Below are 115,343 nucleotides of genomic sequence, written 5' to 3'. Positions count from 1 at the left end.
TTCGGCCTTTTACTCCAGGGTTCTTACCGGTGGTGGGACCATTACCCCACTACGTGGGAATTTATCTAGCAAATGGACTAGGAGCTTCAGGGCTGACCAGCGGGCCGTATATTGGAGCACAGCTGGCAAAGCATGTGGTCGGGATAAAGACAGATATTGACTTTAGCTTGTATGATGTAGCTGAAAGTTGCCTATAAGTTAATTTATTTTTTTAAACTTATTAGCCAAAGGAGACACATTTAATACGCCATTTTAGGTTACCATCTTTCCAAATACTTTTGGAGAGAGGTAGCCAAGGATATTACGGAATTTAAACTATAACTAAAAAAATTTGCGTTAATAAGATAGAAAAATCTTTAAGTCGTCATTTGATGACTTTTTCTTTTTGTAGTTTATTATTGTTACACTTTAATATTCAGACAATATAAACAATTTAGAAATTTCATTGAAAAAAACTTTTTTTGTATATAAAATAATTTTCAGAGGTGAAAAATATGCAAATACAGAAAAAGCAGGAAAAACGAAAATATTCTGTTCCAGCTTTAGAAAATGCATTTAAAATACTGCAACTATTAAGTCGTAAACGGTTTCGCGAAAGTACTGTTACGGAAATTGCTAATGCACTTTCCCTAAGTCCTGCTACTTGTTATAGAATTTTACAAAGTCTTGAAGAATTTTCAGTGGTACGCTATTTAGAAAATAAAAAAAGATATACGCTTGGACCTTATCTTGTTGTCTTGGGGGAAAGAGCGAAGGAACACCTTGATTATATTTCTATTATCATGCCGTATCTTGAAAAATTATCTAAGGACACAGGCTTAACCTCGCTCCTTGTAAACAAGGTTAGTGAAAATAAGTTAACCATAGTTGCTAAAGTGGAAGGTAACGATTTCGGGGTTAATGCTTCGATTGGTCGTCATTTTTCGATTACTGATGGGTCATTTGGAATGTGTTTTCTTGCTTATATGGATAAGGAATCAAGAGATTACCATTTAAAACAAGATACAGGATTAAAATCCTTCACACCAGAAGAGCTATTCATACTCGAACAAGATATTGAGAAGGTAAGAAAGGATGGTTATTACATTACTTACGGGGAGTATCTAAAGGGTATCTACGGAATTGCAGCTCCGATATTCAGCAGTACAAACGAAGTTGAAATGATGATCGCTTTAGTTGGTTTAACAGCTCAACATGCTCTAAAAAATAGTGTAAAAAGAGAGGAGCATCCAGTCGATGAATGTTAAAAATCGAGTATTTCTAGTAACTGGCTCAGGAAGTGGTATCGGCGAGGGCATTGCTAATAAACTCGCAGAAAAGCAAGCAAAAGTTATCATAAATGACATTGATTTAACTAAGGCTGATAAAGTAGCACAATCATTAAATGAGAAGGGCTATGAAGCACTTGCTTTACAAGCAGATATTACTAATACAGAAGAAGTAAATGAAATGATAAGTTCCATTATCAATCAATATGGACGAATTGACGGTTTAATTAATAATACAGGTGTTGTGAGAGATAACCTAATATTAAAAATGCCAGAAGAAGATTTTGATTTTGTTATGAATGTTAATTTAAAGGGTGCTTGGATTTGCTCGAAGGCAGTCCTTGGGCATATGAAAGACCAAGAGTATGGGAGAATTGTCAATATTTCTTCCCGTGCATGGCTGGGGCAAGCAGGCCAATCCAATTACTCTGCTTCCAAAGGCGGACTGGTGAGTTTAACTAGAGCTTTAGCGATTGAATTTGCTAAATTCAATGTGACAGTAAACTGTATAGCCCCTGGATTAATTGATACACCACTTATCCGTAACCTTCGTGAGGATGTTCAGCAAAATCTCCTCAAGGCGCAGCCAACTCCTATCATTGGACAGCCATATGATATTGCTAACACTGTGTTATTTTTTGCATCAGAAGAGGCCCGTTATATTACCGGACAGGTTTTGCATGTAGATGGTGGAAAAAGCTTAGGTGCAAGAAATCTTTAAAACTTATTAGTAAAAGATTTGTTAGAAAGAATTCGGGAAGATTATTGTTTATATTATTTTTCATTAACTAAAAGCAAAATGGGAAACAAAAATAGGTTTCCCGTTTTGCTTTTTTTATTTTACTGATAGATATTTCTTTGTTGACAGTATATTATTTTTTCTTTGATAACCACTCTGCAACAACCTTTACGTCATCACCAGATATAACCCCTGCTGGCATTCCGTTTTTACCATTTTTAATAATATTTTCTATTTCACTTTGAGAATATTTCGATCCAATTTTATTTAATGCTGGCCCAGCTCCCCCTTGTAATTGATCACCATGGCAAGTTATACAGTTTTTACCTACAATATTTTTTGCATCAGTAGAGGAAGCTGAAGTAGTTGCTTCTCCATTAGCGGTAACAGATTCGGATTTTTTTGGTCCCTCGTAAAAGAATAGTAAAAATACAAGGCATCCTACAAGAATGATATTGAATCCTGTTATCATGTATGTTTTTTTCATATGAATCTCCCAGAGTTATTTATTTTTAGAAAAATGATGGCCAATTAAAATAGATAGACCATATGATGGTGCTAATTATTAAACCAACGGTAAAGATAGTCCAATGGTTTTTTTTCTGTTCCCAGCAAGCAATAATAAGAGCTAATCCAATTGGAGCTCCGATAAAGGCAAGCCAAGGAAAAGTATCAAAGGTTTTAACATAAAATATTCCTAAGCAAGCAGTTAAAAATAAAGATAAAAAGAGCTCGCTTAATAAAGATAATTCAGCTTTTATATGAGTACTCATTAATTTCCCCCACTTGAATAATATACTATTTAATATTTTGCAATAATTAATTTTTAACTTTTTGTGACAAAAGTAGTGTTTTTTTGACATCGTTAGGCGTATACTAGTTTTTGCTTGTTAGTTGTTAGGATAACGAAATATATTATACTAGTTTTTACTGTGATTAAAAAGGGGTGGGAGAAATTTTATTATGGAACAGGCAAAAATCCAACAGGAACAAGAACAAATAATTGTTGCACATCTAACAGAATTAAGGAAGCGCATTATTATCGTACTAGTGTTTTTAATCCTTTCTTTAATAGCAGGATTTGTTGCATCTCCATCGATCTTACAGTTTATTAAAACGCAGCCTTCGGCAATTAAAATAGATTGGAATGTATTTGGATTTGCAGATGGGATAACTATTTATTTTAAATGTTCGCTTGTTGTTGCCATACTTGTCACATTACCAGTTGCCATGCACCAAACTTGGTTATTTGTAAAGCCTGGGTTAACGGATGATGAAAAAAAAGGTGTGTTTGTCTTTATTCCAATCACGTTTTTCTTATTTGTTTTAGGGGTAAGCTTTAGCTATTTTGTATTATTCCCTATGATGATTCAATTTTTATCGAATATAAATCAATCGATTGGTGCTACGGAAACTTATGGTATTAGTCAGTATTTCAAGATGATGTTTGGTATTATTTTACCTGTTAGCCTCATGTTTGAATTGCCTGTTATCATTGTGTTTCTGACTAAGATTGGTTTGGTAAATCCACAATTTTTAAGAAAGATAAGAAAAATAGCCTATCTTGTTTTGGTTATTGTTGCGATCACCATTACTCCTCCTGATTTTATTTCAGATTTTATATTCAGTATTCCGTTACTAATTTTATATGAAGTTAGTATTCTATGTTCAAACTGGATTTATAAGAAAAAATAGTGTTTTCAGAGTGGAGCCTTACAAATAATTAGGGGTTTCAGCTTTTGGACCCATTACAACAGATTCATATTTTATAGAGGAGGGAAATTCTTATGTTCAATTCAATAGGGGTTCCAGGACTTATTATCATTCTAGTTCTTGCTTTAATTTTATTTGGCCCATCAAAATTACCACAACTAGGTAAGGCTGTTGGGGATACACTTCGTGAATTCAAAAAGTCAACAAGAGATATTGTTGATGAAGTTAAGGAACCTTTTGAAGCAGAAGATAAAAATCAAAAGAATTAGATTTTTTATAGATCTATGGATCGACCTAATATCTGCGAGATTCAAATCAAGGATAAGAAATAGAATTTTGATTGAGTTTTAATAATGAAATGGGGGGTTTTTTGTGTCAATTAACGAAAAAAAATTAACCGGGGTTGAAGACAACACTAGACGGACCTTTATGAAAAATTCAGGATTAACAGTGGGCGGTCTTATTGTAGGTGGAGCAGTAGGCAGCTTATTGGGGATAAAACCTACGACAAAAACAGAGCAAGCGTCAGCTCCAGTTCATGAGATGGAGATGGCAGCTAATCCTAACCAAGCATTAATGTATTTTAATCGTGTACAATTACAAACAATTGAAGCAGCGACCGAGCAAATTTTCCCTAAAACGGATATTGGTCCTGGTGCTAAAGAACTTCTAGTTGCTTATTATGTCGATCACCAACTAGCTGGAGAGTTTGGTTTAAATACAAAAGAATATATGTCTGGCCCTTTTTATCCTAACGATGCAGTGCCTGAACAAGGATATCAAACATTCCTTAATCGTCAACAAATCTTTGACCTTGGAGTTGTTGCTTTAAATAATGAAGCTGCTCGACGTTTTAAAACAAAAGAACAACCAAACATTAAGTTTTATGAATTAAAAGAAGAACAACAAATTGAAATCCTTAAAGATTTTGAAGCTGGTAAAGTAACAATGAATGGTGCAGTTTCTTCTTCATTTTTCTTTGCCTTACTAAAAAAAGTCACCATCGAAGGTGTATATGCTGATCCGTTGTACGGTGGCAACAAAGATATGGCTGGTTGGAAAATGAAAAACTTCCCAGGCCACCAAGGTAGTTATGTCAACACACTTGGTAAAGATCAATTCGTGAAAATTGCTCCTAAGAGTCTAAACTCTCAACATCAACATTAATTTTTATATCTTATAGAAAAAAGGTGAACACTGTGGCAAAGACTTTACCAAAAACAGACATAGTTTTAATAGGTGTAGGTTGGACAGGCGGTATTATCGCAGCCGAACTTACAAGAAAAGGTTACAAAGTAGTAGGGATTGAACGTGGTAAAGAACGTACAACCGAAGATTACTTTATGATCCACGATGAACTTCGATATTCAGAACGTAAAGGGTTAATGCAGGATCTTTCAAAAGAGACCCTTACTTTCCGTCATAATATGAATCAACGTGCCCTTCCTTACCGTGAATGGGGCAGCTTCCTAATCGGAGAAGGGACTGGTGGTTCCGGTGAGCATTGGAACGGACAAACCTTCCGTTTCCTACCTTATGATTTCGAAATTTACTCAGAAACTGTAAAACGTTATGGACAAGGCAAAATTCCAAAAGGAATGATGCTGCAAGACTGGGGTATCACTTACAAGGAACTTGAGCCATACTTTGATAAGTTTGATGCTATGACAGGTATTGCCGGTGAACCTAACCCACTTCCAGGTTCTCCACAGGTTAAATATCCTAACCCTCCAATGATGGAAACACCAGTAACAGAGTTATTTAAAAAGGCTTCTAAAGAATTGGGCTATCACCCATACCATATGCCTTCTAATAACCTTACAAAAAATTATACAAATCCAGACGGCATTTCACGTAGTGCTTGTCAATATTGCGGGTTCTGCGAGCGCTTTGGCTGCGAATATGGAGCAAAAGCATCTCCAACAGTTACAGTTCTTCCAGTTGCTAAAGAAACAGGCAACTTTGAAGTTCGCTCACATTGTGTAGTTCGTAAAGTTTTACATCAAGACGGAAAAGCAACAGGGGTACTTTACGTTGATACTCGTACTGGCGAAGAATACATTCAACCAGCAGAAGTAGTTTGTGTAACGGCTTATCAGATGAACAACATCAAAATTCTTCTTAACTCTAAACTTGGTCGTCCTTACGATCCAATTACTGGTACAGGTGTAATCGGCCGTAACTACGCTTACCAAACTTACTTAGGTAAAGCTGTTGGTTTCTTTGATAAAGAATTCAACCTTTATGGCGGTGCTGGTGCATTAGGTGCTCAACTCGATGATTTCAATGGCGATTTCTTCGACCATAGCGATTTAGACTTCCTACACGGAGCTACCATACACATTACACACTTAGGAGATCGTCCTATTGCTAATAACAATGTACCTCATAATGTTCCATCTTGGGGTAAAGAGTTCAAGGATTCTTCCGTTCACAATGCTAACCGTGCTCTAGTAATCAAAGCACAAGGTGCATCATTACCTTGGCAAGATAACTATATTGATCTAGACCCTACTTATAAAGATGCATTCGGTGATCCATTACTTCGTATGACGTTCAACTGGAAAGACCAGGACCGTAACCTAATGAAGTTTATGGGTGAGAAGTCTGCTAAAATTATGAAACAGATGGGTGCAAAAGAAGTCAATATGGGTGGAGCCGAAATCAAAGACTATGATATTCGTAACTATCAATCTACTCATAACACTGGTGGAGTCATTATGGGTGCTGATCCAGAAACTAGTGCTCTTAATAACTATCTACAAATGTGGGATTGCGAAAACGTATTTGTTCCAGGAGCAAGTGCATTTGCACAAAACTCCGGTTACAATCCTACCAACACAGTTGGTGCTTTAGCTTATAGGGCAGCTGAGGGTATTCAAAAATATCTGCAACAAGGCGGATCTCTTGTATAATCCTTATCTTAACCTGATTGTACTGATACATTTACTATAGCAATTTCAGAGTAGTTATATTCTACCTGTCCCAAATTGGGGCAGGTAGTTTTTTGATTAATGATATTATTATATAATGAAGAAAACGATTCATATCGTTTATAATCAGTAAAATTTCTAATCTAGTAAGAAGTGATTAGATATGATTTGAACAGGTGGTAGTATGAAACGAAAATAGGGTTCGATAGTAACATTCAAAGCTGTCGCTTAACATGCAGGCGTTTCTCGAGCAACTTCTTCACTTATTGTTAGGAATCAGTCCTACTTAATTTTTCTGTGCTAACCATTCAGCTACAACTTTCACAACATCACCTGATATTACCCCTGCAGGCATGCTATTTTACCCTTGTTAATGATATTTTCTATTTCCTTTTGGTCATATTTAGCACCAATTTTATCTAATGCTGAAAATAAGGATAAAAAGATTTCACTTAATAAAGATAATTCAATTTTTATTTGAGTACTCATTATTTTCCTCTACCTGAACTATAAATTATTTCAATTTATACAATAGCTAAATTTGAACTTTTTGTGACAAAAATAGCGTTTATTTGGCATCATTATCGTATACTAGTATTTGTTTGCGGGGTTAATGAATACTAGTATACCAGATTTTACTCTTTTTAAAAAGGGGTGTGCCCAATTTTTTTATGGAACAGGCAAAAATCCAACAGGAGCAAGAAGAAAATCTTGTGACCCATCTTACAGAATTAAGAAAAAGGATCCTCATTGTACTAGTTGTATTCATCCTATCATTAATAGTAGGATTTGTAGCATCTCCATCTATCTTAAACTTTATTAAGACGCAGCCTTCTTCTGTTAAAATAGAATGGAATGTGTTTGGATTCGCAGATGGGATTTCTATTTATTTCAAATGTGCGCTTGTTGTTTCCTTACTGGTGACATTACCAGTTTCGATGTACCAAACTTGGTTATTTGTAAAACCAGGGTTAACTGAGAATGAAAAAAAGGTGTATTTGTTTTTATCCCGATCACGTTTTTCTTATTTATTTCAGGAGTATCGTTTAGCTATTTTGTGTTATTCCCAATGATTCTTCAATTCTTATCCAATATTAATTTAATTTATAGGGTGGTGCTGGTGCACTTGGAATGGAGCTTCCTGATTTTGCTGGGGATAATTTTGACCATACGAATGAAAACTTCATTCATGGGGGCTGTGTTCGTGTAACTCAATATGGAAACCGTCCCATTGCCAACAACAAGGTTCCAAGTGGAACACCTTCATGGGGTGCTGATTTCAAGAAACAATCGATTAAATATGCAAACAGTACCTTCCCAGTTAAGGTTCAAGAAGGCGACATGCCTCATAGGGACAATTATCTAGATCTCGATCCAACCTATAAAGACGCCTATGGTATGCCATTATTGCGGATGAGCTATGATTATACAGAGCAAGATCGGGCAATCGTTAAATATATGGCAAAAATTACCGAGAAAATCGCCGAGGAATTTAGCGCTGACATTATTGAAAACAGTGATGAACAGGCTCCATTCAACGTGAACAAAGATACTAATACACATAACACTGGCGGTGTGATCATGGGTGCAGACCCTGAAACTTCTGCAGTCAACTCGTATTTACAAATGTGGGATGAGGAAAACGTATTTGTTGCTGGTGCATCTGCGTTCCCTCACAACAGTTGTTATAATCCAACTGGTACATTGAGTGCCCTTTCCTATCGCGCAGCTGAGGGAATTATTAAGTATTTACAACAAGGTGGTTCACTCGTTTAATTTCCTTGCTTGATTTTTCATTAATTTAAGAGATTTTAAAGGCTACCTATTCCAAGTATTGTGGAATAGGTAGTTTTTTTAATTTTTGATATTTATAATGGAAGGATAAGGTTAATAAAAAATGAATGTTGACTTACAATAATGAAGCTGTTGCTCGGGATATACCTGCATGTTCAGCTACTTGTTTTAAGGTAACTCGAGAATTTCCTTTGCGGTTCATTAGTAACACCATCTTATTATTTTTTTCTTTTGTTAAATTTTCTTTAATGTAATACTTATGATTGGAGAACTATTATAAATATGATTTTTCTTTCAACAATTTCCTCCAATTATCAGGAATAGTCCAAATGTATCCGAAAAAACTCGCAAAAAAGTACAAGAATCAATGGCTGAACTCGGTTATGTGTACGACCGCGTTGCGGCCAATCTTCGTTCTCAACGTTCGTCAACAGTAGGAATCATTATAACTGATATAGCTAATACTTTTTTTTCGGAATTATTGTTAGGAATAAATACTACGCTTGAAGCTGAGGGTTATACGGTGCTTTTAGGTACAACATCAGATTCTCCTGAAAAGCAGAACCAACTTCTTTCTACCATGCTTGAACATAGAGTGGATGGCATTCTTTTATGCCCAGTATCGGAAAACTCAAAAGAAACCATAAAAAAAATTAAAAAATTAAAAATACCCATTGTCCATGCCGTAAGGGAAATACCTGATATTAATCTTGATTATGTGGGAATCGATTATGTGAAGGGAGCACAAATGGCTGTCAGCATGTTAATTAAAAATGGACATCAACGCATAGCTTTTCTAGGAGGTCGTCCAGAAGCAGAACTAGTGACCCCAGCCTTAACAACAGTATCTTCCTATGCTCGGCAAATTGGTACAAATGCTGCGAATCTTCTTCAAAAGAGAATTTTGAATAATGATCTTGCAAACCAAAGAATCATATTAAGTCCAGAACTTGTTGTTCGGGATTCTACATTTCAAAAAAAGAAAATACATTAAAAAGGATGGTTTGCATGAAATATAACTTTGATGAAATTGTCAATCGAAGAGGGACCTATTCAATTAAATGGGATGGTGGGGCTTTAATAAAAGCAATTGGACTTACAACCAGATATGATGAAGAAACGATTCCATTATTTACTGCGGACATGGATTTACCCGTACCCCAACCATTATTAGATGCATTACATAAAACCGTAGATCATCGTATTTTTGGCTATTCTATTTTTCCTGATGAGTATTTTAATGCGATTCAATATTGGTTTAAAAAGAGGCATAATTGGGAGATTCAGAAGGATGAAATCATCTATAGTCCAGGAACGGTGCATGCTTTAAATGTGGCTGTTCGTGCGTTTACCAACCCTGGTGACGGAATCATTATCCAAAGGCCGGTTTATCCGCCATTTACCGCCTCCATTGAAGCGAACGGCAGAGAACTCTTAAATAATTCGTTGAAAATGGATGAAGAAGGCTACTATCGTATTGATTTTGCTGATTTCGAAGTAAAAGCGAAAAATGAAAAGACAAAAATGTTTATTCTATGTAACCCACATAATCCAACCGGAAGAATTTTTAACATAGAGGAACTTAGGAAGTTATCTGATATCTGCGCAGAAAATGATGTACTGATTGTGGCAGATGAAATCCATGGGGATTTGATTCGCCGTAACCAAACATTCACTCCGATTGCAAAGGCTGCCAATAATAAAGAGCATATTATTACCTTTACTGCGATCAATAAAACCTTTAATCTAGCCGGTCTACATTGTACAAATGTAATTATTTCGAATCCAGAACTGCGAAAAACTTTCAGCAGTGTTATGGGCAGCCATTTACCGTCACCCTTTACGGTTTCAGCACTCATAACTGTATACAAGGAAGGAGAAGACTGGTTAGAGCAATTAAAAGAATATATCGACGGTACCATGGATTGGGTCGTCGAGTATTTATCAGAAAAAATGCCGAAAGTAAAAGTGAGAATTCCAGAAGGAACTTATATTATGTGGATGGACTTCAGTGAATATGGCTTGACATCTGACGAGGTTCACGACCGCATTTATAATAAAGCCAATGTCATCCTTGAAGATGGAAAAATGTTTGGTGAAGAGGGGCTTTCATATCAAAGAATTTGTATACCATCCCCTCGACCAATGATAAAGGAAGCATTTGAGAGAATCGCAAGGGAATTTGAAGAGATTAATTAGATTAGGAGCCCACTTTCTTACAAAAAGACAACATGTTGTATGGAGTGGGATCTTTTTTTTAGCATGCATTTTACATATTTAAGGAGGGGGAAAATGAAGATCGTAATCGCTGGCGGTTCAGGATTTATTGGGCAAAAATTAACAGAGCTACTTATTGAAGAGGGACATAAAATTATTATTTTAACTAGAAGAGAGCAGCAGACCCTAGGGAATATTTCGTATGTGAAATGGCTTGAGGAAGGCAGTTTGCCTGAGAATGAAATAAAATCTGCAGATGTTTTTATAAACTTAGCAGGTGTTTCCATCAACGCAGGACGTTGGAGCACCAACCATCAGAAACAAATTTACGATAGTCGCATGATAGCAACAGAAGAGTTAGTAAGAATCATTGCATCCTTACCGCAAAAGCCTTCAGTCCTCATTAATGCAAGCGCAATCGGCATTTACCCAGCTTCAGTTAAGGCTGTCTACACGGAAAATTCATTAGAGACCGCTAATGATTTTCTAGGTAAAACGGTCATAGATTGGGAGAATAAAGCTAAGCTGGTGGATATACATGGAATTCGTGCTGCCTTTATGAGATTCGGGGTTGTTCTTGGCAATGAAGGTGGGGCGCTTCCACTCATGGCATTGCCATATAAAATGTTTGTCGGTGGTACTGTTGGTTCTGGGAAACAATGGGTGTCTTGGGTACATGTTCAGGATGTGGTTCGAGCAATTTCATTTGTCATGAAAAATGATAAAATAAGTGGACCTGTCAATGTTACGGCACCTGCTCCAGTAAGGATGATGGAATTTGGTAAGACAATTGGCTCTGTGTTACACCGTCCACACTGGTGTCCTGTTCCATCTTTTGCTATGAAAGTGGTCCTAGGACAAAAAAGTACCCTTGTTCTAGAAGGGCAACATGTTGTTCCTAATGTGCTAGTGGAAGAAGGTTTTAAATTTAGATTCCCTATCCTCAGCACAGCATTGGAGGACTTGTTGATTAGTAACTAAATAGTGATCGATAAAAGCCTAAGACATATCTAATCCGAGAATTAATTGGAAAAGACTATCTAAAATTAATCAAAGCCATTTGAAAGGTTATCTACAAATGGCCGATGAATCTCTTACAAAATAGGCGATAAGAGTCTAGAGATGGCTTCTTTAAATTTTATAAAAATAGACCGTGCCTTATACTTTTCCAACGTAAGTTCAGTGCTTTCTAGGATATCTTGAAGGAACAAATCTGCAAGTTGACGAGCGGTTAATTCATCATACACAATCGCATTCACTTCAAAATTTAAACGGAAGCTCCGTGTATCGATATTGGCTGTTCCGACTGAAGCAACCTCGTGATCAACGACAATTGTTTTTGCGTGCAAGAATCCTTTCTTATAATGATATATTCTTGCACCATACGATAAAAGTTCTCCGACGTAAACCCCAGAAGCCCATTTTACAAAGGGATGATCACCCTTGTTGGGTATCATAATCCTTACATCCACTCCTGATAATAACGCAATTTTACATGCATCCATAAAACTGGAATCAGGAATAAAATACGGAGTTTGGATGAAAACATTTTTTTTGGCTGACAGGATAAGCTTGATATACATATTTTTAAGGTGTTCCGTTTCGGAATTGGGTCCACTTGCAATAATTTGAATCGGATTTTTACCAGAATTTTTTTCTGCCTGCCAATTATAATCTTCAAAATTAAGCTTATGCTTTGCAGCGTAATTCCAATCCAAGATAAATCTCCCTTGAATGTGAGTCACTGCCTCACCTTGGACCCTAAGATGAGTATCACGCCAATAGCCAAACTTTTTATGGAGGCCCAAATACTCATTTCCAACATTAAAACCACCTATAAACGCAATTTCATCATCAATAATACAAAGTTTGCGGTGATTTCGGGTATTAATACGGAAATTGATCATTTTTAAAAATGAAGGAAAAAATACCTCTACTTCCCCACCGAATGCAACCATTTCTTTAAAGAAAGCGGGAGAAATCCTTTTAGAACCAATTTCATCATAGAGAACGCGAACTTTTACACCTTCCTTCGCTTTTTTGGTGAGTTCATCTCTCAGTTTTTTCCCAAGTGAATCAGGCTGAATAATATAATATTGGAGGTGAATCTCCTTTTTTGCATTTCGAATGTCGTCAAATAATGATTGGAATTTTTCATGACCATCGTTAAAAATAACTAATTCATTGTCCATGGTTATTAATGCATTTGATGATTTTAAATTCATTTTGAGTAAGTCGGAGTACTTTTTGAGCAAATCGTTATGATACCAACCACTTGACTTTAGACGTTCAAGTTGTTCATTTGTCGCTGATTGTAAATAACTTCTTTCTGCAGAAGACAAATGATAGAAGTTTTTTTGTTTTAATTGACGTCCCAAAAATAAATAAACAATAAAACCTAGAATGGGTATAAAATATAGGATCAATAACCAAGCCCAAGTTGAACCAATATCCCTTCGTTCGATAAAAATAACAACCCCTGCAAAAATGATGTTAATGGTCAAGATGATCCAAACGATGAGTGTTGTTATATTACTTACATCCATAAAGAAATTCCTTTCTAATTACACAATCTGATAGTAATTATTAATATCTTTTAACAATAAAACATTTTTTCCTTTATTAAAAGGCGAATGATTATCAATTTTAATGAAAAAGTGGCATAATTCAGGTGAAGTTGAATGCTTTCATCTATTGTAGATTATTTACAATCACGGTTCGGTATATTGTTAAAAAATTCGCCAATGAATTATCAAATCAAGATGCTTTGGGGAACTATATATTTGAAATGAACCTTTTGAAAAATGGTCTGGCACAACATACTGAAAGTCATAAATAATTACCTGGAGGAACATATATGAAACAAATAAAGCCACCAAAGAAACCTCTTGTATTTTATTATGGGGTCACTATAATCATTATTTTGCTATTAAATTCTTTTATTTTTCCCGCTATATTTAACCATTCTGTAAAAGAAGTTGATTATGGAACATTTTTATCTATGGTTGAGGATGGTAAGGTAAAACAAGTTGAAATTGAAGATACTACCATTATGTTTAAACCGGTTGATACAAGTGAGGTAAAGTTATATAAGACTGGAACAATTGACGATCCTAAATTAGTGGATCGTTTGCATGAAGCCAATGTTAAATTTGCAAAAGTGATTCCTAAAGAAACCTCACCACTGTTAAATTTCATATTAACCTGGATTCTTCCGTTCCTAATCTTTATTGCAATCGGTCAATGGCTGATGAAAAAAATGCAAAATAAGATGATGGGTGGCGGGGGAATGATGTCGTTTGGGAAAAGTAATGCTAAGGTATATGTAGAAGCTCAAACAGGTATCACGTTTAAAGATGTGGCTGGTCAGGATGAAGCAAAAGAGGCATTGCAAGAAATTGTTGATTTTCTCCATAACCCTAAAAAATACAAGGAAATTGGTGCCAATATTCCAAAAGGTGCTCTGTTAGTGGGCCCTCCAGGAACAGGTAAAACACTGCTTGCGAAAGCGGTAGCGGGGGAGTCCAAGGTTCCATTCTTTTCGATGTCAGGTTCTGAATTTGTTGAAATGTTTGTTGGAATGGGAGCAGCAAGGGTACGGGATTTATTTAAACAAGCGCAAGAAAAAGCACCATGTATTGTATTTATTGATGAAATTGATGCAATCGGTAAAAGTCGTAATTCCGGCATGGCTGGTGGCAATGATGAGCGAGAACAAACCTTGAACCAGTTGTTAACAGAGATGGATGGATTTGATGCAGATAAAGGTGTCGTAATCCTCGCGGCAACCAATAGACCAGAAACTCTTGATAAAGCGCTTTTAAGACCCGGAAGATTTGACCGTAGAGTACCAGTTGAATTACCAGACTTAGCAGGTCGTGAATCGATTTTACGGGTTCATGCTAAGGACGTAAAATTATCCGATGATATTGATTTTAATGTGATTGCCAGAGCAACATCCGGTGCATCTGGTGCTGATTTAGCCAATATTATCAATGAAGCTGCACTTAGGGCAGTTAGACTAGGACGGAATAAAGTCATCCAAAGTGACTTGGAAGAGTCTGTTGAAGTGGTTATTGCCGGTTATCAACGGAAAAATGCTGTTATCTCAATGAAAGACAAACTAACTATTTCTTATCATGAGATTGGCCACGCCTTGGTGGCAGCAAAACAAACTCATTCGGCGCCTGTTCATAAAATAACGATTATACCTAGAACTTCAGGCGCTTTAGGCTATACGATGCAAGTAGACGATCAAGAAATGGTTCTAATGTCTAAGGAACAGGCATTGGATAAAATCACTACCTTTATGGGTGGACGCGCAGCAGAAGAGATTATTTTCAATTCCATAACATCCGGTGCTTCCAATGATATTGAACAAGCTACGAAGATTGCGAGAGCGATGGTAACAAGGTATGGAATGAGTGAAGAATTCGATATGATGGCACTAGAAACCGTAAATAATCCGTATTTAGGCGGGGATACATCCCTAATGGTTTCAGCAGAAACGGCCTCCAAGGTAGATACAGAAATTCTTAAAATTATCAAATCATGTCATCAAAAAGCTAAACAAATTCTTGAAGAAAATAAAGATAAATTGCATGAATTAACAAAGTATCTATTGGAAAAGGAAACCATTTCCGGTGATGAGTTTATGTCGATTTTAGCAAAACAGTCTTGAGTTAAACTAATCAAAAAGGGCCAGAATGAGGTACACTCATCCTGGCCTTTTTCATTGATAGATGGCATCACTGTAAATAATCGTTCATATACTACTGTCAACAAGGAACGAGGTGGAATAAATGTATTTTTTAAAGTCGATATCAGAGGAAGTTAAAGCTAATCGACATAGGTTTCAATCCTTTTCAAGAATAAAACAGCTGGTTTTGGTTGCCCTCTTCTCAAGTATTTCTGCTGTTTTACAAGCAGCAGGTGGTTTCATACCAGGCATTGGGTATTTTATCAGCCCGCTTTCGACAGCACCAGTCCTTATCTGTTCAATGCTTTCACCAAGGTTTGGAGCTATTTCGTACCTTCTAACTGTTTTTTTACTTCTCATCTTACAGCCAGAGGAACTTTTCGTATTTCCTTTTACTACTGGTTTGTTAGGATTGGGTATTGGTGCGGCAGTCCACCTGTTCAAGAAGAGATTGACCATCATAGCAGCTGGTTCCACTCTCTTATCGATCGGTGTTAATAGCCTATTATTTGCATTTCATTTCCCAGTCCTTAGTCCAGCAGTATCTAATACTTATTCATTAGCAACAATTCTGGTGGTTTTTTTATTTGCTTTTTTTTATACATGGCTATGGGTAGATTTTGGCTTAATCCTATTTAGGAGGTTAAAAAAGGCTATTTCTTTGTAACTTACAACTTACTCCTGTGTTCACTGCCCCTATTTATAGAAGATAAGGGTCAATATTGCATGATTACATCGATTAAGACTATTTCTTCTAGAGAGTGAAGTTTCTCTTTAAGAATGTTTTCAAATTCAAGGAGATTATTAGCTCGAACTCCATCAATCCCAAAGCTTGCGGATAGCTGAACAAAGTCTGGGTTATGAAAGGTTACCCCGTAGTTTTCTCCAAACCTTTTATTCATTTGTTGGACCTCAAGTTTTAACATGGAGTCATTTAAAACAATAATAATGAAGGTAAGTCCTAATCGCTTGGCGGTCTCGATTTCAGCAAAATTCATGAGTGCACCACCATCGCCAGTAATACAAATAACCGAGTCATTAGGACAGGCAAGTTTAGCGCCAATGCAGCCAGGAATGGCGATACCCATTGAGGCAAGACCATTTGAGAGTATTAATCGATTCGGCATTTTTGGCTGAAACGTTTTTGCAATGGACACTTTATGGGATCCAACATCAGAAATGATAATGCTGTTTTCGGTAGTATTCTTTTCAAGTATTTTGAGTAGGCTCTCGATGGTAAGGGGCAGTGTGCTAGGATCCTGCAGCTTCTCTTTTATCTGATAGGCTGATTCAATACGCTCCTGAAGATTTCCAGAAGGTACCCATTTTTTTGCTGGGAGTTCAGATAGATTCAGCAATTGGAGTGTTTTTTTGATGTTTCCAACTAATTCACCCTCGACAGGATAATGTTCATTTGTTTCTGCCGGTAAAGTATCGATATGTAGAACAGGTAGTTTTTTTTCGTTCCAAGACTTTGGCAGTTGTTCCACAAAGTCAAAACCAATGACAATTAATAAATCAGCTTCTTTAATACCAGGTAACACCTCGTCGTTCTCCTTAAATCCAAACGTAAAATAATTTAAGGGGTGATTTTTTGGTAAAACCCCTTTTGCCATAAAACTGTGAGTAACAGGTGACTGAAGTGCATTGATAAAGATTCGAAGCTCCTCAACTGCCCCCTGTCTAATCACCCCGTTTCCCACAATAATAAATGGTTTTGCATGATTATGGATAAGGTTCTTTGCTGTTTTAAGTGTTTCTGTATCTGGAACGTATTCTGGCAAAGGGGTAACGGGCAAGGGCTTATTAGGAATCATCTGCGCGGAGAAGTTCTCCGGCAAAGAAACCGCAACTGAACCAGGTTTCCCCAAATTGGCCAATTTGAACGCTTTTCTTAGTATAGCTGGTACGGTCTCAGCTTGTTGAATTTGGGTAGTCCACTTGGTTGTGGGCTCAACAAGTTTCATAATATCTATATATTGGTGGGATTCTTTATGGTGTCGTTTTATATCTGCTTGTCCGATTAATGCCACTACAGGAGAATGTTCGAGCTTGGCACTGGCCAAACCGGTTAACAGGTTTGTAGCCCCTGGACCTAGCGTAGATAGACAAACACCAACTTTTTTTGCCAGTCTTCCATATACATCTGCCATAAAAGCAGCCGCTTGCTCATGTCTAACATTTACAAATTGAATCTGGTCTGATTTTGATAAGGAATCAGCAAGATCAAGCGTCTCTGTACCAACCATTCCAAACACATATTCTACAGCTTCTTTTTCTAAACATTCTACGATTACATCCGTTACCTTCATCATATCCTCCTAATATTTGCAGATAGTACTTTTATAATAAAATGAATGTGAATTATTATACCCGTTTTTTGTCGATTCATTCGTTTACCTAAATGTGGTAAGAAAGTTTTCAACTTTCAGTATATAAAGAACAAAATCTTAGTTGATTTGCTAAACATTTGTTATCCTATAAAGAGAAAGAAAAAGGAGATGAATGGAAAATGGCAAAACAAGTTCAAATAGGAAAAACAGATTTATACGTTAATCCAATTGGTTTGGGAACAAACGCTGTTGGAGGTCATAATCTATTTCCAAACCTTGATGAAGAAGCGGGAAGAGCGTTAGTTCGAACAGGCTTAGCACATGGAATAAATTTTTTAGATACGGCTTACATTTATGGTCCCAAACGTTCAGAAGAAATAATTGGGGAAGTTATAAAGGAAATCGGGAATCGTTCAGATATAGTTATTGCCACAAAAGCAGCTCATAAATTGGTTGGAAAAGACATTATGATTGACAATTCACCAGCTTTTTTAAAGCAAGCTGTTGAAGAATCATTACAAAGGCTTCAAACAGATTACATAGATCTATTTTATATTCATTTTCCTGATCAAGATACACCAAAGGATGAAGCTGTTGGGGCTTTGAAATTACTAAAGGATGAAGGGAAAATTAGAGCAATCGGGGTTTCCAATTTTTCAATCGATCAGCTAAAAGATGCAAATAAAGATGGCTACGTAGATGTATTCCAAGGGGAGTATAACTTATTAAGCCGTGATGCTGAGAAGGACATCTTTCCATATGTAACAGAAAACAGAATTTCATTTATTCCTTATTTCCCGCTTGCATCTGGCTTATTAACTGGTAAATACGACAAGAATACCAATTTGGCAGAGAAGCGCGGGAAGTTCTTTAATAAAGAAGTTTTTGAATCAACCTTAGAAAAAGTAGAACACATTCGAACGATTGCGAATAAAAAGGGCGCAGAAGTTGCTCATGTTGTTCTTGCTTGGTATTTAACACGTGATGCTATTGATGTGATTATTCCAGGGGCTAAACAATCAGAACAAGTGCTTCATAATCTAAAAACTCTCGAAATTGAATTATCAAATGATGAAATACAGGAGATTGATCATATCTTTCAATCATAAAGTGTAGGTAAGAATGATGGAGGCACAATGTTAAAATTGTGCCTTTTTATAATGTGAACGTCTTTACTAAGAACTTTCTAAACGAAAAAAGATTTCCTCTTTCTCCGCTTTTTGCCAATTAACTCCTACTATTTGCGTATTTTATCCGATTTGATCGAAAAATTTATCAAATGGATGTATAATAAGTACTTGCATTAATATAGTAGGAGGAACAACTATGATGGAATGGACTTTAGCCGCACTTCTTGGAATTTCAATAATATTGCTCGTTGTCTCAATCTTAAAATCATCTCATGAAGCAAAAGAGGAGCATAAACAAGTTGATCAAATTCATATTGCGACGATGAAAGAAATCAATACTCTGCAAGATTCAATTCGAAATCTTGAACTTGATATAGAAGTGGTGATGGAGGAAGCAGGTATCCAACTTTCTTCAAATGAAAAACTTTTGAAGCGCGAAGTACTAGATTTATATAAAAGAAATTACTCGATTACGAGTATTGCGGAATTGAAACAGCTAACAGAAAGTGAAATTGTTCAGCTGCTAGCCCCTTACCAGAAAATAAAGGATGAAGGGAGACAAGTTGCAAATGAGAATTAACTTATTGAGCAGCTTCGCAGCAGGCATTTTGATAACGACGATCATTTGCGGTGTTGTTACTTTGTCCGATAATAGTGATCGCTCAAAAGATAATAAAACATCGAAAAAAAATACTACTGAACAGGTACAAGTTTCTGATACCGAGATGAAAGATATCCTTATTAAGCAGGGATTTATCGTTCAATCAAAAGCCGAATATGACAAGAATCTGAAAGCAGCAAAGGTATCAGGAGAAAAACAAACACCACCTGAAAATAACAAAACTGCTAACCAAGTAACCCGTGTCATTGTGAATGTAGGAGATGGAATGACCAGCATTGATGTAGGAAAAATGCTTGTACAAGCGAAAATCGTTGCAAATGCCTTTGACTTCTCCAAAGATATCGAGCAAAAAGGTCTTGAAAACAAATTGCGTCCTGGGGTTTATGTTGTTGATAGTGAAATGTCATATGATCAGGTAGTTTCAACTATTTTTAAATAATCCTAGTGCAGGTTAGGTTAATTAGGAAAGCCGTCTTCTACTAAGAAACGGCTTTTTCTGTTCATTCGAGTGAAATTTTTACTGTTAATGTCGATAAATATGGCAAAGATAATATAGCGACTTACTTATTATATGTGGTCTCATTGACAAGAGTATTACGCCATAATACATAATATTGAAGGTCATCGCTTATACAAATTTATAAGATAGGAAAGAGTTGAATAGTATGGCAGAAAAAAACACAGATGGAACAAAATCTGTAACTTCTAAATCTCCCAGTATTATTAAACAGGCAATGTCAGTAAATAGGAAACCATTTCCGTGGTTTAAAGCCTTTTGTGCAGGCATAGCAGCTGCTTTACCTGTAATAATTGGATTATTATTTGGAAATTTTGAAAATGGGATAATAGCTGGTATGGGTGGATTTACCTATCTATACGTATTTAATATTCCCTATGCCCAAAGAGCGAAAAAGCTATTTGCGGTCACCATTGGAATGACTCTGGTCACAATATTAGGAACGCTTGCAGCACCTTATCCCCTGGCAATCGCTATTTTGATGGGGCTGATTGGTGCTGCCGTACTGTTTATTTTTGGAGCATTACGACTTATTGGACCTTCTGCTATTTTTTTCGTTTTAGTTTTTGCGATGACGACTGGTATGCCAGTTCATCCAGAACTTGCGCTATTCCGTGGTAGTCTTGTTTTTCTTGGTGGAACGCTATCGTTTATTATTGCCATGCTAGGTTGGTTTGTGGATCCCCATGGTCCGGAAACTAGTGTCGTCAAAAGAGTTTATCTAGAACTTGCTGCGTACATGGATGCGGTTGGGTCAGAGAAGTTTAATGAGTGTAAACATCGAGTTATGTCAGTTTTGCATGAAGCAGAAGAAACGCTCGCGGCAGGATATATCCCATGGATCACAACGGATGTATTTAAGCGATTATCCGTTTTAAATAACCATGCAAATACTATATTTTTATATACACTTAAAAATTTTTCAGAAAGTCCTTCAAAATTGCCTAGCGAATTAGGGAAATCCGTCCGGGAAATCTCTATATCACTTGATAATAAGTATAAAAGTGGTCGTCATATTAAAAAAATTCTTCAGCCAGCCATAATGGATGAAAAGGTAAAGGTACTGTTTGCAAAAGTTTATGATGCCGATGCCATCATGAATGAGCCAACATCCAAAATTAACAGAGTGATTGAAATCTCAAAACCATCACTTAAGACCATTTTTATGGGTGCATTTGATAAAAATTCAATCGTCTTTATTTCGGCATTACGCTTCGGGCTTGTCACGATTATCGCTGCTATTATTGCCTATCAATTCGAATTGGTAAGGTCTTATTGGGTGCCATTATCTTGTGTAGCTGTTATGTCAGGCTCCACTATTGTTTCCACTTATCACCGTGCTTTACAAAGAGGGTTCGGTACCACGATTGGAATTTTGATTGCTAGTGTAATTCTAGCGACCCATCCTACTGGGTATACCATCACATTATTTATTCTCCTATTGACGTTTATTACAGAACTTTTTATTGTAAAAAATTATGGCTTAGCTGCGTTGTTCTTTACGCCCAATGCATTACTTATGGCTGAGAGTACCAGTCATGGAAGCTTTAGCTTTTCATATTTTGCTTCAGCTAGGATGATCGATGTGCTAATCGGGAGTGTCATTGGTCTTATCGGCGTATGGCTGGTAGGAAGACGTTCAGCTTCTAGTCGACTCTCTCACTTGCTTTCTAAAACCATTCGAAGTCAGGCCCAATTTTTAGTAATCCTATTTTCTGATCAAGGATTCGGTTTTAATGCGAGAGAAAGCAGAGAATTAATAAAAATGGAAACCAATATCATTCATCTAAAAACACTTTTTAATACAGCAATAGGTGAGATACCTGTCAATCAAAAGGGAGTGGATTATTACTGGCCTGTTCTATTTTCTATAGAACACTTAGGCTTTCTATTAGAAAATTGTTCAAAAACCGAGGATCGTCCTAATCTTACAGACGCAACACTTGCCCAATTATTATTTGTCTTTGAAGTGATGGCAAATGCCACAGAACGGAGACGGGCTCCATCTTTTAAAAGTGTACCTGATATAGAAGGTTTTTCAAGCATCAAAGAAGAGATTATTAACTTGCAAAAATTACTTCAACTACATGATAAAAGACTGTCTGAATAAGTTGAAAAATGAAAATAGTATAGAGTTGTACATAAATCGAAACGGCTTTCATACATTTAATATAGAAGACTAAGCGCTCGTAGCACCCAATAATGAAATGGTTTTAAACAAAACACGGACAACCTGTAGGTATTTCAAATTCTTAGTATTTAGTTAAACAAAAGATGAAAAGGAGAAACAATTTCAGATGGAGTTCCTACAAGAAATTTTAAATAGTTACAGTACCATTTTTTCACTAGAGGCATTAAAAAATGTTTTTTTTAATCCTGCTAGTTGGGGAGTTATTGGAACACTTATCATTTTAGAAGGATTGCTATCTGCTGATAATGCCTTGGTCTTAGCCGTGATGGTGAAGCATCTTCCGAAAGAACAACGGAAGAAGGCTCTGTTTTATGGGATATTTGGTGCTTATTTTTTCCGTGTGTTGGCAATTGGATTAGGGGTAACCTTAATTACCATTCCTTGGATAAAAATCGTAGGGGGTCACTATCTGCTGTGGATCGTCTTTCAAAACTTTATTAAGACAAGTGATCAGGACGATGAGGTACAGACTAAAATTAAAGGCTTTTGGAGAACCGTGTTAACTGTAGAACTAATGGACATTGCATTTAGTTTTGACAGTGTCATTGCTGCCTTTGGTGTGTCAAATCAAGAATGGGTTTTGCTGCTAGGTGGAATTCTTGGAATTTTAATGATGCGGGGAGTTGCTCATTTATTCCTGACCTTAATTGAAAAAGTTCCAGAATTTGAAATTACCGCTTTTATCCTCGTTGCCGTAATAGGCGTGAAAATGATCGTTTCAGCCTTCGGTGTCCATATGGACGAAATCATCTTCTTCAGTTTAATCGGTACCATCATTTTTGGCACATTCATTGTTCATTTGGTTAGAAAAAATTCAGGAAATGAAACAACCATGTAAGGACATGATAAGGGGAAGGCACTTGTGGCCTTCCTTTTTTTGTTCTGCCATTAACTATCAGTGGTTTAAGAAACAAGGTTAAATAAAAATACACCTTGTTTAGGGGAGGAATTGAACACTTCCATCTTCAGTAATTTCTATGGTTTGGTAGCTCTTAAAAACCGCCATATTGGTAATCTCATGCTTAACAGGGTGCGAAAAACTCTCCATGTAAGGCTGATATACATTAGGGTCCTTAATGAGATGATACATATTCACTCTTTTCCCATCATTTATATCAGTTGACCTTAATAAAAAGCGGTCTCCATAAAGATTTTTAAACCAGCCTCTAGCTTCTTCATGGTTCTTGAAATTGGGCATATGGTCATACTCAATCGTAAAATCTTGATCCATTTTCTCTTCCACCACTTTCTGTACTGGTATAGTTAATTCAGGAACTTGTCAATCATTCATATTTTAAACCAGTAATATTATTTCCTAAGTAAATGAGAAAAATGTCATTTTTAAATATCGACTAAATTGGACAAAATTCTTAAGGTAGTCAGTTAAAAAAAAGGAAGGAGACGTAACTATGAATAAAAATAACCCCTTTGAGTACCCGGGAATTTTCTATAATGAAGTCATTCTCTATTTAGAATCAAAATGGGAACGTCGACTGACTGACCATGAAAGAAATGTGTTAATTGAAGGATATCGATTCGGCAGAATGGTTGAGGCAGAATCCGAAATTAAAATATTGTTTGCTAATTGAGTATCCATTACTATTGTTAAAAAGGGTGTCCAAAACAGGACACCCTTTTCTGAAATCACAAGTTATTGACCTTGTTGATTTCGTAATGACTCCTCAGCATATGCGACAAGACGTTTTGTCATTTCACCGCCAACTGAACCGTTAGCTCGTGCGGTCGTATCAGCACCAAGTTGAACTCCAAACTCGTTGGCGATTTCTTCCTTCATTTGATCTAGAGCATTGTCTGAACCAGGAACCAAAAGTTTGTTTCTTGCCATGATACATCACTCCCGACGAAGTTATTTGAGCAATTAAACAATTGCTCAAATATAATGTATCCTATTTATTTAGACCAATTCGTTAAGTTCATTCCCAATTCCTACATTAGGAACCTAAGTAGTATAATAAAGAAAGAGATGGAATAGGAGGGAGTATACATGTATATCGCTGGTCAAATGGAAATGCAGCAATTGGATCACTATACGATGGAAATACTTGGCTTACCAGGTGTCGTATTAATGGAAAATGCGGGTGCCAAGGTAGTGGAGGAAATTCTGGCAAGTTCTCCTAGTAAAAGACCGAGTGTGAGTGTGCTCGCAGGGGGAGGGAATAATGGCGGGGATGGGTTTGTAATCGCCCGCAGGCTTTGTGATTTAGGGTTTGACTCCCAACTTTGTTTATTAGTACCCCCTACGCGAATAAAAGGCGATGCAAAAGTTCATTTTGATGTATACAAAAATCGCGGACTTCCAATTCTATACATACAAGATAATAATTTAGATTTACTTTGGAATGAAATCAACCAAGCTGACATTATTGTCGATGCGTTATTAGGGACGGGGGTAAATGGTCCGGTTAGAGAACCCTTCAATAAAGTGATTACAATGATAAATGAGTATGCCGGGAAGAAGTTGATTATTTCGGTTGATATTCCATCTGGAGTTAGCAGTGACAATGGAAAAGTAGAGGGTGTCGCAGTTCGAGCTACAAAGACCATTACTTTTGTATTTCCTAAAAAAGGATTTTTTTTACATGATGGGCCAACATTTGTTGGGGAATGGAAGGTGGTTGACATATCCGTGCCGCCTTCGAGTGTTGAGGAATTGGGACTTGTTATGCCCCGACTCATTACAGAAAAGCTAGTGAAAGCCTCTATCCCCATTCGTCCCAAGCAAGGCCATAAAGGGACTTTCGGTCATGTTCTAATTATGGGTGGATCACGGTCATTTGTTGGTGCGCCGATATTTTCGGCAAAATCTGCCTTACATGGAGGAGTTGGATTAGTAACCCTTGCCGTACCAGAAAGTATTTATCCAATGGCAGCAGCGCAAAATCCAGAATCCTTGTTTCAGCCATTATCAGAAGAAGAGGGGCATTTTTCCAAAAAAGCAATTGCTGAAATCACACCTCTGCTTCCTCGATTTGATAGTATCGCAATTGGTCCTGGGATAGGTCGCTTTTCTGGTGGAGAAGGTTGGGTTAAATCGCTTATTACGGCTTTGACTGGACAGCCGATTATTGTTGATGCAGATGCCATATATTTGCTTCGAAATAATTTAGATTTAATCCGCCACTATGAAGGGCATGTAATTTTTACGCCACATCCTGGGGAAATGGCCGGATTATTAAATTTAACCGTAAAAGAAGTGGAAGAGGACCGGATTGAAATTGCCAAGAATTTTGCAAGGGATTATGGAGTTTTTTTGTTATTGAAAGGGCATAGGACCATCATTGCGACTCCAGATGAGGAGATATTCATCAACCCACACGGACATGATGCATTAGGAAAGGGCGGTAGCGGGGATGTGCTGACAGGGCTAATTGCCTCGTTTCTTGCTCAAGGAGCGCAACCGGTCGACGCCCTAATTGCGGCCAGCTATTTACATGCAAAAGCAGGGGAAGAAAAAGCTAAAGTTTTATCAAGCTACGGTGTAATGCCATTTGACATTATTGACGGGATTAGGGAGCAACTAAATCTGATTTGAAAGTATAAAATAGGCTGCTCAACTTAGGGCAGCCTTATTTTTTGAAGAAATGGTTATAATTAAAATTATCCGGTCTGTCCCAAATCGGTTGTTTTCGCCAACAAGCAATTCTTCAGACTGAAGGAAAGCATCAAAAAGAAAAATTTAATGTTTAAGCTTCTTTAAAATAATTCTTTCAATGACCTTCCATGGAAATGTATTTTTAAAAAATAGATTAGTCTTTACGCTTTTGCCGATGGGATAACGAAGGTCGGGCGATGAAGGCTGTGAAGCAATACGAGCTGCTAGTTGGGCCACTTCATTGGGGTCTCCGTATCCGGTCTTACCATGTTCAATTTCTTTCAACATGCTCTCCGCATAAGAAAAGTATGGTGAATCTTTTCGGATTTCCAACTGATCCACACTTGACCATATATTGGTCTGATAGGAACCTGGTTCGATTAAGGATACATCAATACCGAATGGTTTAACCTCCAACCTTAAGCTTTCGCTATATCCTTCAAGAGCATGCTTTGATGCTGTATAAGCAGATAATCCTGGGAATCCCATTCGTCCGCTAATACTACTCATATTAATAATTCTCCCTTGCTTTTTAGCCCTCATAAAAGGAAGAATAGCATTAGTCACTGCTATCACCCCGAAAAAGTTGGTTTCAAACTGCCGGTGATAGTCTTCAATTGAAAGTTCTTCACTAAAACCACCTAGCGCAAACCCTGCGTTGTTCACTAACACATCAATCGAGGAATAATCTTCAAGCATGCCTTTAAAAGATTGAATAGACTTAGCAGAAGTAACATCCAATGGAGTGACCTGAATTAGACCCTCAACAGCATTTTCTTTTGCGAGTTTAAATAATACCTTATCTTTTTGGGTATCTCTCATAGTTGCAATGACATTGAACCCCTTCAAGGCTAATTCAATCACACATAATAAACCAAAACCGCTCGATGAACCTGTAACAATTGCAGTTTTTCTATTCATTATTTTATATTTTCCAATTGAGCAGGGAGGAGCTGTTGTAGTGCTAATTTCTCTTCCTCATTTAATGGGACCAATGGTAATCGGACACCACCAACAGGGACTCCTGTCATATTTAAGGCAGCTTTAACCGGCGTTGGGTTTGGTGCTGCAAATAATCCTTTCATCAGTGGGAGTAGTCTTCGATGGGCAGAAGCTGCCTCATTAAGCAATCCATTTTTGAAACTTTTAATCATCTCTTGCATTTCCTTCCCAATAATATGGGAAGCTACGGAAATCACTCCTGTGCCGCCTATAGCTAGAACAGGTAATGTTAATCCATCATCACCACTGTACAATGTAAAATGGTCAGGGGTTTGGCTAATAATCTCTGCCATGGCATCAAGGTTACCGCTTGCTTCTTTTATTGACACAATATTAGGGATTTTTGAAAGACGAACAATGGTTTCGACTGACAAGCTGATTACACAACGTCCTGGGATATTATAAAGGATGACAGGCAGGGAGGTTGATTCAGCTATTGCTTTAAAGTGTTGATATAAACCTTCTTGGGATGGTTTATTATAATAAGGTACTACAAGTAAAATTCCATCTACACCTGCTTCGGCCGCAAGTTTAGTTAAGCTGATGGAAGCTCTGGTGTTATTGGATCCTGTTCCAGCGATAACCGGAACTCTACCAGCTACTTCATTCACCACAAATTTAAATAATGCCACCTTTTCTTCTGCGGATAAGGTAGGAGACTCACCAGTTGTTCCAGCGACAACTAATCCATCAGACCCATTTTCAATTAAATAATTTACTAACGTTTTGGTTGCGTTAAAATCGATTTCACCACTCAGATCAAATGGTGTAACCATTGCCGTTAATACTTGGCCAAAATTCATCATTTTTCACCCTTTACATAATTTTTAAGTAATTAGAGGGGGTAAGGCCATATTAAAATCAGCGCAAAAAAGCAGCAACGAGGGGTCGCTGCTGCTGTAGAAACAAAAAATAATAAAGTTCCTATGCGTGAGATAGCCCTCCATATAGTTTCCTATATGACAATTCTGTGCTTATTCAACAGCAGAACCAGCTTCAAGACCAATGAGATTCCTTCCGCTTCGGCAAATGCCCCTTTCCGCAATGGTCATAGGATCTCATTATCCTCGAATTGCGTACTAATGGTCTTTGCACCTCTATCCTGACTCCAAAAGATATTGAAGTAAGAAAATATTTAATTGCTTGTAATATAACAGATAATTCAATAATGTTCAATAGGAAAATCTAAATTGCCTTCAATATAATTGGTTTCAAACATTAACAGGAACATTCTATTGAAGAAATATCCTTAAAAGAAGAATCAGACTTTTTAGGGAAGGGAATCGCGACTGAAAAGTTGAATATAAATAAAACTAGTTTTATATTTTAATAAATATTGAGAGGTGGAGGAATAATGAGTGCAATTCCTAGACCAGCTTCAACAGTTGTCTTGATGGATCACTTGTCAAGAGTTTATTTAACAAAAAGACCTGAAACGATGAAATTTATGGGCGGATTTTATGTGTTTCCTGGGGGAGCAGTTGATCAGGCTGATGACGTACAAGAGGGTAACCGTATTATTGCTAGGTACCGAAATGATTCCTTTTCGATTGGTCATTATATCGCTGCGGCAAGGGAATTGTTTGAAGAAGTGGGCATCTTGATTTGTGAGAAAGACGGCGGCGTTCCTGTTCAATTCACAGAAGAAATAGAGATGGAATACCGCCGGCTTTTGATAAGAGGGGAAATTTCTTTCTTACATATGTTAATAAAGGAAGACTTATTTTTTCAGCTTGATCGTTTGAGATATATCGGTCACATAATTACCCCAAATGTAAGTAAGATTAGGTTTGATACACGTTTTTTTCTAACGCAGCTGCCAGTAGGCCAAACCCCTAAACCTAACGTAAATGAAATTACTGATGCTAGCTGGATGTCTCCGGCCGATGCATTAGCTGCAAATCAAAGTGGTGAAATATCATTGGCTCCACCAACGATTCATACCTTGAAAACTATTGTAAATCATCTTAACGGCAATCCATTGCAGATGCCTGCGTTTAATTTAGGTGATTATATTGGTGATGCAAGAAAATAATCAGATTCCTGTTGTATTACGGTACCTTCTTTTACTAACTTGATTAAATGTGCTTCCGTCGTTCGTTTTGCTACGTCAAAAACACTCGGATGTGGTAGTTTGTCATAAATCATGTTTGTTAAATTGACAGCGCTTAATTTTTTATGTTTGTTTAGAAGGGCTTTGATTTGGTTTTCACGGTATAATCTTCTATTTAATACAAATTCAATTTGTTCATAAGGGTGTTCTACCCATCCACCATGTCCCGGACCAATTTTGCTTATTTTCAGTTGTCTTAACTTTTTGAGTGTGTCTATATAGTCTGACATATCCCCATCAGGGGGACCGACCCATGATGTTCCTTCCGCCACAATATTATCTCCAGCGAGGAGAATTTGCCTTGATGGAATATATAGGTTTAACTGGCCTGCTGTATGACCTGGAGCATGAATGATAATTATTTCTTCATCAGCTATTCTTATTATGTCGCCGTCGTTTAAAAATGCTAATTGATTCAAAGGCTCAATTGCGGCAAGAATACCCTTTTTTTCAAGTGGGTGGCCATAAACGAGTGGATTCCATGCCGCTAATTGCAGAACTCCTGGGGCATGGTCAGGGTGTGAGTGGGTTAATATAATCCTCTTTGGTATGGCAAGGTTATTTTGTTTTATTGCTAGCTCTAAATCTATTTTCGTATCTGGTTGATCAAATCCTGCATCAACTAATATACTTTCATGAGCGTTTCCAATTAAATAGCAATTTGTAGTGGTATGTGGTAACAAAGTTGGCGTTGAAATCGGTACTCGAATAATTTTTAGGTTACTACCCATCGATAACATCCTTTCATCTATTACAACACGTAAGTGATTTATTACTTACGTATTCATCATGAGAATGTTATATTCCTGCTGTAATCCATGGTTTCCAAGATATTTTCCATACTTATTAACAAAGCCTGCTATTCATCAATAGCAGACCTACATCTTCAAACTTAGTTAGCGTAAAAATTTTCCGTATAGTAAGGCTGTGATTGTTGATTAAAGGCAACGCCAACTCCCAAGTACTCGTAGCCTTTCCGCAAAATGTTCTCACGGTGGCCAAGTGAGTTCATAAGGCCTTCATGAGCAAAAATACTGCTAAACTGTCCATATGCAAGATTTTCTCCAGCTAACTGAAAGACAATATCATCCTCTTTCATCCGGTCAAAGGGGGATTGTCCTTTCAGGTTGGTATGGTCAAAGTATGCATTAACAGCCATATCGCTACTATGTTTTCTGGCTGTTTCGCGAACATGCTGATCCCATGACAATATCGGAAGCTGGTGATTAACGCGGGAAGCATTGGTTAAATCAAATAGCTGGTATTCGAAGCCTTCTTTTAGTGCAGGACTGCTTTTAGCGTAAAAATCTTTCTTGTTTCCTTCAAAATCTTTGCGAATTAGTTGCATCGCTGTAACTGAATAATCCGCATGTTTATCATAAAAAATAGTCACATAGGCGTCATCAAGTAAAAACATGTCGTAATCGTCATCTTGTACTTGGTAGGATATCAACCCTTTTTGAATCCTAGAGATAGGTGTCCCAAGAATCGCACGAACATTTTTTTTCGAGCTCCCCAGCTTAATGCCATTTTTGGATGAAATTAAATCTTGGTTTGTATATAAACCCGCTGCTCGATTATGATCATCATACATCACCATAAAAAAATTACGGTATTTTTCATGGTAGGTATACCAGTTCGTCCCATACTCATTAAGAGATGAACGCTTTGCCACTCCTAAATTTTCTTCTACATCTTCTTTTGAATCTCCAAGTTCGATGTTATAAATGGAGAATGCCTGCTCCGTTGGAGTGCTTAAGGTAACCTTTCCTTCATTAGATTCATTTTGCTGTTTATTTTGCGGAAGTTCATTTAATTGGGAAGTAAACTTTGTTACCAATTGCTGAACGCTTTCGACTACAGAACTAATCGTAGCCTGTACTTCAGGGCTGTCTTTTATATCAACAATCTCAGTTTGAATTGAATCAATCGCCGAACTGTATTTGGTTTGGTCTATTTGTTTTTCAACTATTGGCCAGGAAGAATATAATATAACAAGAACGATTAGCATCATAAAAAAACGTACCATTACTTTTCCTCCATTTCTATTAGAATTCTAACCAACCTAGTTTAAATGTATAAGCAATATGTTTACCAATCTTAAATTTAACATATCTCCTATTATTATTGAAAATCAAAATACTGGAATTTATTTAACCAGTATGAATATTTTGGGGCTGAGCTTTTTTAAGAGCTGTTGCAGTTGAGACAAAATAGTAAACAATAACAATATTATGTAAACATTTTAAAGGGTTTTACTATGAATTTAAAAGGGTACCAGGGTTTAGCTGTTAGTAAATGAGGTCCTAGTACCACTTTTATATTTTATTAAATGTTATTTTTTCTCTCTATTATGTCAGTTCTATTTGATTTCTTAGGAGTAGATTTTAATTCAGCACTTCTGGGTTAATCAAGTTTTTGGGCCGTTTACCGGATAGTCCGTCGAGCAAATTCTCTACCGCGAGCTCGGCCATTTTTAATTCCGTTTCATAAGTCGATGATCCGATATGTGGGGTAGTTACAACATTAGGAAAATTAAGCAGTGGATTGTCTGCTTTCACGGGTTCGATTTGATAAACATCTAGAGCTGCTCCATAAATTTCCTTATTTATTAATGCTTCAATCAACGCAGCTTCGTCTACGGTTTTTCCACGTGACCCATTCACAAAAATACAGGACTTTTTCATTCGCTTAAATTCTTGTTCACCAATTAAACTCTGGGTTTCTTGAGTGAGCGGAGTCATTAAGCAAACAAAATCTGATTCCTCAAGTAAATGATCCATGTTACAATAGGCAGCACCAAATTTAGCTTCAGCTTCAAAATTACGGTGCCGATTATGATACAAAATATTCATATCAAAACCTAAATGGGCCCGTTTGGCGATTGCCGAACCGATTTTTCCCATTCCAATAATCCCTAAGGTTTTATGATGTACATCAATAGCGTATTGATCTGTTGTAAGGTGACCTTTCCAATTTCCAGATTTCACGAAATGATCTAACTCTGCTATACGCCTTGCAGCTGCTAGTAAAATACCAAAAATGGCATCCGCAGTGGTGTCCTCAAGGACACCAGGAGTGTTTGTTCCCATTATGCCTCGATTTGTCATCTCTTCAATCGAAAGATTATTAAAGCCAGTTGAGTTATTGGAAACAATTTTTAAATTCGGAGCACGATTTAATAAGTCTTTATCAACAGGGAGTGCAAGACCTACAATGCCCTCAGCATCCTCTAGTGCCTCAAGAAAAGCACGGTCCGAACGTGGATCAATTCCATCAAAAATAGTAACTTCAAAGTTATCTTTCAATTTTTCAAGTGCCTCGGTTAATTCAAAGTTATAAGCAATGATTTTTCTTTTCATCCATGGCTTCTCCTCTTAGTTGATGTTGAAATGTTGAAATGTTGATAGGAACAATCCCTCTTTAAGGTGACATAAAGTTTTACTTGAGTCAACCATCCCTTTTATTAAAGGCCGGGGTGAAAATCCGATGTTTTTATTCTAGTTAGCTGCCTTCTTTTTGCTAGCACAAAGATAGTAAAATGCTGGCTAAGCTAGCAGTTATATATCACGTTTTTCAATCCGACAAATCAGATTTGAATAAAAAAAGTATATTTACTATTAAAATACCTATTCTCTTGTTAAAATGTTATTATCTTAATTTTCAAATTGGTGAAACAAATCTAGGCTTGATATTAATCCACTTCTTGGAAAATAGGGTATCTAGTATGGGTATAGATCTGAAAAGGAGTGACCAGTGCACTATATAAACAGACCTATTATTTTGCTAAAATAGTAAGGGAAAATAGTTTTTTTACAATTTAAAAACCTAAACTGAATTTTCGAGATAGTAAGAACATAAACAAGCAATGTAATTTGCTAGGCAGGAGGAACATGAATGTGGGATTTTGATATGAGTATAGATCAAGTAGCGAGAATAAAAGTGATCGGAGTTGGCGGTGGAGGAAATAATGCCGTTAACAGAATGATTGAGGATGGTATCCAAGGTGTTGAATTCATTGCTGTGAATACAGATGCACAGGCACTAAACCTATCAAAGGCGGAAATTAAGATGCAAATTGGAGCATCTTTGACAAGAGGTCTAGGAGCAGGAGCAAACCCTGAAGTAGGGAGAAAAGCGGTTGAAGAGAGCAAAAAACAATTACAAGAAGTATTAGATGGTGCGGATATGGTTTTCGTGACAGCAGGCATGGGCGGAGGGACCGGTACTGGAGCCGCTCCAGCGATAGCACAAATTGCTCACGATCTTGGTGCTCTTACAATTGGTGTGGTTACACGTCCATTTGGGTTTGAAGGTCGAAAACGCTCGGCCAATGCAGCAAATGGAATCGAGTTAATGAGGGAAGCAGTTGATACCTTAATCATTATTCCAAATGACCGTCTATTACAGATTGTAGATAAGAAAACACCTATGCTGGAAGCCTTTCGTGAGGCAGATAATGTCCTCAGGCAGGGGGTACAAGGAATTTCAGATTTAATTGCAGTTCCAGGATTAATTAACCTTGATTTTGCTGATGTGAAAACGATTATGACGAATCAAGGTACAGCTCTCATGGGTATAGGTGTGGCAAAAGGGACGGATCGTGCGATAGAGGCTGCTAAAAAGGCGATATCTAGTCCATTACTTGAAACATCTATTGATGGTGCTCAAGGTGTCCTGATGAACATCACGGGTGGAAGCAATTTAAGTCTTTATGAGGTACAAGAAGCCGCTAATCTTGTTGCCTCTGCATCTGATCACGAATTAAACATGATATTTGGTTCGATCATTAATGATAACTTAAAAGATGAAATTATGATTACGGTTATTGCTACAGGTTTTGTTGATCATGATAGGACCACTCGAAACCTTGATGCCAATACTTTAAAAAGTGTAAATGTGAATACATCTTCTAAAAGTGAACAAACACTGCAGGAAGAGCATTTATATGAACAGGAAACAGCAAAAACACAGCGGCCAGAAGAATATCCTTCAACATGGCCGGTACAGGGACAAGATGATTCTCTTGAAATTCCAACATTTTTACGAAATCGGAATAAAAGATCATAAACCAACTATTTCAAAAAATACAAGAAAAACCCTCCCAATGTTTAATGGAGCATTGAGGGGGTTTTTTGTTCTTCTATATCTTTTAAAGATCAATTTAAATAAAGCGATTAATAATTCATTTTTAGTTGAAAAATAGTTATAAAATGTTCCTTTAGAGATTCTGTTATAATTTAAAAAATCTTGAATGGAAATTGCTTGACAGCTTTTATCAATAAATAATTGATGAGTCGAATCGATAGGATGCTGTTTCCTGTCAATCATTTTATCACCCTAAATTCTTGGTTAGACAACTTGTATAAAAAATATAGAATCTTATGAATCTGTTGGTTACAAACCAATAAAATAACAGGATATTTTTTGATTGCAAATTTTGGACTAAAGGTATAATATAAAGCCTATGTGTAATTCGAGTACAAGATATTGAACTTAGCGTCTAAGGGGGAATTATTAATGGATCAATCCATAAATAAAAATAAACGTCCGCCATACGGTATCCTTGCCGTCCTAATGGTTGGAGCTTTTATTTCATTTTTAAACAATACGCTTTTAAACATTGCACTGCCTTCTATAATGAAGGATTTAAATGTTGAAGCAGCAACCGTTCAGTGGTTGACTACAGGTTTTATGTTAGTAAATGGGGTTTTGATCCCGATAAGTGCATTTTTAATACAAAAGTTTTCAGTTCGGCATATCTTTTTAGCTGCCATGAGTTTATTTACTGCCGGAACCATATTAGCTGGGTTTGCTCATGTCTTTCCGATGCTTTTAGCAGGAAGAATGTTTCAAGCTGCAGGCTCTGCTATTTTAATGCCGCTCTTAATGAACGTTATGTTAGTGAGTTTCCCAATCGAAAAAAGGGGAGCAGCCATGGGTGTTTTTGGGTTAATTTTAATGTTTGCACCCGCGATTGGTCCGACATTATCAGGTTGGATTATTGAACATTATGACTGGAGAATGCTTTTCCACTTTATAACACCAATTGCGATTGTGGTTGTATTGCTTGGATTGTTCCTGCTTAAAGACAAAAAGGAAAAAGTCTATATTCGTTTCGATTTCTTATCGGTCATTCTATCAAGTATTGGATTTGGCGGAATTCTATATGGGTTTAGTTCTGCTGGTAGTAAGGGTTGGGATAGCCCGCAAGTTTATGGAACCATTATCATTGGTATTATTTCATTAATCGTGTTTATATTGCGTCAATTGAGACTAGATGAGCCATTGTTAAATTTCAGGGTTTATCATTTTCCAATGTTCGCCTTATCATCTGTTATAACCATGGCTCTCAACATGGCTTTGTTTTCCGGGATGTTACTACTTCCAATCTATACACAAACGATTCGCGGGATCACTCCAATGGACGCAGGACTTTTGTTAATGCCAGGGGCTATTTTGATGGCATTCATGTCTCCCGTAACTGGAAAATTATTTGATAAAGTAGGTGGACGGTTATTAGCTGTTATTGGTTTAGCCATTATCGCTGTGACCACCTATGGCTTTAGCCAATTAACCCTTCATACTAGCTACACACACTTAATCATTTTGTATTCAGTCCGTTCGTTAGGGATGGCCATGTGTATGATGCCTGTTTCGACCAACGGTTTAAATCAATTGCCAAGACGTTTATATCCACATGGTACGGCTATGAATAATACATTAAACCAAGTTGCTGGCGCTATTGGTACAGCGTTAATGGTAACCATCATGTCAAATCGAGCTGCATCCCAGGCGAAAGAGCTTGGCGCAGCAGCCATGAAAAAAATGACTGAACAGCCGACTCCAGCAGCGCTTGCAGAAATGAAACAACAGATAATAATGCAGGCTACGTTAAATGGTATAAATTATTCCTTCTTAATTTCTACCTTTATTGCTGTCGTCGCACTAGTATTAGCATTCTTCATCAAACGCGTTACAAAGGCAGAAGAAGACCTTCCAGGTGGAAGCAAATCAAAATCATCAAACAAAAAAGCTGGTACCAAATTAGCTGAGAATTAATCTTATATGGTGCCTGACACCATTTCCAACATATGCATAATTCAAATGAGCCCATTCTCCTATAGAGATGGGCTCATTATATTGGAATAATAGTCTGATGAATGAAATCAGGATATTTATTTTGGAAAATTCGCAAAACAAATATTATTGAAAGCGTATGCTATAATTGGGATAAAAAACAACAGCGAGGAGTAATCGGTATGTTGAAAGATCTATTTATGGGCTTATCCCAAAATCAATTTCTGAATAGTGCCGCTAAAAAGTATGGGTTAAAAATGGGTGCACAGAGCGTTGTTGCTGGAACTAATATCCCTGAAGTAATCAATAGTATTAAAGAGCTCAACTCCCATGGTATTTCTTGTACGGTTGATAATCTAGGAGAGTTCGTTTTTAAAGAAGAAGAGGCAACAACTGCGAAGGAACAAATACTTCAGGTTATTGAGGCAATTCATGAAAATAAAGTAGATGCTCATATCTCATTAAAACCAACTCAATTAGGGTTGGATATTGATTATTCATTTTGCTTAAATAATATTAGAGAAATTGTCGAAAAGGCAAGCCAATACGATATGTTTATAAATATTGATATGGAGACCTTTAAACATTTAGAACTTACCTTTGATTTATTGGATGACCTATCGTTGGAATATGAAAATGTTGGTACGGTAATTCAGGCTTATTACCACCATGCATTAGAATATGTAGAAAAATATAAAAATTTCCGAATTCGTCTTGTAAAAGGTGCATATAAAGAATCAGAAGAAATCGCTTTTCAGGAAAAGAAAGATATCGATGCAAACTATATAAAGCTGATTGAATGGCATCTCTTGAATGGCAAATTTACATCAATTGCCACACATGACCATAGAATCATCTATCAGGTGATCGATTTTGTTAAGCGCAATCATATTCCAAATGAACAATTTGAATTTCAAATGCTGTATGGATTTAGAAGGGATTTGCAGCTTAAGTTGGCGAGCGAAGGCTATAACTTCTGTACATATGTTCCGTTCGGGAATGACTGGTACGGATATTTTATGCGCCGTCTTGCAGAAAGACCGCAAAATTTAAATCTAGTTGCTAAACAAGTCTTTAACAAAAAAACCAACTCCCTAATTGGCGTTGCAGCAGGGGCTTTTTTATTAGGGAGATTGTCTGCATCTAACAAGAAAAAACGCAAATAAATAATATAGTAGAGTGCTAGAGAATACACGAGTGTATGGCCAGGAGTCCTTTCCAAATAAAGGAACCTGGCTTATTTTATTTAAAAAATATTTCATTAATAATTTGTAACAAAAAGTAATTATAGTTTAAACTAACATAGATACTACTTCGTGAAGCGAAATATATGAATTTTAAGTGTTATATTCCGTATCGAGATTTGTAGATGTTTATTTTTGTTAAAAAGTACGAATATTACTTCTTAGAGGTGTTGCATTATGATTGATAAATTATTTTATAAGACATTACTTAAAAAAACTTTTTCAAATCCTGTTGAAATTACATTTTGGGATGGTGAGACGGTTCGGTATGGTGAGAGCGAACCGCAATTTAAACTCATTTTTCATGATGTTATACCAAAAGCGGATTTGGTAAGTAATCCTTCCATCGCTTTCGGTGAAGCTTATATGGATGGGACCATTGATATAGAAGGAGATTTAAAAGAAATTGTTATGTCCATGTACCGAAGTCAGGAGAGCTTTTTAGGAAACAGTAATTTCACTGCCCAACTTCTGAAAAAATTCTCAAATACTAAAAAACTAAGTAAAGAAAACATCGCCTTTCATTATGATATTGGGAATGATTTTTACAAGTTGTGGCTGGATGAAACAATGACCTATTCATGCGGCTACTTTAAGATTCCATCCGATAGTCTAAAAACGGCCCAACAAAATAAAGTGGCCCATATTCTTAAAAAACTGAACCTTTCTAAAGGGCAGACGCTCTTAGACATCGGCTGCGGTTGGGGAGAACTAATTATTACTGCAGCTAAGCGTTATGGAGTAAAAGCAACAGGTATTACATTGTCCGAGGAACAATTTGCTCGGGTGCAAGAACGGATTAAGGGAGAGCAATTATTAGATTTTGTAGAAGTACAATTAATCGACTATCGTGATTTGAAAAAACAGAAATTTGATCGGATTGTCAGTGTAGGTATGATTGAACATGTCGGTCAAGAACATTTACCTGAATATTTTCAGAAAGTAAATGAATTATTGGTAAATGGTGGACTTTCTGTCCTTCACACGATTACGTCACCAAAAGAAGGCGCAACAAATGCATGGATTGATAAATATATTTTTCCAGGAGGGTATATTCCTTCGGTGAGGGAGCTAGTCAATCAGGTTACAGAAAACAACTTCAACTTAATTGATTTTGAAAGTTTGCGCCGCCATTATGCAAAAACACTTGAAATGTGGGCAGAAAACTTTGAAAATGCCCTTGATGAAATAAGAAAAACTAAGGACGAACGATTCATTCGGATGTGGCGATTGTACTTAAATGCCTGCGCAGCATCCTTTCAAACAGGGAATATTGACTTAGGTCAATTCATCTTTACGAAAGGAACAAATGATTCCCTTCCCTGGACACGTGAATACTTATATAACTAAAAAAGTCAGGCAACATTCAACTGAATGAATGGTGCCTGACACCTTTTTTAGTATTTACACGGTTTTTGTCGGAAAAAGAAAAAAGGCACCTTGCCTTTGATGAATGGATCAAAGGTGTCAGGCACCATTAGTAACAGCATTATAGGAGAAATTGGCATCGTCCCATTGATAAATTCCTTCTTGAAGTTTGATGACCGAGTCAAAAGGACAATCAATTTGGAAGTTATCTTCAGGTTCGATTGCATCGACTTTATTTTTTTGCTGGTCCATCAAATGGTTCTTTAAACGAAGCATATCTGTTTTAGATGCAATCCGAATAATTTTATCTAGAGTGATTTTCTTTTCGCTGATTCCATAGCTATTACAAATACTCGTTTGAAAACTCTTGTTATATTGAAGCATCATGTGTAAATCATTGATACATGCCACGCCAAAAACTTCTTTTATGATATCCTCATAGCGTAGCTGCGTTCCAGTAGCAAATTTAATAATATTTCTTTCTGGATTTTCTAAGAAATAAATTGTTTCAATTGAATTTTCCATTCCCAACACCTTTTCTACAATTAATTTCTATAGCAGTTCATTATAGGTCAATTTACGTTTTGTCAATAAAAAAATGGAGAGAAAATGAGGTAAAGGTTACCTAGCCACGGCTCATTTAATCAGCATTTACTACTATTATACCACATTTTAAAATATGTGCTTGGAACATTGCTCAAATTTTGTAGAACGATGAAGGATCTTAAGGATAATAATGGAAATGGATCAAGTTAAAAACGGTAAATTTTAATTTTTTCCGAACTTTCTATCTAAACTTTTTAAAAAATTCGTTTTTAGGTGTCAGAGGCTCAACTCATGCCTAATAACAAGCTCCTTATCATAGAATTGGAAGCGCTCTTAAATATGTAAAGAAATATTCACAGGTTTTTATAAAAAATTACTATAAAATAAGTGTATGTGACGTACTTCACAAATATTAAAGAAAAAATGTTTTTTAAAGGAGAACCTCGTATGGGATACAGTAAACCAGACAAGATTATGGAAATCACAGTGGAGATTGGTGTTAAAAAAACTAAATATTCTCTTCTTCAGACGATGATTTTAGGTTTTGAGGCAGGTGCATTCATTGCTTTAGGATATTTGCTTTTTATCCGTGTAACAGCGACTTTGTCGGGAAATTTTGACGGCCTCAGCAGTCTAATTGGGGCTTCCGTATTTCCAATTGGACTTATTCTTACACTCCTAGCAGGCGGTGAACTTTTAACTGGAAATATGATGGCTGTGCCTTTAGCAAGAATGGCCAAAAAAGTAAGCACCCGGCAGGTCATTTATAATTGGTTTCTGGTTACAGTCAGTAATTTTATCGGAGCGATTTTTGTTGCTTATTTTTTCGGTCACCTTGTTGGCTTAACTGAAACCGCTCCATATTTATCTAAAACAATTAGTATCGCTGAACATAAATTAGAAGTATCGTTTCTTCAAGCTTTTGTTTCGGGAATTGGATGTAATTGGCTGGTTGCTTCTGCCGTATGGCTTTCATACGGAGCTAATGACATGGCGGGGAAAATTACTGGAATTTGGTTTCCAACGATGGCATTCGTCGCTATTGGTTTTCAACACGTGGTAGCTAATATGTTTGTGATCCCTGCAGCAATTTTTGCAGGCCACTTTACATGGCTGGACTATATTCAAAATTTTATTCCTGTCTTTTTAGGAAATGCTGTAGGTGGAACAGTATTTATTGCATTAGCATATTGGCATGTTTATAAGAAAAAGGAACATTCCTTCTTAGAACCGAAAGTGGTTCAGCCTATGGTGAAAAGTGGGGTTAGATAGAAAGTTGGCAGCGTTGAACTTAAATATTCAACACTGCTTTTTTTTTGATAAAAATCCCTTTTAATCAAGTTAACGACTTTTTCTAGGTAATATTGATATGTTTGACGGAATAAAATGGGAACTGAGCGCTTTTAAGCTGGCCCAGTACTATATGAGCGCGACATAACAGAACTTAGAAAAAGAGGAGAAGTTGGGGATAATGGCTAAGCAGACATGGGCACTTTCATTACTGATAATAGGAAGCTTAATTGGATTAGCTGGATGTAATGAGGAAACGTCAAATGGAAAACCACATGAAGAAAAGGTGTCTGAACCTCCAAAAAAAACACAGCAAAAGCCAGCAGTCGAACCTCAAAAAGTTGAAGAACAAAAGCCAATTGCGGTAAATGTTGTTGATTCGAATACAAAACAGACCGTAAAGACCTTTTTACCAATGGATTTAGGATTTGAAACTAATCCGGAATCATATAAAAAGAAAATTGAACAGTGGGCTAAGGAATTGGCACGAGGAACAGAATCTACGACTGGTTATGACCAACGAATGGTGCTCGACAGGATTGATGACAATGGTCAGATTATCAAAGGAAAGCCTCAGATAATTTTAGATGAAGCCCTATTAGTAGAAAGAGTCATGACAGCTTCGGTTCAAGGTGGTGAGGTGGAGCTCCCGATAACTGTAACGGCAAGCGGTTATAAACCTGAAGATGTTGTCCACTTAAGTGAGGTAGTGGTTGCTTCATTCTCGACTTATTTTAGCAGCGGGGTTATTGGACGTTCAAAAAATATTGAGCTCTCGGCACATGCAATTAATAATGTCATTGTTGGAGCTCAAGATATCTTTTCTTTTAATACCACTGTTGGCCCAAGCGATGCTGAACATGGGTACCAACCAGCAAAGGAAATTGTAAATAAGCAACTTGTCGATGGGATTGGTGGTGGAATCTGCCAGACATCCTCCACACTGTTTAATGCAGTAGACAAAATAGGCGTAAGTTATATCGAAAAACATCACCACTCGTTATCGGTCGGTTATGTACCGGCAGGAAGAGATGCAACGGTTTCCTACGGCGGTCCCGATTTTCGATTTCAGAATACAGCGGGTGTGCCAATCTTAATAAAAACGATTTATGGTAAAGGAAAATTAACCGTTGAAGTAAGAACTTCAGCAGCCTATCAAGGACTTATTGCAAAAAGTAATTAGCTTAATACCATATACCAATAATCGGTATATAAAAGGTCGAATTCCGAGATGAGCGGAATTCGGCCTTTTGCGTGTTATTGGATTGTCTATTAAAGGAAATATTGGGAATTTGAAACAAAATTAGGTATGGATTCGTCAGATTAGGAGAAAAGGTTTATCTGGGGGAGGTAAATCGGTGGGATTAATAAAAAAAATCATGGTTACCTTGATTCTTGGTGTTACAATAGGATCTTCTCTGGTTATTGGTATCTTTGGATCAGCATTATTTCAGGAGGGAAATCCAATTCCGTTGATGGTTTCTGTTCTAAAATTAAAGCTAACGGATACTGAATACGTCCAGTTTGCAAAATCAGAAAACCAGAGCAGATACTTATCCATCAATACTGGAAATAATCGCTTCAATGTTGTTAAGGATTTTATGAAAGTAAATGGATGGACATATGAAGAACAAATGGGCGCGGGCCTCATTTTTATAAAGGAAGAAAAAGAAGCTATTGTGTTGACAAGACAGTATTCAAGGCATTTTATTATTTGGGATATTTCAAAAAGTATTGTTGTCAGTGATACAGATACAAAGATTTTTTCAGAATAAGAGAAAGTGGATGTTCCAAAAGGGTCGGACACCTCGGTTTTGTGGTTGAGGGGTCTTACACATGGTTTGGGACATCCACAGTTTTATCTAATTTAAAGCCTCATCTTGATTCATAGAATCATTAACCAACTTTTCAAGAGCCATCAGTTCCTTTTTCCAACTAGAATGACCATTTAGAGATAAAAGTGTACTTTCAATTAAATATTTTCTTGGTGTACTAGAATGTAATAATTCTTCTTGTATAAAGTCTAAAAGTTCAAAATACTTTTCTTGTTCGCGTTCATCAGATAATACTTTAGTAATCGTTTTTCTTAATGTTCCTGATAAATGAAGTAATTGGGTTTTAAAACCTGTCTGGTTCTTTGAACAGTTGGGAAGCCACTTCTCTAATAGTTCCGGTTCAAGTAATCGATCACCGGCTTCGGACACCTCATCAACCAATTTCACTAACCGTCCAACGCTATAACGGACCACTTGACTAACTTTTTCACCTGTCTCATAAGCCATACGATTATATTGAACATTATGCTGTAAAATTCCTTGAAACATGATCGCACAATCTAATAGGTAGGGTTTCTTCTCTTCTCCAAAAATATCAATAAAGCGATTGTAGTACCAGCGAAGGGAATTTAATCGAGTATGGTGAACAAATTTTTTTAGATCAGCATCGTTTGTTGCCAATACCTCTTCAAAAATCGTAATGAGTTTGTTTTTTCTATTGGTCATCATTTGCATTTCGAGTTGTCGAATGAAAATCTCAATATTGGAGGGACTTTGACCAACAAGGAGTTTACTCCTTTCCTGGTCTAGCTGCTTATAGACCGTCTTATAAATGCCGATCAATAATTCTGTTTTTGACGAAAAGTAATTATAAAATGTTCCCTTAGAAATCCCACTATAATCTAAAATGTCCTGAATGGAAGTGGCTTGGAAGCCTTTTTCAATAAAAAGTTGATGGGCCGCCTTTATGACATTTTGTTTCCGATTGTACATATCATCACCTAAAATTGGATTTATACTGCCTGTATAAAATAATACTACCTTATTTTATCTGTCTTTACAAACCTCTAAATCATGGATATATTTTGATTGCAATATTTGAAATGAGAGTATATTATAATGGAAGTATGAAACAGGGGTATAAAAAAATGAACAATTAGTTTAAGGGGGAAATGGAATGGAACAAACCATAAAGGAGACTAGTCGTCCACGGTACGGAATTCTTGCCGTTTTGATGATTGGAGCTTTTATTGCATTCCTAAACAACACATTATTAAATATAGCACTTCCATCGATCATGAAGGACTTAAATATTGAAGCGTCGACTGTACAATGGTTAACGACAGGTTTTATGCTCGTTAATGGAATCTTAATTCCTACCTCGGCATATTTAATTCAAAAATTTTCTGTCCGGCAATTATTTTTAACTGCAATGGCCTTATTTTCAATTGGAACCATTCTAGCAGGTTTTGCCCATGCTTTTCCACTTTTATTAACGGGTCGGATGCTTCAAGCTTCCGGTTCAGCCATCTTGATGCCCTTGTTAATGAATGTTATGTTAGTAAGCTTTCCCGTAGAAAAGAGGGGGGCCGCAATGGGCGTGTTCGGTCTGATCTTAATGGCGGCACCTGCAATCGGACCAACATTATCGGGCTGGATTATTGAACATTATGACTGGAGAATGCTTTTCCACTTTGTTACACCAATAGCTATTGTTATTTTATTAATAGGGTTTTTCTTGCTAAAGGATAAGAAGGAAAAAGTAAATATCCGGCTTGATTTTGTTTCTCTTCTATTATCGAGTGCAGGTTTCGGCGGTATCCTTTATGGTTTTAGTTCTGCAGGCAGCAAAGGCTGGGATAGTCCACTTGTCTATGGAACGATTATTATTGGGGTAATCTCATTGATTGTATTTATATTACGTCAACTAAAACAAGAAAAACCATTGCTGAACTTTAGGATTTATAAATACCCTATGTTTGCATTATCCTCAGCGATTACCATGGTTGTTAATATGGCGATGTTTTCTGGGATGTTATTAATTCCCATCTATGTTCAAACGATACGTGGAATCACGCCAATGGATGCCGGGTTAATGATGTTGCCAGGTGCACTAGCAATGGCCATTATGTCGCCCATTACAGGGAAATTATTTGATAAATTTGGCGGGCGGATTTTAGCTCTTATTGGGTTAATTATTATGACTGTCACAACTTATTATTTTGGGCAATTAACGTTAACGACATCTTATTCTTATTTGGTTATTTTGAATTCAATCCGAATGTTAGGTATATCGATGGTCATGATGCCCGTATCCACAAATGGATTAAATCAATTACCAGCCCGCTTTTACCCGCATGGGACTGCAATGAACAATACCTTAAATCAGGTTGCCGGTGCCATTGGTACCGCATTGCTTGTCACAATTATGTCTAACCGAACTGAATCAAAGGCAAAAGAACTTGGTGCGGCAGCGATCAAAAACATGACTGAGCAGCCAACTGCAGCTGCTGCAGCAGAAATGAAACAACATATTATCATGCAATCCATGTTATCTGGAATTAATTATGCTTTCACCATTGCAACCTTTCTTGCTGCAGTTGCACTTGTTTTTTCTTTATTTATTAAACGGGCAAAACAAGCGGAAGATCCGGGTGATGTAAAGCCAGCCGATAAAAAAATGGCTGTAAATTAATAAATTATAAAAAAAGTGGATGTCTCAAACAAAGTTTCAGACCAAAACCTCATGCATGTTGCTGTTCTTTATGGATAGGCGACTGGATATTGAGTGTTAAAGTGAGGTCCGACCTTTATTAGGCGTTCTCTTTTTACTTTTTGCGTGTTGTTTGGGCATGCGAAAATTTTTTAAGTATACTATAATAGTCATGTAAATAACTTTATTTATGACCTTTACAGATAGGATAAGGTCTTTTTTTGTACAAAATAATTATATTATGTAACAATTTGCTTTTCTCTTTTAAAAAAATCAATATAATAGGAAAGGTATTTAAGGAGGAATTTACCCATGATTAAAGACCAAATCACACAATACATACAATCAAATCAAAATGGTACACAAATTAGCATTTTTAAAGAAGAAAAAGAGTATGCAGAAAAGAATGAACTTGCCGGTGCCGATCAGTTTATCGAGAAAGAAGCAGGAGCTCGTTTTGTGGATGCTTACATCGAACGTTGTGATAAAGAGACGGAAAATATTATTAAGAATGAGACAGGCTCATTTTTAATTCAACCTCTCGATTACTTAAAAAAGCATAAAAATGAGTTTATTTATATCGAGTCGATTTGGTTCGATATTATTGGAGTAGAGGCAGTTTCACTGGAAGTGGATGACGTTTTTGGTACGTATGATGTGATGCTAGGCTTAAAGCTGCAAAAGAAATTTGAAAAGTCCTTAAAGGAACAGCTCAATACAAATTTACATGGTGAGGAAGCAAAATTTGATTTAATGTTTAGTCTTGATGATGGATTATGGAATTTGAATTTCGCGCTAAATTATGTAGCAGGCTTTGATGAGGAAATGACAATTGGTGAAGCGTTCCAGTTAATTTATCATTTCTTATTCAAACTGGTTGAAGCAGTAGAGGGAGAAAGATAGAAAGAAATTCACGAAAAAAAGGCTATCGAGCAAATAATGCTAGTTAGTCTTTTTGTCTGAAAAGGGATGAAAATTGAAATGAAAAAGAGTTTAACTGGGAAAAGAATTGTCATTGGTGGTTCGCGGAAAATTGAAGAAATTAGCACATTAATTGAAAAACAGGGCGGGACTCCGCTTATTCGCTCCCTACAGGGGACAGTCTTTTTAGCTGAACAGGAGGTAGGACCTGATTTAGTTAAGTTCGTGGAAGAAGGTGCTGATTGGGTCATTTTCACAACAGGAATTGGCCTTGAGACAATGATCAATCTAGCTGCCAAACTTGAGTTGAACGAACCATTTTTAAAGAGAATTCGTGAGGCTAAGATTGCATCAAGAGGATATAAAACGTTTGCTGCACTAAAAAAATTGGATATAGTGCCGGTAGCTGCAGATGAAGATGGAACCACGAGGGGATTAGTCCGGGCGTTAGAGGGGATTGACTTTACTGGTAATAAAATTATGGTCCAATTGCACGGGGAAACAGCCCCGGCTTTAACTCAATTTCTTGAAGACCGTGGAGCAACAGTCCAAAAAATACTACCATACCAGCACATAGCACCTGAAACAGAAACTGTAAAAAGATTATGTAGTGAATTGCTGACGAACCAGTGTGATGCTGTTTGTTTCACCACTGCTGTACAGGTACGATCATTATTTGATTTTGCAAGGGAAAATGAAATCCTTGCCGAAATTAAGAGTGTTTTCAAGCACCAGACAGTGGCTGTGGCCGTAGGAAAAGTAACCGCGGAAGCCTTAAAAGAAGAAGGACTTGAACGGATTCTTGTTCCTGCAAATGAGAGAATGGGAGCCATGATTGTGGAGCTTGCAAAATATTTTCAAAGTTAATTTTTTTATGTACCTAACGAGGATGTCCCAAAGGGGTCTGACCCTTTTTTTGGGCCATTCTCTTTTTTTATAAATTTTTCAATAAGCGGGTCATTTGTTAAAAAATGTCGAGAAGTTTTTACTCCATTTTAGTTGCAAGGCATTTCTTGATTTTAGAAGAAGCTGGTTAGGGTAGCGGGATAATAGGGTTGTATTTTTCTAACCTGTCTCCAAAAAGTATGGAGGATAACTTAACAGTTCGCTATATTTTTACACGATTTTTGATATGATTGTGTTAAATTGAAAAAGAATTCTGAAAAAAACAAAGAAACGTTTAAGCAAAATATTTACATAGTGGTTAAAGAATTGCTTGCATCTTTTTACATGTTGTATGGTGTAATGTCCATATCAGGTCTGTAAAATGAGGGGTACACGCAGAAATTTCTGCAAGATAAACAACCAAACTAGAGGAGGATGGTCATTATTCGTAAAAAAAATAAATAAAGCGCTTACATCTAACCTTAAATTAATTTAATGAGTAAAAATATATACTTTATGCAACAAAAACTATTTATTTTTACTATAAAAGGAGGGGTTCTTTTGGCGAGTGAAAAACAGATTCGAATTTCCTTATCCAATCTCGAAAGAAATTTTCTGGAAGTGGAGCAGGGGCTAACCAATCAAGAAGCCGTGGAAGAATCGAATCGATGTCTCTATTGCTATGACGCTCCATGTATTAAAGCCTGCCCAACAGGAATTGATATTCCTACTTTTATTAAAAAAATTGCCTCAGGAAACCTATTCGGATCTGCAAAAACGATCATGTCCTCCAATCCAGTCGGAGCTAGCTGCTCCAGGGTTTGCCCTACAGAAGAACTCTGTGAGGGAGCCTGCGTCCTCAATCATTCAACCAAGCCAATCATGATAGGCAACCTGCAAAGGTATGCCACAGATTGGGCAATACAAAATGAGCAAACACTCTTTCAACCAGGAACTTCAAATGGCAAGACAGTCGCCGTAATTGGCGGGGGACCAGCTGGTTTATCAGCCGCCAGGGAACTTGCACGATTAGGTTATGTTGTAACCATTTTTGAAGCAGCTGAAAAAGCGGGCGGTTTGAATACTTATGGTATTGTCTCTTTCCGTTTACCACAGAAAATTTCTTACTGGGAAGTCGAACAGGTGAAGAAATTAAATGTAAAGATTAGAACGAACACCGTGGTGGGAAAGGATATTTCAGCGAAAGAAATAACGGAAGATTTCGATCATGTCGTCTTAGCAGCAGGAATGGCACAGGTTCCAGCACTCGGGGTAGAAGGGGAAAACTTAGACGGAGTCTATGATGCCATTGAATTTGTAAAGGCAACCAAAAGCGGTTTGTTATCCAATGACTTCATTGGTAAACGTGTCGTCGTAATAGGAGCAGGAAATACTGCGATTGACGGTGCGACTTGTTCGATCCGCTTAGGGGCCGAAAATGTGAAAATCTTATACCGAAGAACGAAAGAAGAAATGAGTGCTTATGATTTTGAATATGAATTTGCCAAACAGGATGGGGTAGAATTTCGCTGGTTAACCGCACCAAAAAGGATCATCGCTGATGAAAATGGAAAGATAACAGGGATTGAGTGCACTAAAATGAAGCTTGGTGAACCTGAAAAAGATGGCCGCCGCAAACCGGTTGTGATTGAAGGCTCAGAGTACACGCTTCCAGTGGATGCGGTTGTTAAGGCAATCGGCCAAACAAGGCACGTGGAACTGATCGAGGCGTTTGGCTTACAGCACGAAGACGGTGTGGTCAAGGTTAATCAGGAAACGCTCCAAACCACTAACCCTAAAGTATTTGCCTGCGGAGACGTTATTTTTGGAAAAGGAAATGGGGATGCCATGGTCGTCACGGCTGCGCAGCAAGGCAAAAATGTGGCTTATGCCATTCATATGCAAAACTCGGCTGTTAGCTCTGTATAACAAAGGGGGAAAAGAGATGGCTGATTTACGTACTAATCTTGCAGGAATTCAATCTCCTAATCCATTCTGGCTGGCGTCCGCGCCACCTACTAACTCAGGTTATCAGGTGCAAAGAGCCTTTGAAGCAGGCTGGGGCGGTGCCGTTTGGAAAACATTGGGCGATCCAATTCTAAATGTTTCATCCAGATTTGCCGCCGTTAGCTTTAACGGAAAAAGAGTTGCCGGTTTCAATAATATTGAGCTCATTACAGACAGGCCGCTTGAAGTAAATTTAAAGGAAATCTATGAGACGAAGAAAAGATACCCTAACCATGCCATTATTGCCTCATTAATGGTCGAGCCTAAGCAGGAAAAATGGCATGAAATTGTCAAGCGAGTGGAGGATGTAGGTGTTGACGGACTTGAATTAAACTTCGGCTGTCCGCATGGTATGGCAGAACGGGGAATGGGTTCAGCCTCTGGACAGGTACCGGCACTGGTTGAACGGCAAACCTACTGGGCAAAAGAAGTAGCCAAAACACCGGTGATTGTTAAATTAACCCCTAATATAACGGATATTACGGCAACTGCCGAAGCTGCCTGCAATGGCGGCGCCGACGCAATCAGTATGATCAACACGATTAATAGTTTAATGGGAGTGGATCTAGATTCGTGGAATACGATTCCACACGTGGCCGGAAAAGGAGCACATGGAGGCTATTGTGGTCCTGCAGTAAAACCGATTGCCCTAAATATGGTGGCAGAATGTGCAAGACATCCACATATTAACGTCCCGATATCGGGCATTGGCGGAATTTCAAATTGGCAGGATGCGGTTGAATTTTTGCTGATGGGTGCAACCGGAGTGCAAGTTTGCACGGCGGCTATGCATCATGGTTTCCGCATTGTTGAGGATATGATTGATGGTCTAAGCAATTACTTGGACAGAAAAGGGATTGTCTCTGTATCAGAAATTATTGGAAAGTCTGTTCCAAGATACTCTGATTGGGGCAATTTGGACTTAAACTACAATATCGTTGCCAAAATTAATACGGATGTTTGTATTAACTGCAATAAATGTCATATTGCTTGCGAAGATACGTCCCACCAATGCATTGATATGCTGACGGATACGGCTGGAAAAAGCTATCTCAAGGTACGAGAGGAAGATTGTGTCGGCTGTAATCTATGCTCGATTGTTTGTCCGGTTGATGGAGCAATCGACATGGTCGAAGCCGTCAGAGAACTGCCGCCAATGACATGGAATGAGCGGCAGGCTGTCCTAAATGCTGCCGTCGAATATAAAGCAGATGTTACAAAATAGAGGAGGAAGGATACACAATGAAAAAAATTATTAAAAACGGCACGATTGTCACTGCATCCGATACCTACCAAGCAGAAATTTTAATTGAAGATGGTAAGATCGCTCAAATTGGCGCCAATTTAACGGCAATTGGGGCGGAAATCATCGATGCCAAAGGCTGTCTTGTTTTTCCAGGCGGAATTGATCCGCATACCCATTTAGATATGCCTTTTGGCGGTACCGTTACAAAGGATGATTTTGAATCAGGAACGATTGGTGCTGCATTCGGTGGTACTACAACCGTTATTGATTTTTGCTTAACCAATAAAGGGGAACCATTAAAAAATGCTATTCAAACCTGGCATGATAAATCGAAAGATAAAGCAGTTATTGATTATAGCTTCCATTTAATGATTTCCGAGATCACAGAAGCTGTTCTAACAGAACTTCCACAGGTCATTAAGGAAGACGGCATTACTTCGTTTAAGGTTTTTATGGCCTATAAAAATGTTTTTCAAGCCGATGATGCGACCTTATTCCGGACGCTCTTGTTAGCAAAAGAGCATGGCGCCTTAGTAATGGTCCATGCTGAGAATGGTGATGTAATTGATTACTTAACCAATAAGGCGCTCGAAGAAGGGAAAACAGAGCCTATTTATCATGCCTTAACAAGACCACAAGAATTAGAGGGTGAGGCAACCGGCCGTGCTGCCTATTTCACTGGTTTAGCCAATTCGCAATTGTATGTTGTTCATGTTTCCTGCGCAGATGCGGTGGGAAAAATCGCTGAAGCCCGAAGCAAAGGAATTAATGTATGGGGAGAAACATGCCCGCAATATTTAGTCCTAGATCAAAGTTATTTAGAAAAGCCTAATTTTGAAGGTGCGAAATATGTTTGGTCACCACCATTACGAGAAAAGTGGAACCAGGAGGTCTTGTGGAATGCTTTGAAGAGCGGGGAGTTGCAAACCCTAGGATCGGATCAATGCTCGTTTGATTTTAAAGGGCAAAAAGATTTAGGCAGAGATGATTTTACAAAAATACCGAATGGCGGTCCGATCATCGAGGATCGCATCTCGATTTTATTTTCTGAAGGAGTGAAAAAAGGACGGATTAGCCTTAACCAATTTGTCGACCTTACCTCTACTAGAGCAGCAAAACTATTTGGTTTATTTCCTAAAAAAGGAACCATTTCAATTGGTGCTGATGCTGACTTGGTTATTTTCGATCCAAATGTAGAAAGAGTTATTTCTGCGGAAACCCATCATATGGCTGTCGATTACAATGCTTTTGAAGGAATGAAAGTGACAGGCGAGCCTGTTTCAGTGCTGGTACGCGGAGAATATGTGGTACGCGACAAGCAATTCGTCGGAAAGCCAGGGTCTGGGCAATATTTGAAGAGAGCAAAATATAGTACGAATACACCGTTAAATCAAGACCAAACGTTATCCATTTAATGTTTTCTTTCGTTTATGACTCCCCCACTTTGCAATTGCTCAGATTTGTCTAGGGCAATTGCTCCTTTACCTTTTTTTGTTTACCTGTTGTCTTGAATATTAGGTTATATAAAAGAACCAAAAAACAGGGAGTGATCGCATGAAAAGAAGCCACTTAAAATCACCAGATTTATTACCGATTCACCATAAAGACAGAAAAATATCAAAAATAGGATACTCTTTTATGTGGGTTGGTATGGTCGTTGTGCTTGCTACATTTGCGATTGGCGGAGCGGGGGTTGTGAACTTATCTTTACCTTTAGTGATTCTCGCCACCGTGATTGGCAGTCTTGCAATTGGATTTTTCATTTCTTTAATTGCGGATATAGGGATTGAACATGGACTATCCTTTCCTGTTTATATGCGAGCACCGTTCGGTACCATTGGAACACACATCCCATCCATTACACGTGGTATAACCGCGTCCATGTGGTTCGGTGTAAATACTTATTTTGGTTCAACGGCAATGAATGGTATCTTAAATATTTTATTTGGCTTTGATAATTGGTTTGTCTGCTTCCTTATTTTTGCAGTGGTTCAATTAATTAATACCGCTCTTGGTATTAAATCCATTGAACGCTTTGCCGATTTAGCCGCACCTATCATTATTATTATCTCGTTATGGATGTATGTATCCTTGTCAGACCAGGCTGAAGCGGCAGGAAGAGATGTTTGGAGCTGGGTGGAATCACCTGTTACTGGCGGGGCTGCTTTTTCCGCGTTTTTAGTTGTTATTTTTAGTAATATGGGTTTTTGGGCGACATTGAGCGCGGACATTCCCTCGATTTCTCGTTTTATCAAGGCACCAGTAAATGAAAAGAACTGGTTTAAACGAAATAAAGCTTCACTCATCGGAAATCTTGTCGCCATGCCGTTAACACAAACGTTTATGATTATCATTGGTGCTGTCTCTTATATTGCTGTATTAAACGCTGACCCAGTAGTTGCCCTTCAACAGGCATCAAGCGGTATTATCCTTGCTGTGTTGCTATTAATGATTGTTTTAGCACAATGGTCTACAAATACCGCAGCCAATGTGGTTCCTGCTGCTACGATTTTCTCGAACGTCGGCGGTCCCAAATTTCCATTTTGGGCTGGTGTTATCACGGCTGGTATTGTCGGAACAATTGTTCAACCCTGGCAATTGTTTGACATCATTATTCAAGTTCTTCTTTTTGTTGGTGGTATTTTAGCAGCCATTGTTGGAATCTTGTTTGCAGATTACTATTTACTCCGCAAAAGACGTGTGAATGTACCGGAGTTATATGAACATCATGGGCAGTACAAGTACATGGGCGGGGTGAACTTCGCTGGCTTTATTGCATGGATTATTGGAGCCGGTGTATCTTACTTTGTTCCAAACTACGGATTTTTAGTAGGCTTCATAGTGGGTGCAGGAATCTACTATATCTTAGCAAAGTATTGGTGGTTTAAGAAATATAAACAGGCAGAAATCGAAGATCCAAGTGATGAAAAGTATTTAGGTATATCCGTCGGCCGTGACTGGGTCATCGAAGAGAAGGAATATGAAACGGTTTTAAACAAGATTCCAAAAAATGTAGATTTATATTAAAACATTTGATTTGTTGTCGGTTTTATAGATAAAGGGGGGTCTTTATGTCAGATTATAAACAATACCTGTCTGAACGGGATCAAATTGATTTTCTAATCCAAAAGGGGTGCCGAATTAACGGTGTAAGGGAACATTTAAATGGGGATTCTGTTGATTTCATTCATCCTAATGGAAATGTAATTGAAACATTGCTGATTGGAACGGCGAATGGACGAAAATATTATTCCAGTTTATTCATGAAACAAATTCAGGCGAAAAACTAACTGGAGGAAATGTCATAGTCAAAGGATTGGTGGATATGCCAATCCTTTTCTACTAGTGAATGACTTGATGATCAATGTATTAGCAGAAGAATCGACCATTTACAGCTCTCGCTTTTAACAGTAAAGTTCTTATCTTTCAAGGAGACCAATTGAAAATGAAAGAAAAAATACAATTAACCGTCGCAGACATATTAAAAAGGAAGCACTTTGAACAGGCATATATTCTTGCAGGGAACGAGGGAATTCAACGTATTGTTAAGTGGGTTCATGTGGTTGAGGTCACCAGGATTGGGAAGTTATTAAATGGGAATGAGCTTATTTTATCAACTGGTGTTGCTTGGAGGGATAATTTAAACGTATTTGTCTCAATGGTAATGGAATTAATTGAAAACAAAGCGGCTGGGTTATGTATTGAGATGGGGACATATATGTCCGAGATTCCTGCAGAGGTTATTGACATTGCAAACGAACATCATTTCCCAATCCTTATTTTTCAAAAAGAAGTCCAGTTTGTAGAAATCACTCAAGATATTCATTCTGAGATTATCAACCAGCAATACCAGAAAATTTCAGAATTAGAGAACTATTCTCAGCGTTTAAATAAGCGGCTCTTAACAATTGAATCCTATGAAGAGATTCTGCAATTCATTTTCTCGGCATTGGATTTGCAAATTATTTTTCAGCTAAAAAACCAAGTACATGAGTTTGTGCCTGAGATCAGTGTTAATCAGCAAATCTCCATCATTCATCAGCTGGAAGAAGCGAAAACAGAACCCCATGATAATATCGCCACATCCCCAATTTGTTTGTTTGGTCAGGAATATGCCGAGTTGTCGATCTTTTCAAAGGATATTCCTATTGGTGAATATGAGGTATTAATTTTAGATCGGACGGCAACGGCATTAGCGCAGCATTTATTAAGAGACTTGTATGTAGAAGAGAAAAAGCGGGTGGAAGAGTTTGAGTGGCTCCATGGCTGGCTTGATGGTGAACATCCAACCGAGGACATACAGGAATACTTAGCAGAAAATGGAATAAAGGCAAGTACGAATGATGCTGTCGTGGTTATCACCAAGTATATCCCCATTAAGGAAAAATCGAATCAGGATGGTACCTATTTAAAATTATTGTTTCGTTCTGTTTTTGAACAAAATGGGTTTGCTGTCTTTTTTGTAGAAAAAAGAAACGAGATTACCTTTATTCTGTTAAATAATCGCACGAAAAGAAATCTTAAGGAACGGATTAAAAAAGCGATCGAATCCATTCAGGATTCAGAATTTATCCGCAAACAAAGTTCTGTAAAAATGATGATTGCAGCTGGTAAATTTATTCATTCTGAAAATGATGTACATAAGAGCTATCAGACTGCAAAAGAGACCCTTCGAATTCAGCAAAAAATGAATAATAAACAAATCTATCACTTTTATGAAGATTTGCATTTGTATCGGCTTATTTCGCAAATGAGTAAACATACTGACTTGCAGGAGCTGGCATCCGAATACCTTCTGCCTGTTATTCAATATGACCAAAAATATAATGGGAAGCTGTTGGAAACATTAAAGGCCTATTTAGAGTGTAACGGCTCCAAGCAAGAAACCTCCAATAAACTATTTATCGTAAGGCAAACGTTATACCACCGATTGCAAAAGCTGGAAAACTTGTTGGGGGAAGATTTCATGGATCATGAAAAACGAGTCGCCATTGAATTCATGCTTCTAGTTCATGATTATTTATCGGCTTCTACGCTAAATAAAGCCAACCATGCCTAGTAATAGTTTGACGTTAAACTGCATAACTGTTAAATGGATATTCAATTTGTTGCAGAAATACCGCCAGCCATTTTACAGACTGTCTAATGAAAGGCATTGATAGATACGAGATAATGAGATTATAAGTCTTGGATTTAGTTTATTATCCTAACCAATTTTCAAGAAATTAAAGGGGGATCAGACATGAGCGTGACCGAAAATGAAACAGCTGTCCTAAAAAATTTTATCAATGGGGAATGGGTAACCTCTACTAGCGGGCAAACCTTGGATGTACCTAATCCTGCCACAAATCAAGTGTTAACAAGGGTACCGGTTTCCACTAAGGAAGATGTGAATCTAGCTGTTGTTGCTGCCAAGGAAGCTTTTAAAAACTGGAAAAACATTCCTGTTCCAAAACGCGCACGGATCCTTTTTAAATATCATTACTTATTAACAGAAAACCATGAAGAATTGGCCAAGTTGATCGTTCTGGAAAATGGAAAGGCATACAAGGAGGCCTTTGGGGAAGTGCAACGGGGGATTGAATGCGTGGAATTTGCTTCGGGTGCGCCCACGTTGATGATGGGTGAAACACTATCAGGCATTGCGGAAGAGATTGATTCGGAGATGTTCCGTTACCCACTGGGTGTGGTTGCCGGAATCACACCGTTTAATTTTCCAATGATGGTGCCGCTATGGATGTTCCCACTTGCAGTTGCCTGTGGAAACACCTTTGTGTTAAAGCCATCTGAACGGACGCCTATGTTAGCCAATCGATTGGCAGAATTGTTTACGGAGGCTGGAGCACCGAATGGAGTATTGAATGTCATTCATGGTGCGCACGATGTGGTAAATGGTTTATTAGAGCATAAAGAGATTGCAGCGATTTCTTTTGTTGGTTCACAGCCGGTTGCTAAATATGTTTATGAGCGTGCTGCTGCTGAAGGAAAGCGAGTTCAGGCCCTTTCTGGTGCGAAAAATCATCATATTGTTATGCCTGACGCTGATATGGATAAGGCGGTTCAACATATAATCAGTTCCACCTTTGGCAGTGCCGGACAGCGCTGTATGGCCTGCAGTGCGGTAGTCGTTGTTGGGGATAATGAACCATTTGTTGCGGCCTTAAAGAAAAGTGCGGATGAGTTGATTATCGGGAACGGAATGGACGATGAGGTGTTATTAACAGCGGTAATCCGTAAAGACCATCGCGACAAGGTTCTTGGCTATATAGAAAAAGGGCTTGCAGAAGGGGCAGATCTGATTCGGGATGGACGACGGGAAATGGATGAACTCCCTGAAGGAAATTTCTTAGGCCCAACCATTTTTGATCATGTTACTCCAGAAATGACCATTGCTAAAGAAGAAATCTTTGCGCCGGTCTTAAGTTTATTACGCGCCAAAAATCTAGATGAGGGGCTGGAATATATTCACAAATCCAGGTTCGGAAATGGTGCCACTATATATACCAATAACGCAAAGGCAGTCCGACAATTCCGTGAAGAAGCTGAAGCAGGTATGCTCGGTATCAATGTCGGTGTCCCAGCCACCATGGCCTTCTTTCCATTCTCCGGTTGGAAGGACTCCTTCTACGGTGACCTCCATGTAAACGGCAAAGACGGTGTAAACTTCTATACACGCAAAAAAATGATCACCTCAAGATTTGACGCATAGAGAAAGTGGAAAAGGGACTAATGGTGTCAGGCACCTTTTGGAATAAAATGGAGGGATGACAATGGTTCATACAAGTGGCTCACATGAGACTTTATTAGGGCAGGATGATCAGTATGTTTGGCATTCGATGAAGCCTTACAATCCGAAGGCGACGCTTGTGGCTGCAAAAGCGGAGGGGTCCTGGGTAACGGATGCGGATGGGAAACGCTATTTAGATGCAATGGCAGGATTGTGGTGTGTGAATGTTGGATATGGGAGAACGGAGCTGGCAGAAGCAGCCTATGAGCAATTGAAAGAGATGGCCTATTTTCCGCTTTCGCAAAGTCATGTACCTGCTATTAAACTAGCAGAAAAGTTGAATGAAATGCTCGGCGATGATTATGTCATATTTTTCTCCAACAGCGGTTCTGAGGCAAATGAAACCGCCTTTAAAATTGTAAGGCAATACCATCAGCAAAAATGTGAACATAACCGCTATAAAATCGTCTCACGCTACCGAGCCTATCATGGAAATTCAATGGGAGCCTTGGCGGCAACAGGGCAGGCGCAAAGAAAATATAAGTATGAGCCGCTGGCACTAGGTTTCATTCATGTTTCACCACCTGATTCCTATCGTGATGATACAAATGTTGCGGATCCAAGGGAATTATCCTCGGTAAAGGAAATTGATCGGACCATGACATGGGAATTAAGTGAAACCATTGCAGCAATGATCATGGAACCCATCATTACCGGTGGAGGCGTTCTTGTTCCACCAGATGGCTATATGAAGGCTGCTAAAGAGGTGTGTGAAAAGCATGGAGCCTTGCTCATTGTGGATGAAGTAATTTGTGGGTTTGGCCGGACAGGGAAACCATTTGGCTATATGAATTATGGTGTGAAGCCGGATATCATAACGATGGCAAAAGGCATTACCAGCGCCTATTTACCACTATCTGCTACAGCAGTAAGGAAAGATATTTACGAAGCATTTAAAGGCTCTGAGGAATACGATTACTTTCGCCATGTAAATACGTTTGGCGGAAATCCAGCAGCCTGTGCATTGGCATTGAAAAACCTAGAGATTATGGAAAAAGAAAAATTGTTTGACCGGTCTAGAGATTTAGGGGCACAGCTGTTGAATGATTTAACGAACCTGCTTCAAGATCATCCCTATGTTGGAAATGTACGTGGAAAGGGATTATTAATTGGCATTGAGCTAGTGAAAGATAAACAAACGAAAGAACCTTTGAATACAGACCTTGTTAACCAAGTTATTGCCAGCTGTAAGCAGGCAGGGATAATTATCGGGAAAAATGGGGCAACTGTTGCCGGTTACAACAATGTATTAACACTTGCACCACCGTTAAATATTGAACAAAAGGATTTACAATTTCTTATTAAAACACTGACAGAATCCTTAAATAAAATAATCTAATGATGGAAAAAAAACACATCGGAAATGGTTCCATTTAATTTACTAAATTCAAGCATTTGTTCTATTATAGAACAAGTGCTTTTTATTTTTTTAATATAATGCTATAGAATGATGTTAACCAGTAGTATAAAAAAGGAAGAGATCAATGACAAGTACAGTTTCGCTCATAAAAGAATGGCAGCAGGCTCTACAAAATGAAATAAGCCATTTAAAAAGGTACGGAAGTAACAAAATTCTTGTCTCTAATGGAAGGCTGATTTCAAGTGACGACGATTCATTTAAATATTATTTTGATACAGCCTTTTCGATTCGAATTCCTGTCGGTTCTTCGATTAGACTCGAGTGGGGAGGTTTGAAACAAAGTGGACGTGTACTGTCATCGGAAGGCAATAGCATCATTCTCGCTCTTGAGCAATCATTTGGTGACTTACTTTCAGAAGCCACTCTTTATCACGATCCCTGGGAACTGCTTGACCAACTAATTCAGCGTTTGGATGAAATAAAAAAAACTAATCAAAAGCGGATACGTGTTAAAAAATTAATGGATCCGTCCATGCCAGCCAAGCATCCTCTTGATAAAAGTAAAAGCAATGTTCATGAGTTGGTTTTACGGTCAAAATACAATCCCGTAACTTTTGTCTGGGGACCTCCTGGTACAGGAAAAACCTATACATTGGCAAGGGTGGCGGCTAATAAATATTTTCAAGAAAAGCGAGCACTGATCTTATCACACAGTAATCAAGCGGTAGATGTCCTGATTAGTGAAATTTCTACTTTTATAAAAAAGAAAGATCGCTATAAGGAAGGGGACGTACTTCGCTATGGATTTAATACTGGAGAATTGCTAGCTAATCATGAAGCCATTACGACAAGTCAATTGCTTCAGAAACAAGACCCTCATCTTGCGGAAGATAAGGAAACGTTAATTGCAGAAAGAAGGAATATAAAGCAGGATTTGGCCCGTTCTTTTAGTAAACGGGACACGAATCATTTACTGGAGCTTGAGACGAAGATTGCCAAAGTGCTTGAAAAGATTCGCCAAAAAGAAGTTCAGTTTGTAAACGATGCCTATGTAGTGGGGGCGACTCTGGCAAAAGCAGCAAGTGACCCTGCAATTTATGAAAAAGAATATGATGTGGTTATCCTTGATGAAGCTAGTATGGCCTATGTTCCACAGGTTGCTTTTGCTGCCTCGCTCGGAAAACGAGTGATTATTTGCGGGGATTTCAAACAATTGCCGCCGATTGCGTCATCACGGGATCTATTAGTGACAAAGTGGTTGAAAGAGGATATTTTTCACCGGGCAGGATTGGTGGACGGGATTAACGACGGGATTCTCCATCCGCATCTTTTTTTATTAAAAGAACAACGTCGAATGCATCCAGAAATTTCTGCCTTTACTAATCAGTACATTTACCATTCGCTTGTTGGCGATCATGAAAGTGTTTCGAAGAGCAGAAATCATATTGTAGAAAAAGCTCCGTTTCCGGGCAGGGCAGCTGGTCTGGTCGATACAAGCTATACGGGAGCACACTGTATGAATGAACGTACATCACATTCCCGGATGAATCTTTGGCAGGCATTATTATCGTTTCAATTGATTCACGAATCTTATTCGAGCGGCTTGAGGTCCATTGGCTATGTTACTCCATACCGTGCTCAAGCTAGTTTAATGGAACTAATCCTCGAAGATTTATATGAAAAAGAACGCTTAACAGGCGATATTATCGCGGCTACCGTCCACAAGTTTCAAGGCAGTGAACGGGATGTTATGGTCTTTGACACGGTTGATAGTGATCCGCAAACCCGAGCTGGTATGCTTTTAACAGGTAAAGATAGCGAACGTTTGATTAATGTTGCAATTACTAGAACAAAAGGAAAATTCATTCAAGTCAGCAATCAATCGTTTATTCGTAAACATGTGTATAATGGAAAAACTCTTAGACAACTTGTGGAGCATCAAGAACAGCATCAGCAAAAGGTTGGTACAAGGGAAATTGGTACTTGGGTTAGACATCACCACCCAAGATTACAATGGATGCATGCTCGTAAGTTAGGAAATGTGTTACAAGACATCCATTTGGCGCGAGAGTCGCTGGTAGTTTCGCTTCCAAAGCAAACCATGCTATCACAGGAATGGAAGGAAGTCCTTAATAATCGGGATAAACACATAAAATTAACCATTATATCGGAGCTAGAATGGCGTGAACTTCAAGTCGATCAAAGTGTGGCCGAAAGTTTGCCGTTTCCCTTTATCATCATTGATGAGAAGCTTTTGTGGTTAGGGCTCCCGTTAGAAGGAGCAATCGGAATTCGTCCGCCAACGATCGCCGTAAGACTAGATTCAGAAAAGGTCACAGAATACTTTTTAGGACAGATTTTATAAAAAGAGTAGGAATTAGCTGTTTTTTTGCAGTTCCTACTCTTTTTTATTTTCAGTATTGTCACTTATCATTCTATTATATTTGTTTTATTAATATGATGAATAATATGGTAAACTTTTAATGATAGATTACATAAAATTAAAGGGGAAAAATTACGTTGAATGGTGAACAAGGTCATAATCAAGCAATCATTATTGGCGGAGGAATTGCAGGCAAGCTTATTGCTGCAGCGATATCGCCCTATTTTCATAATGTTCAAATATTGGAGAAGGATCATCAACCTGAAAATCAATCGACTGTAAGACCCGGTGTTTCTCAAGCACATCATATCCATGCACTCTTGCATGCCGGTGACCACGCATTAGAAACGTTATTTCCGGGCTTTCAAGATGATATGGTCAAACGAGGTTCCATTAAAATTGACTCACTTAAGGATCTGGCTTGGTTTCATCATGGAGTTTGGAAGCTGCGTTTTACAAGTGAGGAAACCACACTATTACAGACAAGACCATTGCTAGAATCGTATATAGAGAAACGAGTCGGACAAATATCCAATGTAACCTATACATATGAAACAAAGGTTCTATCGTATAAATTAACAGAAGATAAAAGCATGGTCTGCGGAGTGGAAGTTATTCAAAATAATGAAGTAAAAACACTTATGGCAAATTTAGTAGTGGATACTAGCGGTGCCGCTTCTTTTACGAAAAATTGGTTGGAGAAACAGGGAAAACCTGTACCTGAAGAACAGGTCGAAATCGGCCTATGTTATGCGACACGAAAATTCGCACTTCCAGAAGAGCCGGCTAATTTTAAAATTAAGCTTATTTATCCCAATCCCCCTAACCAAACATTAGGCGGTACTTTATCCTTAGTTGAAAACAATCAATCTATTGTTACTCTTATTGGCTATTTGAACTCTCTGAAACCTGCTGATGTAAAAAGTGAAGCAGGTTTTATTGAAATGGCTGAAAAATTGCCGCTTCCCGATATTCAAGAGAAAATAGCAAAAGGAACCTCCCTAACCGAGACAGCCATTTATCAAGTTCCACACATTAAGTGGCGTCATTTTGAAAAAGTGGATTTACCTGAAGGACTGCTAGTTGCCGGCGATTCGATCTGCCGCATCGATCCAGTCTTTGGGCAAGGAATGACTATTTCGGCATTAGAGGCGTTGGAAATTAAATCCTATTTTGCCTCAGAAACAAAAACTGAAAGCTTAAAAAAATTACAAAACAAATTGGCCAAAATTGTCGCTCCAGTCTGGTCGATGGTTCTTTGTGAAGATTTTCGCTATGGTGAGGTCAAAGGGAAAAAACCATTTGGGTTAAAATTTCAACAATGGTATGTAAAAAATATATTCTTGCTATCGGCAAAAAATAAATCTATCTATCAGGACTTTGTTAAAGTAATGAATTTGGTAAGCCCTGCAACCATCCTCTTTAAGCCTTCTACACTTAAAGCAGTTTTAAAAGCATATAAAGAATAAGCAGCTCTAATAAATTTTCATTTTTCAAAAAATAGTATTGACTTTTTTCTGTTTTCTATGGATAATCAAAGGAAATTATGATAATAAAATGGTATGGGACTAGTAAATCATTGGAATGTGGTAGAGAGTGAAACCCTAAAGGCTGAAAGGTTTCTCGCGGAAAGATGATTGAACCTACCCTTAACTGCTGCTTATGCAAACATAAGCCGTTCCCCACGTTACGGGTTCAAGGGGATGCTTGGCATCAATGAAGGTGGTACCGCGGAAACGATTTTTCCGTCCTTTTATAAGGACAGAGGAATCGTTTTTTTTATTTTTAAAAGAAAGGTCGTACGGACATGAAAAAACAGCTGGTGGTCGTAAAAATTGGGAGCAGTTCGCTCACAAATGCATCTGGGACGATTTCTGAAGAGAAAATACGTGATCATGTCGAGTCACTTGCTTTTTTAAAGGCACAGGGTCATGAGGTCATCTTGATTTCATCGGGTGCTATTGCGGCAGGATTTGGCTCACTGGGTTACCCAACGCGGCCCAAAAGTACAGCAGGAAAACAGGCTTCCGCGGCCGTCGGACAAGGGTTATTAATGCAGCATTATATTCAACTATTTCAAGAGTTTGATATGATGCCGGCACAAATCTTATTAACACGCGAGGATTTTTATAGCCAAGTTCGTTTTCAAAATCTCTTTTCGACGATTCATGAGTTGCTTCAAAGAGGGGTTTTACCCATTATAAATGAAAATGATTCGGTTTCGATTGAGGAATTGACCTTCGGTGACAACGATTTACTATCTGCACTCGTAAGTGGATTCTTACATGCCAATGCCCTAATTATTTTAACGGATATTAACGGTCTATATGATGGAAATCCAAAGGTTTCAAAAGAGGCGAAAAAATTTAATTTTATTCCAGAGGTTTCGGAAAATTTGCTTAGTCTTGCCGGTGAAAGTGGTTCTTCGGTTGGCACTGGTGGGATGAAATCTAAATTGTTAGCTGCAAAGAAAGCATTATCACTCGGTGTCAGCGTTTTTGTCGGAACCGGAGCGGGCAAGGAAAAACTAGCTGACATCTTGGCAGGAAAAGGTGATGGAACCTATATTGGCGGGTCCTTTCACACGCAAATGCATATGCGGAAGCAATGGATTGCCTATCATTCTCAAGTCCGTGGAGTCATCGAAATAGACGATGGTGCCGAAAAAGCGGTTTTATTCCATGGTAAAAGTTTGTTACCCGTCGGGGTTACGAAGGTAATTGGTGATTTTAATGCCTTAGATGTGGTAGAAGTGCAAAATCAAAAAGGAAAAATGGTTGGAAAAGGACAGATCTATTATTCCTCCAAAGATTTATTAATGGTCAAGGGACTACCGAGTAACCAATCGAAAGGTTTTTCCATTAACAAAAAACCAGAAGTGATTCATCGTGATAATTGGGTCACATTACCAAAGGAGTGAGTAGAAGAATGAGTGAATTATTAGAAAAAGCAAGTAAACTAAAAAAAGCCGCCAAACAATTAGGGATGCTGTCAGCCAAAGAAAAAAATGAGGCACTCTTGAAAATGGCTGAACAACTATTAATGGAGAAAGAATGGATTATCACCGAAAATGCCAAGGATCTAAAAGTCGGCAAGGAAAAAGGGTTTTCCAGTTCACTTCTGGATCGATTACTTTTAACAGGAGAAAGAATCGAACAAATTGTTGATGGAGTACGGCAGTTAATCCGGTTAGATGATCCGATTGGTGAAACCATTGAGTCTTGGGAGAGGCCCAATGGATTACAAATTGAAACGATACGAGTTCCACTTGGTGTCATTGGGATGGTATACGAAGCCAGGCCGAATGTAACAGTTGATGCTGGAAGTCTTTGTCTAAAAGCGGGCAATGCTGTTCTTTTACGAGGAAGTTCTTCAGCGATTCATTCCAATAAAGCTCTTGTTCATGTTATGCGTAGGGCCCTGGCGGAATCAGCCATTTCTGAAGATGCGGTTCAACTTTTGGAAGATACTAGCCGCGAGACGGCTGCAGAAATGTTTAAATTGAATAACTATTTGGATGTTCTTATTCCACGTGGTGGAGCAGGGTTAATTCAAACGGTTATTCAAAATGCCACGGTTCCTGTTTTAGAAACTGGTGTTGGCAACTGTCATGTGTTTATTGATGAAACGGCCAAAAAAGAAATGGCGATTGAAATTGCAATCAATGCGAAGCTGCATCGCCCTTCTGTATGTAACGCTGCAGAAACGGTTTTGATCCATGAAAAATGGCCATATCTATCCGAGTTATTAAGCCGTTTGCAGGATCGAGGAGTTGAACTGCGTGGCGATGAAACATTAGCCTCAGACTATCCGTTTGTTACAGAAGCAACGGAAGAAGATTGGTACACAGAATTTTTGGCCCCAATCTTGGCAGTAAAACTCGTCTCTGATGTAAGAGAAGCGATTGATCATATTGATCAGTATGGGACAAAGCATTCAGAAGCGATTATTAGTGAATCTTCCGCAAATGTTCAATTGTTTTTCCAGGCAGTTGATGCTGCAGTTCTATACCATAATGCTTCCACTCGCTTTACTGATGGCGAACAGTTCGGGTATGGTGCAGAAATTGGCATCAGTACGCAAAAACTTCATGCCCGTGGGCCGATGGGGCTGAAGGCATTAACGACCACCAAAGCTATTGTCCGAGGAACAGGACAAATTCGCTCTTAATGATTGAGATTGGCGTATTTATGCGCCAATCTTTTTTCATTCTGCTATAATAGGTATACAAACATACATTCCCATAAAATAAGTTGGTGAGCTATTGACTAATGAGATACACATATCGGTAAGAACGCTGGTTGAATATGTTTTTCGCAGCGGCAGTATTGATGCACGTTTCCGTTCTCAATCGACGCTGCTCGATGGGACAAGGATTCACCAAAAAATCCAGAAAACCTACAGTGAAGGTGATCAAAAGGAAGTCTACCTTAGTGCTGAACTTTCTTATGACGGTCTATCCTTTGTGATTGATGGCAGATGTGATGGTCTGTTGTATCAAGAGGGCGAGGTGACAGTTGACGAGATTAAGTCTTTCTCTCAGCCCTTAGATCACTTGGAAGGTGAAGGGTATGCGGTTCACTGGGCTCAGGCGAAAATGTATGCATATATGGCAGCAACAGACCAAGATTTGCAGGAGATCTTTGTCCAGTTAACCTATGTCCACGTTGAAACGGAAGTGAAAAAATATTTTAAAAAGAGGTACTCACTATCCGAGCTACAGTGTTTTGTTTTGGAGGTCATAAAAGGCTATACCCCATATGCTAAGCTGCAGCACCTGCATCGTTTAAAAAGAAATGAAAGTTGTAAAGAGTTAGTATTTCCTTTTGAGGGGTATAGGGAAGGACAAAGGAATTTAGCTGGTGTGGTGTATAAGACGATTGTAGCTAAAAAAAATCTTTTTGCAAAAGCACCAACTGGAATAGGCAAGACGATCTCTACCCTTTTCCCAACAGTGAAAGCGATGGGTGAAGATCAGCTTAATCGTGTTTTCTACCTGACAGCCAAAACCATTACACGGACAACCGCAGAAGAAGCATTTACCCGAATGCGTTCTGGCGGGCTCTGTATAAACACTCTTACCATAACCGCAAAGGATAAGGTTTGTTTTAAAGAGGTGACCAATTGCCAAAAGGGTTATTGTGAATTTGCAAATGGCTATTATGACCGGATTAATGAGGCCATTCTTGATATATTAACAAATGAACATGCCATGACCCGGGATGTCATTGAATCCTATGCTCGAAAGCATACGATCTGTCCCTTTGAATTTTCGATTGATCTTAGCTATGCAGTTGATGCTGTTATATGTGACTATAATTATATTTTTGACCCAAGGGTTTCGTTAAAACGGTTGTTTGAAGAACAAAAGAAGTCTACAGCCTTATTGGTTGATGAAGCCCATAATCTTGTTGACCGAGGCAGGGAGATGTTTTCAGCAGACCTACAGAAAGATATTTTTCTTCAATTGAAAAAAGACTTTAAAGGAGTTAATCAAGCCATTTATGACGCTGCAAGTAAACTAAATGCTTCGTTTTTAACATGGAAAAAAGAGCATGCAGATCAAAATGAGTTCGTTTTAGAGCAGTTGGATGAAACCTTTTTAGAACAGCTCGAGCAATTTTTAAAGGATGCAGAACAATTTCTGCAAACAGATCCTTCACCAGGTCTATTGGAAGCATTTTTTCGCGTGAATCAGTTCTTGAAAGTAGCCGATTTTCTCGATGAACATTACGTCATCTATGTAGAAAAAAATAGAAATGATGTCCTTATCAAATTGTTTTGTATGGACCCCTCTCAACTTCTTAGACAAATGAGTAAAGGGTACCGCGCGAAGGTGTATTTCTCTGCGACGCTGTCACCATTACCCTATTATCAAGATATTCTTGGCGGGAGTGTTGAGGATTATGCTATAACGATTCCGTCGCCATTCTCAAGAGAACAGGTCGACGTCTTAATCAAACCGTTGTCCACACGGTACCGTGATCGGGAACGGACAAAAAATCAAACCGTAGCGCTGCTTCAATCGCTACTTCAAAAACGTCCCGGAAATTACTTGGCATTTTTCCCATCCTATCACTATTTACTGTCTGTATATGAACAGTTTAAATTGCGAGATGAAGATACCCAGACGTTAGTTCAATCGACTGGGATGACGGAAGCGGAAAGAGAAGCTTTTTTGGATGCATTTAAGGCTGATAAAAAAGAACCATTACTCGGATTTGCTGTTTTGGGTGGCATTTTTTCCGAGGGAGTCGATTTAATCGGTGATCGTTTAAATGGAGTGGTTGTTATAGGGGTTGGGTTACCACAGCTTTGTTTTGAACGAAATCTTATTAAGGAGCATTTTAATAAAACGGGCAAAAATGGCTATGATTATGCTTATGTTTATCCGGGAATGAACAAGGTGTTACAAGCAGGAGGACGATTGATTCGCTCCGAACATGATCACGGGACGATTGTCCTGGTCGATGACCGTTTTTTACAAAAGCAGTATCAAATGCTCTTGCCGCCGGAATGGAATAAGTTCACAATTATATAAAAGAATAAAATGATAATAGTTTTACTAAATCATCTAATCACCTGAAAATTTGACATTTTAATCTAAATTAAATAAAGTTAGATTAAATAATCTAATTAGGGTGAGAAAACGTGCAGACTATGTCTAATCCCATCTCGATATTTATCTGTGATGTTAGTAACTCTTCGTTAAATAATATCGGTGAGGAACTGACCATTTATTTAGATGAATTGGTGAACTGGATCAACATTTGGACAGATAAAATTGAAATAGTAAAAGTAAAGCATCGAGCAGGAGATGAAATCATCTTTGTTGGTACTGGCTATTCGACTGCCTATATCATAGCATTTTATCTCCATAGAATTTGGAAATACCCTGATCATAAACCTTACTTTGGTTTGTCTTTTGGTGATATCAATAAGGAATTAGCGGAAGTCGATCTTGAAAAGTGGATCCATCCTTTGATTAAGCAGGCAAGGTATGCAAACGATTTGTTAAAACAAGAACATAATAGGCTGCCCTTTAAATTTGAGCTTGATCAATTTTATAGTGGTGACAACAGTACGTTTTTATACCATCAATTTAGGTCTGAATTCGAGTCGTTATTTAACACCTTAATCCATTTACAGCATAGTCTCATGCAAGAACAAACAAGCATCCAGGGGCTCGTATGTACGTCCTATTTAATCTTACAACAACAAAAAGCTGTTGGGAAACTACTTGGAAAAACAGCGCCGACCATCTCAAGCCATATTAAAAAAGGAAAAAGTGAAGAAATTCTCCAAACCTTTCATGAATTGATTAACATTTTAAATTCATTAGAGAAAAAGGCCTATCCAAAGTTAGCGGATTACCCCAATGAACAAAGTGATTTACTTTCCGACTCGATCAGAAAGCATTTAAAAGAAAAAATAAGTACATTGCTCGATCAATGGAACGCATAAATAGAGAGGAGAAACCATGCTTATTTTATGTCTCATTCTCGTGCATCTTATTGCTGATTTTTATTTACAAACAGATGACATGGTGAAGGAAAAGCATAAAAATATCAGGAAGCATATGGCACATCACTTTTTAGGGACTGCTATCGTGCTCAGCTGTTACTTAAGTTATCATTTTAATGTAGCAAATATCCTGCCTTATCTAATTTTCCCGTTAGTTTTTATTGTTTTTTCTCATTTTCTCATCGATTTATGCAAAATTAAATTACTCGATAATGTAAAAATAAATAACGAGGAGAATATAAAACGGCTTAGTTTTTTTCTTTTAGACCAATTACTCCATTTCGTCATGATCATTTTTGCTTGTCAGTTATTTATCGGATTTGATTTTATGAAACTACTAGATATATTCCAAGAAGGTCATAAGTTAAACACAGTAAGTGCAGGTCTTTTTATTCTCATCATTGTCATTTTAACTACAAGTGTGAGTGGTCATTTCATTCGAATTCTTTTAGGAACTTTGCCGAACCAGTTATTAAGCTTTGAAGGAAAATATGTATTTAAAACAGACAGACAAGAAGATCTGTTTGCAAATAATAATATGGGGAAAAAGGGATTAACGGAAGAGTATCATTATACGATTTTTTCTAAACACGACCTATCTCGTGGAAAATTAATTGGTTATATTGAAAGACTGCTGGTTTTAGTTTTGACATTTTACAGTGCTTATCCGGCAATTGGGTTTATTGTTGCGGCAAAATCGATTGCCAGATTCAAACAAATGGATGACCGGGATTGGGCTGAATATTTCTTGCTCGGTACACTGTCTTCGATGTTCATTGGCATATCGTTAGGTATTGTGTTGCGAGAGGTTTTAACTTAACATTTTATTATTTCTTTAGCTGCCTGAAATGTAGGCAGCTATTTTTTTTAAAAAAAAGTGACAATCTTTGAAATAATGACATATAATTATTAAAAAGTTGCGCACGGTAAAAACTTTGATAAAGGGGAAAGAGAGATGGATAAACCTAATATTATTAAACTGGTAAATGGGGAAAAAGGGAATTTAATTAAAATTACATCATTGAATTTAGATGGTGTGATGCGAAGAAGATTATTAGATTTAGGATTTGTGGCTGGTGCACAGGTTGAGGTTGTAAGGAAGAGCCCCTTAGGAGATCCAATCGCTTACCGAGTCAGCCAAACAACGATTGCTCTAAGGAAAGAAGAAAGTTCACGAATCGAGGGGGAGCTGTTGTCAAATGGGGAATGAGTACCGAATTGCGTTAGCAGGCAACCCGAATACGGGTAAAAGTACCTTGTTCAATGCCTTAACAGGACTAAGACAGCATACCGGAAATTGGGCAGGGAAAACTGTTTCACTTGCACACGGCAGTGTTCCCTATAAAGATAAGACCTTTCATTTAATTGATCTGCCTGGAACATACTCACTCTTTTCAAATTCAACGGACGAAGAAGTAGCAAGAAATTACATCGTGTTTGAAAAACCCGATGTCACCCTTGTCGTACTAGATGCTACATCATTAGAGCGAAACTTTAATTTAGCCCTGCAAGTTCTTGAAATGACAAAAAATGTTGTGATTTGTATTAACCTGATTGATGTCGCAGAGCAGCAGGGAATCCGTATTAATGAAAGGTTATTAACCAATCGATTAGGGGTGCCTGTCATAAAAATATCGGCTCGAAATAAAAAAGGGTTCCCACTATTACTGGATACGATTGATCGCATTGTCACTGGAGCAATCGAATGCAATCCTGTCCAGGTGACCTATCCCAATGAAATTGAAGAAAAAATCAAGCAGATTGAACCAAAAGTTGTTGAATTTGTTGGCAATCAAATATCTTCCCGCTGGGTATCATTAAGATTGCTAGATGGTGATGAAGCATTGCTCAATGAAATTAGTAAACGCTTAGTCCCAAAGGAGGTTTAACTGAATGAGTATTCAAGAGCTTTACACAGAAGCTCAGAGCTTGTCTACATCAAAGCTAAGAGATGATATTGTCCAGCATCTTTATGAACGAAGTCATAAATTATGCGGCGAAGGCATTTCCTATACGAAATCAAAGCGGGATACGCGCACAGAGAAACTCGATGCGATTTTTACTTCACCCATTTTTGGCTTTCCCATTATGATTATCATGTTAGGTGTATTGTTTTATTTAACTATTGCTGGAGCGAATATTCCTTCTTCAATGATCGCTGAGTTTTTTGGATTCTTGGAGGGTTACATTACTTCATTCTTTACTTTTCTTCATGCTCCAGATTGGCTGCACGGTGTGCTTGTCCTCGGCTTATATAGGGGCACGACGTGGGTGATAAGTGTGATGCTGCCACCGATGGCCATCTTTTTTCCAACTTTCGCCCTTTTAGAGAATTATGGATATCTGCCGCGAGTTGCGTTTAACATGGATCGACTCTTTAAAAGAGTTGGCGCCCATGGAAAGCAATCATTAACCATGGCCATGGGATTTGGCTGTAACGCTGCCGCCGTGATTTCTACAAGGATTATTGAATCGCCGAGAGAACGGATGCTGGCGATTTTGACGAATAACTTTGTTCCATGTAATGGCCGCTGGGGGACCTTAATTGTCTTGGCTTCATTATTTATGGCTGCTAATTTTACCGGTGGAGTAAAATCACTAGTCACCACTGGAGTGATCGTGGGGATTGTCTTATTTGGAATTATTGTCACCTTCTTTGTCTCCTGGGTCCTATCAAAAACAGCCTTAAAAGGAGTTCCCACACACTATACGTTAGAGCTGCCGCCCTATAGGAAACCAAAAATCTTTGATACTGTCATACGTTCGTCGATCACAAAATCCTGGTCCGTATTAGTTCGTGCTGTTAAAGTGGCTGCACCTGCTGCGATCCTTACCTGGGTGTTCGCTAACATTTATATTGGCGACACAAGTATTCTCATGTATGTGGTTGAGTTTTTAGATCCGTTTGGAAAAATGCTTGGTCTCGATGGGTATATCATGATGGCATTTATTCTAGGTTTACCAGCAAATGAAATCGTTCTGCCTATCCTTCTGATGGGATATCTATCGACCGGCTCCTTAACGGAAGTGGATAACCTCGTAGATTTAAAGCAGATCTTTCTTGAGCACGGCTGGACATGGCTAACCGCACTGAATATGATGTTATTTTCGCTCTTGCATTATCCTTGCGGCACAACATTGCTCAATATTTATAAGGAAACAAAGAGCAAAAAGTGGACGTTTTTAGCATTCTTAATTCCTACGGTCATTGCGATCCTTGTCCCACTTATCATAACTCAAACCGTTAAGATGTTTGGTTTACTATAGAGTTGAATAATATATACCTTGTGGCATAGCTTCTGAAACGAAACCTATGTAGTGACCATAAAAAATAAACCAAAAATGCCCTTATTACGGTGGGGGCATTTTTGGTTTGATTGTCCAATATCTACATCTACCAAAACTTATTTCATTTTCCGTATTTCTTCTGTCACAACAAAAGCGAGATCATCATTGCCGAACAAAGAAAGAACCCCCAGCAAGGTTTGGTCGGCAATGTCGCCAGCTTCTTCCTTTGGGACTGTTAATTCAATAGCCTCTTTTAAAGCTGGGTTCATAGACTGATTTGGGTAGGCCTTAATGTATAGTTCCAGTGGATCAAGGTTATGATTCACACACCACTGAGCAAAGACAAGAATCATCATTTTTTCTTCCCCTTGGTAATGTTGAATAATCTTTTCTTCCATTTCTTTTGAATTCATCTCATGTTCTCCTTTTTGCATTTCTTATAGTTTAATTATAAGGTAATATTTACGAATAGGAAGCGATAAACGGCTTATCCTTCCTTAAACAAGGGTGAAATTTGGTTTGGACATGCTTTTATGAGATACTTGTGGTAGATTACGATGTAAATGGAAAGGAGAGTTTTAAATGAGCAAAATTGAAGTTGGCGAGATTTTTACGATCAGTGATGAGAGCAGTGAGGAAGAGGAAGTTGAAGTATTAGGCGTAATGACCATTGAAGGAACAGATTATGTTGCTGTTGGTTTTGCTGAAGATGTTCAACAAGAATCAGATGAGGATATTGATATTTTCTTCTTGAAAGTTGATGAAGATGGTGATTTTGCCGCAATTGAAAGCGACGAAGAATTTGATAAAGTTTCCGCCGCGTTTGATGAAATGATGGACGAGGAAGAGGCAGAAGAGTAATTTTTAGAGAGAGGGTTGGTACCTCTCTTTTTTTAATTGGCAGAAATATGTATGTATAAACTCTTTAAAGGAATACTAACATGGACAATACCTAAAAAGGAGATTATTCATGTTAATTGAAGAAGGATTAAAATATCAAATTTCACAAAATGCTAAAGGATTTTTCAATTCCGCGGAAACGATGACGGTGAAAAGCTATAATGGTGTAACCATTCAGTTTATGCTTGGTGACAGTAAAGGACATGGCTCCATGCCAATAGAACATTTACAATATTTACTGAAAAAAACACACTTAACTTTGATTCCAAATAAAAGATCCTTATTAAATTCAGATCTAAATGAGGAACAAATTGGATAACGGACATGCATTACTTCAAAAGAGGTAATGCATTTTTATTTTGTTTGATTTAAATTTAGATTAGAGGGTATATACATTACTAAGGAGTGAATAAGGTATGGAAACAAAAAGTGTGAAATTGCCAAATGCAACCATTGCATATGTTGATAAAGGTGAAGGGAAGACGATCGTGCTTCTCCACGGTTTTTGCGGAAGTTCAGGGTATTGGGAACAAGTCATTCCGGCATTGGCAGAAAAATACCGCGTGATTGCCCCAGATCTTCCTGGACATGGGAAATCGACGACGGTTATGGAAAGTTTTTCGATTGAGGATATTGCGAATATTATTAAAGATCTATTAGATGAATTGAATATCGAAAAAGTGACGATATTTGGCCACTCTCTAGGCGGCTATATTACCCTAGCCTTTGCGGAAAAGTTCAGTCATCGGTTAAATGGTTTCTCACTCGTCCATTCCGCAGCCTTCCCTGACTCAGATGAGGCAAAAGAAGGAAGAAGTGCGAACGTCGAGAAAATAAACAAGAATGGTATTAAGCCATTTATAGATGGATTGGTACCCAAGCTATTTTCACCAGATCATCAGGATGAAGAATATGTTCAAACAGCAAAAGAAATTGGGTACTATACCTCTGCACATGGTGCGATGAGTACATTGGCTGCGATGAGGGATCGTCCTAATCGCAACCATGTTTTAGAAACTACCTCATTACCAGTCCTATTAATTGCTGGAGAACAGGATCAAATCATTCCAGCGGAAAAAACGTTCTCCGTAACTAAAAAGAACATTAAGCATGCTTTGATAAACGATTCGGGGCATATGAGTATGGTGGAAAACCCAAAGGAACTTATTTCTGTGATAAGAGAATATTTAAGGGATATTTAGTTTAAATAAAAAACTCCCATCCGAATTGGAAGGGAGTTTTTATTTGAAATTATTCTAATTGTGCAGTTCCTACAAAAGCGCCATTTATAAAAACGTATACTTCTCCTACACCATTAGCATCAAAAAATGGTACACCAACCATTGTTACGCCCTCTGCTGGGATTACTACTTCAATGGTATGTGCTCCGTTCCATGTATAACCATTCTTAAGAAGTTCTTGTTTCTGAACTTTAAACTCATCACTACTTAAGAATTTAGCAACAATTTTATTTCTTTCAGCACCTGTTAAAGGTATTAAATCGTGACAGCTGCAATCATCTGGAACTGTAGAAACTGGAGCTGATGTTTCTCCTGCTGCCTTTACACTATTCCCAGTCGTCACAAATAATGATAATGCCACTAACACTCCGCATAATAGGGTTAAAACCTTTTTCATTGATTCTTTCCTCCTTTTATTATATTCCATTACTTAATTCTCTCTTTTTCGACAATCCCCTTCAAAAACCTTGGAAAATTATTCGACAAATACCAAAATTTATGTCAAAATCGTGTCGATTCAGGTGTCAGGCACCAATCAGCTGCTAATTTCTAATAGTTGCATGAGGTTTTTATGAGTGCTATGATTTTTTGAAGGAACTAAATGAAGGAGACGATTCTATGGTATCAGAAATAGTTTTAAATAATACAGTTATTAAAGTAGACCAATATAATGAAGAAAAGATAAATGATTTACATAAAATATCTATCGATTTTAAAGTAACAAGTGAGAACTATCATGATATTACGACCTTACTTTACCAAGGTTCCTTCGATGTAGAAATACCGGAAAGAGACATAGCCTTCAGAGGAACGATTCAACAATATTCCACTTCGATTACAAATCTATATGAAAAGGGCCAGGTCGGAGAATTTAAGATCAGTTTACTTGAAATAAAAAACTAAGAAAGAAGGTGGAGGTGTGAAGTTAAGCATTTTAGATCAATCGCCAATAGCTACTAATCAAACGGCTCGTGATGCCTTGAATGAATCGATGAAGTTAGCCAAAGCGGGAGAAGAGTTAGGTTATAGTCGTTATTGGATTGCAGAACATCATGACTTGCCAGGACTCGCCTGTCCGGCTCCTGAAATCATGTTAAGTTATATTGGTGCCAATACCTCCAAGATTCGAATCGGGTCCGGTGCAGTTTTATTACCGCATTATAAACCCTATAAAGTAGCAGAAGTCTATAATATGTTGGAAACCCTGTTTCCTGGTCGGATAGACATTGGTATTGGTCGAGCACCCGGTGGATCTGCTGAAGCGACCAATGCCTTATCAGATAACTTTTTACAGCAGGTGTGGAAAATGCCGAACTTAGTTCGTGAACTTCTTCATTTTTTAGAGAATGATTTTCCTCCAGATCATGAGTTTGCTAAACTGTCTGCTTCCCCGCTCCCACCAACTCCGCCTGAGCCATGGCTGCTTGGGACAAGTAAAAAAAGTGCTTTACTAGCAGCAGAAAATGGGATGCCTTATGCCTTTGGAAAGTTTATGAGTGAAAATGACGGAGCAGGAATTATTCAACAATATCTAGATACCTTTAAACCCAGAAAACAAGGTCAAATCCCTGAAGTGATTGTAACCGTTTCTGTCATTTGTGCAGAAACTGATGAAAAAGGAGAAGAGATAGCGTTAAGTACACTAATATGGGCATTGCAAAGAGCAAAGGGCGAGGGAAAAGGCGTTCCATCTATTTCAGAGGCTAAAGAATACCATCTTACTGATAAAGAAATAAAAACTATAGAAAAAATGAAAAATAACATGATTATCGGTAATCCTCAAACCGTGCTTCAGAAACTTAATGAAATCCGAAAAAACTATCACGCAGACGAAGTCATGATTGTGACGATTACACACTCACCTGAAGACCGAATCCAATCCTATCAGCTGATCGCTGAAGAAGCAAAAAAGGATGTCTCAAAAGGGGTCTGACCCTTTGTTTTAGACATCCTCTTTTTGATGTTAATTATTCTTAACAGTATAGTATTTTACAGGAGAGTTTGTGGATTTGTTCAATGTCTCAAAAATCGAACTTGTCATGCTGTGATTACCAACAGCATCAAGACCAACTTCCCAGATCATCATCCCGCCGAAGCCCTGGTCGAGTGCTAGATTCGTTTTCTTTTTCATAGTGCCTTCGCCATTATAATAGTAGGTCGTGCCATTCATGTTTACCGTGTCTTTCACGGCATTTGCCGGGTTATTGTTTATAATGGCTCCATAAGATACTTGTTTAATTTTAGGATCCTCTGGCTGGGCATAAAATGGAACGCCTAAGACGAGTTTATTTTTTGGAAGATGATTTGTTTCAAACAAGTTTGCCCAATAATTTACGATTTTCTCTGTAAAGGGATAAGGAGATAAATTGGCTGCATGATAACCGTCATCCCACTGACCGTCATAGGCCATAATATTGACATGGTCGACATCCTGAAACATCGATGGTTCATACACAACAAAACCAATTTCGGTTAACGTAACGGCATGAATTTTAGAATAAACCGCAATTGACAGCTCTTTCTTTTTGGGATGTAGCTGGGCGCTTAGCTCTTTCGTAAAAGCTGCTAAATTTACAGCATCCGCTTTTGAGCGTGGGTGTTCAAAATCAATATCAATGCCATCTAAATTTTCCCGTTCAGCAATACTAGTAAGCTCATGAACTAGCTTTGTTCTGGAAGCAGGATTAGATATTGCCGTTTTAAAATACTCATAGGATTCCCCGCCATTGATGTGAAACCATCCGCCTACCGCTAACATTACTTTCGTGTTATATTTTTTTGCCTTGGAAACGGTAGTCCTAAGATTTTTTAACGCGGAATCACCGTTCAGCAAAATCCCACCATCCTTTGCAGGGTGGGCAAAAGAGAAGATGACATGCGTTAGTTTTGAGTAATCAACGACATTTGGGTCACGAAAATCCTGTACATAACCAATGAGCACCTTTGATGGTACCTTTTCTACCTTAGGTACTTCTTTCGTTTGCGGCTTTATTGCCGACTTAGGTAATTGCTCTATATGAAAAGTTTGATTTTGTGATTTAATAGTGGAGAATTGTACTCCTGTAAAGATCCCGCCGATAAAGGTAATAACTAATACCAAGGCCAGGAGGAGATTACGTTTTTTCATAGGATTGGTTCCTCCTTCATGTTCTTTACCATTAAAAATTGTATCAGATAATTTACGGAAGAACGTATGGTAATATACACCTTTATTATCGCTAATAGCTTATGGCCAAAATAAATTTGAAATGAAATACTAATTTTTGATATAATAATAAGGTTAATGTTAAAAAAGAGTAAATTTTTATAAAGCTTAAGGTGGTTAATGATGAATCAAGAATATAGAGTGTTATTGTATTATAAATATGTTTCTATAGAGAATCCTGAGGAATGTGCTAATGAACACCGTCAATTCTGTACAGATTTGGGCTTAAAAGGACGGATTATCATTGCGGCTGAGGGAATCAATGGTACGGTGTCAGGCACCATCGAACAGACGGATGCATACATGAAATATATGAATGAACATCCACTGTTTGCAGGAACTATTTTTAAAATTGATGAAGCTTCTGAGCATGCTTTCAAAAAAATGAAAGTACGTTTTAGATCCGAACTGGTTACTTTACGTTTAGAGGACGATGTGAATCCAAACGTGTTAACAGGAAAGCATTTGAAACCAAAAGAATTTTTTGCTGAGATGCAAAATGAAGATACCGTTATTATCGATGCACGAAATGATTATGAATATGATTTAGGCCATTTTCGAGGAGCGGTACGCCCAGATATCCTAAATTTCCGCGATTTACCTCAATGGATTAAAGATAATAAACAAGAGTTTGAGGGGAAAAAAATTCTAACGTACTGTACAGGTGGAATTCGTTGTGAAAAATTCTCAGGCTGGCTGCTTAAAGAGGGCTTTGAAGATGTCTCACAGCTGGATGGCGGAATTGTCACGTACGGAAAAGATCCTGAAGTCCAAGGAGAATTATGGGATGGTCAGCTTTATGTGTTTGATGAGCGAATCAGCGTCCCTGTAAACCAAAAAGAGCATATCGTGGTCGGGAAAGATTACTTTACAGGTGAGCCTTGTGAACGCTATGTAAACTGTGCAAATCCTGAATGTAATAAAAAGATCCTTTGTTCCGAAGAAAACGAACACAAACATTTACGGAGCTGTTCACATGAATGTCGAGTTCATCCAAGGAACCGCTATATTGCTGAGCATGGCTTGAGCGAAGAAGAAGTAAACAAAAGATTACAAGCACTGGAAACAGAAGTTACCTTATAAATGGAATGTGGAGGCAGGTCAGGAATAGACCTGCCTTTTGTTGTTTATTCGATTTTAATTTCTTATATAAAAAAGGATAATTATCGTTGAGAATGGAATATACTTGTGAATGTTACCTGTATGAACATTGTGATTAAAAACGTAGAAGGGAGTATATATGATGAAAAACTACACTAACCGAGATGAAGTACCGATTCATGAAAAATGGAATTTAGCCGATATATATATTGATTTCAACAAGTGGGAAGAAGATTACCGGCTGATTGAGCAAATGGCAGCCAATCTAAAGCAATTTGATGGAAAAATTTTTGATGGCCATACTTTGTATCAATATCTTAACCAAAGAGAAGAGCTTTCGTTTTATTTTAACAAGGTCTATGCCTATGCGATGCTAATGGTGGATGAAAATACGAGAGAAACGCGTGCTCAATCATACTTAGACCGAGCAAAACAATTAAGTGTGAAGGTAAGCGCAGCCGCCTCTTTCTTCATGCCTTATTTATTAAGTTTGGATGAAGAGACCTTAAAAAGCTATCTTGCGCAGGAACCCCGACTAGACTACTTCGAAGAGGATCTTTTCGACGCATTCCGATACAAGTTACATGTATTAAGCAAGGAACAGGAAGAAGTCCTCTCTCAATTAGGGGAAGCATTGTCCGTACCAGGGCACACATTTGGTATGATCAATAATGCAGATATTAAATTCGGCAAAGTAAGCAGTGACAATGGTGATCGAGTAGAATTGACGAGGGGCATGTATGCAAAACTGATTGAGGATGAAGACCGTGATAAACGGCGGGAAGCCTATAAAGCGTATTACCAACCCTATATTCAATTGAAAAATTCGATTGCCTCCACACTTTCAGCAGCCATAAAAAATAATGTAACCTTAGCAAAGATTCGTCATTATCCATCTGCGCTTGAAAAAGCATTATTTGGTGATAAAGTACCGAGAGAGGTTTATGAAAATCTTATTCAAGCAACGAAGGATAATATCGCTCCGCTTCACCATTACACACTAATTCGGAAGGAGAAATTGAAGCTCGATGAAATTCGTCAATTTGACATGAGCGTTCCACTCGTCAGCGGTGTCAAACAAGTCATTCCATATGATCAGGCTTTTGAAACGATGCTGAAGGCCTTAGCCCCCTTAGGGGATGAGTATCTTACCATTCTCAAAGAGTTTAAAGAAGCCAGATACATTGATGTCAGGGAAACGCCCGGCAAGCGGTCTGGGGCCTATAATTTGGGTGTCTATGGCGTCCATCCGTTTATTCTGCTAAATCATCAAGATGATTTGGATAGCCTGTTCACATTGGTTCATGAATGCGGACATGGTGTTCATAGCAGATTAAGCTCACAGCATCAGCCGCAAATAACGGCTCGTTATAGCATCTTTGTGGCTGAAGTAGCCTCAACCGTAAACGAGGTCCTGTTAATTAATTATTTATTAAACCATGAAAAGGATACTCAAGTACGAAATCATTTACTGAATCATTTTATTGATCAGTTCAAAGGTACTTTTTTTACGCAAGTGATGTTTGCTGAGTTTGAATTAAAGACACATGAAATGGCGGAAAAGGGACTTCCGTTAAATGTAGACGTGTTTAACCAAACCTATGAGACATTGTTTAGGGAATACAATGGGGATGAAATGGTGTTTGATGAGGAAGTCAAATATGGCTGGTCACGGATTCCCCATTTCTATCGTCCTTTCTACGTTTACAAATATGCAACCGGTTTTGCTTCCGCTATCCATCTAGCCACAAAGATTTTAGAAGGCGATCAACAAACATTGAATACGTATTTGGAATTTCTTAAAAGTGGCAGCTCCGATTATCCACTAGAATTGTTAAAAAAGACTGGGGTCGATTTAACAACACCGTACCCAATTGAAAATTCCCTCAGGCGATTTGCGGAGTTAGTTGAAGAGTTTTCAAAAATATAAAGTGGTGGAAGTATTCAAAATAGACACAGGCCTAAACTCTTTTTTTAGCATGAACAAAGAGTTTAGGTTTTATTTTGCAAATTTCCGATCCAAATATATCAGAATAATGTTAAAATTAACGGTAATAATAACCATTTTTTACATTCTAGGGGGAAGCTTAATGGACACAAAGTTTAACAAGCCAAAAGGGTTTGGCGAAATACTCGATCATACATTTAGTTTGAGTAAAAATCGCTTTAAGGAATTTTTCATGATCTTAATCATATTTATGGGCCCTGTTTTTTTACTGCAGGCGATTATACAACTGGCTTCAGGAACAAGCTTTTTTAGACAAGTTGGAACTGGTGGCGATTGGTTCGAAAAAATGATGTCGAGTTTTGAAGAAACAGGTTCGATTGATGCTAATGGATTGGGTGTTGACATTGGTTTGATCGTCCTCGGTTTAGCCAGTGTTCTGTTATATCCGATCGCTGAAGCCGCAATCTTAATTGCCCTTAATCACATACGAAAAAAAGAGGAATTTACGGTTGGTTTGGTTATAAAACAAGCCTTTGGCCGCTATTGGCCTATCCTTGGAAGCAGTATTTTATTTGGTTTGATTTGTATTGGCATCATCTTAATTCCTATCTTAGTTATTGCCGTTGTTGGTGGCTTCACTGCTGCCACGGTTCATCCTGTTTTAGGAATTTTGTTAGGGGTTCTGTTATTTTTAGGTTTTGCCGTGGGGGTTGGACTTTTACTAACTCGGTGGAGCTTTTATTTTGGATCTGTTGTGCTAGATAAGCAATCTCCTGGTTTTTCCAGAAGCTGGAGACTCTCCAAAAAACGTACTTGGGCGTCGTTTGGTCTTTACATTGTTTTTTATTTGATTATTTCAAGTATCAGTGTGGCAATTGAGTTGTCATTTAGTGCGTTACTTGGGAATAGTGTTTTGTTAAACTTAATTTCTAATATTGTCAGCTTGTTTACCACGATGATTTTTGCGGTTGGCTATGGCGTCATGTATCTTGATTTAAAAACGAGACACGATGCTGATGATTTAAAAGAAATGATTGAGGATTTTAAGACTATTTAGGTCACATTTTTATAAATAACCTATTACGTTAGGTGATGATTATGTTCGATGCAAATAAGGCCCGTGATGACCTTAAAGAAATTTTAAATTCACAAGAATATCAAGTATATGCCGATCACCCCAAAGGATTCATTCAAACATGGTGGGAAAGGGCAAAAGAATGGATAAGCACACAATTGGAAAAATGGTTTCCTAAAATTGAATCGACAAGTACTGCTTCGGAAGTCATTTTAATTGCGATGATCGTGATCATTCTTATTCTATTAGCTATCTCCGCATACTTTCTCATTCGGAATTTAAAACGGAATCAAATCCTTCGAAAGCAAAAACCGCTTCAATCGCTAAAAGAAAGGAATTGGACGTCACAGCGCCATCTAGATGAGGCGGACAAACAGGAATCACTTGGAAACTATGCCGTATCCACCCGGCATCTCTTTTTGGCCCTCCTTCTTTCCTTTCATGAAAAGGGCTGGTTGGAGGCAAGAATATGGAAAACCAATTGGGATTACTTTGATGAGCTCAGAAAAACGAATCAGAGCAATGCCGACCGTTTTTATCATCTTGCCCACTTTTTCGATGAAGTGACATATGGCGAACATCAAGTGCAGCAGGAGGAATATGAATCATTTCGTTCGGATGTACGAAAAATGCTAGCAGAAAGGGGGGAGGAAGGTATTCAATGAAACTTCAATCAAAACTAAGGTCATGGATATGGTTTGTTATCCTGCTTCTCCTTTTTTTAACAATCAGTTACTTTTCCTTTTCAACCAAGGCAAACTATTATCCGGAATATGTTTCCGCTTCTCCTTCCCCTACTGGTGTGAAGGCAATCTATACATATTTACAAAAAGAATCAGAAGTTAAAAGCTGGGATCATTCACCTGTCTTATTGCCAAAATCGGACAAACATCAAATGCTCATTATGGTAGAACCTTCGTTTACCCCGGATAAAGAGGGAATGCAGGGATATGTTGATTTTATGGAAGCAGGGAATACGATTCTATTATTACAAAACAATCCTAAAGGGATGTTTAATGTAAATATTGATTATGTTGAGGAATCCCCATCCTCAAGTGAAAAGTGGAAAAAGGTTTACAATCAGAATCATTCCCCTTTTAGCGCTGAAATTAGTTCGATGACTCGCCTGCAAACCAAGCAGACTGGAGAAATTTTACTCAGTGACCAAGAAGGGACCATTGCCCTTAAACGGATCTTTGGAAAGGGTCAATTAATTGTTGCTATTACACCTGAGTGGTTCACTAATGAAAATCTATTAAAAAAAGATCATCTATCGCTTATTTTTCAACTGCTGAATGAGGGGAAAACAAATATCTATTTATTTGATGAATTTTTACATGGTGCAGAAAATCAGTCCACGATCTTAACCGTTTACCCTAAATGGTTTTTGCTGCTTGTCTTCCAAGGTATGTTAATGATAATGCTCTGGCTCTGGTATAAAGGAAAGCGTTTTGGTCCGTTAATCATACCGCGAGAAGAGTCTGTTCGATTTAGCGATGAGGGAATTCAAGCGATTGCGGCCTGGTACCTGAAAAGCAAACAATATCATGAATCATTACAAATACAAGCGGATTATTTAAAATTATTACTTCAGGAACGCTGGCAGATTCCATACGGTAAGGAATGGAAGGAAATTACTTCTTATTTAGAAAGGAAGTGGATTCACCAGCCCACACGTGAAATAGGCCCTTTTTTAAACGGATTAACTGCCATCCTTGACCAAGAGAAAGTAACTAAACAGGAATACCTATTGTGGTCGAACAAACTCGAGCAATTACGAAAAGAGGTTGAAGCATGAGAACAGAATTAACAACATTTTTAGAAAAGTATGAAGAGAGAATAATAGGGCAAAGCCTTAATTTAAGACTCTTGTTGTCTGCCATTTTAGCGGGGGGACATGTGTTGTTAGAAGGGGTACCTGGTACTGGTAAAACGCAAATGGTACGAACGCTTGCGACCCTGCTTGGCGGCAGCTTTAATCGAATTCAATTCACCCCGGATTTACTGCCAAGTGATATTACAGGAAGTACAATTTACAACATGAAAGAGAGCACCTTTCAAACACTAAAGGGACCGATCTTTACCAATATCCTATTAGCTGATGAAATTAACCGGACACCTGCTAAAACACAGGCAGCCTTATTAGAGGCAATGGAAGAAAAGCAAGTCACGATTCAGGGAGAAACGTATCAACTGCCAGAAGTATTTTTTGTTGTTGCTACCCAAAATCCAATTGAATTTGAAGGTACATATCCATTACCAGAAGCGCAGCAGGATCGATTTTTATTCAAGCTCCATGTTGATTTCCCTTCTTTTGAAGAAGAAAAAAATGTAGTAAAACTGGTCATTGAAAATAGCTTTGAAGAAAATCCGCTTACTTCCATCTTAGAAATGGACACTTTTTTAACGATTAGAAAAGAGATCGAACATGTGACGGTTAGTGAGAGTGTCTTGGATTATCTGCTGCAAATTGTCAGGAAAACCCGTGCTACAGAATCGATTCGCTTTGGCGCCAGTACGAGAGCAGGGATTTCTATAGGAAAAGCGGCACAAGCCTGGGCATACCTTTCCGGCAGGGATTATGTGACGCCGGACGATATAAAAATGGTCGCTAAACCAGCCTTAAGACACCGTGTTCAATTAGCCCCACATATAGAATTGGAGGGAGCAAACGTTGACCAGATCATTGAAGGGCTTGTGGGCTCGGTTCCTGTTCCAAGATAGAGGGATATTACCAACGCCACGACTTTTGCTGTTATTTCTTATCCTCTCGTTAGCCTTATGGATTGGTACGTATTGGGGCATATCATGGAGGTACATCATCGGCGTAAATGGAGTGGTGTTTTTCGCTAGTTTTTTTGATTTGCTTTTTTCACCGAAAAAACAGGAATTATCCTTTCAGCGAACCTTATCTGCTGAATTAGAAAGAGGGATTTCCTATCCGGTTAAGTTAGAAGTAAAAAATACCTCCCAGCATGCTTGTTCCTACCGAGTCATAGACGGGCTGCCACAGTCCTTCCTAACACCGTTCCCTGCTGTGGGAGAGTTACCAAAGGATGCAACTATGGAAATGATCTGTCATACAACGGCTACAGTGAGAGGGAAATACGAAATTAGTAAGCTCTATTTCCGCTATAAGAGTCCACTGGGATTATGGGAAAAGCAAACCACTGTGGACCTATATGATTCAGTGAAGGTCATTCCAGATTTAACCGATACGAAGCAGTATTTAGAAAATGCTCAGCAATTTTTAAAGTATGAGGGTTTAAAAATTCGCAGACAGCGAAGTGGTGTCGGTGATTTTTCCAAAATACGCAGTTATGTAGTTGGGGATGATCCTCGTAAAATTAACTGGCGGCAAACTGCGAAGCTGCAGGAAGTAATGACCAATGATTATGAACCGGAGCATGGAAAATATATTACAATATTAATTGATTGTGGAAGAATGATGGGAGCTGAATTGAAAAAAGGAAACCGATTAGAAAAGGCACTGGAAGCTTCCCTAACCGTTGCAGCAGCAGCGCTCCAAAAAGGAGACTTTGTGTCTGTCCTCGCCTTTTCCAAGGATATCAAAGTGTTTGTCCCCCCAGCAAAGGGGATGGCGCACTTACAGACGATTCTCCATGCCATTTATGATTTGAAAGTAGATGCAGCCGAATCTAATTATGGGGCCGTTTTCCAATATTTAGAATCGATTCAAAAGAAACGAAGTCTTCTTCTTTTGTTCAGTGATGTAAGAACTTTCCTTCATGAGGAAAGTGCATTGGTTTACTTAAAACGGCTCCGCCAGCGCCATTTGTTTTTCATGATTGGGATTGAGGACGAAGCCCTTTTAAAAAGAGTAAAAGAGGAACCTAGGACGGTGAACGCTGCGATGGTGAAGAGTATTGCACAGCAGCAAATCCTGTTCAAGAAGCGGGAAAAAAATAAATGGGAAAAACAAGGCCTCCAAATGATAGAGGCCCGAGAGGAAAAATTAGCTGTAGCTGCGGTATCCCATTATATTGAGATTATGAATCAAAATCTCTTATAGGAGCGAGCTTAGCCAGTTTAAGTCTCCCAATCATGACATAAAGGATAAGCCCAATCACTGTTAAAAATGCTACAATGTATTTTGTTTCTAATGAGATAGCAGCAGGCGTGATAAAGCCTTCGATAATCCCAGCGATCACAAATAAAGGAATGGTACCAAGCAGGAGCTGGACGGACCGCTTTGCTTGTTGTTTTAATTGATAGCCTCTGCTGTATTGGCCTGGAACCAAGAGCTTATAGCCCATTAATAAACCGGCACCGCCAGCGATAAAAATAGCTGTAAGCTCAATCATTCCATGTGGAACGATATAGGCCCAAAAATCATAGGATTTCTCATAATGCCAAAAAAGGGCAGCCAATGCACCAATAATCATTCCATTATAGACCATTAGATAAACGGTCACGAGTCCTAAGGTAATTCCGCCAGCGAAGGCAAAGATGCCAACCTTAATATTGTTTGTCATGATACTAGCAGACATGAGGGACGAGTCCACCGCGCCTGTTCCTTTTCCTAATCGATCCGGGTCAACACCTTGAGCAATTTCCGCTGGAAGGATAGAGTAAAGATGAAGCGGGTCATTCAAAACGGCTAGAAAGCTGCCTAAAGCACCAATGATGAATAAGAACATAGCCACCAGAACAAACTTCCACTGTTCTAGTAAAAGACCAATAAATTTGGTGCTAAAGAAAAAACGAATTTGCTTGAAACTTGACACTTGATCTTTATACAACAGATTATGTGACTTAGAAACAAGCCCATTTAAGTATGGGGTTACTTCCTCATTTGGAAAGTAGGTCTGACTATAAGAAAGATTCTGGGCAGCTTTTAGATAAAGCCGTTGATACTGTGTAATGGTTTCACCTGTAATCATCTTTTTTCGCTTACTGAGAGTTGTCACCAATTGTTCGAGATGGTTCCAATCTTCGCGATGTTTTTTAACAAATTGCTTTACATTCAATTGAACACCTTCTTTAAGGGGAATATGTAATGCTAATCTCTTTATCCTTATTATAGAAAAATAGTAGAAAAATAGAAACAACATTAGAAAAATTCAACAGGTTGATGGGGGAAAACGATGTTTGATGATCAATTGGATATTAAAACACCTGAATATGTTTCGATACAGTTTCAGGTTGCGGGATTAGGCAGTAGAGCGGCTGGGTTTATCATCGATCAGTTACTGCTTTGGATTTTTAATATTTTAATCGTAGCAGTCCTTTTCTTTATTATGGATGGGATGGACTCCAATCCGTTTTTTCTTTTTGATAGTTCACTCCCTATCGCGGTTACGATCATAGGCCTGTTTGTGATTAATTGGGGATACTTTTTTGTGTTTGAATATTTTTCGGGTGGAAGAACGATTGGTAAAAAGCTTGTCGGGATTAGAGTCATTCAAGAAAATGGCCACAGCATCACATTACTTTCAAGCTTTATCCGGAATCTTGTTCGTCTGATTGATTCATTACCAACGGCTTATTTACTAGGAATCCTTATGATCTTTTTCCACTCAAAACATAAACGGCTTGGCGATTTGGTTGCAGGAACGATTGTGGTTCATGAACGAAAAGCGAAACGAAAAAAGAAGCTATCACCGATTGAAAGAGAGATAAACAATCGAGGTCTCCGTAAGGAAGATATCAGTATGGACGACTGGACATTAAAATCATTGGGTAGTAAGGAATGGAAATTAGTCAGTACCTATGCCAGTCGTTTTCATCAATTACCATTGGCAGAACGAAATCACTTGACGAAGCAGATCGCCGAGCTTCTTCTGCCCAACATCGGGCTTGATGTGGAAGAGAATAACGAAAGCGAGCTAGAAAATAAACTCCTTATCTTATATTTAATTCTAAGGGAGGAATGGGAGTTTGAATTATAATAAGAAAAGCGGACAGTGCTAGTTCATTATAACTGTTCGCTTTTTTATTTTGGGGAATTAGATTTCTGCCAAAAACTATTACTTCATAAAAAGCTTAATTTTTTTCAGCCCATTCTTGACGTTTGGGTAGCGGAACGGGATATCAAATAAGGTTGTTTGTTTCAGAACGCTTTTACGATGGGAAAAAGTATCAAAATTCCCTTTACCATGATAGGCGCCGATTCCACTATTTCCAACACCGCCAAAGGGAAGATACGGGGAGGCAAAGTGATAGACGGTGTCGTTCACACAGCCGCCGCCAAAGGAAACGCTGTTTAAAACCTCCTGTTGAATGGTGGTATTTTCCGTAAAGATATAAAGGGCAAGTGGTTTTGGGTGACGATGAATTCCTTCAATCAACTCAGGTACATGGTCGTATTCAAGCACGGGCAGGATGGGTCCAAAAATTTCGTCCTGCATAATCTCATCTTCCCAAGTGATATTAGTTAGCACTGTCGGTTCAATCAATAGTTTTTCTTTACTCACGTTACCACCCATAAATTGGATCCCATTTTCTAAAAAGGAGGTTAATCGATCAAAATGCCTGTCACTTACTATCCGGGTGAAATTCGGATTGTTTAAGACCTGTTGTCCATATAATTCAATCGTTGTTTCCTTAAATTGCTGGAGAAACTGGTCTTTTATGTTTTTATGAATATACAAGTAATCTGGGGCAATACAGGTTTGTCCGGCATTGGTGAATTTCCCCCATGCAATCCGTTTAGCTGCAAGTTTGATATTGGCATCTTCATGAACGATACAAGGGCTTTTTCCTCCCAATTCCAGTGTAACCGGGGTTAAATTCTTAGCAGCTGCTTCCATAATAACTTTTCCAACAGGTACGCTTCCTGTAAAAAAGATATAATCGAATCTTTCATTAAGCAGTGCCTGGCTTGTTTCAACCCCTCCCTGAACAACAGCAATGTACTCCTCGGGGAATATTTCACTAATAAGCTGCCCCAGTAATTCCGATGTTTGAGGCGTTAATTCGGAAGGCTTAATCACGGCACAGTTTCCTGCTGCGATTGCTCCAATTAAGGGAGCCACTGCCAATTGAAACGGATAATTCCATGGCGCGATAATCAAAGCAACCCCATATGGTTCTGAATAAATGAAGCTCCTTGAACCGATATGGGTTACCGGCGTTTTAACCCGTTTTGGCCTTACCCATGAGCGTAAATGTTTAATTGTAAAGCGTAATTCCTCAAGGACAAAACCAATTTCAGAGCTATACGCATCAAATTCTGATTTATTTAAATCTGCTTTTAAGGCTTTCATCAGGACTTTTTCGTTATTTTTAATGGATGTTCGTAATTTTTGGAGTGCCGTGATACGGTAATCTATATCTTTTGTTGTTTCCGATCTAAAAAATGTTTTTTGCTTCGTAATGAGGAAACGATAATCTTCCATTGGTTGAGCCACCTTTTTATCTGCATCATGTATAGAGCGTCCTACTCTTTTATTAGTCCATATAGTTGGAACAAATCCTCTTTATTTAGAATCTTCGGCACTGGATAGAGTGGATTTGCTTCCTTCAAAGCCCGTTCAACCATGACTGGGATATCGCTATCAACGATCCCGCTGATTTTTTTGGGAATTTCCACCCGTTCATTGAGCCTTTTTATTACTTCAATAAATTTTACTGCTTTTTGTTCAGTCGAATCTGCAGGTTCACCAATACCCACTAACTCTGCCAGCTCTGCTAAAGGCTTATGGACGGAATCTCCATAATACTCCAGAACATAAGGCAGGATGACCGCGTTTGCCAGCCCGTGCGGTATGGAATAAAATCCCCCCAGAGTATGGGCAATCGCATGGACATAGCCAACATAGGCACGGGTGAAGGCCATTCCAGCCAGGTAGGCAGCTTTTTGCATATTTGAACGTGCCGATATATTAGTTCCGTTAGAATAGGCTTCTTCCAAATTTTCAAAAATTAGTTTTACTGCTTCAATACTATACCTCGTCGTGTCCTTCGTGTTGCTTCGGCCAATATAGGCTTCCACTGCATGTGTTAAAGCGTCAATTCCAGTTGCTGCAGTGATGTGAGAAGGGAGGTTAACCGTAAGTAAGGGATCCAGGACGGCAAAATGAGGAATAAGTGATGTATCCATTATGGCATATTTCTCATGTGTGATGCTATTTGAGACCACCGCAGCAAGAGTAGCTTCACTTCCAGTCCCAGCTGTAGTAGGAATTGCAAAGAGAGGGGGAAGCTTTTTTATCACCTTTAAAACCCCTTTCATCTGGGGAAGGCTCTTATTCGGTTTTGCCACACGTGCCCCCACACCCTTTGCACAATCCATTGGGGACCCACCCCCAAAAGCAACAATTCCCTGACAATGGTTAGCGATGTACATAGCTAATGCTTCCTCTATATTATTAATAGTGGGATTGGGAACGGTTTTATCATACACAACAAAATGGATTTTTTCAGAATACAAGTCCTCAAGAAATTCATCCATTAATCCAATAGATACAATTCCTTGATCTGTTACAATTAAAACGCTTTCAATTCCTTGCTTTTTAATAAGTTTAGCTAATTCTTTTAAGCTATTTTCACCCTCTAGTAAGGTTGGTTCTCTCCAGGGAAGGAAGTAGGAGGCTGTTTTCATTACTGCTTGAAACGATCTGCAATAAACTCTATACATGACATTACCTCACTTTATTTGAAGAATTGGATGTAGCTTTTACAGAAGTAAATTAATTAAGGATACACAAAAGACCAAAAAAGAGGGGGAAATGATACACAAACCAAAAATATATACAACTTATATAACGTGAAAATTTAAAAAAAGTCAAGTGAATATTTTGAATATAATTAAAATTATGAAATTTTTTATTCTTTTATGTTTTATTTAAATGTTTCTATCAGTAGGAATATGTTAAATTAATATTTATAATCTTTACAATAATTCAACATATATTTTACAAAATTTCAGTATTTTATTAATTGTCCTAAATTTATATAAAAAAGAGCAGTAAAAAAGTGCCCATAGGTAAATGGAAAATATTTATTTGAAATTTTGCTCAAACATGACTTAACAAATATTCATAAGCTGTGTTATATTAATTGAGGGAAATTTATAAGTAGTAATGAAAACGTTCACTTAGAAGATTTGTGATGTTGGCAACCTAGAAATTGGAGGGACTGTAATTAAGAAATAACTGCATAACTTCAACTTCTTCTAATCAAAATAGTAGAAGGTTGTTTTTTACTTCTGAGAATCTATTACACCATTTGGAGGAAAGCATGAAATACATCATTGCCATCATTGGATTACTAGTTGTTTTTGGACTTGCTTACGCTGCAAGTAATAATCGGAAAAATATTAAAATCAAACCGATCATCTTAATGATCATCATTCAAGTAGTTTTAGCAGGGGTATTATTAAATACAAAATTTGGTTTAGTATTAGTGAAAGGGTTTGCTGCGGTTTTTAGCAAATTATTAGAATACGCAGCCAGCGGAATATCATTTGTGTTTGGCGGACTTGCCAATAAAGGTGAAATGCCATTCTTCCTAACCGTTTTACTTCCAATTGTTTTTATTTCAGTATTAATTGGAATCTTGCAGCATTTTAAAATACTCCCGCTAATTATGAAAGCAATCGGATTATTGTTAAGTAAAGTAAATGGTATGGGGAAATTAGAATCATACAATGCAGTTGCTTCTGCCATGGTTGGCCAATCAGAAGTATTTATTACGGTTAAAAAACAACTCGGACAACTTCCTGCCCATCGTTTATATACATTATGTGCTTCAGCGATGTCGACTGTTTCAATGTCAATTGTCGGTGCTTATATGACAATGATTGAACCAAGATATGTTGTTACAGCACTAGTGATTAACCTATTTGGCGGATTTATTATTTCATCTATAATTAATCCATATACTGTATCAGAAAGTGAAGACATTCTCCTTATTCAAGATGAAGAAAAACAAAGCTTCTTTGAAATGATTGGGGAATATATTATTGATGGATTCAAAGTAGCCATTATTGTCGGTGCCATGTTGATAGGATTTGTTTCTTTAATTGCAGGGATCAACAACGTCTTTGATTTAATTTTCGGGATTTCATTCCAGGAAATTTTAGGATATATCTTTGCTCCTGTTGCCATGATTATGGGGATTCCCTTATCAGAAACAGTTCGTGCTGGAGGAATAATGGCCACAAAACTAGTAACAAATGAGTTTGTAGCCATGATTGATTTAACAAAGATACATGATACCTTAAGCTCACGTACAGTAGGTATTATATCTGTATTCTTAGTCTCATTTGCAAACTTTTCCTCAATTGGGATTATTGCAGGTGCAGTAAAAAGCTTAAATGAGAAAAAAGGTAACACAGTAGCACGCTTTGGTTTAAAACTGTTATATGGTGCTACATTAGTTAGTGTTTTAACATCCATAATTGTGAGTATGGTTTTATAAATAATTAAGAAAAGCAAGTTCTCTTCTTAACGGAGGCGAGAATCTGCTTTTTCTTATTTTGTAGGAGGGAAATGTTGTGAGTTTTGTGGGCTTGTTTCTATCTGGAGCAGTATTATTTCTAAATAGTATAATGCTATTTGGTAAAGCAAATGCAAAAAGTGTTGGAGTCTTTAATGTTTTCATAGGAATTATTCAAATTATCATCCCATTTTATCTCCTAGTGGTTTCTAATCAAAACAATTGGGACCTTTATAATAATGCATCTATTTTTCTATTTGGTCTAACTTATTTATATTTAGGGGTCATCTTATTGAAGGACCTTGAAGGCAATGGCCTCGGCTGGTTTAGCTTATGGGTTGCAATTATTGCGGTTATTTATACCTTTACATCTATTATTTACTTGCATGATATTGTCAGTGCTTTAACTTGGGGAATGTGGTCATTTTTATGGTTTTTATTCTTTTTATCTAACGCATTAAAAATGAAAATTGATGTTTACTTAGGCTTGGTTTCATTCGTTCAGTCATGGATAACTTTAACCATTCCAGCTTTTCTTTCCTTTTTAGGTATCTGGGGAACAGCATTTATCAATCATATCTGGATGTACGTATTAATTGGAGCTTTTTTCTGTTTCGGTGTATGTCTGTTTAGATTTAAATTTTCTTTTAAAAAAGAAAATAATGTTCAAGAGATTCAAGTGAATTAAACAAAGTTATACGAAAAAATAGTCCACTTCTCCATGAGTGGACTATTTTTTTAAGAATCTCAGTAGTAACGACTGACGGTTAAATTGAATAAGGCAAAGGAAAGATGTGATTTTTGATTAGAATAAACTTAACTTTGTTTGACAAAGGCAATTAATAACTGCAATTCTCCTGAATTAAGTTCATCAACGTTATCAAAAAATTGTTGGACCAATTTAACCATTTCCGGACTTAATTCATCACTGACAGACTGAATGATCATCCCTACAACGGCTCCGACAAAAACGGTAAGCTGCACTTTTGATTCTTGTGAAGCGTTCAACAAGTTAACCGTAAGGTCCTTTACAGTTTTTCCAAGGCTGTTTAAGTATAAAATGAGGACACAAAGGAAGTAGGTACAAAATTCCAGCTTAGTATCAACCTTGTTTATTAAGTTTAAAATATGATTAATTCCATCCTTCATCGGAATATTTTTCTGATTATCCATTAGTTCTTTAGCATGGGCAAGTATAGTTTCCCATTCTTCAGCAGTTGATATCTGTCTTCTTTCTTTTTGAAATAGGGAATCTGCGATTTCTGTAGGGGAGAAGACCACCATGGATCGTCCTGTTTCATTTTCGTTTGTACAATAGCTTCTTTTTAAAAGACCCTGGTTTTCCAGAGTTTTTAAGACATCGTATGCTGTCCACTTACTGACCCCAATCGCATCAGCCACTTCAGAATAATGAACGGGGAGCTTGGTTGAATGGTACTGACGGTAAATCTGATCTAAAAATTCGCGTCTGCGCTTTGTTAAGCTCATGTCAAGTCACCTCGTATTCTTCTTCGTAGTCATTCTATTAGCCTTTTGTTTTCAGCAATTCTTGTATTCAATAGTATCATATTCATTGGGTAAATAATATTAACGAAGATGAGCAAAGGAGGGAAGAGGGGTGAAAAAAAAAGCCCAGTTTTTCAACTAGGCATTCATCTTCATATGGGAATGAGGAAGAATAGTGGTTAAATTGATATTCTCCTTGATCATGGCTTGCTTGTCAATGAAGTTCCTTGCTTAATTATTTCCATCTTTTACAGTTTGTACAGTGGTTGCATTTACAATATAGAAACTAATAATCAACATTAAAACGGCTAAACTGAAAAGCAGGGTATATAAGGCGTTTTCGTGTTTGACGATAATTAACCGAATCATCGCCGTAATCCCAATATAAAGGAAATAACGGATCGGGAAATGATATTCTTCTTGAAAATACTTTACAATCATGGCAATAAACTCAAAATATAAAAAGAACATTAATATTCTTTCAACAAATTCATAATGAATCTGAATTCCTGGAGTCAAAATGGAATTGCTGATAATGATAAAAATTTCCTTTCCTAGTAAAATACATAAGGCTATGGCTAGCAGAACTAATCCTGTGTTTAATGCATACTGCAAGACACTTACAATCTTGATATTTTTCCAGCTTTCCCAATGTGGACCTTCCATGAAACCACCTCGCTTAGAATAGCTTTTAGATTTAATTTAAAAAAACTGTTAACTCTATTATTTCCAGCATTTGCTTCAATATGACAATTTATTAATGTATTTTGTGCTTATCTGAGAGAGGAAGCCTTGCATGATGTTGTGAAAGCTGGAAAGGCAAGTACATAGGTGCTTCTGCTATGTCCGCATGGCGGTTCCAAGGTCAGTCAGAAACAGACAAGGTTCTAAAATCTAAATATGAACCATCTGTGGATTTAGATCGATTAGTCGTAGATCGAGTTGCGTTACTCGCAGAGGAACATGGTGTTCCTCGTATTCATGTCGCACTCGCATGGTTGCTGCAGAAAGACCAGTAACAGCACCTATTATCGGAGCTACGAAAATTTCTCAACTTGATGATTCAGTTCATTTCAATCTGTACATTAAATAAATTTGATTTGCAATATAATCAGAACTAAAATGCAGCCCCTTTGTGACCCACCACATGATAATGCCTACCAATGAAGCCGTTTTAATATCAATTGCTACATAATCATCTGGTAAATTCTCCTCGGTATTCCTTCTTCTTATTTCTACTAATTCCTTGAATAATAATAACAATTGTTCCTCAAACTCATCTTTTACTCGGGCTAGCTCATGCCTACAATTCAATGAAACATAATATGGATTTTTTCACTATTCATTATAAAAACGCTGGATTTTCATTCAATAACATTGATTTTGCAAATTTGGATTTTAGGGCATCAGTTGTTCGTTGGATTTATGCAGGAGAACTTTTAAAGGGAGTTTTTGAGAGCCAAAGAATTAACTATATTAAATATATTGAAGGAAAAGAAGTCTTAGATACATTTAATGATGCATTATTATTTTTAAACAACGAAGCACAAAAATACTTATTCAAAAAAGAATAATAACATTAAAGAGTCAAATGATATACTTGTTATTCAAATTTGATTGATTCAGCCAGACCCCCAAAAAACTCCAAGTAAGGGATTTTGGTGTCCTTAACTCGGAGTAAAGTTCAAAATATAGTGTCTTTACTAGTCAATGTTTGGCTCATTATGGTCGTAATTTAACAGTTTTATTTTGATTCCTTTTGTTATGTCTCCTAGACATCCCCCAAAAAGGATTCATTGTTGTTTTAACCAAAAATCAAATTTCATTAAAGGGCCAGATAATGGAGTAAAGCCTATTGAATTGGCCAGTTAAATTTAAGAAATATGGATTTGCAAATGCTTATTAATCCCTCCTCGTAAATTTGTCCCAATTGGACAAAATATGTTACGGGACAGTGCTGCTAAAATAATAGCACTTCCCTATAAAAAACGAGGGAGTGAAATAGATGGCTGATATCAATAAAGACAATAACTTTACTGGCAAGGAAGTAGGAACTGGTGTAGGCGCTTTTGCTGGGGATACCATGGCTTCTCCTCTTGATCCATTTGGTTCAGTTGCGAGTGCAGGTGCTGTTTCTGGTGGAGCACTGGCCAACAAGGCGGGGGAAGGTATCGTTGAAGACGATAATCATCGCTCCAAAACAAGAGATTAGAATTAAGTAAAGTCATCCTTTAACCGAAGGGTTATGGCATGCAGTGGACTTCCTAAATGGGAGTCCTTTTTAGAAGAACTTCTTATGTAAGCCATAAAAAAACATACCACTTGGTATGTTTTTTTATACATTATTTATAATTAAGTTAGAGAAAGATATTTAAGCTCCTTTGGCTGCTTGTACTTCAAGTGTAATTTGAACCTGATCAGCCACTAATACTCCACCGGTTTCTAATGCTGCATTCCACTTCAAACCATACTCACTTCTACTAATGGAACCGTGAGCTTCAAAACCAGCCTTTACATTCCCCCAAGGATCTTTCCCACTTCCTTCATAGGTTAAAGTAAACGTTTCAGGATTAGTTGTCCCACGAATGGTTAAGTCTCCAGTTATCTCGTATTCACCGGGACTCTTCTTAATAATTTTTGTTGATTTAAACGTCATTTTAGGATTGTTCTCTACATCAAAGAAGTCCGCTGAACGTAAGTGATTATCACGATCTTCGTTACGAGTATCTACACTGTTAACGTCCACTGAAAATTCAATTGATGCCGTGGTTAAGTCATCGAGGTCAGCTTCTATGGATGCTTCGAAAGTATGAAAAGTACCTTTAACTTTAGATACCATCATATGTCTGATAGAAAAATCAATACTACTATGTGCAGTATCTACATTCCATTTAGTCTTTTCCATAAAAATCACTCCTGTTCATTTATAAACTACAACATACATCCTAGACAAATATTAATATTATATACTCCAAGCTATATTTTATTTTTCATTCAAACAGCCTTCTATCACTTTTATTGATTCAAATTTGTTCAAATTTATAAAAAGATTGAATAGCAGCGTTTTTTCCCTTAATAAACCTTTTCGAGGGGATATGTAAAAATACCCATAATAAAACTTCTCAGTTTTGTATGAATCTTTATTAACATTGCCATAATAAAAAGTAGAAATATTTTTTAAAAATTTGAACCAAGATTATAGCAATTTAAATTAAAACAACAAGGTAGGGGTATAACTTATGGTTATTCATTGGGAAACAACAGCAGTATACAATACGATTATGTCTGTATCAGTAGGTGTTTCTTTATTATCCATTGTTAAATTTTTTTCGCACTTAAATTCTAATAAAATTGGACATTTAGAAGGTTGGGCTCTTGGCTTTGGAATTCCCGGGTTCATATTAACTTTAACGGGTTTACACATGACTTTAACTTGGCCACTTTCAAAAATGGGATTTGCATTTGATGATATTATCTTTGGTGAATCCTCTTTAGCTTTTGGGGTTCTTCTTTTAGCAATAACGATTCTCTTATGGAGAAAGGCAAATTTTTATATAAAACAAGGGATTGATATGAATGATACAGCTTTAGTATCTGAAAACTTAAAGAAAAGTTTACCACATTATTTAAAACCATTATCTTATTTTGCAATAGCAATGGGGTGTTCTCTTATTGCAATGGGGTGTGCTGGAGTAACTTTTCGTTTATTTGCCGCCCCTCCGCAAGAACCTATTTCTGGACTATTCGCTGCCTATCCAATGATTGAAGCAACATTTATGTCTATTTTACTTGCTCTTACAGGAGTTGGGGCAATCTTATTCGCTGTTAATCAAAAAGAAAAACCAAACGAAAGTTTGGTTAAATTAAATAAAGGTGCCTGGATCATTACTGGTATTATTTGGACTTCATTTGGCATTTTGAATTATTTTACTCATATTGGATTAATTGTACACACAATGAAATAATGTTTAAATAATTTCTTGGCTATTAAAAGAGTGTTAAGTGATATAAAGTTATTCCATTAAAGGGCGCTTTTCTTGAATAAGAAGGCGTCTTTTTGTATTGTACTGGATTCTGGAACAACAATATTAGGGATTGTAATTATATTAAATCGTAGAACAGATTGTGAAGGATTACACTTAAACTATCGGGGCAGGATAGTTTAATAAGCACAATATCCTAATTGCGAGCAATTATAGCCAAAGAAATTCTGTTATTGTTCGAACTCGAAGATACGATTGATTTCTTACTTTGATAATCGGGAGGGGCAATCCAATTATGTATGGATTGCCCCTCCGTTTAGTTTTAGATTTTCCTACGTGGAATCGAAATATATTTCTTGCTTCGTTCGGGATGGAAGAAAATTGTTAGATATAGTACCTTTTCCAATTCGATCTTTAACTTAAAAGCTTGTTTTATCTACTTTAGAGGGTTGGGAAACTAATTCTAACCTACTACAATTGTAGTAGTTGGTGGAGTTGTTACAGGAGCTACCCCATCAGCACTAGCAGTAGCCGTATTGTTAATAGTTGAAACTGGGGTAGCAACCACCGTAACTACTATTTGAAAACTGACTGTGCCTAATGGAGGAATTGGATTTAATGTAGTGAATGTAACAGTTCCTGTTCCACCTACAGGAGGAGTAGTAGTGGTAAATCCACCTGGTGCAATCGCTGAAAGAAAAGTTGTACCTGCTGGTAGTGTTTCGGTTACCGTCAAATTGGTTAGCGGTGTAGTTCCCGTATTGGCCACAGTGATAAAAAAGGTAAGACTGCTTCCTGTCGTTATTATAGTGCTGGAAACGTTTTTCAAAATTGAAAGTGACCCTGTTGGAGTTGGTGGAGTTGTAGGAATAGTTGGGATTAAATCTAGGATGTTTTCAAATTTGAACTCCAATAGCATTTCCTTTTTAATTACATCTCGAAGAGTTCTTTGAACATTTGTATTCACAGCTAGAAGATTGGATAGTGAAACAACAGCAGGAGAGAATGTAGTTCTAGTAGGCGTTAATGTTCCTAAAATAAGTTGAAGCTTCTCTGCCTCGGCATTGACGATATGAGCAAGAGCTAATTCCTCAAGGGCAATGGAAGCCAAAAGCAATGGAACAGTTTGTGAAGTGCTAAGAGAAATGTTAGGTGTCATATTAGGAATATTCGGTAAAGACAATATTATTCACCTCCTTGGGTATTAAATAGTAAAAGAATCAATAGAAGAAAAGCTTGTACAGTTTTTCTTCTCTACCATTTTATTCCATTAATTTTTGAGAGACTGTGTAATTGTCCAAGTTATCCTACCGAACTAAAAAAAGGCTACAAGAAAGACAGTAGACACTTAAACCGAAATATGGGATTGTGATATGTTTCACTTAAACTATAGGGTAGCAAGAGTTAAATAAGAGATTGCCGTAGCGGTCTTTTTTTCTTGTTGTGCTAACGTGAGCTTAGTGGAAGAAGACATAATAATGACAATGAAATAATAATATCTATATAGTATGTATAACCACTTTAAGGGAGGCTTTAATATGGAGGAAAGTTTAATTATTGATTATGAAGAACGACTTCGAGAAGCGATGCTAATTGGGGATGTTAATAGCCTTGACAATCTGATTAATGATAACCTTATCTTTGTGAATCACTTTGGACAAATATTAACGAAGGAAGCCGATATTGAAGCACATCGTTCAGGAGTATTGAATTTTACTGATATCAAAATTTTAGACCAAAAAGTGATTCTATTAGAAAATTCTGCTGTAACTGTAACACGTGCTGCTTTAAAAGGGATATTTGGTATAGAGCCTTTTGAAGATGAAATGTGTTATTCACGGGTTTGGCTAATGAATGGAGATAAATTAACAATCGTGTCAGGTCATTGTAGTTTAGTTCAGAAATAATTTTTTATTAAAGTAACTAGTGTGATTCTTCAAGATGAAGGTTGCCTTTTTTCTTATTCCACAAGAAAGATTGTGAAATATTGTACTTACACTAACGGGGCTTTACTGGAACAACTAAATTACCTTCTTCTTCAAGTGACGGGGCAGTTTAACGGATAGTAGGATATATTTTGTTCAGGAGGTGTATCATGCAAAAGGCAATCGTAGTTTATTATGTTACCGATAAAAAGAATAACTTAAGTGATTTAAATCAACTTTTGCAAGAGGGTTGGAAGGTTATCTCTCAGAGTGCTATGTCAGGTGGTTCAGTTGCAACAGTTTATTCACTTGTTATATTAGAGAAAAATTAGGAAACAATGCTTCGGGATTCATTGCACTAACGGGTAGCGATTCTTCAATAACGAAGGATCGCTTTTTGCTTATTGAAGTAACGGGGCAGCATTCCTGTAATTAAGGAAAATGGAGTTTGAACAAAAAAACAACCTCTTGGTAGAATGAAAGAGTCCTGACGCTGGCCAGCAAAAAGGACAAATCTCTCAAAATACCAGGAGGCTTTAAAATGAATTATAACCAGAATAAGAAGATTGCTCAAATAACTTCTCAAACTCTTATTATAGGAGTCGATATTGCTAAATTTAAGCATGTGGCACGTGCCCAGGATTTTAGAGGTATAGAGTTTGGATCACCATGTCAATTCGAAAATACAAAAGAAGGTTTTGAGCTTTTTCTACAATGGATTTCGGAAATCAAAAAAGAACAGAATATGGATAAAGTCATGGTTGGCATGGAGCCAACAGGACACTATTGGTTTAATCTCGCTCATATTTTAAAAGAAAACGGGATTAAATTTGTGGCTGTAAATCCCTTGCACGTCAAGAAAAGCAAGGTGTTGGATGATAACTCACCTACTAAGAATGATTTGAAAGACGCTAAAGTTATAGCCCAGCTGGTCAAAGACGGAAGATACGCCGAACCTACGATACCACAAGGTGTTTATGCCGAACTCCGTGTGGCAAAGAAAATACGCGATCTTTTAACAGAGGATCTCCAAACGGTCCAAGGGCAGGTTCACAACTGGATTGATCGGTACTTTCCTGAATTTCTAACAGTCTTTAAGAAGTGGGAGGGCAAGGCAGCGTTACAATTTTTAAAGCTCTATGCCTTACCTCATGAAATCGTAAATTTCTCTGAACATGAACTGCTTTCCCATTTAAGAAAATCCGTAACACGGAGTGTGGGATTAAGTAAGATTCGGGAGTTAAAGCAAGCAGCCAGTAAGTCCATCGGACTTCGACAAGGCTCCGAAATGGCTAAATTAGAGCTAAAAACGATTCTGGCTAAATATAAATTAATTCAGTTGAAATTCGAAGAATTGGATGCAAAAATAGATGGTTTACTCGATGAAATACCAGGTGTACCACAAATGTTAGCCATAAAAGGTGTGGGAAGGGATACAATTGCCGACTTCTTTACGGAGGTTGGTGATCTTAGAGAATATTCTCATCCCCGGCAAATTATTAAGCTGGCCGGCTTAAGCTTAAAAGAAAATACATCCGGTAAGCACAAAGGAAAAACGACCATCACAAAAAGAGGACGAAAGAAACTGAGGGCTCTGTTATACAGGGTTTGTATGATTCTCGTCGCCAAAAATTCTGCATTTAAGACATTACATGCTTACTATACTCAACGTACAGATAATCCATTAAAGAAGATGCAGTCTCTTATCGCTTTATGTAATAAACTGATCCGTATCTTCTTTAGTATAGGTAAAAAGAAATTTGAGTTTAGTGAAGAAAAGATGTTAAAAGACATCCCTCATTTGTCAGTATTAAAGAAGGCAGAATTGGCCGCTTAATTTTGTTTTTTGTTTAGATAAATAATAGTTATTGTTTTATGGTTTTGGGGACATTCGAAGCACGGATTAGTCGGCAAAGCAACTAAATTACGGGCTAAGACCCTGTGGGGCAGAATGGCCGACATCCACCTCATGGTAAGGTTGGACGAAGGAATTTGAGAGCGAAGACTCTGTGAGACATGGGAGGGTTGACCTCCATGAGAAATGTGGACATCTACCAGTGCAATCATATTTTGACTCACCCACCAATTTTTGTAATTGGCTGGTTAGTGGGTAACGGCTCTTTTTTCTTTTGAAGTCCAATTTTATCCTTTCCAGTGATTATTCCCCAACTATTAAACATTTACCGTAAGGTAAACTACTATGAAAATCTAAGAAAACAGGAGAAAACGGGAGATTTTCCATTCTTCATTGAGGGAGTTTAATGGAATAAGGAGTTATACTATAACTAGGTTAATAACATTAAGGATTATCATAAGAGGAATATAATTTATTCGTTTTTTGAAGTATTTTAACAGTATAATAATATTTGTATTTCTAGAATGACAGTTTTTTCTATGCTATAACTCAAAATTTGTTAGCCTAGATAAATTTTGTAGATTAATTATAATTCAATTATAAAAAAGAGGTGCAATATGCAACAAAAATGGTATCAAAAATCTTGGGGGATCATTTTATTACTCATTTCACTACTTGTTTTATTTACTGGTTGTTCACAACAAGATAACACAGAAACCAAAACAAATAAAACTCAAGAAGTAAGCAAAACGAACACAACCACAGTTGAAAGCAAAAAAAGTACACCTAATGTTGAAGCCGAAAAAACGACCAGTGAAAGCAAAGTAAGTTCGAGTGTTCCTGCAACTGGTACACCGACCACAACAAGTGTTAATGGTGACTTTGACTACAGTAAATATACGTTAATTGAAGTAGATGGCGGAGATATGTCAGGATATAGAAAGCCAAATGTCAGAGTTGATGTTGGGTTTGGCGACAGGGAATATTGGGCTTTTACAAATGAATACGGACAGCTAATTCGTGTTGAGGCAAAAAATATAAGACTCCAAAATCCGAATACTGAACATGTTTCATCGTCTGGGAGATACTATTCTGATGAAGCAAAGGTTCCCGGCACAGTGAGTCCAACACTAGATGAAGGGCATGTAATTGCTGATTCACTTGGGGGAGTATCTAATGCATATAACATTACACCTCAAGACAGCACTCTCAATAGGCACGGCGATCAAGCTTATATGGAAAAAGTGATTCGAGATGCAGGAGGCTGTACAGATTTCGTCGCAGTGATTTCATATCCAAATACTGAGACTCAAATTCCAAGTCATTATAAATACACATACAAAATTCAAGGCAGAACCATTACAGATGAATTTGACAATGTAAACCCAGATGAAGTGAACAAAAATTTAGGTATAACGACAGGTGCGAGCAGTACGCCACCGAAAACAAACACTGTACCGGCAAACGAAACGGTAAGTAGCAATGAAGATGTTAGTAAGGTTGATACTAATCATAATGGAAGTGTTACGATCGCTGAAGCCAAAGCTGCCGGCTTTAAAATGCCAATTACGCGTGATTCATGGCTCTATAAATATATGGATGATCGAGATGGTGATGGCTTAGTAGGTGAATAAATGGGGTTATGCGGCGATTCTCTTCTTCTTATTGAATTAACGGGGCAGGTTACTTCAAGAAGGGAAATGTTAAATAAAGGGAAAATTTATTCCATAAGAAGCATTTTCAGGAGATGATTGAAGTGGGAAAAAAAGAAGATAAGCGAAAAAAAAGATGGACTAAAATTCATTCCAAAGGCAAAAAGAAATATGTATTAAGTATATCATTGATTTATGTGATTTTTTCATTACTACTTGTAACACTTCAAGTGTTTGTGCTTAATAGACTCCTCCTAACGTATATTCCATATGTTATTATTTCTTATCTAATGTATATTTTATGTTTTGGTTTATTAGGCATTTGGATAGGAAATAGAACCTGGAACGCTAATACAAGGAAGTTCGAAAAATAGGTAAAATATTGTGATTGTGAATTAATGTACTTACGCTAACGGGTGCAATAGTTAAAATTCGGATCGCTGCGGCGGTCTTTTTGCTTGTTCTACTTACGGGGCGGGATAGTTGAACAAGCTGATATAATAAAATAGGGTTTTATCTTCAGTTTTTAGGAGGAATACTTTGAAGAAATTTCGTTGAAAAAATAGATACTTTCGTAATTTATGGAGAGAAGTAGAGACTTGTGATTTACAGCTTGATACGAATTCGTGGTTTGATTTTTGGCATACTCATCTCGATTTTTTCGGAGTTGGTAAAAATAGTTTGAAAATAAGAAGAGAACATATTAAAGCCCATTTAGCTTTGTATAATAAATTATTAAAACAGCTTGAAACATTTGAAAAGCCTTATCAATCTTGGATATGTATTCACGAAGGAGACCCTATCTCAGATGCAGTATATATCCATACGCCAAATCCAAATGATGAATACTTTCCTCATAAGATTAACGAACTGATTTGGAATTGTATAATACCAAGCACATTTAAGGATTTAATAAATCTTGTTAAATTTGATGTAGGTTACTTTAAAATTGAATTTGAAGAAGTCTATTATATACAATCAAAGGAACAAGGTATTAGTTTATGAATCGTTCTTCAGCTAACGGGTGCAAGAGTTAAAGATGAGGATCGCCGCAGCGGTCTTTTTATTGTTGAACTATCGAAGCAGGTTAGTTTAAGAAGCATGTATGGAAACTAATACCATATTTAAGTTATTTTCATTCGGTGGGTGCTTATTTTAAGGAGGAAACAACATGGTGGAAGAACAAATCAATCCTTATGAAAATTTCAATTTAATTCATGGTTGGAAACTCATAATGCAATTTAATTTTTCGTTATTTGCAAATAAAGATGAATTTGTAATTATTGATACTGATGATGAGTATATAGCCCGTTTTAACATTACCGAGGTTGGGGTAATTGATTTTAAAAAAACGACATATGGCTTAAATCCGAAGATTGATTTTAATAACAAAACAATAAAGATACCGATTATTACTGAACACGGGGAGTATGAATTATAGCAGGTTAATTCGGTTTTGTTATTAAGCAAGAGTTGAAGATCAAGCTGCCATTTTGGTGACTTTTTCTTATTCAACTAAAGGTGCAGGTTAGTTGTATAGGGAGACATCATTAAAGTTATTTCGACGACATAATAAAAAGCATCCCAAAAGGATGCTAAACATACTATAAATTATTTATTTCCTTCAACTCTAAATAAACTGCAGCCATATCGAGCTTTGCTTTTCCATTTTCATTTGCAGAACGATAAGTAGTATTCGCTACTTCAGCAAGTGGTAATTTGGTTGCCAGGCGATCTGCCTCGGCTTTTACTAGTCCTAAATCTTTAGACATTAGTTCGAGCATGAATGCAGAAGGAAATTCCTCTTGACGGTACATCTCTTTTTTTCCTTGGAATAGAGGTGTATTCATTCCAGAAAGTGAAATCATCTCCAATACTTTTTCTTTATCTAACCCTGATTTCTCGGCTAATAATAATGTTTCTCCAATACCTTGTCCAATAATGCCAAGTAACAAATTAATGGCTAATTTTGCAGAGCTACCTTTGCTACTTGAACCAAAATGAATTGTTTCTTTACCTAATAAATTAAAATAAGGCTGGCAAATATCAATAGCTTTTTCTTCTCCACCCACAAGAATAACTAATTGGGCTGCTATAGCAGCTCCAACTGAACCAGAAACTGGTGCATCTAAATATATGCCGCCTCTTTCAGATACCAATTTCGCATATGATAATGAATCTTCTGGTGAAATCGTACTCATGTCTACTAAAACCTTACCTGGATGAATAGCATCTAATACTCCATTGTCTTGAGTTAATACTGCTTTTACAGCATTAGAGTTGGATAACATAATAAAAATAATATCAGATTGATCTACAACTTCTTTTGGTGAATTTAGTTTAGTTGCTCCAGATTCTACTAAGGAGAATGTTTTTTCTGGGGAACGATTATATATATTCACTTTGTAGCCTTCTTGTAAAAGATTCTTTGCCATAGGTGCACCCATATGACCTAATCCAATCCATCCTAATGTATGCATTTTCTTTCCTCCTAATAAATTAGAATTAAAGTAAAGATAAGATGATAGACCGCCATCTCCTAATGAGTAGCGGTCTGTCTGGGGCTTATTTCTGTTTAAAATAAAATGAAATATACTTCCTTTCTTTTATGTCAATTTTATTTTTTTGTTTTACTACGAAAGTTATTCTAAATTAAATTGCGTGTACATTTTATTTTTATTTATTTTGGTAAAATATTCTTTGTAAGAGGCATTTGTGTTTCTTGAAACCTTGAGGTACCATACTCGAATTGTTACAGTAGACATGTGTTCTGATATATCCATAAAATATTAAATAATAAAATACAATAATAATTAGTTATAATATCGTTGAAGGAGGGGGCTTTATGGCTAAACCAATTAATCAATCATTAAATGAATGCTTGTTTTTTACTGTGAAAAAACTGGACCGTATTTTAGACAAAGTTGCAGAAGTAACGTTCAAACCAACTGGATTGGCTCCAACATATGGCTTTATTATATTAGCCGTTAAAGAAAGTCCTGGTATAACTCAAAAAGAATTGGCAGAATTACTGCATACAGCACCGTCTACAATTGCCCGCTTTATCCCAAAAATTAGAACATAAAAATCTTGTTTATCATGAACAATCTGGTAGAAACACTTTAATTTACCTAACAGATGAGGGAGTGGCTTTAGCGGAGCAAGTAAATGAGGCGTGGGATAAACTGAACAACTTTTTCTCCGATGTCCTAGGGGGAAAAGAGCACGATGAGCTTGCCATCCATATTAGTCATGTTGGCGACCAATTTAAATAAAAGATTAACAAATAAAAATATAAAACAGAGCCCTAATTCCTCTAAAAGGAGCTAGAGCTTTTTTTTATTTGTTGATTAGTTACAGGTTCCTAATTTTTCGGTTAGGGTAGTTTGTGAAGTAATGTACTTACACTAACGGGGGCTTATGTTTAATAAGAAATTTTAGTGACGACAGGGAAACTGTCGTTTTTTTAGTTATCAATTAGCAAGTCTATTCGCAGTGCAATTAGCAGGAGCATAATAAAAATTATGCTTCTGCTAATTCACCTTCTATTTACAATGTTAATTTTGGTATGAAGATTGTCATAAACGTTATCAAATCAACTAAATAGCAGAGTGATATTATGTACAAGAAGGTAATGGGATGAGAATTGCTGATCAATTACCAGATAAACAGAAACAGCAGCTAGAGCAAATGAAGTCACCTAAGAAGAAACGTAAGGCTAAACCTAAGACTAATTTATCCAACTCCATTTTTATAGGGTTAATAATTGCGTTTAGCTCTGACATTTTAGGGATAGATTCTTCCACGGTAGAATATCCTTTTTCGATAGATTCTACTTTTTGCTCTTTTATCCGTTTGAATTCCTTTATGAGAGGAGATTTGAAATAGATAAATTAGCATTATTTTTTCCAAGGCAAAATCAATATTTATTTAGATGTTGAAGAATTAAAAAAGGATTTTGATTACGAATCCTTTAAAAAGGAATTCTATACCTTAGTGAAATTATGAATAATAATGTCTAACAAATTACGAAGTTCCGAATATTAAGAACAGTAAAAGGATTAAAGTAAATATAATTTAGAAAATGGATATGATATTCTAACAATATGATTAAAAATATTCATTTTAAAAAATAAAGGATATAATCGAAATGAAAGAAAGGATGGGGGGAGAATTATGAAATCATTTTCAGTGGTTGCTGATTATCTAACTGAACATGCTGATTCATTAGCAGTTAAAGTCGTTGATGATATTGTCCAAAGACTTGGGATCGTACTTTCTCAAGAAGACTTAGAGTATTACTACAGTGTTTACACTGAGTTCATCACATTATCGGCTGAAGGCATAACTTTAAATGAATATGAAGTACCAGAAGGTTTTTTAAAAATGAGTCAAAAAAGTGGAGAACGTTCAGCGGCGCACAGGGGCAGAATTTCAGGAATAATCGGGCGTTATCCTCAAATTAGATTGGGTCTTATAGACCAAATCACAAAGGTTTCTTTAGAGCATGGACTTACCTTTGAAGAATCTGCTGAAATAAATAAACGTGTTAACTATATGCTCGATATAACCGTTACTGAGACCATACTTGCTTTTGAGCGACAGACCGATAGTGTCATTGATAAAAGAGGAAAAGAGTTAATTAAAAAACAAAAAGCAATTGATGCATTATCGGCTCCTATTGTACCTATCCATGATGGTATTGCTGTTCTTCCTTTAATAGGAAACGTTGAATCTGAAAGAGTTGAACATATTTTTAATTGGGTTGTACCCGAAATTTCTCGATTAAAGCTTGCATACCTTATTATGGATTTCTCCGGAATTGTTACTATTGATACATATGTTGCAAGTCAGTTATTTAAAATAAATGAGGTTCTCCGGTTGTTGGGAGTAAATATGGTTTTTACTGGTATTCGTCCCGATTTAGCAACAAAATCTATTAGTGCCGGAATCGACTTTTCATCGATTAAGACGTATGGATCTGTTTTAAAAGCGATAGAAGTTATAAAATAAAGTGACCCTATTTATTATGACGATTTAGTTCAAATGAATAAAGAGAACAAAGTTCTTAGAACGCAGATAGAAGAACAAAGGGCAATTTGGAGCAAAGTAATGAAAAAAGAAGTTTCTGGTCAAAGGTTATCGGGTTGATTCTCGGTGACCTTTTTTGTTATTGGTTATCGAACAATTTTTACCAATATTCAGAATGACGGCGTAATCAGTAAAGATGTTTATCGTAAATATGTAAGGAATAACATGGAGAAAACAAGAATTGAAATGATACGAAACATGGAATTAATGAAGATATTAACCGAAAATATTTTTGAATCAACTGGTTACAATGAAATTTTACAAAGATATAGAGTTTCTACAATTGAAGAAATTCCTAATGAAATTGTTAAAAGCAAAATAGCAAAAAAATAATTTGGCATTTGAACACTTTAGATTTTTCATCGTGTTCAGATCATTTCAATCTTCTTGCTTTACAGTTTTTTGAGTGTGCAAGTGAAAAAGAAGAAAGAAAATATGAGCTTAAAAAGGAGGATATTCCTACAAAGGCTCTTGCTTTTAAATACGTCCTTTCCAAGGAAGATGAAATCATTCGCGTGATGTTTGCTGATAAACCATATATTAGCACATATTCTCGGTATCAATCCTGCCTTAGGAGCAGCAGTTGGTATGGTATCAGTGGTTGACTCCGCATCTAATACTCCAATAGCAGCGGTATTTATGGGATTCGAGTTATTCGGCAGTTTAACGGGAATATATGTCGTAGCAGCCTGTATCACAGCTTATATCTCTATAGGGCATAGAAGCGTTTATCCAGACCAATTGGTAGCTTATCCAAAATCATTGTGGATAAGACTAGTGCCAGGGATTGCCTTAGAAAATGAAAAAATTCATGTATCCTATACCCTTTTAAAAAAAATCAAACGAGGTTGAAACTAGAAGGGGACGAGCTAATGCCTGTTGGTGGAACTTATGATGTTGATAAATACGTTCACTCAACAAACGTTAATAATCCATCTCCAACCTTTAGGAAGGGGGTATTATTATGGTTAAATTCAATTGAACATGCATTTTATTAGCTGATGGTAGCGTTTCAATTTTAATTCTTCTTGTAATTTACCGTCCTAAAGCGGTTCTTTTAATAAAACAACCTCTTCCTCCCATTTATTAAGGGTTGGGAGAGGTTGTTTTATTTTCTTGCGAATCCTTGTTTCCATTCTTTACCAGACTTAGGGCTCAATTAGATATTTTATAGTGTTTGATGAATGGAAGGATTTAGAAGATTTAGATTGGGTATTACACAATAATAAGATATATCGCTTAATGAATGATTACTTTAAAAAATTGATGAATCTATATCAACTATCTAAGGCATTGTGGGAGTTAGATTGTGAAAATTGGAAACGTTTGCAAATTCTATATTATCTAGCTCTAACATCAAGAACTCACCATCCCGCCATTTGGAGTCTACATCTTATGAGCTGTGAATACAAGAAAGGGGAGTAAAAGGATTGAAACAGAATAAAAAGTGCGTGGCCATGTTACTGGCAGGTGGACAGGGCAGCCGACTTAGTTTACTGACGAAGGATAAAGCAAAACCGGCTGTTGCCTATGGGGGAAAATATCGAATTATTGATTTTCCTTTAAGTAACTGTACAAACTCTGGAATTGATACAGTAGGAGTATTAACTCAGTATTTGCCCCTCGTTTTGCACTCCTATATCGGAATCGGAAGTGCGTGGGATTTAGATCGAATGTATGGCGGGGTAACCGTATTGCCTCCTTATTCGGAAACCTCCGGTCTTAGGTGGTATAGAGGTACGGCAAACGCGATTTATCAGAATTTAAATTATTTAACACAATACAATCTAGAATACGTGATCATTCTGTCCGGTGATCACATTTATAAAATGGATTATACTAAAATGCTTGATTACCATATTGAAAAGGATGCAGATGTGTCTATTTCTGTCATTGAAGTGCCTTGGGAAGAAGCAAGCCGGTTTGGAATTATGAATACGAATGAGGATTTAGAGATCATTGAGTTCGAGGAAAAACCGAAATCTCCCAAAAGTAATTTAGCTTCCATGGGTATCTACATCTTTAAATGGCCGGTTTTAAAAGTCTTTCTAGAAATGGATGATAAAAATCCACAATCAACCAATGATTTTGGCAAGGATATTATTCCACTGTTGCTGGAAGAAAATAAAAAGGTTGTCGCCTACCCATTCAAGGGCTACTGGAAAGACGTCGGGACAGTGGGCAGCTTATGGGTAGCCAATATGGATTTATTAAATGAAGATACAGAACTCGATCTTTATGATCGAGAATGGAGAATATACTCTGCCAATCCAAACCGGCCGCCCCAATATATTGCCCCGTCCGCACAAATAGAAGAGTCATTGATAAATGAAGGCTGTACGGTGGAAGGGATCATCCATCATTCTGTCTTATTCCAGGGAGTATCCGCAGAAGAAGGGTGTCAGATACGCGATTCTGTTATTATGCCTGATGCCCGAATTGGAAAAAATGCCGTAATAGAGAGGGCGATTATCGCCCCAGGAATTGTTGTTGAAGATCATGCTGTCATTCGTCCATCAAAGCAGGATGGTGTCATCCTGTACGCAGGTGAAGAATCGTAAGAAAACTAAAAAGAGAAGAAAGGGTGATACTTTTGTCTTGTTCAATGCTTGGAATTATCAATGCAACCACTGAGTTTGACACATTTCAAACTTTAACTGCTCATCGTACATTAGCCTCTCTTCCGTTTGCAGGACGCTATCGATTAATTGATTTTATGTTATCCAATATGGTGAATTCAGGAATTACGAATGTAGCTATATTCACCGGACAAGAGGTTCGGTCCCTGATGGATCACTTGGAATCTGGGAAGCAATGGGACTTGGGCAGAAAGCGTGATGGGCTGTTTGTGTTTTCACCTGAAGGCAATTCGGAGATTGAGAGATTTGGATCTTTTGCTCATTTTGCAAATAATATGACTTATTTCATGCGTAGTAAGCAACAGTACGTAGTTGTTGCCAATTGCTATACCGTCGGAACGATTGACTTTTGTAAGATTTTAGATTTTCATCTAGAAACAAGAGCGGATATTACAGAGGTCGTTCATGATGGCGAATCATTACAGACCTATATTTTGAGCAAGGATTTATTGCTCTCTTTGTTTGAACAATACAAGGATCAGAGGTATTACAGTATTTTTGATGTTGTGCATGATAAACGCCATACGCTTCAAATAAATAGGTATGATTGGACAGGTTATATTACTAACATTGATTGCCTTCACAGCTATTATCAATCTAGCTTAGATCTTCTACAGCCAACCATATGGAAACAGGTTTTTACTAACAACGATCCCATCCTTACAAAGGTTAAAGATGAGCCGCCAACAAAGTATAAAAAGGGTTCAAAGGTTAGGAATTCCATCATTGCAAATGGGTGCATTATTGAAGGAGATGTAGAAAATAGCATTATTTTCCGCGCTGTTAAAATCGGAAAAGGGTCAATTATCCGTAACTCTATTATCATGCAGAAGTGTCAAATTGAAGAAAATTGTGTACTAGATGGAGTTATTTTAGATAAGGATGCCATTGTGGGGAATGGTATCCAAATGACGGAAAAAACCGAAGCTCCTCTTGTAGTCAAAAAAGGTACCGTGAAAAGGGGCGTTGCTCATTCATGAAGGTTTTATTTGCTGTATCTGAGTGTGTTCCGTTTGTGAAGACAGGTGGCCTGGCTGATATAGCGGGGGCACTTCCTAAAGCGTTAAAAGATCTTGGGACAGAAGTGCGAGTTATTTTACCCAATTAATCTGTCATTCCTGAAAAGCTAAAAAAATCATTTCAGTTCCAAAAAGAGATTCGTGTGCAGCTTGGATGGCGCAACCAATACTGCGGCATCTTTACTCTAGCGCAAGACGGAATTACCTATTATTTTATTGATAACGAGTATTATTTTTATCGAGATTCTTTATATGGCCAATACGATGATGGAGAGAGATTCTCTTTTTTCTGTAAGTCCGTTCTTGAGAGTATTCCTCATTTGGATTTTGTTCCTGATGTGATTCATTCCCATGACTGGCACACAGGGATGGTTAATTTTTTATTAGACGCACACTATCGACTGAATCCGATCTATCAGGATATGAAAACCGTATTTACAATTCACAATTTGCAATTTCAGGGAATTTTCCCTTATTCGGTTATGAGTGATCTGTTAGGATTAAGTCATCAATATTTTAACAACGAGCAGTTGGAGTTTTATGGGGATGTCAATTTTATGAAGGGGGGAATTGTTGCCTCAGATATGGTGACGACGGTCAGCCCAACCTATAAAGATGAAATTCAATATCCCTATTTTGGCGAAAGACTTAACGGGCTCTTGCGAAAGCACAGAAATAAGCTGATCGGAATAGTCAATGGGATAGACGATACGGTTTACAATCCTAGGATAGACCGAGATATTGCTGTTTCATATGATATTGATTCGTTAGAGGGTAAAGCAAAAAACAAGCAAGAATTACAGCACTATTTCGGTTTACCAGAAAAATATAACACACCCATTATTGCGATGGTCACACGCTTAACCAATCAAAAAGGGTTAGATTTAGTGCTCCATGTATTTCGGGAAATGATGAAGGAGGATCTTCAATTCATCATCCTTGGTTCAGGTGACTCACATTATGAACACTTTTTTAACCAAATGGAGCAAGAATATCCCAATAAGATAGGCGTATATCTCGGTTTTAGTGAAGTATTAGCGCATCAAACCTATGCAGGGGCTGATATATTTTTAATGCCATCTCAATTTGAACCGTGTGGATTAGGGCAGTTGATTGCCTTACAGTATGGGACCATCCCCATTGTCAGAGAAACAGGAGGCTTGAATGATACGGTTTTATCCTATCATGAGTTTACAGGTGATGGGAACGGTTTTACCTTTAAAAATTTCAATGCTCATGACATGCTGCACACAGTTAGAAGAGCTATTTTTTATTATCAGGAAAATGAAATTTGGAGTCGGTTAGTAAAAGATGCGATGAGTCAAGATTATAGTTGGCTGCAATCCGCGAAGAAATACAACGATATCTATAGGGAACTGCTGCTAAACTCGGGAATAGAGTAAGCATGATAAGAATGGATCTTTCTAGCAATAAGTTTGTAACACCCTTTTTTAAAGCCATACTTTTTATAAAACAAAAATAATCCACACTTGAGTTAACGGCTCGGGTGGATTATCACACCACAATAGTCGATCCCCTTAGTGGAACCGTCTATTACTCGACCGGACATGTTGCCGCATGACTGGTCTTTTTTAATTTCTTCTTATTATAACTCTATAAAACATTCCCATATATGTAAGGGGAGATCAACAAAGTATAAGAAATACTAATCAATGGTTAATCGTTGGACATCACTAAAACCCGCTGTCTTCTTAAAGTTCATTTGATGACTGAAATTTTGCATGGCATCCGAACAGTCGATATGGTCGAAATTTAATTTGTTTAACGTCCTTTTTTCTATTTTTACCGAAAGGATCATAATCTTTCTATTATAGCCGGTTGAGGTATCCATCATGTTCTCCGTTGCATGGATATAAACAGTGTCCAACGGCAGAAGCGCAAACATATCCCGGGCAATTCTTAATACACAGCTGCAGACATAGTCCTGTTGGATATCAAAGTATTTGCCTTTAGTCATCTGTTTGGTGGATACTTTTCCGGTTTTTGTCAATGATAACTGTTCCTTAGGCACCACTGTTTCACTATGTACATCAAATTCTATTTCCATCGTCTTTGAATCTTCAGCAAAGAACTCGAAGCCGCTTCCAAATTCAAGTAAGTCATCTAATGGATTGAATTCTTGGATGACCTTGAAGTAGGTATCAATATCTCCTTCTATAACCTCAGTGGCTATTCGAACGTCCCTTTCCCAGGAACGATATTCCAATTCATCTTTTTGTCTTGCTTCTATCACTTCATTATTGAGTTTTTCCAATTCCTTATCGGATTGTTTGAATAGTTTCGATATCAGATTCGGTTTATAATTATGTACCTTATCTAATGCTTCCTGTTCATGGAAGCCTATCTGTCCTTGATTTTTATTATAGGGTGGGCTCGCGCTTCTGACCTTAATCCAATTAATCGGTTCATCTGCTTCTTTATGGATGGATTGAATTCTTTCTAATTTATTTTCATAGAGTAATTATAAGCCTATCTTAAATAACCCTAAATTTGACAAAACTATTGCCATCATAATAGCAATAGAAAATTATGCTCCAAGAAATCAAATACGAGATGTAAAATCTGCTACTAATGACGCTAAAGAATTTAAAAAGTTATTAATTGAATTTATGAGTGTAGAAGAAGACAACATTTATATGATTAGTAATGAAGATGCATTAAAAAGTACTTTAGAATATGAGTTTAAAAGTTTATTTTATTCTCTAACAGAAAACGATCGCTTAATTTTTTATTATGTAGGACATGGTTTTCATGATGGTGTTTCAAATTATCTTTCTACTTACGATTTACACCAATATGATATTGCAGCTACTTCAGTTTCATTACAAAAAATTCTAATAGACCCTTTAAAGGCATCGAAATGTAAGAATGCACTAATTTTTATTGATGCATGTGCGCAAACTTTCCAAGTCGAAAATACACGTAGTCAAATTAACAATTTTAATGATGAAGAATTTTTACTACTAACAAATGATTTCCCTAACTATTCAATTTTCCTTTCTTGCCATCCTGGTCAAAAATCATACTCAAGCGATAAATTGGAAAATGGAATTTGGACTTATCATTTAGTCAAAGCAATTAGTGGTACTATAGATGAAGCAATACACTGCAATAAATATATTACTGATAGAACTTTAAATGATTACCTCTCAAATGCAGTATCCACATATACAAAAGAAGAACTTGGATATGATCAGTATCCTAAAGCAATTTTAGATTCTAGCCATGAGAATATAATAATAGAAATTAAAGATTAAAGCGTCATTTAACGGAGGATAATAAAGTACATTTGACTTTATTATCCCTTTTAATATATTTCGTAATTCTTCTAATCAATTTATTTTTTCACTCGCTCTTAAAATAGCATTTTCATCTAGTAGAATGTTTTTCTTTTAGCTAAAAGAATTTTTCACAGTAAATTAAGGTAATTCCCTTGATTTAAGCAGAATACATTGGAGGGATCAAGCTGTGCAACTAACCAAAGCATGGGAAGCATACATGGCTGATACACTATTTAAGGGATTTTCTCTCCAAATTTCATTGTTGCGTAGTATAAGTCTACTACGTAATACAAGAGTTAATCTGGACCGTTTGCAGTAGACTGATCTTATTGAAAGTCAATCAATTTTTTATAACATTTTATTTCTCAAAAGTATGGTTTTATATCTTTTATCACCAGATGTAACTACAGTGGTAAACAGTATGTCATTCTTTGGTACATTCTTTGTCATAGTGCGTCTGATAACGCCGGGAACGTTGCAACACAGTCGATAATAATCCAAGTAAATACAAGTATAGATTCCTTAAAGGATCTAGTTTCTCAATTCACAAACAATGGCTTAATAGATAATAGAGGGATATCCAGTGCATTGACAAAAGCACTTGATTCTAGACATCTACAATCCTTCGTAAATCTAGTTGAAACACAAAGTGGGAAGCAAATTAATGCCACCGTAGCTAATTACTTGTTACGTGACGCAAACTTTCTGCTTGGTCAATAGGGATAGTCTCATAAAGAACAAATTTATACGGGTCTCGCACAGTCGAGGCCCAGTTCATTTAACAATCTTATCACAAAAATAGATGCTTTTAATTCAAAAATCAGTTACAATTTTGCTAAGTTGCACAAGTTTCCTTTCATATCTTTTGTAAAGCATTTTTCTGTATAGAATTCAGCACAACTAATTATTGAAAGTAAAAGGAAGCTTGCTTAATAATATTGTGAACTAATTTACTTAAAGTAAAGGGTGCTTTAGTGAATTAAGATAATCCAAAAAGGCTTAGAGTTGAAAATAACTCTAAGCCTTTTTAACTGTGAAATTTACTGTGATTTATGCTATAAAATTTATGTTATTTGCTGTGTGATTAGGTCTTTGATTTAACGTTTTGCACCTCACAAGTAAACCGTGAATATTTTCATCAATGTTTTTTCTAATAGAATCATCTCCTTCCGATATGGTGAAAGTCAAACAACCCC

Annotated in this window: 110 protein-coding genes, 3 pseudogenes and 1 riboswitch (1 of these 114 running past the window's edge); of the genes and pseudogenes, 85 read left to right on the top strand and 28 right to left on the bottom strand. The window is 37.3% G+C overall.

Features of this window, described 5'->3' with window-relative positions; translation table 11 throughout:
- The 3 genes from AC3ANL_RS15015 to AC3ANL_RS15005 form a co-directional block, all read left to right on the top strand.
- Positions 1–197, top strand: the 3' end of a protein-coding gene (locus AC3ANL_RS15015; protein WP_488325243.1) for an NAD(P)/FAD-dependent oxidoreductase. 919 nt of this gene lie to the left of the window's left edge; only the last 197 of its 1,116 coding nucleotides appear in the window; its start codon lies off the left edge, out of view; the stop codon is at positions 195–197.
- A gap of 297 nt (positions 198–494) precedes the next feature.
- A complete protein-coding gene (locus AC3ANL_RS15010; RefSeq protein ID WP_488325242.1) occupies positions 495–1,247 on the top strand; it encodes an IclR family transcriptional regulator in 753 nt (250 codons plus the stop codon).
- Entirely contained in the window at positions 1,237–1,989 is a 753-nt protein-coding gene (locus AC3ANL_RS15005) for an SDR family oxidoreductase (RefSeq protein WP_488325241.1), read from the top strand. The genes AC3ANL_RS15010 and AC3ANL_RS15005 overlap by 11 nt, the downstream gene beginning before the upstream one ends.
- A 151-nt stretch (positions 1,990–2,140) precedes the next feature.
- Here AC3ANL_RS15005 and AC3ANL_RS15000 read toward each other — a convergent pair whose 3' ends face one another.
- Positions 2,141–2,494, bottom strand: coding sequence for a c-type cytochrome (locus tag AC3ANL_RS15000; protein ID WP_488325240.1), 354 nt, complete (start codon positions 2,492–2,494; stop codon positions 2,141–2,143).
- Between the two features lie 25 nt (positions 2,495–2,519).
- Positions 2,520–2,780 carry a hypothetical protein gene (locus AC3ANL_RS14995; protein ID WP_488325239.1) on the bottom strand — a complete coding sequence of 87 codons (261 nt, stop codon included), beginning with the start codon at positions 2,778–2,780 and terminating at the stop codon, positions 2,520–2,522.
- Positions 2,781–2,970: 190 nt separating this feature from the next.
- Here AC3ANL_RS14995 and tatC point away from each other — a divergent pair, with 190 nt between their 5' ends.
- The 4 genes from tatC (at position 2,971) to AC3ANL_RS14975 (ending at position 6,635) form a co-directional block, all read left to right on the top strand.
- A complete protein-coding gene (gene tatC, locus AC3ANL_RS14990) occupies positions 2,971–3,702 on the top strand; it encodes a twin-arginine translocase subunit TatC (protein WP_488325238.1) in 732 nt (243 codons plus the stop codon).
- Between the two features lie 92 nt (positions 3,703–3,794).
- The gene (gene tatA, locus AC3ANL_RS14985) at positions 3,795–3,989 is read left to right on the top strand and encodes a twin-arginine translocase TatA/TatE family subunit (protein WP_488325237.1); all 195 of its coding nucleotides are present in this window, start codon (positions 3,795–3,797) and stop codon (positions 3,987–3,989) included.
- Between the two features lie 103 nt (positions 3,990–4,092).
- Complete coding sequence (locus AC3ANL_RS14980) at positions 4,093–4,887, top strand: gluconate 2-dehydrogenase subunit 3 family protein (RefSeq protein ID WP_488325236.1); 795 nt, start codon at positions 4,093–4,095, stop codon at positions 4,885–4,887.
- A 32-nt stretch (positions 4,888–4,919) separates the two neighbouring features.
- On the top strand, positions 4,920–6,635 hold the full coding sequence (locus AC3ANL_RS14975; RefSeq protein WP_488325235.1) for a GMC family oxidoreductase: 1,716 nt from the start codon (positions 4,920–4,922) through the stop codon (positions 6,633–6,635).
- A gap of 357 nt (positions 6,636–6,992) precedes the next feature.
- Here AC3ANL_RS14975 and AC3ANL_RS14970 read toward each other — a convergent pair whose 3' ends face one another.
- Positions 6,993–7,142, bottom strand: a complete 150-nt coding sequence (locus AC3ANL_RS14970; protein ID WP_488325234.1) for a hypothetical protein — start codon at positions 7,140–7,142, stop codon at positions 6,993–6,995.
- A gap of 182 nt (positions 7,143–7,324) precedes the next feature.
- Here AC3ANL_RS14970 and AC3ANL_RS14965 point away from each other — a divergent pair, with 182 nt between their 5' ends.
- From AC3ANL_RS14965 to AC3ANL_RS14945, 5 genes are all read left to right on the top strand, one after another.
- Positions 7,325–7,726 carry a twin-arginine translocase subunit TatC gene (locus tag AC3ANL_RS14965; protein WP_488325233.1) on the top strand — a complete coding sequence of 134 codons (402 nt, stop codon included), beginning with the start codon at positions 7,325–7,327 and terminating at the stop codon, positions 7,724–7,726.
- Positions 7,727–7,784: 58 nt separating this feature from the next.
- Positions 7,785–8,429: a GMC oxidoreductase gene (locus AC3ANL_RS14960; RefSeq protein ID WP_488325232.1), complete on the top strand. Its 645-nt coding sequence runs from the start codon at positions 7,785–7,787 to the stop codon at positions 8,427–8,429.
- Between the two features lie 385 nt (positions 8,430–8,814).
- The gene (locus tag AC3ANL_RS14955; protein ID WP_488325231.1) at positions 8,815–9,441 is read left to right on the top strand and encodes a substrate-binding domain-containing protein; all 627 of its coding nucleotides are present in this window, start codon (positions 8,815–8,817) and stop codon (positions 9,439–9,441) included.
- Positions 9,442–9,455: 14 nt separating this feature from the next.
- Positions 9,456–10,646, top strand: a complete 1,191-nt coding sequence (locus tag AC3ANL_RS14950) for a MalY/PatB family protein (protein WP_488325230.1) — start codon at positions 9,456–9,458, stop codon at positions 10,644–10,646.
- A 93-nt stretch (positions 10,647–10,739) separates the two neighbouring features.
- Positions 10,740–11,645, top strand: coding sequence for a TIGR01777 family oxidoreductase (locus AC3ANL_RS14945; protein ID WP_488325229.1), 906 nt, complete (start codon positions 10,740–10,742; stop codon positions 11,643–11,645).
- Positions 11,646–11,758: 113 nt separating this feature from the next.
- On the opposite strand, the gene cls is transcribed toward AC3ANL_RS14945, so the two are convergent.
- Positions 11,759–13,210: a cardiolipin synthase gene (gene cls, locus AC3ANL_RS14940; RefSeq protein WP_488325228.1), complete on the bottom strand. Its 1,452-nt coding sequence runs from the start codon at positions 13,208–13,210 to the stop codon at positions 11,759–11,761.
- A gap of 311 nt (positions 13,211–13,521) precedes the next feature.
- Between cls and ftsH the strand changes: the two genes are divergently transcribed.
- Together ftsH and AC3ANL_RS14930 are read left to right on the top strand one after the other, a co-directional pair.
- Complete coding sequence (ftsH, locus tag AC3ANL_RS14935; protein ID WP_488325227.1) at positions 13,522–15,345, top strand: ATP-dependent zinc metalloprotease FtsH; 1,824 nt, start codon at positions 13,522–13,524, stop codon at positions 15,343–15,345.
- 121 nt (positions 15,346–15,466) lie between these two features.
- Positions 15,467–16,030, top strand: coding sequence for a hypothetical protein (locus tag AC3ANL_RS14930; protein WP_488325226.1), 564 nt, complete (start codon positions 15,467–15,469; stop codon positions 16,028–16,030).
- Positions 16,031–16,079: 49 nt separating this feature from the next.
- On the opposite strand, the gene AC3ANL_RS14925 is transcribed toward AC3ANL_RS14930, so the two are convergent.
- Positions 16,080–17,675: an acetolactate synthase large subunit gene (locus AC3ANL_RS14925; protein WP_488329733.1), complete on the bottom strand. Its 1,596-nt coding sequence runs from the start codon at positions 17,673–17,675 to the stop codon at positions 16,080–16,082.
- A 200-nt stretch (positions 17,676–17,875) separates the two neighbouring features.
- On the opposite strand from AC3ANL_RS14925, the gene AC3ANL_RS14920 reads away from it, so the two are divergent.
- The 5 genes from AC3ANL_RS14920 (at position 17,876) to AC3ANL_RS14900 (ending at position 22,994) form a co-directional block, all read left to right on the top strand.
- Positions 17,876–18,805, top strand: a complete 930-nt coding sequence (locus AC3ANL_RS14920; RefSeq protein ID WP_488325225.1) for an aldo/keto reductase — start codon at positions 17,876–17,878, stop codon at positions 18,803–18,805.
- Between the two features lie 217 nt (positions 18,806–19,022).
- The gene (locus AC3ANL_RS14915) at positions 19,023–19,406 is read left to right on the top strand and encodes a hypothetical protein (RefSeq protein ID WP_488325224.1); all 384 of its coding nucleotides are present in this window, start codon (positions 19,023–19,025) and stop codon (positions 19,404–19,406) included.
- Positions 19,396–19,887: an aminodeoxychorismate lyase gene (locus tag AC3ANL_RS14910; protein ID WP_488325223.1), complete on the top strand. Its 492-nt coding sequence runs from the start codon at positions 19,396–19,398 to the stop codon at positions 19,885–19,887. Before AC3ANL_RS14915 ends, AC3ANL_RS14910 begins: the two co-directional genes overlap by 11 nt.
- Before the next feature lie 226 nt (positions 19,888–20,113).
- A complete protein-coding gene (locus AC3ANL_RS14905; protein ID WP_488325222.1) occupies positions 20,114–22,075 on the top strand; it encodes an FUSC family protein in 1,962 nt (653 codons plus the stop codon).
- Positions 22,076–22,262: 187 nt separating this feature from the next.
- Entirely contained in the window at positions 22,263–22,994 is a 732-nt protein-coding gene (locus tag AC3ANL_RS14900; RefSeq protein ID WP_488325221.1) for a TerC family protein, read from the top strand.
- Positions 22,995–23,093: 99 nt separating this feature from the next.
- Here AC3ANL_RS14900 and AC3ANL_RS14895 read toward each other — a convergent pair whose 3' ends face one another.
- Entirely contained in the window at positions 23,094–23,387 is a 294-nt protein-coding gene (locus tag AC3ANL_RS14895; protein WP_488325220.1) for a hypothetical protein, read from the bottom strand.
- A gap of 178 nt (positions 23,388–23,565) precedes the next feature.
- Between AC3ANL_RS14895 and AC3ANL_RS14890 the strand changes: the two genes are divergently transcribed.
- Positions 23,566–23,745, top strand: coding sequence for a hypothetical protein (locus AC3ANL_RS14890; protein WP_488325219.1), 180 nt, complete (start codon positions 23,566–23,568; stop codon positions 23,743–23,745).
- A gap of 62 nt (positions 23,746–23,807) precedes the next feature.
- Here AC3ANL_RS14890 and AC3ANL_RS14885 read toward each other — a convergent pair whose 3' ends face one another.
- Positions 23,808–24,002 (bottom strand): alpha/beta-type small acid-soluble spore protein, encoded by a 195-nt coding sequence (locus AC3ANL_RS14885; protein WP_488325218.1) that lies wholly within the window; start codon positions 24,000–24,002, stop codon positions 23,808–23,810.
- Positions 24,003–24,161: 159 nt separating this feature from the next.
- On the opposite strand from AC3ANL_RS14885, the gene AC3ANL_RS14880 reads away from it, so the two are divergent.
- Positions 24,162–25,709 (top strand): NAD(P)H-hydrate dehydratase, encoded by a 1,548-nt coding sequence (locus AC3ANL_RS14880; RefSeq protein WP_488325217.1) that lies wholly within the window; start codon positions 24,162–24,164, stop codon positions 25,707–25,709.
- Positions 25,710–25,853: 144 nt separating this feature from the next.
- Here the strand turns inward: AC3ANL_RS14880 and AC3ANL_RS14875 are convergent, their stop codons facing one another.
- Together AC3ANL_RS14875 and dapA are read right to left on the bottom strand one after the other, a co-directional pair.
- Positions 25,854–26,690: an SDR family oxidoreductase gene (locus tag AC3ANL_RS14875; protein ID WP_488325216.1), complete on the bottom strand. Its 837-nt coding sequence runs from the start codon at positions 26,688–26,690 to the stop codon at positions 25,854–25,856.
- Positions 26,690–27,577 (bottom strand): 4-hydroxy-tetrahydrodipicolinate synthase, encoded by an 888-nt coding sequence (gene dapA / locus AC3ANL_RS14870; RefSeq protein ID WP_488325215.1) that lies wholly within the window; start codon positions 27,575–27,577, stop codon positions 26,690–26,692. The genes AC3ANL_RS14875 and dapA overlap by 1 nt, the downstream gene beginning before the upstream one ends.
- Positions 27,578–27,699: 122 nt before the next feature.
- Positions 27,700–27,879: riboswitch (Lysine riboswitch) on the bottom strand.
- Between the two features lie 246 nt (positions 27,880–28,125).
- Between dapA and AC3ANL_RS14865 the strand changes: the two genes are divergently transcribed.
- The gene (locus tag AC3ANL_RS14865; RefSeq protein ID WP_488325214.1) at positions 28,126–28,806 is read left to right on the top strand and encodes an NUDIX hydrolase; all 681 of its coding nucleotides are present in this window, start codon (positions 28,126–28,128) and stop codon (positions 28,804–28,806) included.
- On the opposite strand, the gene AC3ANL_RS14860 is transcribed toward AC3ANL_RS14865, so the two are convergent.
- The 3 genes from AC3ANL_RS14860 to AC3ANL_RS14850 form a co-directional block, all read right to left on the bottom strand.
- Positions 28,782–29,615, bottom strand: coding sequence for an MBL fold metallo-hydrolase (locus tag AC3ANL_RS14860; RefSeq protein WP_488325213.1), 834 nt, complete (start codon positions 29,613–29,615; stop codon positions 28,782–28,784). The genes AC3ANL_RS14865 and AC3ANL_RS14860 overlap by 25 nt on opposite strands.
- Positions 29,616–29,776: 161 nt before the next feature.
- Complete coding sequence (locus AC3ANL_RS14855) at positions 29,777–30,913, bottom strand: CAP domain-containing protein (protein ID WP_488325212.1); 1,137 nt, start codon at positions 30,911–30,913, stop codon at positions 29,777–29,779.
- Positions 30,914–31,271: 358 nt separating this feature from the next.
- Positions 31,272–32,246, bottom strand: coding sequence for a 2-hydroxyacid dehydrogenase (locus tag AC3ANL_RS14850; RefSeq protein ID WP_488325211.1), 975 nt, complete (start codon positions 32,244–32,246; stop codon positions 31,272–31,274).
- Positions 32,247–32,781: 535 nt separating this feature from the next.
- On the opposite strand from AC3ANL_RS14850, the gene ftsZ reads away from it, so the two are divergent.
- Complete coding sequence (gene ftsZ / locus AC3ANL_RS14845) at positions 32,782–33,954, top strand: cell division protein FtsZ (protein WP_488325210.1); 1,173 nt, start codon at positions 32,782–32,784, stop codon at positions 33,952–33,954.
- Here the strand turns inward: ftsZ and AC3ANL_RS14840 are convergent.
- Positions 33,949–34,215: a TetR/AcrR family transcriptional regulator gene (locus tag AC3ANL_RS14840; protein ID WP_488325209.1), complete on the bottom strand. Its 267-nt coding sequence runs from the start codon at positions 34,213–34,215 to the stop codon at positions 33,949–33,951. The genes ftsZ and AC3ANL_RS14840 overlap by 6 nt on opposite strands.
- A 189-nt stretch (positions 34,216–34,404) precedes the next feature.
- Here AC3ANL_RS14840 and AC3ANL_RS14835 point away from each other — a divergent pair, with 189 nt between their 5' ends.
- The 3 genes from AC3ANL_RS14835 (at position 34,405) to AC3ANL_RS14825 (ending at position 38,558) form a co-directional block, all read left to right on the top strand.
- Positions 34,405–35,946 (top strand): DHA2 family efflux MFS transporter permease subunit, encoded by a 1,542-nt coding sequence (locus AC3ANL_RS14835; RefSeq protein ID WP_488325208.1) that lies wholly within the window; start codon positions 34,405–34,407, stop codon positions 35,944–35,946.
- 200 nt (positions 35,947–36,146) lie between these two features.
- The gene (locus AC3ANL_RS14830; RefSeq protein ID WP_488325207.1) at positions 36,147–37,130 is read left to right on the top strand and encodes a proline dehydrogenase family protein; all 984 of its coding nucleotides are present in this window, start codon (positions 36,147–36,149) and stop codon (positions 37,128–37,130) included.
- A gap of 255 nt (positions 37,131–37,385) precedes the next feature.
- Entirely contained in the window at positions 37,386–38,558 is a 1,173-nt protein-coding gene (locus tag AC3ANL_RS14825; RefSeq protein ID WP_488325206.1) for a class I SAM-dependent methyltransferase, read from the top strand.
- Between the two features lie 117 nt (positions 38,559–38,675).
- Here the strand turns inward: AC3ANL_RS14825 and AC3ANL_RS14820 are convergent, their stop codons facing one another.
- Entirely contained in the window at positions 38,676–39,101 is a 426-nt protein-coding gene (locus AC3ANL_RS14820; protein ID WP_488325205.1) for a hypothetical protein, read from the bottom strand.
- Positions 39,102–39,569: 468 nt separating this feature from the next.
- Here AC3ANL_RS14820 and AC3ANL_RS14815 point away from each other — a divergent pair, with 468 nt between their 5' ends.
- From AC3ANL_RS14815 to AC3ANL_RS14805, 3 genes are all read left to right on the top strand, one after another.
- Positions 39,570–40,394, top strand: a complete 825-nt coding sequence (locus AC3ANL_RS14815; protein WP_488325204.1) for a formate/nitrite transporter family protein — start codon at positions 39,570–39,572, stop codon at positions 40,392–40,394.
- A 199-nt stretch (positions 40,395–40,593) separates the two neighbouring features.
- The gene (locus tag AC3ANL_RS14810) at positions 40,594–41,595 is read left to right on the top strand and encodes a VanW family protein (protein ID WP_488325203.1); all 1,002 of its coding nucleotides are present in this window, start codon (positions 40,594–40,596) and stop codon (positions 41,593–41,595) included.
- Positions 41,596–41,770: 175 nt separating this feature from the next.
- Positions 41,771–42,187 (top strand): hypothetical protein, encoded by a 417-nt coding sequence (locus AC3ANL_RS14805; protein ID WP_488325202.1) that lies wholly within the window; start codon positions 41,771–41,773, stop codon positions 42,185–42,187.
- Between the two features lie 87 nt (positions 42,188–42,274).
- Here the strand turns inward: AC3ANL_RS14805 and AC3ANL_RS14800 are convergent, their stop codons facing one another.
- A complete protein-coding gene (locus AC3ANL_RS14800) occupies positions 42,275–43,180 on the bottom strand; it encodes a TetR/AcrR family transcriptional regulator (RefSeq protein WP_488325201.1) in 906 nt (301 codons plus the stop codon).
- A gap of 184 nt (positions 43,181–43,364) precedes the next feature.
- Between AC3ANL_RS14800 and AC3ANL_RS14795 the strand changes: the two genes are divergently transcribed.
- From AC3ANL_RS14795 to AC3ANL_RS14695, 21 genes are all read left to right on the top strand, one after another.
- Complete coding sequence (locus AC3ANL_RS14795; protein ID WP_488325200.1) at positions 43,365–44,882, top strand: DHA2 family efflux MFS transporter permease subunit; 1,518 nt, start codon at positions 43,365–43,367, stop codon at positions 44,880–44,882.
- 330 nt (positions 44,883–45,212) lie between these two features.
- Positions 45,213–45,803, top strand: coding sequence for a branched-chain amino acid aminotransferase (locus tag AC3ANL_RS14790; RefSeq protein WP_488325199.1), 591 nt, complete (start codon positions 45,213–45,215; stop codon positions 45,801–45,803).
- 78 nt (positions 45,804–45,881) lie between these two features.
- Positions 45,882–46,688, top strand: a complete 807-nt coding sequence (locus AC3ANL_RS14785) for a uroporphyrinogen-III synthase (RefSeq protein ID WP_488325198.1) — start codon at positions 45,882–45,884, stop codon at positions 46,686–46,688.
- Positions 46,689–47,267: 579 nt separating this feature from the next.
- Complete coding sequence (locus AC3ANL_RS14780; protein ID WP_488325197.1) at positions 47,268–48,635, top strand: NAD(P)-dependent oxidoreductase; 1,368 nt, start codon at positions 47,268–47,270, stop codon at positions 48,633–48,635.
- Positions 48,636–48,651: 16 nt separating this feature from the next.
- Positions 48,652–49,938, top strand: a complete 1,287-nt coding sequence (gene preA, locus AC3ANL_RS14775) for an NAD-dependent dihydropyrimidine dehydrogenase subunit PreA (RefSeq protein WP_488325196.1) — start codon at positions 48,652–48,654, stop codon at positions 49,936–49,938.
- 17 nt (positions 49,939–49,955) lie between these two features.
- Positions 49,956–51,374: a dihydropyrimidinase gene (hydA, locus tag AC3ANL_RS14770; RefSeq protein ID WP_488325195.1), complete on the top strand. Its 1,419-nt coding sequence runs from the start codon at positions 49,956–49,958 to the stop codon at positions 51,372–51,374.
- A 139-nt stretch (positions 51,375–51,513) separates the two neighbouring features.
- A complete protein-coding gene (locus tag AC3ANL_RS14765; protein ID WP_488325194.1) occupies positions 51,514–52,986 on the top strand; it encodes an NCS1 family transporter in 1,473 nt (490 codons plus the stop codon).
- Between the two features lie 44 nt (positions 52,987–53,030).
- Positions 53,031–53,249, top strand: coding sequence for a hypothetical protein (locus tag AC3ANL_RS14760; RefSeq protein ID WP_488325193.1), 219 nt, complete (start codon positions 53,031–53,033; stop codon positions 53,247–53,249).
- A gap of 155 nt (positions 53,250–53,404) precedes the next feature.
- Positions 53,405–55,018, top strand: a complete 1,614-nt coding sequence (locus tag AC3ANL_RS14755; RefSeq protein WP_488325192.1) for a PucR family transcriptional regulator — start codon at positions 53,405–53,407, stop codon at positions 55,016–55,018.
- A gap of 183 nt (positions 55,019–55,201) precedes the next feature.
- On the top strand, positions 55,202–56,668 hold the full coding sequence (locus AC3ANL_RS14750; RefSeq protein ID WP_488325191.1) for a CoA-acylating methylmalonate-semialdehyde dehydrogenase: 1,467 nt from the start codon (positions 55,202–55,204) through the stop codon (positions 56,666–56,668).
- A gap of 61 nt (positions 56,669–56,729) precedes the next feature.
- Positions 56,730–58,085, top strand: a complete 1,356-nt coding sequence (locus AC3ANL_RS14745) for an aminotransferase (protein ID WP_488325190.1) — start codon at positions 56,730–56,732, stop codon at positions 58,083–58,085.
- A 145-nt stretch (positions 58,086–58,230) separates the two neighbouring features.
- Positions 58,231–60,471: an AAA domain-containing protein gene (locus AC3ANL_RS14740; protein WP_488325189.1), complete on the top strand. Its 2,241-nt coding sequence runs from the start codon at positions 58,231–58,233 to the stop codon at positions 60,469–60,471.
- Positions 60,472–60,626: 155 nt separating this feature from the next.
- Positions 60,627–61,958 (top strand): glutamate synthase subunit beta, encoded by a 1,332-nt coding sequence (locus AC3ANL_RS14735; protein WP_488325188.1) that lies wholly within the window; start codon positions 60,627–60,629, stop codon positions 61,956–61,958.
- A 338-nt stretch (positions 61,959–62,296) separates the two neighbouring features.
- On the top strand, positions 62,297–63,409 hold the full coding sequence (gene proB, locus AC3ANL_RS14730) for a glutamate 5-kinase (protein WP_488325187.1): 1,113 nt from the start codon (positions 62,297–62,299) through the stop codon (positions 63,407–63,409).
- Between the two features lie 8 nt (positions 63,410–63,417).
- Positions 63,418–64,659, top strand: a complete 1,242-nt coding sequence (locus AC3ANL_RS14725; RefSeq protein WP_488325186.1) for a glutamate-5-semialdehyde dehydrogenase — start codon at positions 63,418–63,420, stop codon at positions 64,657–64,659.
- Between the two features lie 94 nt (positions 64,660–64,753).
- Entirely contained in the window at positions 64,754–67,030 is a 2,277-nt protein-coding gene (locus AC3ANL_RS14720; RefSeq protein ID WP_488325185.1) for an ATP-dependent DNA helicase, read from the top strand.
- Between the two features lie 110 nt (positions 67,031–67,140).
- Positions 67,141–67,953 carry a hypothetical protein gene (locus AC3ANL_RS14715; RefSeq protein WP_488325184.1) on the top strand — a complete coding sequence of 271 codons (813 nt, stop codon included), beginning with the start codon at positions 67,141–67,143 and terminating at the stop codon, positions 67,951–67,953.
- A 16-nt stretch (positions 67,954–67,969) separates the two neighbouring features.
- The gene (locus AC3ANL_RS14710) at positions 67,970–68,833 is read left to right on the top strand and encodes a DUF3307 domain-containing protein (RefSeq protein WP_488325183.1); all 864 of its coding nucleotides are present in this window, start codon (positions 67,970–67,972) and stop codon (positions 68,831–68,833) included.
- Between the two features lie 135 nt (positions 68,834–68,968).
- Positions 68,969–69,223 carry a FeoA family protein gene (locus AC3ANL_RS14705; protein WP_488325182.1) on the top strand — a complete coding sequence of 85 codons (255 nt, stop codon included), beginning with the start codon at positions 68,969–68,971 and terminating at the stop codon, positions 69,221–69,223.
- Positions 69,213–69,902, top strand: a complete 690-nt coding sequence (locus AC3ANL_RS14700) for a FeoB small GTPase domain-containing protein (protein ID WP_488325181.1) — start codon at positions 69,213–69,215, stop codon at positions 69,900–69,902. The genes AC3ANL_RS14705 and AC3ANL_RS14700 overlap by 11 nt, the downstream gene beginning before the upstream one ends.
- A gap of 4 nt (positions 69,903–69,906) precedes the next feature.
- Complete coding sequence (locus tag AC3ANL_RS14695; RefSeq protein ID WP_488325180.1) at positions 69,907–71,280, top strand: nucleoside recognition domain-containing protein; 1,374 nt, start codon at positions 69,907–69,909, stop codon at positions 71,278–71,280.
- Positions 71,281–71,417: 137 nt separating this feature from the next.
- Here AC3ANL_RS14695 and AC3ANL_RS14690 read toward each other — a convergent pair whose 3' ends face one another.
- Positions 71,418–71,714, bottom strand: a complete 297-nt coding sequence (locus AC3ANL_RS14690; protein WP_488325179.1) for a hypothetical protein — start codon at positions 71,712–71,714, stop codon at positions 71,418–71,420.
- Positions 71,715–71,883: 169 nt separating this feature from the next.
- On the opposite strand from AC3ANL_RS14690, the gene AC3ANL_RS14685 reads away from it, so the two are divergent.
- From AC3ANL_RS14685 to AC3ANL_RS14675, 3 genes are all read left to right on the top strand, one after another.
- The gene (locus tag AC3ANL_RS14685; protein WP_488325178.1) at positions 71,884–72,162 is read left to right on the top strand and encodes a DUF1292 domain-containing protein; all 279 of its coding nucleotides are present in this window, start codon (positions 71,884–71,886) and stop codon (positions 72,160–72,162) included.
- A gap of 109 nt (positions 72,163–72,271) precedes the next feature.
- Positions 72,272–72,520, top strand: a complete 249-nt coding sequence (locus AC3ANL_RS14680) for a hypothetical protein (protein ID WP_488325177.1) — start codon at positions 72,272–72,274, stop codon at positions 72,518–72,520.
- Between the two features lie 97 nt (positions 72,521–72,617).
- On the top strand, positions 72,618–73,403 hold the full coding sequence (locus AC3ANL_RS14675) for an alpha/beta fold hydrolase (RefSeq protein WP_488325176.1): 786 nt from the start codon (positions 72,618–72,620) through the stop codon (positions 73,401–73,403).
- 49 nt (positions 73,404–73,452) lie between these two features.
- Here the strand turns inward: AC3ANL_RS14675 and AC3ANL_RS14670 are convergent, their stop codons facing one another.
- Positions 73,453–73,839: a hypothetical protein gene (locus tag AC3ANL_RS14670; protein ID WP_488325175.1), complete on the bottom strand. Its 387-nt coding sequence runs from the start codon at positions 73,837–73,839 to the stop codon at positions 73,453–73,455.
- Between the two features lie 221 nt (positions 73,840–74,060).
- On the opposite strand from AC3ANL_RS14670, the gene AC3ANL_RS14665 reads away from it, so the two are divergent.
- Both AC3ANL_RS14665 and AC3ANL_RS14660 read left to right on the top strand, forming a co-directional pair.
- Complete coding sequence (locus tag AC3ANL_RS14665) at positions 74,061–74,345, top strand: DUF3219 family protein (protein WP_488325174.1); 285 nt, start codon at positions 74,061–74,063, stop codon at positions 74,343–74,345.
- Between the two features lie 16 nt (positions 74,346–74,361).
- Positions 74,362–75,375, top strand: a complete 1,014-nt coding sequence (locus AC3ANL_RS14660) for an LLM class flavin-dependent oxidoreductase (protein ID WP_488325173.1) — start codon at positions 74,362–74,364, stop codon at positions 75,373–75,375.
- 30 nt (positions 75,376–75,405) lie between these two features.
- Here AC3ANL_RS14660 and AC3ANL_RS14655 read toward each other — a convergent pair whose 3' ends face one another.
- On the bottom strand, positions 75,406–76,569 hold the full coding sequence (locus AC3ANL_RS14655) for a glycosyl hydrolase family 18 protein (RefSeq protein WP_488325172.1): 1,164 nt from the start codon (positions 76,567–76,569) through the stop codon (positions 75,406–75,408).
- Between the two features lie 201 nt (positions 76,570–76,770).
- Between AC3ANL_RS14655 and trhO the strand changes: the two genes are divergently transcribed.
- The 7 genes from trhO (at position 76,771) to AC3ANL_RS14620 (ending at position 84,804) form a co-directional block, all read left to right on the top strand.
- Positions 76,771–77,730, top strand: a complete 960-nt coding sequence (gene trhO / locus AC3ANL_RS14650) for an oxygen-dependent tRNA uridine(34) hydroxylase TrhO (RefSeq protein WP_488325171.1) — start codon at positions 76,771–76,773, stop codon at positions 77,728–77,730.
- 160 nt (positions 77,731–77,890) lie between these two features.
- Entirely contained in the window at positions 77,891–79,678 is a 1,788-nt protein-coding gene (gene pepF / locus AC3ANL_RS14645; RefSeq protein WP_488329732.1) for an oligoendopeptidase F, read from the top strand.
- A gap of 160 nt (positions 79,679–79,838) precedes the next feature.
- Positions 79,839–80,753, top strand: coding sequence for a hypothetical protein (locus AC3ANL_RS14640; RefSeq protein ID WP_488325170.1), 915 nt, complete (start codon positions 79,839–79,841; stop codon positions 80,751–80,753).
- Positions 80,754–80,794: 41 nt separating this feature from the next.
- Positions 80,795–81,436 carry a DUF4129 domain-containing protein gene (locus AC3ANL_RS14635; protein ID WP_488325169.1) on the top strand — a complete coding sequence of 214 codons (642 nt, stop codon included), beginning with the start codon at positions 80,795–80,797 and terminating at the stop codon, positions 81,434–81,436.
- Positions 81,433–82,569: a DUF4350 domain-containing protein gene (locus AC3ANL_RS14630; RefSeq protein WP_488325168.1), complete on the top strand. Its 1,137-nt coding sequence runs from the start codon at positions 81,433–81,435 to the stop codon at positions 82,567–82,569. The genes AC3ANL_RS14635 and AC3ANL_RS14630 overlap by 4 nt, the downstream gene beginning before the upstream one ends.
- Complete coding sequence (locus tag AC3ANL_RS14625; RefSeq protein ID WP_488325167.1) at positions 82,566–83,495, top strand: AAA family ATPase; 930 nt, start codon at positions 82,566–82,568, stop codon at positions 83,493–83,495. The genes AC3ANL_RS14630 and AC3ANL_RS14625 overlap by 4 nt, the downstream gene beginning before the upstream one ends.
- On the top strand, positions 83,446–84,804 hold the full coding sequence (locus tag AC3ANL_RS14620; RefSeq protein ID WP_488325166.1) for a DUF58 domain-containing protein: 1,359 nt from the start codon (positions 83,446–83,448) through the stop codon (positions 84,802–84,804). The genes AC3ANL_RS14625 and AC3ANL_RS14620 overlap by 50 nt, the downstream gene beginning before the upstream one ends.
- On the opposite strand, the gene AC3ANL_RS14615 is transcribed toward AC3ANL_RS14620, so the two are convergent.
- The gene (locus tag AC3ANL_RS14615; protein WP_488325165.1) at positions 84,782–85,762 is read right to left on the bottom strand and encodes a stage II sporulation protein M; all 981 of its coding nucleotides are present in this window, start codon (positions 85,760–85,762) and stop codon (positions 84,782–84,784) included. The genes AC3ANL_RS14620 and AC3ANL_RS14615 overlap by 23 nt on opposite strands.
- A 117-nt stretch (positions 85,763–85,879) precedes the next feature.
- Here AC3ANL_RS14615 and AC3ANL_RS14610 point away from each other — a divergent pair, with 117 nt between their 5' ends.
- Positions 85,880–86,683, top strand: a complete 804-nt coding sequence (locus AC3ANL_RS14610) for an RDD family protein (protein ID WP_488325164.1) — start codon at positions 85,880–85,882, stop codon at positions 86,681–86,683.
- A 78-nt stretch (positions 86,684–86,761) separates the two neighbouring features.
- Here the strand turns inward: AC3ANL_RS14610 and AC3ANL_RS14605 are convergent, their stop codons facing one another.
- Positions 86,762–88,132 carry an aldehyde dehydrogenase gene (locus tag AC3ANL_RS14605; RefSeq protein WP_488325163.1) on the bottom strand — a complete coding sequence of 457 codons (1,371 nt, stop codon included), beginning with the start codon at positions 88,130–88,132 and terminating at the stop codon, positions 86,762–86,764.
- 41 nt (positions 88,133–88,173) lie between these two features.
- A complete protein-coding gene (locus AC3ANL_RS14600; RefSeq protein WP_488325162.1) occupies positions 88,174–89,373 on the bottom strand; it encodes an iron-containing alcohol dehydrogenase in 1,200 nt (399 codons plus the stop codon).
- Between the two features lie 602 nt (positions 89,374–89,975).
- Here AC3ANL_RS14600 and AC3ANL_RS14595 point away from each other — a divergent pair.
- Positions 89,976–91,157 carry a NupC/NupG family nucleoside CNT transporter gene (locus tag AC3ANL_RS14595; protein ID WP_488325161.1) on the top strand — a complete coding sequence of 394 codons (1,182 nt, stop codon included), beginning with the start codon at positions 89,976–89,978 and terminating at the stop codon, positions 91,155–91,157.
- A gap of 76 nt (positions 91,158–91,233) precedes the next feature.
- Positions 91,234–91,863, top strand: a complete 630-nt coding sequence (locus AC3ANL_RS14590) for an AmiS/UreI family transporter (protein ID WP_488325160.1) — start codon at positions 91,234–91,236, stop codon at positions 91,861–91,863.
- Between the two features lie 128 nt (positions 91,864–91,991).
- Here AC3ANL_RS14590 and AC3ANL_RS14585 read toward each other — a convergent pair whose 3' ends face one another.
- Positions 91,992–92,663 (bottom strand): FaeA/PapI family transcriptional regulator, encoded by a 672-nt coding sequence (locus AC3ANL_RS14585; RefSeq protein ID WP_488325159.1) that lies wholly within the window; start codon positions 92,661–92,663, stop codon positions 91,992–91,994.
- Positions 92,664–92,912: 249 nt separating this feature from the next.
- Positions 92,913–93,347 carry a phosphate-starvation-inducible protein PsiE gene (gene psiE / locus AC3ANL_RS14580; RefSeq protein ID WP_488325158.1) on the bottom strand — a complete coding sequence of 145 codons (435 nt, stop codon included), beginning with the start codon at positions 93,345–93,347 and terminating at the stop codon, positions 92,913–92,915.
- Positions 93,348–93,467: 120 nt separating this feature from the next.
- On the opposite strand from psiE, the pseudogene AC3ANL_RS14575 reads away from it, so the two are divergent.
- Positions 93,468–93,750, top strand: a pseudogene (locus tag AC3ANL_RS14575) (aldo/keto reductase); the annotation flags it as partial.
- Here AC3ANL_RS14575 and AC3ANL_RS14570 read toward each other — a convergent pair.
- Positions 93,750–93,962: pseudogene (locus tag AC3ANL_RS14570) on the bottom strand (TetR/AcrR family transcriptional regulator); the annotation flags it as partial. The pseudogenes AC3ANL_RS14575 and AC3ANL_RS14570 overlap by 1 nt on opposite strands.
- A gap of 44 nt (positions 93,963–94,006) precedes the next feature.
- Between AC3ANL_RS14570 and AC3ANL_RS14565 the strand changes: the two are divergent.
- Both AC3ANL_RS14565 and AC3ANL_RS14560 read left to right on the top strand, forming a co-directional pair.
- Positions 94,007–94,255, top strand: coding sequence for a hypothetical protein (locus AC3ANL_RS14565; RefSeq protein WP_488325157.1), 249 nt, complete (start codon positions 94,007–94,009; stop codon positions 94,253–94,255).
- Between the two features lie 431 nt (positions 94,256–94,686).
- Entirely contained in the window at positions 94,687–94,893 is a 207-nt protein-coding gene (locus AC3ANL_RS14560) for a hypothetical protein (protein ID WP_488325156.1), read from the top strand.
- 159 nt (positions 94,894–95,052) lie between these two features.
- On the opposite strand, the gene AC3ANL_RS14555 is transcribed toward AC3ANL_RS14560, so the two are convergent.
- Positions 95,053–95,586: a YceI family protein gene (locus AC3ANL_RS14555; RefSeq protein WP_387314412.1), complete on the bottom strand. Its 534-nt coding sequence runs from the start codon at positions 95,584–95,586 to the stop codon at positions 95,053–95,055.
- Positions 95,587–95,920: 334 nt separating this feature from the next.
- Here AC3ANL_RS14555 and AC3ANL_RS14550 point away from each other — a divergent pair, with 334 nt between their 5' ends.
- Positions 95,921–96,646: a DUF981 family protein gene (locus tag AC3ANL_RS14550; RefSeq protein WP_488325155.1), complete on the top strand. Its 726-nt coding sequence runs from the start codon at positions 95,921–95,923 to the stop codon at positions 96,644–96,646.
- 481 nt (positions 96,647–97,127) lie between these two features.
- On the opposite strand, the gene AC3ANL_RS14545 is transcribed toward AC3ANL_RS14550, so the two are convergent.
- Positions 97,128–97,847 (bottom strand): alpha-helical endospore appendage domain-containing protein, encoded by a 720-nt coding sequence (locus AC3ANL_RS14545; protein WP_488325154.1) that lies wholly within the window; start codon positions 97,845–97,847, stop codon positions 97,128–97,130.
- A 355-nt stretch (positions 97,848–98,202) separates the two neighbouring features.
- Between AC3ANL_RS14545 and AC3ANL_RS14540 the strand changes: the two genes are divergently transcribed.
- The 6 genes from AC3ANL_RS14540 to AC3ANL_RS14515 all read left to right on the top strand — a co-directional run bounded on the left by AC3ANL_RS14540 (position 98,203) and on the right by AC3ANL_RS14515 (position 103,537).
- Complete coding sequence (locus tag AC3ANL_RS14540; protein ID WP_488325153.1) at positions 98,203–98,571, top strand: nuclear transport factor 2 family protein; 369 nt, start codon at positions 98,203–98,205, stop codon at positions 98,569–98,571.
- 188 nt (positions 98,572–98,759) lie between these two features.
- On the top strand, positions 98,760–98,921 hold the full coding sequence (locus AC3ANL_RS14535; protein ID WP_488325152.1) for a hypothetical protein: 162 nt from the start codon (positions 98,760–98,762) through the stop codon (positions 98,919–98,921).
- 209 nt (positions 98,922–99,130) lie between these two features.
- Positions 99,131–100,426, top strand: coding sequence for an IS110 family RNA-guided transposase (locus AC3ANL_RS14530; RefSeq protein WP_488325151.1), 1,296 nt, complete (start codon positions 99,131–99,133; stop codon positions 100,424–100,426).
- 635 nt (positions 100,427–101,061) lie between these two features.
- Positions 101,062–102,078, top strand: a complete 1,017-nt coding sequence (locus tag AC3ANL_RS14525; protein WP_488325150.1) for a DNA/RNA non-specific endonuclease — start codon at positions 101,062–101,064, stop codon at positions 102,076–102,078.
- 699 nt (positions 102,079–102,777) lie between these two features.
- Positions 102,778–103,101 carry a hypothetical protein gene (locus AC3ANL_RS14520; protein ID WP_488325149.1) on the top strand — a complete coding sequence of 108 codons (324 nt, stop codon included), beginning with the start codon at positions 102,778–102,780 and terminating at the stop codon, positions 103,099–103,101.
- Positions 103,102–103,267: 166 nt separating this feature from the next.
- Positions 103,268–103,537, top strand: coding sequence for a hypothetical protein (locus AC3ANL_RS14515; protein ID WP_488325148.1), 270 nt, complete (start codon positions 103,268–103,270; stop codon positions 103,535–103,537).
- A gap of 163 nt (positions 103,538–103,700) precedes the next feature.
- Here AC3ANL_RS14515 and AC3ANL_RS14510 read toward each other — a convergent pair whose 3' ends face one another.
- Entirely contained in the window at positions 103,701–104,576 is an 876-nt protein-coding gene (locus tag AC3ANL_RS14510; protein WP_488325147.1) for an NAD(P)-dependent oxidoreductase, read from the bottom strand.
- A gap of 365 nt (positions 104,577–104,941) precedes the next feature.
- Here AC3ANL_RS14510 and AC3ANL_RS14505 point away from each other — a divergent pair, with 365 nt between their 5' ends.
- The 9 genes and pseudogenes from AC3ANL_RS14505 (at position 104,942) to glgA (ending at position 112,248) form a co-directional block, all read left to right on the top strand.
- Positions 104,942–105,181 carry a MarR family winged helix-turn-helix transcriptional regulator gene (locus AC3ANL_RS14505; RefSeq protein ID WP_488325146.1) on the top strand — a complete coding sequence of 80 codons (240 nt, stop codon included), beginning with the start codon at positions 104,942–104,944 and terminating at the stop codon, positions 105,179–105,181.
- Between the two features lie 61 nt (positions 105,182–105,242).
- A complete protein-coding gene (locus tag AC3ANL_RS14500; protein WP_488325145.1) occupies positions 105,243–105,371 on the top strand; it encodes a hypothetical protein in 129 nt (42 codons plus the stop codon).
- A gap of 364 nt (positions 105,372–105,735) precedes the next feature.
- Positions 105,736–105,984 (top strand): hypothetical protein, encoded by a 249-nt coding sequence (locus AC3ANL_RS14495; protein ID WP_488325144.1) that lies wholly within the window; start codon positions 105,736–105,738, stop codon positions 105,982–105,984.
- Between the two features lie 288 nt (positions 105,985–106,272).
- On the top strand, positions 106,273–107,109 hold the full coding sequence (locus tag AC3ANL_RS14490; protein ID WP_488325143.1) for an STAS domain-containing protein: 837 nt from the start codon (positions 106,273–106,275) through the stop codon (positions 107,107–107,109).
- Between the two features lie 144 nt (positions 107,110–107,253).
- Complete coding sequence (locus AC3ANL_RS14485; RefSeq protein WP_488325142.1) at positions 107,254–107,520, top strand: hypothetical protein; 267 nt, start codon at positions 107,254–107,256, stop codon at positions 107,518–107,520.
- Positions 107,521–107,775: 255 nt separating this feature from the next.
- Positions 107,776–108,039 carry a hypothetical protein gene (locus AC3ANL_RS14480; protein WP_488325141.1) on the top strand — a complete coding sequence of 88 codons (264 nt, stop codon included), beginning with the start codon at positions 107,776–107,778 and terminating at the stop codon, positions 108,037–108,039.
- A gap of 605 nt (positions 108,040–108,644) precedes the next feature.
- The gene (locus AC3ANL_RS14475; protein ID WP_488329731.1) at positions 108,645–109,748 is read left to right on the top strand and encodes a glucose-1-phosphate adenylyltransferase; all 1,104 of its coding nucleotides are present in this window, start codon (positions 108,645–108,647) and stop codon (positions 109,746–109,748) included.
- Between the two features lie 32 nt (positions 109,749–109,780).
- The gene (locus tag AC3ANL_RS14470) at positions 109,781–110,806 is read left to right on the top strand and encodes a GlgC family sugar phosphate nucleotidyltransferase (RefSeq protein WP_488325140.1); all 1,026 of its coding nucleotides are present in this window, start codon (positions 109,781–109,783) and stop codon (positions 110,804–110,806) included.
- A pseudogene (gene glgA, locus AC3ANL_RS14465) lies at positions 110,803–112,248 on the top strand (glycogen synthase GlgA). Before AC3ANL_RS14470 ends, glgA begins: the two are co-directional and overlap by 4 nt.
- Before the next feature lie 263 nt (positions 112,249–112,511).
- Here the strand turns inward: glgA and AC3ANL_RS14460 are convergent.
- Entirely contained in the window at positions 112,512–113,120 is a 609-nt protein-coding gene (locus tag AC3ANL_RS14460; protein WP_488325139.1) for a hypothetical protein, read from the bottom strand.
- Between the two features lie 217 nt (positions 113,121–113,337).
- Between AC3ANL_RS14460 and AC3ANL_RS14455 the strand changes: the two genes are divergently transcribed.
- Positions 113,338–114,123, top strand: coding sequence for a caspase family protein (locus tag AC3ANL_RS14455; protein ID WP_488329730.1), 786 nt, complete (start codon positions 113,338–113,340; stop codon positions 114,121–114,123).
- Positions 114,124–115,343: the final 1,220 nt, after the last annotated feature.

The organism is Neobacillus sp. DHD-1R (genome assembly GCF_057747995.1).
This window is presented reverse-complemented; position numbering and strand designations above follow the sequence as displayed.

Bases quoted from the DNA above. Each gene is read 5' to 3' on its own strand.
- AC3ANL_RS15010 (WP_488325242.1), top strand. From the start codon at position 495: ATGCAAATACAGAAAAAGCAGGAAAAACGAAAATATTCTGTTCCAGCT.
- AC3ANL_RS15005 (WP_488325241.1), top strand. From the start codon at position 1,237: ATGAATGTTAAAAATCGAGTATTTCTAGTAACTGGCTCAGGAAGTGGT.
- AC3ANL_RS15000 (WP_488325240.1), bottom strand. From the start codon at position 2,494: ATGAAAAAAACATACATGATAACAGGATTCAATATCATTCTTGTAGGA.
- AC3ANL_RS14995 (WP_488325239.1), bottom strand. From the start codon at position 2,780: ATGAGTACTCATATAAAAGCTGAATTATCTTTATTAAGCGAGCTCTTT.
- tatC (WP_488325238.1), top strand. From the start codon at position 2,971: ATGGAACAGGCAAAAATCCAACAGGAACAAGAACAAATAATTGTTGCA.
- tatA (WP_488325237.1), top strand. From the start codon at position 3,795: ATGTTCAATTCAATAGGGGTTCCAGGACTTATTATCATTCTAGTTCTT.
- AC3ANL_RS14970 (WP_488325234.1), bottom strand. From the start codon at position 7,142: ATGAGTACTCAAATAAAAATTGAATTATCTTTATTAAGTGAAATCTTT.
- AC3ANL_RS14965 (WP_488325233.1), top strand. From the start codon at position 7,325: ATGGAACAGGCAAAAATCCAACAGGAGCAAGAAGAAAATCTTGTGACC.
- AC3ANL_RS14960 (WP_488325232.1), top strand. From the start codon at position 7,785: ATGGAGCTTCCTGATTTTGCTGGGGATAATTTTGACCATACGAATGAA.
- AC3ANL_RS14955 (WP_488325231.1), top strand. From the start codon at position 8,815: ATGGCTGAACTCGGTTATGTGTACGACCGCGTTGCGGCCAATCTTCGT.
- AC3ANL_RS14950 (WP_488325230.1), top strand. From the start codon at position 9,456: ATGAAATATAACTTTGATGAAATTGTCAATCGAAGAGGGACCTATTCA.
- AC3ANL_RS14945 (WP_488325229.1), top strand. From the start codon at position 10,740: ATGAAGATCGTAATCGCTGGCGGTTCAGGATTTATTGGGCAAAAATTA.
- cls (WP_488325228.1), bottom strand. From the start codon at position 13,210: ATGGATGTAAGTAATATAACAACACTCATCGTTTGGATCATCTTGACC.
- ftsH (WP_488325227.1), top strand. From the start codon at position 13,522: ATGAAACAAATAAAGCCACCAAAGAAACCTCTTGTATTTTATTATGGG.
- AC3ANL_RS14930 (WP_488325226.1), top strand. From the start codon at position 15,467: ATGTATTTTTTAAAGTCGATATCAGAGGAAGTTAAAGCTAATCGACAT.
- AC3ANL_RS14925 (WP_488329733.1), bottom strand. From the start codon at position 17,675: ATGAAGGTAACGGATGTAATCGTAGAATGTTTAGAAAAAGAAGCTGTA.
- AC3ANL_RS14920 (WP_488325225.1), top strand. From the start codon at position 17,876: ATGGCAAAACAAGTTCAAATAGGAAAAACAGATTTATACGTTAATCCA.
- AC3ANL_RS14915 (WP_488325224.1), top strand. From the start codon at position 19,023: ATGATGGAATGGACTTTAGCCGCACTTCTTGGAATTTCAATAATATTG.
- AC3ANL_RS14910 (WP_488325223.1), top strand. From the start codon at position 19,396: ATGAGAATTAACTTATTGAGCAGCTTCGCAGCAGGCATTTTGATAACG.
- AC3ANL_RS14905 (WP_488325222.1), top strand. From the start codon at position 20,114: ATGGCAGAAAAAAACACAGATGGAACAAAATCTGTAACTTCTAAATCT.
- AC3ANL_RS14900 (WP_488325221.1), top strand. From the start codon at position 22,263: ATGGAGTTCCTACAAGAAATTTTAAATAGTTACAGTACCATTTTTTCA.
- AC3ANL_RS14895 (WP_488325220.1), bottom strand. From the start codon at position 23,387: ATGGATCAAGATTTTACGATTGAGTATGACCATATGCCCAATTTCAAG.
- AC3ANL_RS14890 (WP_488325219.1), top strand. From the start codon at position 23,566: ATGAATAAAAATAACCCCTTTGAGTACCCGGGAATTTTCTATAATGAA.
- AC3ANL_RS14885 (WP_488325218.1), bottom strand. From the start codon at position 24,002: ATGGCAAGAAACAAACTTTTGGTTCCTGGTTCAGACAATGCTCTAGAT.
- AC3ANL_RS14880 (WP_488325217.1), top strand. From the start codon at position 24,162: ATGTATATCGCTGGTCAAATGGAAATGCAGCAATTGGATCACTATACG.
- AC3ANL_RS14875 (WP_488325216.1), bottom strand. From the start codon at position 26,690: ATGAATAGAAAAACTGCAATTGTTACAGGTTCATCGAGCGGTTTTGGT.
- dapA (WP_488325215.1), bottom strand. From the start codon at position 27,577: ATGATGAATTTTGGCCAAGTATTAACGGCAATGGTTACACCATTTGAT.
- AC3ANL_RS14865 (WP_488325214.1), top strand. From the start codon at position 28,126: ATGAGTGCAATTCCTAGACCAGCTTCAACAGTTGTCTTGATGGATCAC.
- AC3ANL_RS14860 (WP_488325213.1), bottom strand. From the start codon at position 29,615: ATGGGTAGTAACCTAAAAATTATTCGAGTACCGATTTCAACGCCAACT.
- AC3ANL_RS14855 (WP_488325212.1), bottom strand. From the start codon at position 30,913: ATGGTACGTTTTTTTATGATGCTAATCGTTCTTGTTATATTATATTCT.
- AC3ANL_RS14850 (WP_488325211.1), bottom strand. From the start codon at position 32,246: ATGAAAAGAAAAATCATTGCTTATAACTTTGAATTAACCGAGGCACTT.
- ftsZ (WP_488325210.1), top strand. From the start codon at position 32,782: ATGTGGGATTTTGATATGAGTATAGATCAAGTAGCGAGAATAAAAGTG.
- AC3ANL_RS14840 (WP_488325209.1), bottom strand. From the start codon at position 34,215: ATGATTGACAGGAAACAGCATCCTATCGATTCGACTCATCAATTATTT.
- AC3ANL_RS14835 (WP_488325208.1), top strand. From the start codon at position 34,405: ATGGATCAATCCATAAATAAAAATAAACGTCCGCCATACGGTATCCTT.
- AC3ANL_RS14830 (WP_488325207.1), top strand. From the start codon at position 36,147: ATGTTGAAAGATCTATTTATGGGCTTATCCCAAAATCAATTTCTGAAT.
- AC3ANL_RS14825 (WP_488325206.1), top strand. From the start codon at position 37,386: ATGATTGATAAATTATTTTATAAGACATTACTTAAAAAAACTTTTTCA.
- AC3ANL_RS14820 (WP_488325205.1), bottom strand. From the start codon at position 39,101: ATGGAAAATTCAATTGAAACAATTTATTTCTTAGAAAATCCAGAAAGA.
- AC3ANL_RS14815 (WP_488325204.1), top strand. From the start codon at position 39,570: ATGGGATACAGTAAACCAGACAAGATTATGGAAATCACAGTGGAGATT.
- AC3ANL_RS14810 (WP_488325203.1), top strand. From the start codon at position 40,594: ATGGCTAAGCAGACATGGGCACTTTCATTACTGATAATAGGAAGCTTA.
- AC3ANL_RS14800 (WP_488325201.1), bottom strand. From the start codon at position 43,180: ATGTACAATCGGAAACAAAATGTCATAAAGGCGGCCCATCAACTTTTT.
- AC3ANL_RS14795 (WP_488325200.1), top strand. From the start codon at position 43,365: ATGGAACAAACCATAAAGGAGACTAGTCGTCCACGGTACGGAATTCTT.
- AC3ANL_RS14790 (WP_488325199.1), top strand. From the start codon at position 45,213: ATGATTAAAGACCAAATCACACAATACATACAATCAAATCAAAATGGT.
- AC3ANL_RS14785 (WP_488325198.1), top strand. From the start codon at position 45,882: ATGAAAAAGAGTTTAACTGGGAAAAGAATTGTCATTGGTGGTTCGCGG.
- preA (WP_488325196.1), top strand. From the start codon at position 48,652: ATGGCTGATTTACGTACTAATCTTGCAGGAATTCAATCTCCTAATCCA.
- hydA (WP_488325195.1), top strand. From the start codon at position 49,956: ATGAAAAAAATTATTAAAAACGGCACGATTGTCACTGCATCCGATACC.
- AC3ANL_RS14765 (WP_488325194.1), top strand. From the start codon at position 51,514: ATGAAAAGAAGCCACTTAAAATCACCAGATTTATTACCGATTCACCAT.
- AC3ANL_RS14760 (WP_488325193.1), top strand. From the start codon at position 53,031: ATGTCAGATTATAAACAATACCTGTCTGAACGGGATCAAATTGATTTT.
- AC3ANL_RS14755 (WP_488325192.1), top strand. From the start codon at position 53,405: ATGAAAGAAAAAATACAATTAACCGTCGCAGACATATTAAAAAGGAAG.
- AC3ANL_RS14750 (WP_488325191.1), top strand. From the start codon at position 55,202: ATGAGCGTGACCGAAAATGAAACAGCTGTCCTAAAAAATTTTATCAAT.
- AC3ANL_RS14745 (WP_488325190.1), top strand. From the start codon at position 56,730: ATGGTTCATACAAGTGGCTCACATGAGACTTTATTAGGGCAGGATGAT.
- AC3ANL_RS14740 (WP_488325189.1), top strand. From the start codon at position 58,231: ATGACAAGTACAGTTTCGCTCATAAAAGAATGGCAGCAGGCTCTACAA.
- proB (WP_488325187.1), top strand. From the start codon at position 62,297: ATGAAAAAACAGCTGGTGGTCGTAAAAATTGGGAGCAGTTCGCTCACA.
- AC3ANL_RS14725 (WP_488325186.1), top strand. From the start codon at position 63,418: ATGAGTGAATTATTAGAAAAAGCAAGTAAACTAAAAAAAGCCGCCAAA.
- AC3ANL_RS14710 (WP_488325183.1), top strand. From the start codon at position 67,970: ATGCTTATTTTATGTCTCATTCTCGTGCATCTTATTGCTGATTTTTAT.
- AC3ANL_RS14705 (WP_488325182.1), top strand. From the start codon at position 68,969: ATGGATAAACCTAATATTATTAAACTGGTAAATGGGGAAAAAGGGAAT.
- AC3ANL_RS14700 (WP_488325181.1), top strand. From the start codon at position 69,213: ATGGGGAATGAGTACCGAATTGCGTTAGCAGGCAACCCGAATACGGGT.
- AC3ANL_RS14695 (WP_488325180.1), top strand. From the start codon at position 69,907: ATGAGTATTCAAGAGCTTTACACAGAAGCTCAGAGCTTGTCTACATCA.
- AC3ANL_RS14690 (WP_488325179.1), bottom strand. From the start codon at position 71,714: ATGAATTCAAAAGAAATGGAAGAAAAGATTATTCAACATTACCAAGGG.
- AC3ANL_RS14685 (WP_488325178.1), top strand. From the start codon at position 71,884: ATGAGCAAAATTGAAGTTGGCGAGATTTTTACGATCAGTGATGAGAGC.
- AC3ANL_RS14680 (WP_488325177.1), top strand. From the start codon at position 72,272: ATGTTAATTGAAGAAGGATTAAAATATCAAATTTCACAAAATGCTAAA.
- AC3ANL_RS14675 (WP_488325176.1), top strand. From the start codon at position 72,618: ATGGAAACAAAAAGTGTGAAATTGCCAAATGCAACCATTGCATATGTT.
- AC3ANL_RS14670 (WP_488325175.1), bottom strand. From the start codon at position 73,839: ATGAAAAAGGTTTTAACCCTATTATGCGGAGTGTTAGTGGCATTATCA.
- AC3ANL_RS14665 (WP_488325174.1), top strand. From the start codon at position 74,061: ATGGTATCAGAAATAGTTTTAAATAATACAGTTATTAAAGTAGACCAA.
- AC3ANL_RS14655 (WP_488325172.1), bottom strand. From the start codon at position 76,569: ATGAAAAAACGTAATCTCCTCCTGGCCTTGGTATTAGTTATTACCTTT.
- trhO (WP_488325171.1), top strand. From the start codon at position 76,771: ATGAATCAAGAATATAGAGTGTTATTGTATTATAAATATGTTTCTATA.
- pepF (WP_488329732.1), top strand. From the start codon at position 77,891: ATGAAAAACTACACTAACCGAGATGAAGTACCGATTCATGAAAAATGG.
- AC3ANL_RS14640 (WP_488325170.1), top strand. From the start codon at position 79,839: ATGGACACAAAGTTTAACAAGCCAAAAGGGTTTGGCGAAATACTCGAT.
- AC3ANL_RS14635 (WP_488325169.1), top strand. From the start codon at position 80,795: ATGTTCGATGCAAATAAGGCCCGTGATGACCTTAAAGAAATTTTAAAT.
- AC3ANL_RS14630 (WP_488325168.1), top strand. From the start codon at position 81,433: ATGAAACTTCAATCAAAACTAAGGTCATGGATATGGTTTGTTATCCTG.
- AC3ANL_RS14625 (WP_488325167.1), top strand. From the start codon at position 82,566: ATGAGAACAGAATTAACAACATTTTTAGAAAAGTATGAAGAGAGAATA.
- AC3ANL_RS14610 (WP_488325164.1), top strand. From the start codon at position 85,880: ATGTTTGATGATCAATTGGATATTAAAACACCTGAATATGTTTCGATA.
- AC3ANL_RS14605 (WP_488325163.1), bottom strand. From the start codon at position 88,132: ATGGAAGATTATCGTTTCCTCATTACGAAGCAAAAAACATTTTTTAGA.
- AC3ANL_RS14600 (WP_488325162.1), bottom strand. From the start codon at position 89,373: ATGTATAGAGTTTATTGCAGATCGTTTCAAGCAGTAATGAAAACAGCC.
- AC3ANL_RS14595 (WP_488325161.1), top strand. From the start codon at position 89,976: ATGAAATACATCATTGCCATCATTGGATTACTAGTTGTTTTTGGACTT.
- AC3ANL_RS14585 (WP_488325159.1), bottom strand. From the start codon at position 92,663: ATGAGCTTAACAAAGCGCAGACGCGAATTTTTAGATCAGATTTACCGT.
- psiE (WP_488325158.1), bottom strand. From the start codon at position 93,347: ATGGAAGGTCCACATTGGGAAAGCTGGAAAAATATCAAGATTGTAAGT.
- AC3ANL_RS14565 (WP_488325157.1), top strand. From the start codon at position 94,007: ATGGATTTTTTCACTATTCATTATAAAAACGCTGGATTTTCATTCAAT.
- AC3ANL_RS14560 (WP_488325156.1), top strand. From the start codon at position 94,687: ATGGCTGATATCAATAAAGACAATAACTTTACTGGCAAGGAAGTAGGA.
- AC3ANL_RS14555 (WP_387314412.1), bottom strand. From the start codon at position 95,586: ATGGAAAAGACTAAATGGAATGTAGATACTGCACATAGTAGTATTGAT.
- AC3ANL_RS14550 (WP_488325155.1), top strand. From the start codon at position 95,921: ATGGTTATTCATTGGGAAACAACAGCAGTATACAATACGATTATGTCT.
- AC3ANL_RS14540 (WP_488325153.1), top strand. From the start codon at position 98,203: ATGGAGGAAAGTTTAATTATTGATTATGAAGAACGACTTCGAGAAGCG.
- AC3ANL_RS14535 (WP_488325152.1), top strand. From the start codon at position 98,760: ATGCAAAAGGCAATCGTAGTTTATTATGTTACCGATAAAAAGAATAAC.
- AC3ANL_RS14530 (WP_488325151.1), top strand. From the start codon at position 99,131: ATGAATTATAACCAGAATAAGAAGATTGCTCAAATAACTTCTCAAACT.
- AC3ANL_RS14525 (WP_488325150.1), top strand. From the start codon at position 101,062: ATGCAACAAAAATGGTATCAAAAATCTTGGGGGATCATTTTATTACTC.
- AC3ANL_RS14515 (WP_488325148.1), top strand. From the start codon at position 103,268: ATGGTGGAAGAACAAATCAATCCTTATGAAAATTTCAATTTAATTCAT.
- AC3ANL_RS14510 (WP_488325147.1), bottom strand. From the start codon at position 104,576: ATGCATACATTAGGATGGATTGGATTAGGTCATATGGGTGCACCTATG.
- AC3ANL_RS14505 (WP_488325146.1), top strand. From the start codon at position 104,942: ATGGCTAAACCAATTAATCAATCATTAAATGAATGCTTGTTTTTTACT.
- AC3ANL_RS14495 (WP_488325144.1), top strand. From the start codon at position 105,736: ATGAGAATTGCTGATCAATTACCAGATAAACAGAAACAGCAGCTAGAG.
- AC3ANL_RS14490 (WP_488325143.1), top strand. From the start codon at position 106,273: ATGAAATCATTTTCAGTGGTTGCTGATTATCTAACTGAACATGCTGAT.
- AC3ANL_RS14480 (WP_488325141.1), top strand. From the start codon at position 107,776: ATGGTATCAGTGGTTGACTCCGCATCTAATACTCCAATAGCAGCGGTA.
- AC3ANL_RS14475 (WP_488329731.1), top strand. From the start codon at position 108,645: ATGTTACTGGCAGGTGGACAGGGCAGCCGACTTAGTTTACTGACGAAG.